This is a genomic window from Rhodococcus sp. NPDC057529 (genome assembly GCF_042802055.1).
In the GTDB taxonomy this organism is placed as follows: domain Bacteria; phylum Actinomycetota; class Actinomycetes; order Mycobacteriales; family Mycobacteriaceae; genus Rhodococcus_F.
The window spans coordinates 1-93,951 of record NZ_JBHVEY010000031.1 but is presented as its reverse complement, the minus strand read 5'-3'; the positions used below and the strand labels follow the sequence as shown (position 1 = coordinate 93,951).

General features: G+C 66.7%; 88 protein-coding genes and 4 pseudogenes. 46 read left to right on the top strand and 46 right to left on the bottom strand.

Going from position 1 to position 93,951, the window contains the following annotated elements; all coding sequences use genetic code 11:
• Positions 1 to 103 precede the first annotated feature (103 nt).
• Both ACFU5V_RS38470 and ACFU5V_RS38465 read left to right on the top strand, forming a co-directional pair.
• Complete coding sequence (locus ACFU5V_RS38470) at positions 104 to 2,653, top strand: LuxR C-terminal-related transcriptional regulator (RefSeq protein WP_378706105.1); 2,550 nt, start codon at positions 104 to 106, stop codon at positions 2,651 to 2,653.
• A 182-nt stretch (positions 2,654 to 2,835) separates the two neighbouring features.
• Positions 2,836 to 6,618: a beta-propeller fold lactonase family protein gene (locus ACFU5V_RS38465; RefSeq protein ID WP_378706103.1), complete on the top strand. Its 3,783-nt coding sequence runs from the start codon at positions 2,836 to 2,838 to the stop codon at positions 6,616 to 6,618.
• Positions 6,619 to 7,290: 672 nt separating this feature from the next.
• Here the strand turns inward: ACFU5V_RS38465 and ACFU5V_RS38460 are convergent.
• From ACFU5V_RS38460 to ACFU5V_RS38425, 8 genes and pseudogenes are all read right to left on the bottom strand, one after another.
• Positions 7,291 to 8,313: a glutamate ABC transporter substrate-binding protein gene (locus ACFU5V_RS38460; protein WP_378706101.1), complete on the bottom strand. Its 1,023-nt coding sequence runs from the start codon at positions 8,311 to 8,313 to the stop codon at positions 7,291 to 7,293.
• Positions 8,313 to 9,754, bottom strand: a pseudogene (locus ACFU5V_RS38455) (hypothetical protein). Before ACFU5V_RS38455 ends, ACFU5V_RS38460 begins: the two are co-directional and overlap by 1 nt.
• Before the next feature lie 149 nt (positions 9,755 to 9,903).
• Positions 9,904 to 10,611: a GntR family transcriptional regulator gene (locus ACFU5V_RS38450; RefSeq protein WP_378435969.1), complete on the bottom strand. Its 708-nt coding sequence runs from the start codon at positions 10,609 to 10,611 to the stop codon at positions 9,904 to 9,906.
• 136 nt (positions 10,612 to 10,747) lie between these two features.
• Positions 10,748 to 11,791, bottom strand: a complete 1,044-nt coding sequence (locus tag ACFU5V_RS38445; RefSeq protein ID WP_378435971.1) for an LLM class flavin-dependent oxidoreductase — start codon at positions 11,789 to 11,791, stop codon at positions 10,748 to 10,750.
• 92 nt (positions 11,792 to 11,883) lie between these two features.
• The gene (locus ACFU5V_RS38440; RefSeq protein WP_378706099.1) at positions 11,884 to 13,371 is read right to left on the bottom strand and encodes an aldehyde dehydrogenase; all 1,488 of its coding nucleotides are present in this window, start codon (positions 13,369 to 13,371) and stop codon (positions 11,884 to 11,886) included.
• Positions 13,364 to 14,095 (bottom strand): alpha/beta fold hydrolase, encoded by a 732-nt coding sequence (locus ACFU5V_RS38435; protein ID WP_378706097.1) that lies wholly within the window; start codon positions 14,093 to 14,095, stop codon positions 13,364 to 13,366. The genes ACFU5V_RS38440 and ACFU5V_RS38435 overlap by 8 nt, the downstream gene beginning before the upstream one ends.
• Positions 14,096 to 14,108: 13 nt before the next feature.
• Positions 14,109 to 14,660: an amino acid synthesis family protein gene (locus ACFU5V_RS38430; RefSeq protein ID WP_378435977.1), complete on the bottom strand. Its 552-nt coding sequence runs from the start codon at positions 14,658 to 14,660 to the stop codon at positions 14,109 to 14,111.
• On the bottom strand, positions 14,657 to 15,286 hold the full coding sequence (locus tag ACFU5V_RS38425) for an amino acid synthesis family protein (RefSeq protein ID WP_378706095.1): 630 nt from the start codon (positions 15,284 to 15,286) through the stop codon (positions 14,657 to 14,659). Before ACFU5V_RS38425 ends, ACFU5V_RS38430 begins: the two co-directional genes overlap by 4 nt.
• Before the next feature lie 198 nt (positions 15,287 to 15,484).
• Here ACFU5V_RS38425 and ACFU5V_RS38420 point away from each other — a divergent pair, with 198 nt between their 5' ends.
• From ACFU5V_RS38420 to ACFU5V_RS38410, 3 genes are read left to right on the top strand one after another with little or no spacing between them, the layout of a single operon-like run.
• Positions 15,485 to 17,158 (top strand): BCCT family transporter, encoded by a 1,674-nt coding sequence (locus ACFU5V_RS38420; RefSeq protein ID WP_378706093.1) that lies wholly within the window; start codon positions 15,485 to 15,487, stop codon positions 17,156 to 17,158.
• Positions 17,155 to 17,580, top strand: coding sequence for an ester cyclase (locus tag ACFU5V_RS38415; protein ID WP_276138582.1), 426 nt, complete (start codon positions 17,155 to 17,157; stop codon positions 17,578 to 17,580). The genes ACFU5V_RS38420 and ACFU5V_RS38415 overlap by 4 nt, the downstream gene beginning before the upstream one ends.
• 28 nt (positions 17,581 to 17,608) lie before the next feature.
• A complete protein-coding gene (locus tag ACFU5V_RS38410; RefSeq protein WP_378706091.1) occupies positions 17,609 to 18,112 on the top strand; it encodes a flavin reductase family protein in 504 nt (167 codons plus the stop codon).
• An 88-nt stretch (positions 18,113 to 18,200) separates the two neighbouring features.
• Here ACFU5V_RS38410 and ACFU5V_RS38405 read toward each other — a convergent pair whose 3' ends face one another.
• Positions 18,201 to 18,860: a GntR family transcriptional regulator gene (locus ACFU5V_RS38405; protein ID WP_378435987.1), complete on the bottom strand. Its 660-nt coding sequence runs from the start codon at positions 18,858 to 18,860 to the stop codon at positions 18,201 to 18,203.
• A gap of 262 nt (positions 18,861 to 19,122) precedes the next feature.
• Here ACFU5V_RS38405 and ACFU5V_RS38400 point away from each other — a divergent pair, with 262 nt between their 5' ends.
• The 6 genes from ACFU5V_RS38400 to ACFU5V_RS38375 are packed head-to-tail and all read left to right on the top strand — an operon-like array spanning position 19,123 to position 25,521.
• Positions 19,123 to 20,595 (top strand): purine-cytosine permease family protein, encoded by a 1,473-nt coding sequence (locus tag ACFU5V_RS38400; RefSeq protein WP_378706089.1) that lies wholly within the window; start codon positions 19,123 to 19,125, stop codon positions 20,593 to 20,595.
• Positions 20,592 to 21,854, top strand: a complete 1,263-nt coding sequence (locus ACFU5V_RS38395) for a bifunctional 3,4-dihydroxy-2-butanone-4-phosphate synthase/GTP cyclohydrolase II (protein WP_378706087.1) — start codon at positions 20,592 to 20,594, stop codon at positions 21,852 to 21,854. The genes ACFU5V_RS38400 and ACFU5V_RS38395 overlap by 4 nt, the downstream gene beginning before the upstream one ends.
• Before the next feature lie 21 nt (positions 21,855 to 21,875).
• Positions 21,876 to 22,151 (top strand): hypothetical protein, encoded by a 276-nt coding sequence (locus tag ACFU5V_RS38390; RefSeq protein ID WP_378706085.1) that lies wholly within the window; start codon positions 21,876 to 21,878, stop codon positions 22,149 to 22,151.
• Between the two features lie 48 nt (positions 22,152 to 22,199).
• Complete coding sequence (locus tag ACFU5V_RS38385) at positions 22,200 to 23,654, top strand: NAD-dependent succinate-semialdehyde dehydrogenase (protein WP_378706084.1); 1,455 nt, start codon at positions 22,200 to 22,202, stop codon at positions 23,652 to 23,654.
• Positions 23,655 to 23,712: 58 nt separating this feature from the next.
• Positions 23,713 to 24,585, top strand: coding sequence for a hypothetical protein (locus tag ACFU5V_RS38380; RefSeq protein WP_378706081.1), 873 nt, complete (start codon positions 23,713 to 23,715; stop codon positions 24,583 to 24,585).
• Positions 24,586 to 24,624: 39 nt separating this feature from the next.
• The gene (locus tag ACFU5V_RS38375; RefSeq protein ID WP_378706079.1) at positions 24,625 to 25,521 is read left to right on the top strand and encodes an SDR family oxidoreductase; all 897 of its coding nucleotides are present in this window, start codon (positions 24,625 to 24,627) and stop codon (positions 25,519 to 25,521) included.
• Positions 25,522 to 25,561: 40 nt separating this feature from the next.
• On the opposite strand, the gene ACFU5V_RS38370 is transcribed toward ACFU5V_RS38375, so the two are convergent.
• On the bottom strand, positions 25,562 to 26,305 hold the full coding sequence (locus tag ACFU5V_RS38370) for a Clp protease N-terminal domain-containing protein (protein WP_378706077.1): 744 nt from the start codon (positions 26,303 to 26,305) through the stop codon (positions 25,562 to 25,564).
• A 144-nt stretch (positions 26,306 to 26,449) separates the two neighbouring features.
• On the opposite strand from ACFU5V_RS38370, the gene ACFU5V_RS38365 reads away from it, so the two are divergent.
• The 3 genes from ACFU5V_RS38365 (at position 26,450) to ACFU5V_RS38355 (ending at position 29,264) form a co-directional block, all read left to right on the top strand.
• A complete protein-coding gene (locus ACFU5V_RS38365) occupies positions 26,450 to 26,812 on the top strand; it encodes a PadR family transcriptional regulator (RefSeq protein WP_378438429.1) in 363 nt (120 codons plus the stop codon).
• Positions 26,812 to 28,158 carry a permease prefix domain 1-containing protein gene (locus tag ACFU5V_RS38360; RefSeq protein ID WP_378706075.1) on the top strand — a complete coding sequence of 449 codons (1,347 nt, stop codon included), beginning with the start codon at positions 26,812 to 26,814 and terminating at the stop codon, positions 28,156 to 28,158. The genes ACFU5V_RS38365 and ACFU5V_RS38360 overlap by 1 nt, the downstream gene beginning before the upstream one ends.
• 116 nt (positions 28,159 to 28,274) lie before the next feature.
• Positions 28,275 to 29,264: a rod shape-determining protein gene (locus ACFU5V_RS38355; protein WP_378706073.1), complete on the top strand. Its 990-nt coding sequence runs from the start codon at positions 28,275 to 28,277 to the stop codon at positions 29,262 to 29,264.
• Here ACFU5V_RS38355 and ACFU5V_RS38350 read toward each other — a convergent pair whose 3' ends face one another.
• From ACFU5V_RS38350 to ACFU5V_RS38340, 3 genes are all read right to left on the bottom strand, one after another.
• Positions 29,265 to 32,096, bottom strand: a complete 2,832-nt coding sequence (locus ACFU5V_RS38350) for an FtsW/RodA/SpoVE family cell cycle protein (RefSeq protein WP_378706071.1) — start codon at positions 32,094 to 32,096, stop codon at positions 29,265 to 29,267.
• A gap of 16 nt (positions 32,097 to 32,112) precedes the next feature.
• The gene (locus ACFU5V_RS38345) at positions 32,113 to 33,342 is read right to left on the bottom strand and encodes a hypothetical protein (RefSeq protein ID WP_378706069.1); all 1,230 of its coding nucleotides are present in this window, start codon (positions 33,340 to 33,342) and stop codon (positions 32,113 to 32,115) included.
• A gap of 175 nt (positions 33,343 to 33,517) precedes the next feature.
• Positions 33,518 to 35,053, bottom strand: coding sequence for a hypothetical protein (locus ACFU5V_RS38340; RefSeq protein WP_378706066.1), 1,536 nt, complete (start codon positions 35,051 to 35,053; stop codon positions 33,518 to 33,520).
• Between the two features lie 141 nt (positions 35,054 to 35,194).
• Here ACFU5V_RS38340 and ACFU5V_RS38335 point away from each other — a divergent pair, with 141 nt between their 5' ends.
• The 5 genes from ACFU5V_RS38335 to ACFU5V_RS38315 all read left to right on the top strand — a co-directional run bounded on the left by ACFU5V_RS38335 (position 35,195) and on the right by ACFU5V_RS38315 (position 39,835).
• A complete protein-coding gene (locus tag ACFU5V_RS38335) occupies positions 35,195 to 35,710 on the top strand; it encodes a DUF1931 family protein (RefSeq protein WP_378706064.1) in 516 nt (171 codons plus the stop codon).
• 188 nt (positions 35,711 to 35,898) lie between these two features.
• Complete coding sequence (locus ACFU5V_RS38330) at positions 35,899 to 36,297, top strand: hypothetical protein (protein ID WP_378438444.1); 399 nt, start codon at positions 35,899 to 35,901, stop codon at positions 36,295 to 36,297.
• A gap of 335 nt (positions 36,298 to 36,632) precedes the next feature.
• Positions 36,633 to 38,102: an APC family permease gene (locus ACFU5V_RS38325; RefSeq protein WP_378439214.1), complete on the top strand. Its 1,470-nt coding sequence runs from the start codon at positions 36,633 to 36,635 to the stop codon at positions 38,100 to 38,102.
• Positions 38,086 to 39,522 (top strand): FAD-binding oxidoreductase, encoded by a 1,437-nt coding sequence (locus tag ACFU5V_RS38320; RefSeq protein WP_378706062.1) that lies wholly within the window; start codon positions 38,086 to 38,088, stop codon positions 39,520 to 39,522. The genes ACFU5V_RS38325 and ACFU5V_RS38320 overlap by 17 nt, the downstream gene beginning before the upstream one ends.
• Positions 39,523 to 39,535: 13 nt before the next feature.
• Positions 39,536 to 39,835 carry an HNH endonuclease gene (locus tag ACFU5V_RS38315; RefSeq protein WP_378706112.1) on the top strand — a complete coding sequence of 100 codons (300 nt, stop codon included), beginning with the start codon at positions 39,536 to 39,538 and terminating at the stop codon, positions 39,833 to 39,835.
• 19 nt (positions 39,836 to 39,854) lie between these two features.
• Here the strand turns inward: ACFU5V_RS38315 and upp are convergent, their stop codons facing one another.
• From upp to ACFU5V_RS38300, 3 genes are read right to left on the bottom strand one after another with little or no spacing between them, the layout of a single operon-like run.
• Complete coding sequence (gene upp / locus ACFU5V_RS38310; protein ID WP_072943378.1) at positions 39,855 to 40,484, bottom strand: uracil phosphoribosyltransferase; 630 nt, start codon at positions 40,482 to 40,484, stop codon at positions 39,855 to 39,857.
• Between the two features lie 20 nt (positions 40,485 to 40,504).
• The gene (locus ACFU5V_RS38305) at positions 40,505 to 41,770 is read right to left on the bottom strand and encodes a URC4/urg3 family protein (RefSeq protein ID WP_378706060.1); all 1,266 of its coding nucleotides are present in this window, start codon (positions 41,768 to 41,770) and stop codon (positions 40,505 to 40,507) included.
• A complete protein-coding gene (locus ACFU5V_RS38300) occupies positions 41,767 to 43,038 on the bottom strand; it encodes a GTP cyclohydrolase II (RefSeq protein ID WP_378706057.1) in 1,272 nt (423 codons plus the stop codon). The genes ACFU5V_RS38305 and ACFU5V_RS38300 overlap by 4 nt, the downstream gene beginning before the upstream one ends.
• A 175-nt stretch (positions 43,039 to 43,213) precedes the next feature.
• Here ACFU5V_RS38300 and ACFU5V_RS38295 point away from each other — a divergent pair.
• Positions 43,214 to 43,588, top strand: a pseudogene (locus ACFU5V_RS38295) (DUF2252 family protein); the annotation flags it as partial.
• 87 nt (positions 43,589 to 43,675) lie between these two features.
• Here the strand turns inward: ACFU5V_RS38295 and ACFU5V_RS38290 are convergent.
• Positions 43,676 to 44,818, bottom strand: a complete 1,143-nt coding sequence (locus ACFU5V_RS38290; RefSeq protein WP_378706055.1) for an RNA-guided endonuclease InsQ/TnpB family protein — start codon at positions 44,816 to 44,818, stop codon at positions 43,676 to 43,678.
• A gap of 85 nt (positions 44,819 to 44,903) precedes the next feature.
• On the opposite strand from ACFU5V_RS38290, the pseudogene ACFU5V_RS38285 reads away from it, so the two are divergent.
• Positions 44,904 to 45,449, top strand: a pseudogene (locus ACFU5V_RS38285) (DUF2252 family protein); the annotation flags it as partial.
• Positions 45,450 to 45,593: 144 nt separating this feature from the next.
• Here the strand turns inward: ACFU5V_RS38285 and ACFU5V_RS38280 are convergent.
• Positions 45,594 to 45,974, bottom strand: a complete 381-nt coding sequence (locus tag ACFU5V_RS38280; RefSeq protein WP_378706053.1) for a hypothetical protein — start codon at positions 45,972 to 45,974, stop codon at positions 45,594 to 45,596.
• Between the two features lie 107 nt (positions 45,975 to 46,081).
• Here ACFU5V_RS38280 and ACFU5V_RS38275 point away from each other — a divergent pair, with 107 nt between their 5' ends.
• From ACFU5V_RS38275 to ACFU5V_RS38265, 3 genes are all read left to right on the top strand, one after another.
• Positions 46,082 to 46,678 carry a TetR/AcrR family transcriptional regulator gene (locus ACFU5V_RS38275; RefSeq protein ID WP_378706051.1) on the top strand — a complete coding sequence of 199 codons (597 nt, stop codon included), beginning with the start codon at positions 46,082 to 46,084 and terminating at the stop codon, positions 46,676 to 46,678.
• 45 nt (positions 46,679 to 46,723) lie between these two features.
• Positions 46,724 to 47,821 carry a calcium:proton antiporter gene (locus ACFU5V_RS38270; protein ID WP_378439210.1) on the top strand — a complete coding sequence of 366 codons (1,098 nt, stop codon included), beginning with the start codon at positions 46,724 to 46,726 and terminating at the stop codon, positions 47,819 to 47,821.
• A 78-nt stretch (positions 47,822 to 47,899) separates the two neighbouring features.
• A complete protein-coding gene (locus tag ACFU5V_RS38265) occupies positions 47,900 to 48,430 on the top strand; it encodes a hypothetical protein (RefSeq protein ID WP_378706049.1) in 531 nt (176 codons plus the stop codon).
• Between the two features lie 39 nt (positions 48,431 to 48,469).
• On the opposite strand, the gene ACFU5V_RS38260 is transcribed toward ACFU5V_RS38265, so the two are convergent.
• The gene (locus tag ACFU5V_RS38260) at positions 48,470 to 48,988 is read right to left on the bottom strand and encodes a PadR family transcriptional regulator (protein ID WP_378435051.1); all 519 of its coding nucleotides are present in this window, start codon (positions 48,986 to 48,988) and stop codon (positions 48,470 to 48,472) included.
• 103 nt (positions 48,989 to 49,091) lie between these two features.
• On the opposite strand from ACFU5V_RS38260, the gene ACFU5V_RS38255 reads away from it, so the two are divergent.
• Positions 49,092 to 49,574 (top strand): DUF1707 domain-containing protein, encoded by a 483-nt coding sequence (locus tag ACFU5V_RS38255; RefSeq protein ID WP_378435049.1) that lies wholly within the window; start codon positions 49,092 to 49,094, stop codon positions 49,572 to 49,574.
• A 37-nt stretch (positions 49,575 to 49,611) separates the two neighbouring features.
• On the opposite strand, the gene ACFU5V_RS38250 is transcribed toward ACFU5V_RS38255, so the two are convergent.
• On the bottom strand, positions 49,612 to 50,322 hold the full coding sequence (locus ACFU5V_RS38250; protein ID WP_378435047.1) for a tyrosine-protein phosphatase: 711 nt from the start codon (positions 50,320 to 50,322) through the stop codon (positions 49,612 to 49,614).
• 146 nt (positions 50,323 to 50,468) lie between these two features.
• Between ACFU5V_RS38250 and ACFU5V_RS38245 the strand changes: the two genes are divergently transcribed.
• The 4 genes from ACFU5V_RS38245 (at position 50,469) to ACFU5V_RS38230 (ending at position 52,318) form a co-directional block, all read left to right on the top strand.
• Complete coding sequence (locus tag ACFU5V_RS38245; RefSeq protein WP_378706047.1) at positions 50,469 to 51,209, top strand: GntR family transcriptional regulator; 741 nt, start codon at positions 50,469 to 50,471, stop codon at positions 51,207 to 51,209.
• 227 nt (positions 51,210 to 51,436) lie between these two features.
• Complete coding sequence (locus ACFU5V_RS38240; RefSeq protein ID WP_378435043.1) at positions 51,437 to 51,766, top strand: hypothetical protein; 330 nt, start codon at positions 51,437 to 51,439, stop codon at positions 51,764 to 51,766.
• A 97-nt stretch (positions 51,767 to 51,863) separates the two neighbouring features.
• Positions 51,864 to 52,058 carry a hypothetical protein gene (locus tag ACFU5V_RS38235; protein ID WP_378435041.1) on the top strand — a complete coding sequence of 65 codons (195 nt, stop codon included), beginning with the start codon at positions 51,864 to 51,866 and terminating at the stop codon, positions 52,056 to 52,058.
• Between the two features lie 5 nt (positions 52,059 to 52,063).
• Positions 52,064 to 52,318 carry a hypothetical protein gene (locus ACFU5V_RS38230; protein ID WP_378706045.1) on the top strand — a complete coding sequence of 85 codons (255 nt, stop codon included), beginning with the start codon at positions 52,064 to 52,066 and terminating at the stop codon, positions 52,316 to 52,318.
• Positions 52,319 to 52,594: 276 nt separating this feature from the next.
• Here the strand turns inward: ACFU5V_RS38230 and ACFU5V_RS38225 are convergent, their stop codons facing one another.
• On the bottom strand, positions 52,595 to 53,785 hold the full coding sequence (locus tag ACFU5V_RS38225; protein WP_378435037.1) for a hypothetical protein: 1,191 nt from the start codon (positions 53,783 to 53,785) through the stop codon (positions 52,595 to 52,597).
• Positions 53,786 to 53,915: 130 nt separating this feature from the next.
• Entirely contained in the window at positions 53,916 to 54,686 is a 771-nt protein-coding gene (locus ACFU5V_RS38220) for an alpha/beta fold hydrolase (protein ID WP_378435035.1), read from the bottom strand.
• 350 nt (positions 54,687 to 55,036) lie between these two features.
• Here ACFU5V_RS38220 and ACFU5V_RS38215 point away from each other — a divergent pair, with 350 nt between their 5' ends.
• The 3 genes from ACFU5V_RS38215 to ACFU5V_RS38205 all read left to right on the top strand — a co-directional run bounded on the left by ACFU5V_RS38215 (position 55,037) and on the right by ACFU5V_RS38205 (position 57,565).
• Positions 55,037 to 55,342: a hypothetical protein gene (locus ACFU5V_RS38215; protein WP_378706043.1), complete on the top strand. Its 306-nt coding sequence runs from the start codon at positions 55,037 to 55,039 to the stop codon at positions 55,340 to 55,342.
• Positions 55,343 to 55,473: 131 nt separating this feature from the next.
• Positions 55,474 to 56,670, top strand: a complete 1,197-nt coding sequence (locus tag ACFU5V_RS38210) for a hypothetical protein (RefSeq protein ID WP_378706041.1) — start codon at positions 55,474 to 55,476, stop codon at positions 56,668 to 56,670.
• Positions 56,671 to 56,848: 178 nt separating this feature from the next.
• Complete coding sequence (locus ACFU5V_RS38205) at positions 56,849 to 57,565, top strand: DUF3105 domain-containing protein (RefSeq protein ID WP_378706039.1); 717 nt, start codon at positions 56,849 to 56,851, stop codon at positions 57,563 to 57,565.
• 218 nt (positions 57,566 to 57,783) lie between these two features.
• Here ACFU5V_RS38205 and ACFU5V_RS38200 read toward each other — a convergent pair whose 3' ends face one another.
• Both ACFU5V_RS38200 and ACFU5V_RS38195 read right to left on the bottom strand, forming a co-directional pair.
• The gene (locus tag ACFU5V_RS38200) at positions 57,784 to 58,749 is read right to left on the bottom strand and encodes a nucleoside hydrolase (RefSeq protein ID WP_378706037.1); all 966 of its coding nucleotides are present in this window, start codon (positions 58,747 to 58,749) and stop codon (positions 57,784 to 57,786) included.
• 97 nt (positions 58,750 to 58,846) lie between these two features.
• The gene (locus tag ACFU5V_RS38195; protein ID WP_378706035.1) at positions 58,847 to 59,212 is read right to left on the bottom strand and encodes a peroxiredoxin; all 366 of its coding nucleotides are present in this window, start codon (positions 59,210 to 59,212) and stop codon (positions 58,847 to 58,849) included.
• A gap of 73 nt (positions 59,213 to 59,285) precedes the next feature.
• On the opposite strand from ACFU5V_RS38195, the gene ACFU5V_RS38190 reads away from it, so the two are divergent.
• Entirely contained in the window at positions 59,286 to 60,227 is a 942-nt protein-coding gene (locus ACFU5V_RS38190) for a poly-gamma-glutamate hydrolase family protein (protein ID WP_378706033.1), read from the top strand.
• A 35-nt stretch (positions 60,228 to 60,262) separates the two neighbouring features.
• Here ACFU5V_RS38190 and ACFU5V_RS38185 read toward each other — a convergent pair whose 3' ends face one another.
• The 5 genes from ACFU5V_RS38185 to ACFU5V_RS38165 form a co-directional block, all read right to left on the bottom strand.
• Positions 60,263 to 61,540 (bottom strand): serine/threonine-protein kinase, encoded by a 1,278-nt coding sequence (locus tag ACFU5V_RS38185; RefSeq protein ID WP_378706031.1) that lies wholly within the window; start codon positions 61,538 to 61,540, stop codon positions 60,263 to 60,265.
• 130 nt (positions 61,541 to 61,670) lie between these two features.
• Positions 61,671 to 62,165 (bottom strand): hypothetical protein, encoded by a 495-nt coding sequence (locus tag ACFU5V_RS38180; protein WP_378706029.1) that lies wholly within the window; start codon positions 62,163 to 62,165, stop codon positions 61,671 to 61,673.
• Between the two features lie 99 nt (positions 62,166 to 62,264).
• Positions 62,265 to 62,654 (bottom strand): hypothetical protein, encoded by a 390-nt coding sequence (locus ACFU5V_RS38175; protein WP_378435020.1) that lies wholly within the window; start codon positions 62,652 to 62,654, stop codon positions 62,265 to 62,267.
• A 134-nt stretch (positions 62,655 to 62,788) separates the two neighbouring features.
• A complete protein-coding gene (locus ACFU5V_RS38170; protein WP_378706027.1) occupies positions 62,789 to 65,845 on the bottom strand; it encodes a DUF1668 domain-containing protein in 3,057 nt (1,018 codons plus the stop codon).
• Positions 65,846 to 66,115: 270 nt separating this feature from the next.
• On the bottom strand, positions 66,116 to 67,522 hold the full coding sequence (locus ACFU5V_RS38165; RefSeq protein ID WP_378706025.1) for a diguanylate cyclase domain-containing protein: 1,407 nt from the start codon (positions 67,520 to 67,522) through the stop codon (positions 66,116 to 66,118).
• A gap of 188 nt (positions 67,523 to 67,710) precedes the next feature.
• Here ACFU5V_RS38165 and ACFU5V_RS38160 point away from each other — a divergent pair, with 188 nt between their 5' ends.
• The gene (locus tag ACFU5V_RS38160) at positions 67,711 to 68,193 is read left to right on the top strand and encodes a hypothetical protein (RefSeq protein ID WP_192581970.1); all 483 of its coding nucleotides are present in this window, start codon (positions 67,711 to 67,713) and stop codon (positions 68,191 to 68,193) included.
• 126 nt (positions 68,194 to 68,319) lie between these two features.
• On the opposite strand, the gene ACFU5V_RS38155 is transcribed toward ACFU5V_RS38160, so the two are convergent.
• Positions 68,320 to 69,597 (bottom strand): sensor histidine kinase, encoded by a 1,278-nt coding sequence (locus ACFU5V_RS38155; protein WP_378706023.1) that lies wholly within the window; start codon positions 69,595 to 69,597, stop codon positions 68,320 to 68,322.
• A 243-nt stretch (positions 69,598 to 69,840) separates the two neighbouring features.
• On the opposite strand from ACFU5V_RS38155, the gene ACFU5V_RS38150 reads away from it, so the two are divergent.
• Both ACFU5V_RS38150 and ACFU5V_RS38145 read left to right on the top strand, forming a co-directional pair.
• Positions 69,841 to 70,755, top strand: coding sequence for a hypothetical protein (locus ACFU5V_RS38150; protein ID WP_378706021.1), 915 nt, complete (start codon positions 69,841 to 69,843; stop codon positions 70,753 to 70,755).
• Positions 70,756 to 70,828: 73 nt separating this feature from the next.
• Positions 70,829 to 71,146 carry a hypothetical protein gene (locus tag ACFU5V_RS38145; protein ID WP_378706018.1) on the top strand — a complete coding sequence of 106 codons (318 nt, stop codon included), beginning with the start codon at positions 70,829 to 70,831 and terminating at the stop codon, positions 71,144 to 71,146.
• 38 nt (positions 71,147 to 71,184) lie between these two features.
• Here ACFU5V_RS38145 and ACFU5V_RS38140 read toward each other — a convergent pair whose 3' ends face one another.
• Positions 71,185 to 72,099, bottom strand: coding sequence for an exodeoxyribonuclease III (locus ACFU5V_RS38140; protein WP_378441687.1), 915 nt, complete (start codon positions 72,097 to 72,099; stop codon positions 71,185 to 71,187).
• Positions 72,100 to 72,256: 157 nt separating this feature from the next.
• Here ACFU5V_RS38140 and ACFU5V_RS38135 point away from each other — a divergent pair, with 157 nt between their 5' ends.
• The 3 genes from ACFU5V_RS38135 (at position 72,257) to ACFU5V_RS38125 (ending at position 75,917) form a co-directional block, all read left to right on the top strand.
• Complete coding sequence (locus tag ACFU5V_RS38135; RefSeq protein WP_378706015.1) at positions 72,257 to 73,816, top strand: LVIVD repeat-containing protein; 1,560 nt, start codon at positions 72,257 to 72,259, stop codon at positions 73,814 to 73,816.
• Positions 73,806 to 74,459: a DUF305 domain-containing protein gene (locus ACFU5V_RS38130; RefSeq protein WP_378441691.1), complete on the top strand. Its 654-nt coding sequence runs from the start codon at positions 73,806 to 73,808 to the stop codon at positions 74,457 to 74,459. Before ACFU5V_RS38135 ends, ACFU5V_RS38130 begins: the two co-directional genes overlap by 11 nt.
• A gap of 267 nt (positions 74,460 to 74,726) precedes the next feature.
• Complete coding sequence (locus ACFU5V_RS38125; RefSeq protein WP_378706013.1) at positions 74,727 to 75,917, top strand: acyl-CoA dehydrogenase family protein; 1,191 nt, start codon at positions 74,727 to 74,729, stop codon at positions 75,915 to 75,917.
• 137 nt (positions 75,918 to 76,054) lie between these two features.
• Here the strand turns inward: ACFU5V_RS38125 and ACFU5V_RS38120 are convergent, their stop codons facing one another.
• From ACFU5V_RS38120 to ACFU5V_RS38095, 6 genes are all read right to left on the bottom strand, one after another.
• On the bottom strand, positions 76,055 to 76,384 hold the full coding sequence (locus tag ACFU5V_RS38120; RefSeq protein WP_124393719.1) for a VOC family protein: 330 nt from the start codon (positions 76,382 to 76,384) through the stop codon (positions 76,055 to 76,057).
• A gap of 81 nt (positions 76,385 to 76,465) precedes the next feature.
• Entirely contained in the window at positions 76,466 to 77,191 is a 726-nt protein-coding gene (locus ACFU5V_RS38115) for a thioesterase II family protein (RefSeq protein WP_378706011.1), read from the bottom strand.
• Positions 77,192 to 77,341: 150 nt separating this feature from the next.
• On the bottom strand, positions 77,342 to 77,722 hold the full coding sequence (locus tag ACFU5V_RS38110) for a VOC family protein (protein WP_378706111.1): 381 nt from the start codon (positions 77,720 to 77,722) through the stop codon (positions 77,342 to 77,344).
• Between the two features lie 16 nt (positions 77,723 to 77,738).
• Complete coding sequence (locus ACFU5V_RS38105; RefSeq protein WP_378706009.1) at positions 77,739 to 78,497, bottom strand: ArsR family transcriptional regulator; 759 nt, start codon at positions 78,495 to 78,497, stop codon at positions 77,739 to 77,741.
• Between the two features lie 177 nt (positions 78,498 to 78,674).
• Positions 78,675 to 80,141: an MFS transporter gene (locus ACFU5V_RS38100; protein WP_378706007.1), complete on the bottom strand. Its 1,467-nt coding sequence runs from the start codon at positions 80,139 to 80,141 to the stop codon at positions 78,675 to 78,677.
• A complete protein-coding gene (locus tag ACFU5V_RS38095; protein ID WP_378706005.1) occupies positions 80,138 to 81,187 on the bottom strand; it encodes an alcohol dehydrogenase catalytic domain-containing protein in 1,050 nt (349 codons plus the stop codon). The genes ACFU5V_RS38100 and ACFU5V_RS38095 overlap by 4 nt, the downstream gene beginning before the upstream one ends.
• Positions 81,188 to 81,288: 101 nt before the next feature.
• Here ACFU5V_RS38095 and ACFU5V_RS38090 point away from each other — a divergent pair, with 101 nt between their 5' ends.
• Together ACFU5V_RS38090 and ACFU5V_RS38085 are read left to right on the top strand one after the other, a co-directional pair.
• Entirely contained in the window at positions 81,289 to 82,188 is a 900-nt protein-coding gene (locus tag ACFU5V_RS38090) for a helix-turn-helix transcriptional regulator (protein ID WP_378706003.1), read from the top strand.
• Positions 82,189 to 82,744: 556 nt separating this feature from the next.
• A complete protein-coding gene (locus tag ACFU5V_RS38085) occupies positions 82,745 to 83,446 on the top strand; it encodes an MspA family porin (RefSeq protein WP_378706001.1) in 702 nt (233 codons plus the stop codon).
• A 349-nt stretch (positions 83,447 to 83,795) separates the two neighbouring features.
• Here ACFU5V_RS38085 and ACFU5V_RS38080 read toward each other — a convergent pair whose 3' ends face one another.
• Together ACFU5V_RS38080 and ACFU5V_RS38075 are read right to left on the bottom strand one after the other, a co-directional pair.
• Entirely contained in the window at positions 83,796 to 84,233 is a 438-nt protein-coding gene (locus ACFU5V_RS38080) for a carboxymuconolactone decarboxylase family protein (RefSeq protein WP_378438951.1), read from the bottom strand.
• A gap of 55 nt (positions 84,234 to 84,288) precedes the next feature.
• Positions 84,289 to 84,927, bottom strand: a complete 639-nt coding sequence (locus ACFU5V_RS38075) for an HD domain-containing protein (protein WP_378705999.1) — start codon at positions 84,925 to 84,927, stop codon at positions 84,289 to 84,291.
• 125 nt (positions 84,928 to 85,052) lie between these two features.
• Here ACFU5V_RS38075 and ACFU5V_RS38070 point away from each other — a divergent pair, with 125 nt between their 5' ends.
• From ACFU5V_RS38070 to ACFU5V_RS38055, 4 genes are all read left to right on the top strand, one after another.
• Entirely contained in the window at positions 85,053 to 86,039 is a 987-nt protein-coding gene (locus ACFU5V_RS38070) for a GlxA family transcriptional regulator (protein WP_378706109.1), read from the top strand.
• Between the two features lie 160 nt (positions 86,040 to 86,199).
• Positions 86,200 to 86,580, top strand: a complete 381-nt coding sequence (locus tag ACFU5V_RS38065) for a hypothetical protein (protein WP_378705997.1) — start codon at positions 86,200 to 86,202, stop codon at positions 86,578 to 86,580.
• A gap of 169 nt (positions 86,581 to 86,749) precedes the next feature.
• A complete protein-coding gene (locus ACFU5V_RS38060; protein WP_378705995.1) occupies positions 86,750 to 88,225 on the top strand; it encodes an MFS transporter in 1,476 nt (491 codons plus the stop codon).
• The gene (locus tag ACFU5V_RS38055) at positions 88,222 to 88,866 is read left to right on the top strand and encodes a TetR/AcrR family transcriptional regulator (RefSeq protein ID WP_378705993.1); all 645 of its coding nucleotides are present in this window, start codon (positions 88,222 to 88,224) and stop codon (positions 88,864 to 88,866) included. Before ACFU5V_RS38060 ends, ACFU5V_RS38055 begins: the two co-directional genes overlap by 4 nt.
• 21 nt (positions 88,867 to 88,887) lie before the next feature.
• Here the strand turns inward: ACFU5V_RS38055 and ACFU5V_RS38050 are convergent, their stop codons facing one another.
• The 6 genes from ACFU5V_RS38050 to ACFU5V_RS38025 all read right to left on the bottom strand — a co-directional run bounded on the left by ACFU5V_RS38050 (position 88,888) and on the right by ACFU5V_RS38025 (position 92,866).
• On the bottom strand, positions 88,888 to 90,147 hold the full coding sequence (locus ACFU5V_RS38050; protein ID WP_378705991.1) for an alpha/beta hydrolase family protein: 1,260 nt from the start codon (positions 90,145 to 90,147) through the stop codon (positions 88,888 to 88,890).
• 164 nt (positions 90,148 to 90,311) lie between these two features.
• Positions 90,312 to 90,797 carry an SRPBCC domain-containing protein gene (locus tag ACFU5V_RS38045; protein ID WP_378439928.1) on the bottom strand — a complete coding sequence of 162 codons (486 nt, stop codon included), beginning with the start codon at positions 90,795 to 90,797 and terminating at the stop codon, positions 90,312 to 90,314.
• Between the two features lie 3 nt (positions 90,798 to 90,800).
• Positions 90,801 to 91,142, bottom strand: coding sequence for an ArsR/SmtB family transcription factor (locus ACFU5V_RS38040; RefSeq protein ID WP_378706107.1), 342 nt, complete (start codon positions 91,140 to 91,142; stop codon positions 90,801 to 90,803).
• Positions 91,143 to 91,532: 390 nt separating this feature from the next.
• A complete protein-coding gene (locus tag ACFU5V_RS38035; protein ID WP_378705989.1) occupies positions 91,533 to 91,811 on the bottom strand; it encodes a hypothetical protein in 279 nt (92 codons plus the stop codon).
• A 170-nt stretch (positions 91,812 to 91,981) separates the two neighbouring features.
• Positions 91,982 to 92,122 carry a hypothetical protein gene (locus tag ACFU5V_RS38030; RefSeq protein ID WP_378705987.1) on the bottom strand — a complete coding sequence of 47 codons (141 nt, stop codon included), beginning with the start codon at positions 92,120 to 92,122 and terminating at the stop codon, positions 91,982 to 91,984.
• 540 nt (positions 92,123 to 92,662) lie between these two features.
• Positions 92,663 to 92,866, bottom strand: a complete 204-nt coding sequence (locus ACFU5V_RS38025; protein ID WP_378705985.1) for a helix-turn-helix domain-containing protein — start codon at positions 92,864 to 92,866, stop codon at positions 92,663 to 92,665.
• Between the two features lie 72 nt (positions 92,867 to 92,938).
• On the opposite strand from ACFU5V_RS38025, the pseudogene ACFU5V_RS38020 reads away from it, so the two are divergent.
• A pseudogene (locus ACFU5V_RS38020) lies at positions 92,939 to 93,124 on the top strand (hydroxyquinol 1,2-dioxygenase); the annotation flags it as partial.
• Here ACFU5V_RS38020 and ACFU5V_RS38015 read toward each other — a convergent pair.
• Complete coding sequence (locus ACFU5V_RS38015) at positions 93,121 to 93,702, bottom strand: histone-like nucleoid-structuring protein Lsr2 (protein ID WP_378705983.1); 582 nt, start codon at positions 93,700 to 93,702, stop codon at positions 93,121 to 93,123. The pseudogene ACFU5V_RS38020 and the gene ACFU5V_RS38015 overlap by 4 nt on opposite strands.
• Between the last annotated feature and the right edge of the window lie 249 nt (positions 93,703 to 93,951).

The following is a 93,951-nucleotide window of genomic DNA, read 5'->3' as shown; positions in this document are numbered from 1 at the left end:
GTCACCGGTCAACACAAACTCGCCATCACGCCCGAAATCCGCCACTACAACACCATAGGTAATTACAGCGATAATTTCCGGACCGACACACTAGGATTGCACCGTGGACGGTGTCTGGCCACTTATTGGCAGGGATGAGGAACTACGGCGCATCTGGGCGGCCGTCGAAGGCTCTGGTGATGGCTCTGGGGTTCTTGTGGCGGGCGGTGTCGGTGTTGGCAAGACTCGGTTGGCGAGTGCCGCCGTCGCCGTACTTGCCAAACGGCACGCCGTCCGGTGGGTCACCGCTACGGCCTCGGCCCGAACACTTCCGTTGGGAGCGTTTGCTCAATGGGCGCCGATCTCTCAGGCCGACCCGATGATGGTCATCCATACCGTCATCACAGCGCTCACTGCCGGCGACAGGCCCGTAGTCGTGGCCGTTGACGACGTTCACCTGCTCGACGACCTGTCTGTCGTCGTCATCCAACAGCTCGTGCAGCGCGGCCTTGCCAGGGTCGTGCTCACCCTCCGCAGCACAGAACCGGCCCCCGACACCATCACCACGCTCTGGAAAGACGCGTTCCTCGCCCGACTCGATTTAGATCCTCTGGGCGAGAACGACACTGAACGCTTGCTTTCGCAAGCGCTCGCTGGGCCCGTCGCCCCCGCAACGGCGGCCGAAATGTGGAACCTGACCCGCGGCAATGTGCTGTTCCTGCGGCATCTCGTTCGCCAGGAACGGGACGCCGGACGGCTCGTCAGCGACGTCGGCATCTGGCGGTGGACCGGCGAACCCGTCGTCTCACCCACCCTCGCCAAACTCATTACCGGCCAGCTTGGTTCGCTGACCGAGGACACCGCAGAAGTCCTCGACTACCTCGCGATCGGCGAACCCATCGACGGCACGGTGTTGGAAATTCTCACCAGCCCGCATGCGGTCAAGGAAGTGCATTCCCGCGGACTCATCGACATGACCAGCGACAACGGCGATATCGACGTCCGCCTCAGCCACCCCCTCTATGGTGAAGTCCGTCGCAGCACTGGAAACCTCCTACAACTGCGCCGCCTGCGCGGTCGTCTCGCAACGGTCCTGTCCACCCGCGCCGATCCGACACCCGCAGCTTTGTTGCGACGGGCGGTGCTCACACTCGAATCCGACCTGCGGCCCGACCTGGGGCTTTACCTCTCCGCCACTGCCACCGCACTGCGGCTCCACGATGCTCCCCTCGCCCTTCGTTTCGCGGATGTCGGGCACATATCCGATACCGGCTTTCAAGGCGCGATGCTGCACTACTGGGTGCTCAATAACGTCGGTCGGGCACAGGACGCATTCACCCTGCTCGAGGCGCTCGATCAGAACGCGCTCACGATCGAGGAGCGAAGACGACTGTCCGTCATGCGAGTCGGCACCCTCTGCTGGAGCCTCGGCGATCCGGAACGGGCGAGGCAAGAACTGGCAATCGCCAAGTTAGCGCCCCATAATCACACATCATCCGAGCTAGCCGCATTCGAAGCACTCCTCGAGTCAGTGCAAGGCCGACCGGAACACGCGATCGCCGCAGGAAATGTGGTGTTTCAGGCTGCACCGAGCGATATGGCATTCGTGCTCACCTCCTGCGCCCTTGTCATTGCCCACGGCTACTCGGGACATGCCGCCAAGGTATTTCCGTTGACCAAGCGGGCCTCCGCTTTGGTCGCAATATCTAGTGATGCTTCCGCGCTGGAGTACGGGATCGTCTACTTCCACATCGAGGCAATGTTCATCGCGGGGTACCTTCAGGCCGCGGAACAAGTCATGACCCAGTTTGTCGACTATGCCGCGCACACTCCGGGAACCATAGGTTTGTTCGTGTCGTTGCTCCACAGCTACGTTGACCTGTCCCAAGGTCGTCTGAGCGCTGCGCTCGAGGTTCTGAACAGGGCGAATCGCGAATTCGGTACGACCATGTACGACAGGTCGGCTGTCGTGAGCTGCCGGGTTTACCTAATTCTCGCGTTATCACATCGCGGCGACGGGAAACGCGCAGCGAAGCTGGTGCGCGATCTCGACACGTTGAATCCTTACGGCTTCCTCCGATCAGCGTGCACCCTCGCCAAAGCTTGGGCTGCGGCCGCCCAAGGGATGATCGCCGATGCAATCCGCCTCGCCCGGAATGCGGCCGTGATCGCGGCCGATCGCGGCCACTTCGGCCAAGAAACCATGTGTTTGCAAGCCGCATCGCAATTCGGCGATCGCACCACCGCGCACCGGCTGAACGAGCTCACAGCCCTCGTCGACGGTCCTCGCATTCACGCCGCTGCACTGCATGCCAACGGCCTGACCAGCGTCAACGGCGAAAAACTCGCCGAAGCCTCACGACTGTACGAGGAATTCGGTGACATCGTCGCAGCGACCGATGCCTCGGCGCAAGCCGGAACTCTCTTCCGTGAACAGCAACATCATGGTTCCGCACTGACAGCCATCGAACGTGCCAGGACGCTGGCAGGCACCCACCGCGGACTCGACACCCCCGCGCTGCGCCGGGTCGGCGAAACCACTCCACTCACGAGGCGGCAGCGCGAAATCGTCGCCCTCGTCGCCCAAGGCTTCACCAACAAAGAGATCGCCGGACGCCTCGGCGTCTCCATCCGCACAGTGGAAGGCCACCGCTACCACGCCAGACTGCGCTGATCGCGCGTCGCCGCAATTACCAGAAATCGCGTAGTCGACTACGCGGTTCAAATCCGCGACTGAGCGTGACGATCATTGCTGTCGCATCCAACTCGAGAAGCGCTTCGAGGCGATAAGCAAGCCCAGCCCCCGGAGGGTGCGTCCGGACTGCAGTTCGAAGCGTCCTCATGGAGGAGTAACTCATGAATACCGACAAGCACCTCAAGCACCTCGGCGAGCTGGCGGTGGCAGTGGGCATTGGGCTTGCGGTCGCGCCGGTCGGCACAGCGGTGGCAGCACCGTCCGTCGGAGACTCGTCCACGTCGTCGAGTTCCGATTCCTCCGACCAGACATCGTCCGACGGGAGAACCACGGACCGGTCCACGGACGGGACCTCGTCGGACAGGACGTCATCCGGCGCATCCCGAACCGACTCGGATTCGTCGAGCGGAGGATCCGGATCGTCGACGACCGACGACTCGACCACGGATTCACAATCCACGTCCGGCACGGATTCGCAATCCACGACGGGCACCGAATCCACGTCCGGCACCTCGAACGACGACGTGACCGGGTCCGGCGCGACGACACCCGGCACCCCTACAGCACCCGACTCCACGACACCCGACAGTTCGTCGGTTGTGAACGGCGGTGAAATGCCGAACTCGGGCACGACAGCAGACGAGTCCGAGCCAGTCGGATCGAGTTCTGCCGCCACGGCACCGGCCACGATCGACGAGTCCGGTGCCGCGATCGCGCCGGCCGACCGGCCTCCGGCACGAGCGGTCACCGAGCAATCGGATTCGTCCGCGTCACCGGCACAAGTCCAGGGTCACGACAGCGCACCTGCCGGCGACGCCAGTGCGCCGATCCCGCCGACCATCCCGGCTACGGACAGCTCCGGCACCGCTCTCGCCCCTGCCATGGCGGAAGACCCGGCAGCACGCGGACCCGTCCCGGACGCGACAGCAGCGATTTCGGAAGCAGTTCCGGCGACGGCTCCCACGAACATCACGATCGAGGCGACGACAGCCCCGACGCGCCCGGTGCCCGACACCCGTGTCGATGGGCCGCAGCACGGGACGCAGGCATTGGCCCCGTCTCTCCCCACCGCGGCGGTGGACGTCGCATCCAATGTCGTGTCGAAGGTGCTCGGCGCCCTCGGGCTACGTCCGTTCCTGTCGAATGACCCGCAGGTACCGATCGAGTCGCCGACGTTCTGGGCGCTGGCCGCGGCATGGTGCCGTCGGCAGGAGAAGGTGTTCACCACCGACGCGAATCCAACGCTGGCTGCCGCGCCCGTCACGACCAGCGAGCCGATCGAATCGTTCGCCGTCGCGAGCACCGAATCCACCAGCACGAACGCTGCATCCGCTGCCGGGCCGATCGTCGATGTGCCCGACCGCAGCACCGGTTCGGTGCTCACCTCGATCAATTCGTTCGATTACAGGGTCACAGGATCGCCGAGCCGCGGAACGGTCACTGTGGACGACGCGACCGGCCACTTCATCTACACCCCCACCCAGGCAGCGCGCCAGTTGGCCGCTCTGGACCCGAGCACCGATTACAACTCGTTCGACTCATTCACCGTCACCCCGATTTCCGGGCACTCCGGCAACCCGGTGACCGTGCAGGTGCCGGTGTCTGCGGCACGGATGCAGGTCGCGCAGTCCATTACTGTCGGTTCCAACCCATCGGGTGTGGTGTCCGCCGACACCATCTCCGGCACCAAAACCTATGTGGCAAACCAGGGTTCGAAGAGCGTATCCGTGCTCGACGCAAATAACGCCGTCGTCGGCTCGGTGACCGTCGGCACCTCGCCGACCGGTGTCGCGGCCAACCCGGCCGGCACCCGGGTGTACGTCACCAACAGCGTCAGCGGCAACGTGTCGGTGATCAACACCGCCAACAACACCGTCGTCGCCACCGTCAAGACCGGCACGACTCCCAGCGCCGTCGCGGTCAACCCCACCGGCACGCGCGCGTATGTCACCAACAGCAGCAGCGGCAACGTCTCGGTGATCAACACCGCCAACAACACCGTCGTCGCCACCGTCAAGACCGGCACCACACCCAGCGCCGTCGCCGTCAACCGCGACGGCACCCGTGTGTATGTCACCAACCGCAGCAGCAACACCGTCTCGGTCATCGACACTGCCAACAACACCGTCGTGGCCACCGTCAAGACCGGCACGACTCCCAGCGCCGTCGCCGTGAGCCCCGACGGCAAACGTGTGTACGTGACCAACCGCGCCGGCAACAGCGTCTCGGTCATCGACACCGCCAACAACACCCTCGTCGGCACCGTCGCCGTCGGGTCGCGGCCGACCGACGTGCGGGTGTCCCCCGACGGGAGCGCAGCCTATGTCGTCTCCGATCCGGACACGCTGACCGTCATCGACACGCGCACCAACACCGTCGTGTCCACACTCTCCTTCGACTCGCCCACCGAGTCCGGCGACCATTCCATCGTGCTCAGTGCCGACGGTTCCCGGATGCTCGTCACCGATGCGGCCGACGGGCGGGTGCGGGCCGTGACACTCACCTACGTGAACTCCGCACCCACAGCAAGTTGGACGGCCGGCGCACCTCGGCCGTCCGACGGCGCGGTCCTCGTCACCCTCGTCGACCCCAAAGACCCGGACGGCGACCCGGTCACCTTCTCGAACACCGCGCCCGGGTCCGGATCGGTCCTCTCCGACGGCTCGACCTTCACCTACATCCCGACCGTCGCCGCCCGCGACCTCGCCCTGCAAACGCCGGGAGAGGACGCCGACCACTTCACCATCGCCCTCGCAGACGGCCAAGCAGTGACGAACATCGTTGTCACCGTTGCGGTCTCACCGACGCAGGTTCCCGATGTCCTCGAGGTCGACTCGACATCGATCCCGGCGGAAGGCACCCCGACCGGCGCGGTCCTCGTCGGCGACCGGCTGTACGTCGTGAGCGAAGACGGCTTCGTTCAGGTCGTCGACCGCGACACCAACACGGTCGTCGGGTCGCCGATCGCGGTCGACTGGGCGTCGTCGAACATCGCGGCCGCCCCGGACGCGGACCGGGTGTACGTCAACAGCCCATGGGCCGGCACCGTCTCGGTGATCGACACGACCACCGGCACCGTCGTCGACACGATCTATCTGCCCACGTCCCCGGACTTTCAGGGCTATTCCCTGGCGCAGGAGCTGATCGTGAGCCCCGACGGGACACGCCTCTACGCCAGCGGTGAGGACGGCACCGTGTCGGTGGTCGATACCGCAACGAACGACGTGATCACCTCCCAGCCCCTCGGATACTTCACCGATCTGGCCGTCAGCGAGGACGGAAGTCGCCTGTACGGCACGAGCGGCGCGGGCATCTCCATGACGTCGTCGGAGCCGGCCGCGTCCGTTACCGTGATCGACACCGAATCCATGACGGCGATCAGCACCCTGAGAGTCGGGCCTGTGTGGGACCACACCCGCTCGAGCAGCGAGTTCACCGATGTCACCAGCAGTGTCGCGATCAACGCGGACGGCACCCGAGCCTATGTCACGTACCACGTCAGCACGGTGGAGCGCGCCAGCGGCGGCTACTCCAACGGATGGTTCATCACCGACGAAACCGGACAGACCTGGCGCGTGACGGGCGGATACGAGGTCGTCACGGTGATCGACGTCGACCCGTCCAGTACCACCTACGGGACCCAGCTCGCGACCGTCCGGCTGCCCGCGGGAGCACAAGACGTGGCTGTCAGCGCGGACGGCGATCTGCTGTATGTCTCCGGCGCGGACGGCCGGACCGTCTCGGTGGTCGACGCCTCGACATACGCCGTCCTCGGCACCTTCGTGACCGACCCGGACGGCTCGACCTCCGGGTCGTACGGACCCTACCGAGTCCTGCTGGTCGATCCGGACACCGGCACGCTGTACGTCACCGACTACGCGGACGGCAAAGTGTATGCCGTCACCGGCGCACCGGGCGGCGCACCCGCCGCGGTGCTCACGTGACCGAACCGACACTCCGGATGACGTGAACGGCCCCGATCCCGTGAAGGAGCGGGGGCCGTTCCGTCGGCACAGGTAGAGCCCCACCGGCCGCGCGCGAACGGGGCGACATGAACGAAGGTCGGCAGGCGCGTTCTCCTCTGCCGGCCGGCGAGGTGCGCAACCTGACGCAATCCGGTTGAGCCGCCTTGCTGGGAGGCCGACCTTCTGAGACACCACAAGGGATTCGATCATCGAAACCCTTACCATTGGTGTGCCACTCCCTCCTCCTCGTTGTTTGGGCTGCCGGCTGTCGGGTTGCCGATTATCGTGGGCTGCGCCCCCGACGACATCGCCGGCCACTGCACGTAGAAGGTGATTCAAACGGACAGCTTCGTCCATCTGGCGGGAGACAGCTGGAACTTCTGGTCCCCATTTCCACCCGCCGTAATTTCCTGGCTGATCGATGTAATGGGCCAGCTTTCGCGGGCGGGAATTATCCCCGGCGGCAGCTGAGTATCGAGTCGTGCCGCAGTGACGGCGGTATGCGCACGCGAGAACGTGGACGCTCGATGTCGACCAACCTGGAAACGGAAGATGTCGCCGGTTGCGGATCGGTGACCGGTGCCTGCTCACAGCAGAACTGCCTGCATCACCAACCAACTTTCGGTTGGTTGTGCGAGCGGAACCGTCGTCTCAATCCCGATAGGTGGCCGGGGGTGGGCTTGCGATCGGCCCGAGCGACGCGGCGAGCCACCGGTCGTAGAGGCGCATCCACGTGCCGTCCGCGCGCAGGCGGTCGAGGGTGCCGTTGACGAACCGCACCAGGTCGTCCTTGTACTTGTTGAGACCGATTCCCCAGTGCTCTTCGTCCTCCATCGGTGGTCCCACGATCTGAAAATGCGGGTCCTGGGACACGAGGCCGGCCAGGAGCGAGTCGGAGGTGCTGGTCGCGTCGGCTTGCCGTTTCTGCATGGTGACGAGGCAGTCGTCCCAATCGGGGACGGCGACGATCGTGGCCTCCGGCGCGACCCGTTGGACGGTGGGAAGCGACGTGGTGTCGACGAAGGTGCAGACCCGTTTTCCGGCCAGGTCCGCCGGCCCCGTGATGTCGGAGCCCCGCGGAACCATGATTCGCTGAAAAGCGCGGAAGTACTCGGTGGAGAAGGCGACGCGCTGGGCGCGTTCGCACGTGATCGCGGTGGCGTGAACGACGACGTCGACATCGTTGTGCTCGAGTGCCGTGAAACGGCCGGCCGAGGTGAGCAGCCGGAATTCGACTTTCGTCGGATCACCGAAGATGTCCTTGGTGATTTCCTTCGCCACGTCGATGTCGAAGCCCTGCAGGGTGCCCGTGGTCGGGTCGCGGAAGCTGAACGGGTTCGTGTTCTGGTCGACACCGACGATCAACCGGCCGCGCGCCGCGATCTCGGCGAGTGACCCACCGGGCGGCATCTGTCCCGGAGGAGGCTGCGGGCCGGGACGCAGGCTCGCGAGCGCTCCGCACGACTCGGGAGACGGTCCTGCAGGCGGCGGATTGTTCGTGGGCGGGATGATTTGCGCACCGTTCGTCATCGGCCGTGTGGTGTACGTGCCCGCGACCGTCGGGGTGAGAGGGTCGGGTGCCGCGCAGCCCGCGAGGACTGCGACGGCGAGAATGCCGACCAGGTGCCGAGCACGCGGCCTCGCCCCCGGTCTCGCAATCCTCATCTGCGTCATCAGTGATACTCGTTCAGTCGCGGCCAGATACCCCCGCCGACGGCGAATCCGCAGGACACGCCAATAATCATGCTACCGATCGCCAAGGACGACATCGACCGATAGGCGTCGGTCACGGCGCTTGCCTCGTCGTCGCGAAGTCGGTCGATCGCGTTTTGCAGCGCTTCGTCCATGGCTGCGAACTTCGCCGCCGACGTGCCGGAGCCGGAGCCGGCGGCGATCGCCGCGGCGGTCGGGTAGTCACCGCGCTCCAGGGCGATCTCGATGTCCCGGTGTGCGGCCAGCCAGCCGTCGCGGGCCGCCGCGGCATCGCGGAGGTCGTCCGTGGCGACCTCACCGTGCGAGCTGTCCAGCTGCCGGGTGAGTTCGTCGGTCAATGCCTGGGAGTGCCGCGTGTAATCGATCTCCGATTGGGTGTCGGCCCCGCGCTGCAGCAGGGCGAGGGTCTCGTCGGCGCGGGCCTGCTGCGCCAGGATTCGAGCGCGCGCGACGGTGTTGATGGGTTGTGTTCCTTCGGTTCTCGCGCGTTCGCTTGCCGACGTCGACACCAGGCTTCCGGCGATCAGCCAGATCAGAAGTCCCGCCATGAGCAACGTTGCGACAGCGAGGCCGGGGTTGAACCGGCGCTTGCTCTTTCGCACGACGTACAGCTGGGAGAGGACGAGCGCGGCGAGCGCGGCCGCGGTCACCGTGAACGCGGCCGCGGGCAGTTGGGCCGTGTGTGTCTGGGTCTCGGCGACCGCCTCGGCCTGACGGACGTACAACTGCTCCGCCAACGGGAGGATGGTGTCCTGCATGAGCGCCGAGGCATCGGACAGATATGCCACCCCGACCGGGTTGCCGGCCCGATCGTTCGCTTGCGCCGTGGCGACGAGATTGAAGTACTCGGCGAGATTGCGCACGACATCCGACAACAGTGACAGCGATTCGGCATCCTGAGATGACACCCCGTTGGTGGCCGTGACCAGCGCGTTCGACGCGTCCCCGACCGCCTGCGTGAACTGCTCCGCCCCGGTACCCGACCCGCCGCCGGAGATGAAGGACGTCGTAGCGGCCGCATCGGCGATCGACAGCGAGCTGTAGAGGGCCTGGGCAGCGTTCGCCAGTGGCTCGGTGTGGGTGCGGAGTACCTCGACTCGCTGTTGCCGCGCGCCGACCGCCGCCGAGGTGATCACGCCGGCGGCGATGACCACGGCGATGAGCGCGACCCCCAGCACGGTCAGCCGTCCGGGCGTGGACGTGAGGAATTCGACCCACGGGCGGCGACCTTCGGGCTCGACGAGCAGGTCCTCGTCGAGCGTCGGGGTTTCGGTGACGACGTGGTCGCCGCGGTGGAACATCCGGCCCTCCTGCGCCGCCGCCGCTGTTCCGGTTGAGCAGCGATCCGGGCGGCGTGGCTGAGTCCAGTGTGCACCGAAGGTAGTGGTCGACGGACCGACATGACGGACGTCGGTTTACGCTCAATCGGAGCGCGCGGGTGAACCCGAGGTCATACGCCGAGGAGCAGCACCCCGGTTGCGAGCGACGCCGCCCACGCGATCTCGGTGAGGTTCACATCGGTCCGTCCCCCTCGGCCTGGCGTGTCCTCGGTCAGCTGTCGAGCTGTGACATGAGCGCTTGCTGGCTGGCGTGGACGTGACGTCGCATGTAGTTCTCGGCGCCGATACCGTCCTTGGCGATGATCAGTTCGAGGACGGTGTGGTGTTCACGTTCGGACTCGAGTGACCGGCCGGGTTGCGAGAGGGAGGTTTTCACTAGCCGCCGATAGGCGAGTTGATTCATCAGCAGGCGGTAGTGGGTGGCGAGCTTGCCGTTGTCCGCACCGACGATGAGGATCTCGTGGAACTCGTGGACCAGGTGCGCGTACCGCTCGACGTCGCCGGCCTCTACGGCGGCGTCGGCCTCGCGAACGTTGGCCTTCATCGCGGAGAGTTCGGGGACGTCGCCGCGCGCGGCCATCAATCGGGCGGCACCACCCTCGAGGAGCTGTTTCATCTCGAACAGTTCGTTGATCTCGCGCCGAGACGGAACCGCGACGAAAGTACCCACCCTCGGGCGGATCTCCACCAGGCCCTCGATCTGAAGCTGTTTGAGAGCTTCCCGGATGGGGGTGCGGCTGATCCCGAAGGTGTCGGCGAGGGAAATCTCGGACAGCGACTGTCCCGGTGCGAGTTCGCCCGAGATGATCATCTCCCGGATTCCGTCGGCCGCGCGTTCCTGGAAGTTGCTCGTGTCGAGTCTCCGCGACGCCGCGACGTCCATCGCTCCCCCTTCACCGGTCTGCCATGTATCTTGCATGTCAACCGTACATTGCTGGTGGTTCGCTCCGAGCGCTGCCGCGGCGCGCCGCAGCGGATGTTTCCGACACCCGCCCGGACCGCCGGTGGCCCGGGCGGGTGCGCTGCCCACGTGTCGGTGCCGACACCTGCGAGTGTCAGCGGAACGCGGGGACGACTTCCTTGATGAACAGCTCGAGCGACTTGCGCTTCTCCTCGTGCGAGAGGGTGTTGTCCGCCCAGAAGCTGAACTCGTCGATTCCGAGTTCCTGGTAGTACCGCAGGCGGTCGACCACTTCCTCCGGCGTCCCGATCATCGCGGTCTTGTGCAGCGACTCCGGGGAGAACTCGGGCCGCTCGGCGAACTTCGACTCCGGGCTCGGTTCCAGGAAACCGTTGACCGGGGCCTTCTTGTTCCCGAACCACGCATCGAACGTCCGATAGAACTTCTGGATGCCCTCGGCGGCCGGTCGCCAGCCCTCCGGATCGTCGGCCGAGTGCACGTACGTGTGCCGGAGCACCATGATCTCGGGCCGCTGCACCTCGGGATGATTCTCGACAGCCGTCTCGAACTTGCTCTTGAGGTCGGCGACTTCCTCGTCGCCCTTCATCAGCGGCGTCACCATCACGTTGCACCCCTGCGCGACCGCGAAGTCGTGCGAGGCCGGATCGCGGGCGGCGACCCACATCGGTGGCATCGGTTGCTGAACCGGTTTCGGCACGCTCGTCGAGGTCGGGAATTTCCAGATCTCGCCGTCGTGGGCGTAGTCGCCCTTCCACAGTTCGCGCACGGCGGGCACGAGTTCGCGCAGGTGCTTGCCGCCTTCGCCGGCGGGCAGGCCGTCCGCCAGGCGGTCGAACTCGAACTGGTACGCGCCGCGTGCCAGACCGACCTCCATGCGGCCGTTGCTTATGACGTCGAGCAGAGCACACTCGCCCGCCACCCGGATCGGGTTCCAGAACGGCGCGATGATCGTGCCGGCGCCGAGCCGGATGGTCGACGTCTGGCCGGCCAGGTAGGACAGCAACGGCATCGGACTGGGCGCAATAGTGTATTCCATCGCGTGGTGCTCACCGATCCACACGGTCTCGAATCCACCGGCCTCGGCCATCAGCGTCAGCTCGGTCAGGTTCTCGAACAGTTGGCGGTGGCTGACGCTTTCGTCCCATCGCTCCATGTGCACGAACAGCGAAAACCTCATCTGCTGTTCCTCCTCTGCAATTCGTGTGGTTAATGTGCAAATCCGGCGTGTCGGCGCCGTCGGGCAATCGTGCTGCCCAGAGTTCGGTGCGGTCAGCTCCGCATGGTGAACGGATCCGCGACGGGATCCTCGCTCGTGTTGATCCAGACGCTCTTGAGCCTCGTGTACTCCTTGATCGTCTCGGTACCGTGCTCGATGCCGACGCCACTGCTCTTGAAGCCCTGGCGCGGCGACATCGGCGACATCGCGCGGTAGGTGTTCACCCAGACCGTCCCGGCTTCGAGTCGCGAGGCCATGCGGTGTGCCCGCGACAGGTTCGTCGTCCACACCCCGGCCGCGAGGCCGTAGTCGGTGTCGTTGGCGAGCCGGATCACTTCTTCCTCGGTCTCGAACGGCATGATCGCGGCCACGGGACCGAAGATCTCCTCCCGCACCACCCGCATGTCGTTGTCGACGTCGACGAGGACGGTGGGCTCGTAGAAGTACCCGCCGAGCCCGCCGTCGCAGGCCCGGCCGCCCGTGACGACCCGTGCTCCTTCGCTACGGCCGAGATCGACATAGCCCGCCACCTTGTCACGCTGGTCCGCGAAGGCGAGCGGTCCGAGTTCGGTTGCGTCGTCGAGAGGGTCACCGATCCGAATGGTCTTCGCGCGCTCGGTGACTCGCTCGAGCAACTCGTCGTAGACGGCGCGGTGCGCGAACACCCGGCTGCCTGCGATGCAGGTCTGCCCGGCGGCCGCGAAGATGCCCGCGACGACGCCCATCGCCGCGTTGGCCACGTTCGCGTCCTCGAAGACGATGTTGGGCGACTTCCCACCCAGCTCCAACGTCGATCCGATGAACCGGCTCGCCGTGGCCGCCGCGATCCGCGCGCCCGTCGCAGTGCTGCCGGTGAACGAGATCTTCGCGAGATCGGGGTGGTCGACCAGTGCTTGACCGGCTTCGGCGCCGAAACCGGTCACGACGTTGACGGCGCCTGCCGGGAAGCCCGCTTCCAGCGTCAGCTCGGCAAGTCGCAGCGCCGAGCGCGACGTGTACTCCGAAGGCTTGACGACCACGGTGTTGCCTGCGCACAGCGCGGGAGCCAGCTTGCTGGTCGTGAGCGTGAGCGGCGAGTTCCAGGGCGTGATCGCACCCACCACACCGAGCGGCTCGCGCGAGGTGTAGTTCAGCACCCGACGGTCCGACGTCGGAACGACGTCGCCCTGAATCTTGTCGGCCAGTCCGGCGTAGTAGTAGTAATACTCCGGCAGCGTCGCCAACTGCCCGCGCATCTCGCGCAGCAACTTACCGTTGTCCACGACCTCCATGCGGGCGAGCTCCTCGGCGTTCTCCGCGATGAGATCGCCGAGACGACGAAGCAGATGGCCGCGCCGAGTCTGGCTGAGATCGCGCCAGCGCGGGTCGTCGAACGCCGTCTTCGCCGCCGCGACGGCACGCTCGATGTCGGCCGTGTTTCCCCGGGCTGCCTGGTACAGCGTCTCCCGGGTGGCCGGATTCGTGCTCTCGAAGTACTCGCCGGACTTGGGCGCGACGTGTTCTCCGCCGATGAAGTGGTGCAACTGTTCGAGGTCAGACATGTGCGTGCTCTCCGATGAAGGTCGTGATGCAGTCGACGAGCGCCTCCGGACGCTCGATGGGAAGCATGTGCCGCGCGTCGTCGATGATCACCGGCCTGCAGTGCGGCAAGGCCGACGCGAGCCGGTGTGTCATCTCCGGAGTGGAACCGGGATCGTCGCTGCCGGTCACCGCGAGGGCGGGCACGGCGATCGAATCGAGCTCCGAACCGATTTCCGCGTCTGCGGTCGCGAACACCCGGTAGCAGTTCACGAAGGATGCGACGTCGTTCGCCGACAACGTGTCCCGGGTCCGGCGGACCCACTCCGGCCCGACCGCGGTGCCGGCGTACCACCGGGTGATCGACGTCGCCGCACTTGCTGCGAAATCGTCACGAGCGGTGCACAATCGGGCCAGCACCGCCGTGCGCTCATCGTCCGTGCGCCGGCAGACGGAACTCACCGAGGTCAGCGTCGCCACCAGTTCGGGACGGCGGAGCGCGAGATACTGGGCGACGAGTGCCCCCAGAGAGAAGCCCACCAGATGCGACCCCGGGGGTACGTCGTCGACGATGCCGTCGGCGAGGTCGGCAAGGGTCGTGCCGTCGGCGGCTGGGGGCCGTGCGCCGTGCCCGGGCAGGTCGGGCGTGATCACCGTGTACCGGTCTGTGAGCAGCGCGGCGACGGGCTCCCACATCGTGTGATCGAGCCCGACGCCGTGCAACAGCACCATGGTTGGCTTGCTCATGGAACGTACCCGGTTACTGCTCGGACGCGAGCGGAGCGAGACGCTGCTGGGGGCGTCCCTGGGCGGCTGCGGCCAGTGCGATCACGATCTCGTTCGGGTGCGGCGCGTCGGCGATCCTCACTTCCACGGTCTGGTGGTGGGATCGGATCGTCGCGTCGGTGATGTGCTTGAGCGGGATGTCGAAGACGATGCCTGCGGGTCCGCGCTTCTCGACGGCAGGCAGCAGGGTCGTCGCGTTCGCCGCCTTGCGGAAATGGTCGCCGAACTTCAGTGTGTGGATGAGACCCGAGCCGTGCTCGATCTCTCCGTTCAGTCCGACGATTGCGGCCTTACCGTACGCCTCCGCGGGCGCCCCGAGTGCCTCGAGCACCTTCGGCGCCAGCAGTGCGCCCGCAGCCGACGCGGTGTCGTCGATGCCGGGACCGAGGTCGTCGACGAAACCCTGCCCAGCCCAGGGGTTGTCGATAACCGCCGCGACGATGGCCACGCGCGCGGCGGGCGACACGGGGCGGCCCCCTTCGGTCAGAATCTCTTCGACGACGGTGATGATCTTGCGAACGTTCATGAAAGGACAGCCTCCAGGTTCTGAGCGGTGACAGCGGGGTCGGTTGCGCGGTCGCCGATGCGCGGATGCGGACGGGGTCCGGTCGACGCCGCTGCAATGACGACGATCTCGTCGGCGCGCGGTGCATCTGCCACTCGCGCGCTCACGGTCTGGTAGTGACTTCGGGTGGCGGCGTGCTCCTTGTGCCACATCGGGACGATCAGTTCTTCGCCTGCTTCCGCCCTCGTGTCGGCGAAGCAGATGATGGACTCCCCCTGCAGGAACTCGCGGACGAGGTTCCCGAAGTACGGCGTGTGGATCAGGGCGCCGCCGTGCTCGATCTCGCCGGCGGTGCCGACGATCGCAGCCTTGCCGAACGCCTCGATCCGGTCCGCGCCACCGAGTGTCTCGATGAGTTTGTCGGTCAGCAACTTCGCGAGCCGAGGTGCGAGTTCACCGACTGCATCGGACAGGTCGGTGGCAGCACCGGTGCCCACCCAGGGGTTCGTGACCACAGCCGCGACACTGGCGCGAAATGCCGGACGAGCAGGGGCCGCCCCCGCCTCGGTCACGATCTCCTCGCGATAGAGCGACAGCTTGCGGATTTCGATGCCCGCCTCAATACAATTTCGATTCCGCTCTTGCATACAACGTACCGTAGTCATGGCTCACGCTTCGGTCAAGAGCCGTCAACACCTCGTCGGGAAATCCGTCGGCGCCACCTATGGGATGCGCGGCATATGACCAGTTCAACTGTCATTCACTCAGTAAACAGACCCGCCGCGCTCGCGTCGATCACATTCCGTCATTGACAGGCGAATGTGACGCGCCTAATAATCTCTTGCATGGTAGAGCAGCCGAGCAGCGGCCAGTCGATTCAGACGACCCCCATATCGGGCCACCGTCCCACCCCATCGAAACCGACCACGACCGACAGCGCATCGGAGACGGCACCCATCGCCGCACTCGGCGGCGGCGCTCGCGTTCCCGGTCGCGGCAATCGATCACTCGGGAATCGATTCCGCCGCAACGAACTCGGCACCGTCTTCTGGACGTCGGTCGGCGTCTCGACGCTCTTCGTCGGATGGGCTGTCGCATTCACCGAGAACCTGAACGACGTCACCACCAACTCGCTCAACTGGATGACATCCACCTTCGGCTGGACGTATCTCGTAGTGACGCTGTGTATCCTGGTCTTTCTGGTCTTCCTCGCGTTCAGCCCCGCCGGCGACATCCGCCTCGGCCGCAACGACGAGAAGCCGGAGTTCTCGACGCCCAGTTGGCTCGCGATGATCTTGAGCGCGGTCATGGGGATCGGCCTGATCTCCTACGGCGTCGCCGAACCGATCTCACACTTCGCCTCGCCGCCACACGGTCTCGCGGAGCCGAAAACCACCGACGCCGCCGTGCGCGCGATGCAGTACTCCTACTTCGACTGGGGCGTGCACGCGTGGGCCATCTTCGCAGTGTTCGGCCTGGCCATCGCCTACTCGACGCACCGCAAGGGCCGGCGGACGTTGGTGAGCCAGCTTTTCCATCCCCTACTCGGCGACCGTGTGAACGGTCCCCTCGGCAAGACGATCGACGTCCTCGCGGTATTCGCCACGCTGTTCGGCACGACCACGTCGCTCGGACTCGGCGCACTTCAGGTCAACAACGGGCTGGCCACCCTGTTCGGCACGCCGGTGGACTCGGTGTCGCAGGTGCTGATCATCGCAGTCGTCACAGCGTTGTTCACGTTGTCGGCCGTCACCGGTGTCAACAAGGGCATCAAGTTCCTCAGCCAATGCAGCACCGCGCTGGCGATCGCGTTGTTCGCCTTCATTCTCGTCGTCGGCCCGGCGGTGTTCGTCGCGAATCTATACATCGAGTCCCTCGGCACGTGGGCGAGCGACTTCTTCCGGATGAGCCTGCAGGGCACCGCGTTCGGCGACCTCGAGTGGATGCAGTGGTGGACCTACTTCATGCTCGCCTGGTGGGTGTCCTGGGGCGCGTTCGTCGGCGTCTTCCTCGCCCGCATCTCCCGCGGGCGCACCATCCGGGGCTTCATCATGGGAGTCCTGGTCGTGCCCAGCGCCGTCTTCTTCACCTGGTTCACAGTGTTCGGCGGCACCGCCATCCACATCGACATGTACGAAGGCGGCGACATCGCCGAGCGCACCGCGGCGGATATCAACAGCGCATTCTTCGCCACACTCGAGCACTACCCGTTCGCCACGGCAACATCGGTGATCGCCATCGTTCTCGTCGTCGTATTCTTCGTATCCGGAGCCGACGCGAACACCTACGTGCTGAGCATGATGACCTCGAACGGCTCGCTGACCCCGGCCCGTTGGATCCTCGTACTGTGGGGCGTACTCACGGGTATCACCGCCATCGTGCTCATGCTGGCAGGCGGACTGAATGCCTTGCAGAACACCGTGATCGTGACCTCACTCCCCTTCCTCGTGATCGTCGCCGGCTTGACGGTGTCGTTCTGGAGAGAACTCGTTTCCGACCGAAAGGAACACATGAAATGACCGATGACACCACCCGGCGTGAGCTGATCGTGAAGGTGTGGGACGCAGCCTGGGACCGAGGGGAGGTGGACGCCTTCGATACCATCCTCGACCCGCACTACCAGCGCCACGGCACCCACGGATCCGCTCAGGACCGCGAGACCTTCAAGGCGTCGATCCTGTCGACGCGCGCCGCCTTCCCCGATCTGAAGACCACGATCGACGACATCGTCCTCGAGGGCGACCGCGCCGCGATCCGCTGGCACAGCGCAGGCAGCCACACCGGCGCGTTCATGGGCATCCCCACGACCGGCAAGCGCGTCCAGGTCAGCGGGGCCACGTTCGCACGCTTCGACGGGGACGGCATTGTCGAAGAATTCGTGACCTGGGACCCCCGCGCGCTCCTGTCCGCACTCGGCATCATCACCGTCGGCCAAGACTGACCCACGGCATCAACACGGAGAACACACCATGTCACCACTTCAGCAGAACGCCGACATCGACCTGATGAAGCAGGTCAACCGCCAGTTCGTCACCGGCGTCACCGTGATCACCGCACTGGACGGCGACTCCCCGAAGGGTCTGGCGGTCAACGCCTTTGCCAGCATCTCGCTCGACCCGCCGACCGTCATGGTCTGCGTGCAGCGTACGTCGAACACACACGACTGCCTCTTCCGCGCCGATCACCTCGCGATCAACATCCTGTCCACGGCCCAGATGGATGTCGTCGGCAAGTTCGCATCGAAGTCCGCCGACAAGTTCGCCGACCTCGACTGGCGGCCCGGACCCTACGGAAGTCCGCTGATCGAGCGCAGCAGCGCGCAGATGGAGGTCGAGATCCGGGAGCGGCTGCAGGCCAGCACTCACACGGTGTTCATCTGCCGCGTCCTGCATGCCGCGGTGACCGAGCAGACTCCGATGATCTACAGCGCCGGAAAGTTCTTCGACGGAGGGGCTCTCACCCCGCTGGGATGATACCGGCCGACGCCGGGACGAGCCCGGAGACGAACGCGGGCCCACCTGTCGATCAGGTGGGCCCGCGGATTGTTCGCTACTACATCGGTCAGCTCGCCGGACCCGTCGCGTCCAGCCCGGCCATTACCGCGTGATGGCTTGCCTGAACGTGCTGCCGCATGAGCTGCTCGGCGCCCGCACCGTCTTTGTCGACGATGAGGTCGAGCACCCGGTGGTGTTCGCGTTCGGAGTCGAGTGAGCGACCAGGTTGCGCAAGTGACGTTTTCACGAGCCGACCGTATGCCAACTGATTCATCAGAATTCGATAGTGGGTGGCGAGTTTGCCGTTGTCCGCGCCGACGATCAGGATCTCGTGGAACTCGCGGACCAGGTCGGCGTACCGTGCGGTGTCGCCTGCGAGGACCGCTGCGTCCGCGTCCGCAACGTTGGATCTCATCGCATCCAGTTCGGGAATGCTGCCGCGGGCGGCCATCAGCCGCGCGGCGGCGCCCTCGAGGAGCTGTTTCATCTCGAACAGCTCGTTGATCTCGCGCCGGGACGGGGCGGCGACGAATGTGCCGACGCGGGATCGGATCTCCACGAGTCCCTCGATCTGCAGCTGCTTGAGCGCCTCGCGCACGGGAGTTCGGCTGATTCCGAAGGCCTCGGCGAGGTTCACCTCGGACAGCGCATCACCCGGCCCGAGCTCGCCGGTGATGATCATCTGCCGGAGCCCGTCGGCGACCCGCTCCTGAAAATTCGTGGTCACAAGCTTTCGGGTCGACGCGACGACCATCCGTTTACCTCCAGACCGCACTGCCATCTTGCATGGCAATATTTCCCACAAGTTACCGTCGCCGATCGCCGCTGGTCAAGAAGTCCGCCTGTCCGACCCCTCCCCTTTCCTGCAATGATATTTGGATTACGTCCCATGGCGGGTTGATGACGGGGGTTGACTTCGTCGCAACGGTTCTGCACAGTGATCTACACAACGTCCTCTGCCATACATCATGGCAACTAGAGAGGTTCTTATGTCTCAGCCTTCCTCCCCAGACACCGAAGACCGCGGCTACCGCAGCAAGGTCGCCGCAATCGAGCCGTACGGTGTCGACCACATTCCCGACGTCGAGCGGCACGGCACGGCCCGCTCCCAGTTCTCCATCTGGTTCGCCGCCGGCATGAACTTTCCGATCATGGTGCTGGGCTTCTCGGCCGTCAGTTTCGGGCTCTCGTTGACCTCGGCAGTGACCGCGATCGTGCTGGGCTCCCTGATCGGCGCGGCCGTGATGGGCATCCTGTCGCAGATGGGCGCCCGCCTCGGCGTTCCGCAGCAGATCCAGTCGCGGGGTCCGCTCGGGTTCTTCGGCAACTTCGTCCCCGTGGCGTACATCAACGTCTTCGCCGGCATCGGTTGGGCAGCAGTGACAATCATTCTCGGTGCGCAGGCACTGCACGAACTCGCGCCCGGTATCCCGTTCTGGCTCTCCGCGCTGGCGCTCGTGAGCATTCAATTGGTGGTAGCCGTCTTCGGGTACAACATGATCCATTTCCTGCAGAAGATCCTGTCGTTCGTGCTGTTCTTCGGATTCGTCCTGATCACTGTCGTGTCGGTGACCAACAGCGACGCAGTCGGCTTCGACGCGAACCCCGACGCTCCGTTCTACATCGGCGGCACCGGCGGATGGATCACGTTCGCGGGCTTCTTCATGTCGTTCCTCATCGCCTGGTGGCCGTTCGCGTCGGACTACTCGCGTTACCTTCCCGACGACGACGGCACCGCCAAGCGCGCCGGTGCCTACACCCTCGCCGGCAACTTCATCACGCTGACCTGGCTCGGCATCGCTGGTGCACTGCTCGGCGGATCGGCCGTCTCCGGTGAGGAGCCCATCGGAGCGCTGGCACGCCTGACCGGTTCGTGGGCACCCGTCGCGCTGATCGTCGTCCTGTTGTCCTCGTTCTCGCAGAACTTCCTCAACGTCTACGGCGGCGCCATCTCGGTACAGACGCTGCGGATTCCGGTCAGCCGCCGCACCGCCGTCATCGCCATCTGCGTCGTCGCCTACGCCATCAGCCTCTGGGCGGGTGAGGGCTTCGAGGCGAAGTTCAAGAACTTCCTGTTCCTCGGGGCCTACCTGATCGCTCCGTTCGGTGCGGCGCTGCTGCTCGACTACTTCGTGGGCGGCCGGAAGGACAAGTCCCGGATCGGTGAACTCTACGACGACACCCTGGTGCTGAACTGGGGATTCGCCGCATGGATCGCCGGTGTCGTTGCCTCCGTCCCCTTCTGGAACCTGTCCTTCTACCAGGGCTGGGTCACCGTCCACCACCCCGAGTGGGGCGACCTCACCTACGTCGTCGGCTTCGCCGTCGCCGCGGTGGTATACATGCTCACCTACATGCTTCCCGGGGTTCGGCGTCGCCCGAAGGGTCAGCCGACCGGGCGCGTGGACACGGTGGCCGACGTCGCCTCGACACCTGTCACCTCGGGCGGTGAGCGGCGATGACCGAGCAGGCATTCGAGACCGTACCGACCTCGGTGCCGGCGTTCGTCGCCGACGTCGAACGCGCCCTCTCCGAGATCGCCGCCGGACGCGCCGTCGTCGTGGTCGACGATCACGATCGGGAGAACGAGGGCGACCTGATCTTCGCCGCCGAATGTGCGACACCGGAACTCGTCGCCTTCACCGTCCGCCACGGCTCCGGGGTGCTGTGCGTGCCGATGGCCGGTGAGCGGCTCGACGCGCTGCGGCTGCCCCCGATGTGCACGGACAACGAGGACCCCAAGGGCACCGCGTACGCGGTGAGCGTCGACGCCCGCGACGGTGTCAGCACCGGGATCTCGGCCGCCGACCGGGCCCGGACCATCCGACTGCTCGCCGCCGACACCCGCCCCGAACAGCTGACCCGGCCCGGGCACGTCTTCCCGCTGCGGGCCCGACCGGGCGGCGTGCTCGAACGCCCCGGTCACACCGAAGCCGCGATCGACCTCACCACGCTGGCCGGGATGCGCCCGGCCGGCGCCATCTGCGAGATCGTCAACGACGACGGCACCATGACCCGTGGGGCGGACCTCGACGAGTTCTGCTCCACACACGGACTGCACAAGCTCGCCATCGCGGACCTCGTCCGGTACCGCCGGTGGACGGCGCCCATCGCGTCCAGTCCCGCCGTTCGCCTTCCCACCCCGCACGGGATCTTCGAGGCCGTCGCGGTCGCCGAGGGCGACGGCACGGAGCATCTCGTGCTGACGCTCGGTGACGTCGCGGATCAGGACGACGTCCTGGTCCGGGTCCACTCGGAATGCCTGACCGGCGACGTGTTCGGCTCCCAGCGCTGCGACTGCGGCCCCCAACTCGACCAGGCTCTCGCCGAGATCGCCCGCGTCGGTGCCGGAGTGGTCGTCTACCTGCGCGGTCACGAAGGGCGCGGCATCGGACTCGTTCAGAAACTGCGGGCCTACGGTCTCCAGGAACGCGGCTACGACACGGTCGATGCCAACACGGCCCTCGGCCTGCCCGTCGATGCGCGCGACTTCGGCACGGCGGCAAAGATTCTGGCGGATATGCGGATCCGTTCGGTCAATCTGATGTCGAACAACCCGCACAAGGAGTTCGCGCTGGCGGCGTACGGTACCCGCATCCTGCGTACCACTCCCCTGCACATCGAACCGACTCCCGACAACGTGCGCTACCTGCAGACCAAGACCGATCGTCTGGGACACCGGCCACCGGTCGCCCACCCGGTCGCCACCCAGCACGCATGACGACGTGACGGAGACATTGTTGTGACCACACTCATCACCCGGCACGAGGTGCACGACTTCGACACCTGGCGCACGGTGTTCGGCGGACACCGGGACAACCGCCAGGCCCACGGAGCCACCTGCCACCGGATCTATCGCAGCGGCAACGACGTGACGGTTCTGACCGACTTCCCCGACCGTGCCTCGGCCGAGAAGTTCCTCGCCGATCCCGCTCTTCGCGACGTTGTCGCACGCGCCGGCTTCGTCGACACGCCCGTCACCAGCATCTGCGAATTCGTCGACACCGAGAAGTATTGACGGCCGCTCCACGCCCGGGCACAGAATATCCACCCCAGGAGGAATGAAGTGATCGACACCCAGACGCTGTTGGCGTCGTTGCCCACCGATCTGTGGATCGGCTGCAAGCAGATACCGGCTACGGGAGGCAGCACCTTCAGTGTTCACAATCCCGCGGACGGCAAGGTGCTCGTCGACGTCGCCGACGCGCGACCCGAAGACGGCCGGATCGCGCTCGACGCCGCGGCCGCCGCTCAGCCGGACTGGGCCGCGACATCGGCGCGTGAGCGGTCCGACATCCTGCGCCGCGCCTGGGAACTGATCAATCAGCGCCGCAACGAGTTCGCACTGCTGATGACCCTCGAAATGGGCAAGCCGCTCGCGGAAAGCCACGGCGAGGTGACGTACGGGGGCGAGTTTCTGCGCTGGTTCTCCGAGGAAGCCGTCCGGATCAACGGCCGCTACACCCAGTCCCCCACCGGCAACGGGCGAATCCTGGTCACCAAGGAACCGGTGGGCCCGACGTTGGCCATCACGCCGTGGAACTTCCCCCTCGCCATGGGAACCCGCAAGATCGCCCCCGCGCTCGCCGCGGGCTGCACGATGGTGGTCAAGCCGGCCGCCGAAACCCCGTTGACCATGCTGCTGCTCGCCGAGATCTTCCGCGACGCCGGGTTGCCCGACGGCGTGCTGTCCGTTCTCCCGACGTCGGACTCCGCCGCCCTGACGACACCGATGTTCGACGACTCCCGGCTGCGCAAGGTCACCTTCACCGGATCGACCGGCGTCGGGAAGGTACTGCTGAAACAAGCCGCCGACCGGGTCCTGCGGACGTCGATGGAACTCGGCGGCAACGCCCCGTTCGTCGTCTTCGACGACGCCGACATCGACGCCGCCGTCGAGGGCGCGATGGCCGCGAAGATGCGCAACGGCGGCGAGGCGTGCACGGCCGCGAACCGCATCCACGTCGACAACGCGGTGCTCGCCGAGTTCAGCGAGAAGCTCACCGCCAGGATGCGGGCGCTGGCGGTCGGCCCCGGCGATCTGGACGGCACCCAGGTCGGTCCGCTGGTCAGCGAGAAGCAGCGCGCGAGTGTCGCCGAATTGGTCGACGACGCCGTCGGCAAGGGCGCCGTGATCGCGACCGGCGGCGACCGCGGGGAGGGTGAGGGGTACTTCTACCAGCCGACCGTCCTCACTGCCGTGCCCGGCGATGCCCGAATCCTGCGGGAAGAGGTGTTCGGTCCGGTCGCCGCCATCATCGGATTCGACGGCGAAGCGGAAGGCGTCGCCGCCGCCAACGACACCGAATACGGCCTGGCCGCCTACATCTACACCGAGGGACTCGAGCGAGCGCTGCGTGTGTCCGGCGCCGTGGAGGCGGGGATGGTGGGGGTGAACCGGGGCATCGTCTCCGACGTCGCCGCACCGTTCGGCGGCGTCAAGGAATCCGGGCTCGGCCGGGAAAGCGGCAGCGAGGGCATCGAGGAGTACCTCGAGGTGAAGTACATCGCCTTCCGGTGACGCGTTTCGACTCGTCCTGCCCTTTCCTCCCGCACCGGTCGGGTCCGACAATGGGACGGTGAGTTCGCGAGGTTCCGCCGCCGACTGGGCACTCGGCCAGGTCCACGCCGTGCGCGACGACCCTGATGCCCGCCTCGAGCTGAGCGCCCGCACGTATCACGGTCCGGTAGGCAACGCACCGCGGCATTTGCCGTTTCGCCGTGCGGCGCTGTCGTTCATGCGCTGGCAGGTCGGCCGCGGCGTGCTCGCCGCACTCGAAGCGACGCCACCAGGCAGTCCCTGGTGGCGGGCCGTCAACGAGCGACTGCTGCGCGACGGGTGCGAGGCCGTCGCCCGGAGCGGCGGAATGGGAGGGAGGCCGTCATCGCACGCGGTCGACCTGTGGATGTTGTTCGTTGCCGATCCGACCGCACGCACCTGGTACCGGGCCCACAACGCGAGCATCGCGTCCGCCTATCTCGACCATCGCGACCTCGCCGACACCGAGAGCCGTCCCGAGCGCTTCTTTCTCAACGTCGTGCTGCTCCGCGTTCTCTTCGCCCATGCCCTGGTCGCGGCGCCACGACTGGCGCTCGGGCGGCTCGCGCCGGCAGGACCCCTGCTCGGCGATCCGCGACTGTCGATGACCGGGATCTTCCTTTCCCTCTCGCGGGTTCTCCCCGACCGATATCCACTCGGAGACGACGTCGCTGCGTACGTCGCCGCCGAGCACAACCTCGGCGAGATGCTGGACTACGGCCTGATAGGACCGCGCCTGCAGCAGCTGTACGAATGGTCGGCGGACGAGCTCGACGAGCCGCGGCTGCTCGACTGTATTCGCGACGGCAGCCCGATCTATGCCTGGTCGTACACCGATCGCGACGTGTGGCATCCGGCGCGACCGTCCGCAGCGATCCGCGCGGTTCGGCGCTTCCTACCGGCTCGCCGGTAGTTGTCTCTGCAGACCGGGAATGACGAAAGGGATACGAGAATGGCCGACCAGTACGCCCGGCAAGATCCCACCACGCAGTACCCCGATCCCGACCGCGAGCATCAACCGGAGATACCGCACCCGGGACTGACCGCCGACATGGTGTCCACGCCGGACCACGGCGAGAAGACCTATCGGGGCAGCGGCCGCCTCGACGGCCGTCGTGCCCTGATCACCGGCGCGGATTCGGGCATCGGACGGGCAGTAGCGCTCGCGTTCGCCCGTGAGGGCGCGGACGTGGTGGTCAGCTGCCTCGACGCCGAGGAGGCCGATGCACGGGAGACCGTCCGACTGGTGAACGAGGCCGGGCAGCGAGGCGTCGTTGCAACCGGGGACATCACGTCGGAGGACCACTGCCAGACTCTCGTGGACCTGACGGTGCGGGAACTCGACGGCCTCGACATCCTCGTGAACAACGCGGCGTTTCAGATGGTCCAAACGGGTGGCATCGCCGACATCACCACCGAGCAGTTCGACCGCGTCCTGCGGACGAACCTCTACGCACTGTTCTGGCTGTGCAAGAAGTCCGTCGCGGTCATGGAACCGGGATCGACCATCGTGAACACGTCGTCGATCCAGGGCATGAATCCCTCCCCCGGCCTGCTCGACTACGCCACCACCAAGGCGGCGATCATCAACTTCACCAAGGGACTGGCCGCCGATGTGGCGAAACGAGGAATACGGGTCAACGCCGTGGCACCGGGCCCCATCTGGACGCCGCTGATCCCCGCGACCATGCCCGCCGACGGCTACCGGAATTTCGGCGACGACGTGCCGCTGGGCCGGTCCGGCCAGCCGGCCGAACTTGCTCCCGCGTACGTGTTTCTCGCGTCGAACGAATCCAGTTACGTCACCGGGGAAGTGCTCGGCGTCACCGGGGGCATTCCCTTCACGTGAGCACCGTGGTGACCGGCGTGCAACCGCACCCGGAGCGAGGTCACTCCTCGGTGCGGGCGGCGACGATGGCAGCGAGGTCGGCGGCAATGTTCTCCTCGACGGCGGCTTTGTCGACGCCCAGGCCGGCGAGCACACCGACCCCGTCCTCGACCTCGAGTAGGGCGAGTAGAATGTGCTCGGTTCCGATGTAGTTGTGCCCCAGCCGAAGTGCTTCACGGAATGTCAGTTCGAGCGCTTTGCGCGACTGGGCGTCGAAGGGGATGAGTGCGGGTACCTCCTCAGCGGCGGGCGGCAACGTCGCGGTCGCGGCGTGCCGGACCATATCCAGATCCACGCCCTGTGCGGCGATCGCCCGGGCGCCGAGTCCGTCGGGGTCGGTCAGGAGTCCGAGGACGAGATGCTGAGGCAGGATCTCGGAGTTGTTCGCGGCCCTGGCCTCGTTCTGCGCGACGACCACGACCTGCCGTGCGCGGGGAGTGAATCGGCTGAATCCCTGATTCGGATCGAGGTCGGACGCCTGCCCGGGATCCTTGGGGACGAACCGCTTCTGCGCGGCCTGCTTGGTGACTCCCATGCTCTTGCCGATTTCGGTCCACGACGCCCCCGATCGGCGGGCCTGGTCGACGAAGTGACCGATGAGGTGGTCCGCGAGTTCGCCGAGGTGTTCGGCGGCGAGGACCGCGTCGGTGAGTTGCTCGAGCGGGGCCTCCGAATGCACCTTCTTGATCGCTTCGATGAGGTCGTCGAGGCGGATGGGCGGGGTGACGGGCGCTGAATTCTCCATTCGTCAACTCTAGGTTGACGATCATCCGTGCGTCAACCCCGGGTTGTCGATCGACGCATTCACGACAACTCCGCACCGAGAGTCCGAGGTGCGCCGGGCGGGTCTGCTACGTTGATGACTAGCAGATCTAGGGATAGGTGTTCTATGCATATCGAGAAAGACCTGGTGGCCGCGTCTGCCACTCCCCTGGTACTCGGAATTCTCGCCGAGGGCGAGTCCTACGGGTACGCCATCCTGAAGCGAGTCAACGACCTGTCCGGCGGACGGATCCAGTGGACCGACGGCATGTTGTACCCCCTGCTGCATCGACTCGAACGGCTGGGATTGGTGTCGGCGTCGTGGGGCGCCTCCGACAGCGGGCGCAGGCGCAAGCACTACACGATCACCGACAACGGGAGGGAAATGCTGGCGGAACGGCGCGCCCAGTGGGACGTGGTCGCGGACGCCCTGAGCCAGGTGTGGCGCTCCGTCCAACTGCCCCCCGCGCCCGCGGAAGGATGGTCGTGATGGATACCGACAAGGAACTCGAATCGCAGATCGGTCAGTGGCGGGGGTACGTCGAGCGCCGTCACGCGATATCGGCCGCCGACACGGATGAGATGGAAGACCATCTCCGCGATCAGATTTCGGACCTGTCCGCGTCAGGCCTGAGGACCGACGAGGCGTTCCTCGTCGCCGTCAAACGAATGGGCAATGTGGACGACATCTCCCGCGAGTTCGCGCGGGAACACTCCGACCGGTTGTGGAAGCAACTCGTCCTGATGCCCGCCGCGCCGGACGGTGATCGCACCCGCCCCACCCGTGAACTGTTCGTCGTTCTCGGGTTCGCGGTCGGCGCCGCCCTCGCCCTGAAGGCAGGCGTGGCGACACTCGACGAGCAGGACCTCGCCCGCAACGTCAGCCTGTTCGTTCTTCCTTTTCTCACCGGGTACTTCGCGTGGAAACGGAAGGTGACGCTCCGACTGGCCGGGGCACTGGTGGTGCCGTTCGCCCTGGCGGCGGTGCTGGTGAACGTCTTCCCGTTCGTGTCGAACGGCTCCACCGAGGTGATCGCGGCGATCCACGCACCGATCGCGTTGTGGTTCGCGGTCGGCGTCGCGTACGTCGGCGGCCAGTGGCGGTCGGACCGGCGACGAATGGACTTCATTCGATTCACCGGCGAATGGGTGGTGTACCTGACCCTCCTCGCCCTGGGTGGCGGTGTGCTCATCGGCCTGACGGTCAATGCATTCGACGCCCTCGGCCTGAGCGTCGAATGGGTCGTCGAGGACTGGGTGCTGCCGTTCGGTGCGGCCGGCGCGGTCATCGTCGCCGCCTGGCTCGTGGAGGCGAAACAGAACGTCGTGGAGAACATCGCCCCCGTCCTCACACGTGTGTTCACCCCACTGACGACTCTCATGCTGCTGGTGCTGCTCGTCGCATTCGCCACGACCGGCAGCGTCGTGGACGTCGACCGGAACCTGCTGATCCTGATGGACCTCATCCTGGTCGTCGTCCTGGGCTTGCTTCTGTATGCGATATCCGCCCGCGACCCGTATCTGCCGCCCGACCTGTTCGACCGCCTCCAACTCGTCCTCGTCGTCAGCGCCCTCGCGGTAGATCTGCTGATGCTGTTCGCCATGCTCACTCGAATCGCGGAATTCGGCTTCACCCCGAACAAGGTGGCCGCACTCGGAATGAATCTGGTCCTCCTCGTCAACCTGACCTGGTCGGCTGTCCTCATCTTCGGGTTCCTGCGCGACCGCCGCGAATTCGGATCCACCGAACGCTGGCAGACCCGTTACCTCCCCGTGTTCGGTGTGTGGGCGGCGTTGATGGTCGGCGTGCTTCCACCGATGTTCGACTTCGCGTGACGGCCGGCGGGTCGTGGCCGTTTCCGGGATTCTTCCAATGCACGCGATACCTTCCGAATGACGCTGCCGCTGCGTAACATCAAGCACATCTCGCTGGAATCCCTCTGGAGGCCGACGTGGGTGGACTTGGTATCGATCTCGGAACTGCCAACACTGTCGTCGGAACTCCCGACGACGGCATCGTACTGAACGAGCCGTCTTTCATGCTGGTTCGGACGAAGGAACCGCACCGTGCTCTCGCCATCGGCACCGAGGCGCGAAGTCTCGTCGGCCGTACGCCTATCGGAATAACTCCGGTGCGGCCGTTGCGTGACGGGGTGATCGTGGACCTGGAGTCGGCGCGGGCGTTCGTGACGGCGATCGTCAAACGGGTGTCGCCGGCCAGGCGATACGGGGTGCGGCCCAAGGCCGTCATCTCGGTGCCCGCCGGCGCCACTCCGCTCGAGCGCAGAGCACTGCTCGAGGTCGGGCACGAGGCCGGCCTGCGAAAGGTGGGGTTGGTGCCCGAACCGGTGGCGGGTGCCCTCGGCTGCGGAATCAACCCGCTCGAACCACGCGCCCACCTCGTCGTCGACATCGGTGGCGGCACTTCGGAAATCACCGCCATCTGTTTCGGTGGCATTCTCTCCCACCGCAGTTGCCGACTCGCGGGCGACGAACTGACCAACGCGCTGTACCACTACCTGCGGGAGCAGCACAACATCGTCGTCGGCGAGCTCACCGCCGAGCGCGCGAAGCTGGGTGCACCGGACACCGACGAAGGGCAGTCTCTCGTCGTCGAGGGCCGCGACGCCGCCACCGGCCGGGCCCGGTTCGTCACACTCGAAACCGAGGAGATCGTGGATGCGTTGCGGCCGACCACAGCCGGCATCGTCCACACCCTGACCGAGTGCCTCGAAGACCTTCCGCCCCAGGCGATCGGCGACGTGATGTCGGAAGGGCTGCTCGTCATCGGTGGAGGGGCGATGCTGCGTGGCCTGTCGCAGCTACTCGAGGAAGCGTTCGGATTCCCCGTGAAGACGGCCGAACGCCCACTCACCTGCGTCGCCGAAGGCGCCACCGCCTGTCTCGTGCACCCCGAGGTCGTTGCCGCCTACAGCAGTTGATCACCGGGTCGGCGCCGGCGCAGGCGGTCGTGGGAAGTAACGCTCGAGGATCTTCTTGACCACGGGCCCGGATGTCGCCGACCCGAAACCACCGCCACGGACCAGCGCCGTCACCACGATCTCGGGGGCGTCGAACGGCGCCACCGCGGAGAACCAGGCGTTGAGTCCCTCCCCCGGCGCCGACGGATCCTCCGCAGTTCCCGTCTTGGCGCCGGCCGGTACCGGGAGGTCCGCGAGTTGCCCGGCGGTCCCGGCGGCCGCGGACGCCCGCATCCCCGCCCGGACGGGATCGAGACGGTCGGCGAACGCGAGCCGCTGTGGTGTCGCTGTGGGGAGGGGGATCAGTTCCGGCCCGTACGCCGCGGCCAGCTGCGGGGTCACCATCGCGCCGGTGGCGATCCCCGACGTCCAGCGCGCGACCTGAATCGGGGTCGCGCTGACCGTGCCCTGCCCGATACCCATCAACAGCGTCGACCCGGGATACCACGTGGCCCCGATGCTTCCGACGTTCTCCGGGGTGCCGAGGAACCCCTCCGCCTCGCCGGGCAGGTCGATCCCGGACCGCCGTCCCGCGCCGAGTTGGTTCGCGACGTCACTCATCTTCTCCGGGCCCAGGAGCTCACCGAGTTTGTAGAAGTAGACGTTGTCGGACCATTGGATCGCCTGCAGCATGTTGTTCGGGCCCATCGGCTGCCAGTTCCGGAAGGTGTGGCCACCGTAGGTGTAGGCCGCGCCGGTCTCGATCACCGCGTCGGGCGAGAGCACCGGGTACTGCATGTCCGCCGACGCGACGACGATCTTGAATGTCGAGCCGGGTGGGACCGCGGTCTGGGTCGCGTTGTTGACCAGCGCACTCGGGCCCGGGGTCTGGCTCTGTGCCGCGAGCGCGACGAGGTCGGCCGGAGGTCCGTAGACGTTGTTGTCGGCGCCGGGGACGCTGGCGAGGGCCAGCACGGCGCCGGTCCGCGCGTCCATGACGACGGCGGCGCCGAGGTCGCCCCTACTGGTGCGCATCGCGTCCACGAGCGCATCGGTGGCCAGGGTCTGGACACCGATGTCGAGGTGCAAGCGCAGATCGTGGCCCCGCACCGGGTCGACGCGCTCGCCGGTGGCCACCGGATTGCCGGTCGGATCGACGTACATGCACTGTGTGCCGTCACTGCCACGGAGCAGTGCGTCGTACTGCTTCTCGAGTCCCGCCTTGCCGACCCGGGATCCGAGTGCGAGGTGTGGCCAGCGTTGCATGTCGTCCGCGTCGGCGACCCCGACGTGTCCGAGGATGGATGCGAGTACGGCGCCGTACGGGTACTGCCTGCGACCGGACGGCACCACGAGGACACCGGGAATCCGCGCATCCACCACGCGCCGAGCCTGGTCGGGCGCGACTCTGCCCACCTCCACCTGGGTTTCGCCCTCGCCGCCGGCGTCGATCAGGTCCGACAACTCGTCGGGTGACTTCGCGAGCAGCGCGGCGAGCCGGTTGCGGGCGTCGTCGTCGCTGTCGTCGAACATCCGAGCGACCACGGCGACCGCGTACTCGGCGACGTTCACCACGAGCGGGACGCCGTTGCGGTCGACGATCAGTCCGCGCTCGGCAGGCAGGCGGATGCACCGCATCATCTGTGCGTCGCTCATCGCCCGATATTCCGCACCCCGGTCGTGCTGCACCTGCCACGCGAACACCGACATCGCGACGAGTGCGGCGATCATCGTCATCGTGCCCGCCGACACTCCGCGTGGGCGGCGCCGACGCCGGGGGTCAGGGGCCCACAGCGGCCGCGCGACGCCGTCTCGGCGGACCGCGAGTACCAGTCCGATGGCGGCGAATCCGACGATGGCGGCCGTCCCCCCGTAGCTGAAGAGGGGAATCGGCATTCCGGTGTGGGGCAGCAGCGACAAACTCTGACCGATCGACACGAGCGCGTGGATTCCGAACAATCCACCGATTCCGGCAGCGACGAGTGCGGCCTCCCGGGTCCGGGCGGTGCGCGCGGCGAGCGCGGCCCGCCACACGATCACCGACGTCGCCACCACGACGGCCAGGCCGGCGACCAGTCCCCACCCGTACACCAGGCTCGCGAACGCCAGATCGTGCTCCGATTCGGGAAGAAACTGTGCCCGCACGGCATACAGGGGGTCACGCGCCAGACCCCACAGACCGCCGCTGCCGATCGCGATGTTCGCCTGCAACTCGGCCCACCCCGCGCCCGCCGGGTCGGCGTTGCTCGACAGGAACACGTGCACCCGTTCGAGCTGATACGGCCGGAGGAACAGCACCGCGAGCGGTAGCGATGCGATCCCCATCACGAACAAGGGAACCAGCGGCAGCAGCGGGACCCGCGCGAGGACGAGCATGAACCCGGTCGTCGCAACGAGCACGACGGCCGTCGACAGGTCGGGCTGGACCGCGACGAGGGCCACCGGCACCGCTGCAATCGCCAGGGTCGCGACGAAGCGTGCGAGGGTGAACCCGCCCGCGAGCATGCCCGCGGGCACCAGAATCAGGGCGAGCTTGGCCAACTCGGAGGGCTGAACGGTGAACACACCGAAATTCAGCCAGCGCTGCGCTCCTTTCGTCGCAACCCCCGCGAGGGGAACGGCCGCGAGCAACAGGGTCGCCACCGCGAACACCGCCCAGCCGAAGGCCCGAAGATCACTGACCCGCATGCGGGACACCACCCACATGATCGCAAGTCCGACCACTGCGAAGAGGAGATGGCGAACGGCGTGCCCTGTCATCCCTGTCGCCGTGAGATTCAGGAGTCCGAGCACGACGAGGACGATCGCCGCCCCGACGATCCACGGGTCGGACTCGTGCTTGCCCTCCTGCATGGCTGCCCCCCGGCACTCAGCAGCGTGCGTTCTCGGCGGGGATCAGCAGCGGTTCGGACGCGGCCGTCGCCGGGGCGCTCGTGATCGCCGCGACGGCGAGCGCGGCCCCGCGCGGCAGATCGGTCCGGACGATGCCGTACACCTGCTGCGACCCGGGCTGAACGCGCTCCGACACGTCGCCGCCGGCCCGCACCTCACCCGAACAGCGGTCGTACACGTTCACCCTCCAGGTCACCGCATCGACCGTCGCAGCCGGATCGAGGTGGACGTCCACCCGGATCTCGCACACCAGCCCGGGCCCGCACTCCCCGCTGGCACGCGTGGCCGTGACGAGCGTGATCGGCCCGGCGGTACCGGGAGCACCGACGTCGACGGGTGGCGGCACTCGTCCGGCATCGGCCGTCGCCGGTGCGGGCTGGTCGGCCGGCGGTTCCGGTGGCGGCGACACGGGTCGAATCTGGTTCTGCTCCGCGGGATTCACCGGATTCAGGACGGTATCCCAGCCTCGCCGCAGTTCCGACCACGCCCGCGGAGCCATCCACACTGCGGCGAGAAGTATCACGATCGCTACGACGCCGAGGGCTCCCTGCCGTCGCGAGGGCCGTCTCGTCCTGCGATGCCACGGGTTCCGGACCGGCGGGAACCAGCCCGGCGATGCAAGGGTGGAACCGGTGTCCACCGGCGGCTTCTCACCGGCAGGCCGTTCCTCCGCCGGGCGGCCGTCCGAGCGCGGTCGTCCCCTGGTCGCCGCGACCAGCCGGGCGAGCTGGCAGCGTTTCCGACTCGCCTCGGCCGCATCGACGCCGGGTTCGACCGCCAGCCGAACACGGTGCAGCAATGCCTCGAGATCTGTTGTTTCGGCGAGCGATTCGTGCAACCGGTCGGGCAGGGCCGACGCGCGACAATTCGTCGCGATACTTCGGAACAACCCGGCGACCTGCTCGTTCAGGTCTTGCCCGGACCCCGCACCGCGCACGTACTCGATCGTGAGATGCCCGCTGTCGGTCACCGTCACGTTCCGGAGACGGAGGCGGTCCGGCCCTTCGGTGCGCGCCGGTTCGAGCTGATCGAGTGCATCGGCAACGAGCAGCGAAGCCTGCGCCGGTGACAGTATCGCCGCCGCGAGGAGTCTTCCGAGTGCGATGCCACTGGCAGGGGCGGCGTGATCAGGTTGTTCGGGCGGTTCGGATCGAGCATCGGCGGGTTCGTTTCTCCTCGTGAGGAGCCCTGTCACTGCTTCGATCATCGCGCACCCCGACGCTCTGCCTCCCGCGCCGTGGGACGAGACCGGAGCGGGCGGCGACGGACCTTGAGTTGGGCTTACCCTGTGCCGAAATCCTTTACGCCTGTGTCATTCCATTTAACTCCGGCCGATGCTCCGGCGTCCGCGAAATCGTCCCGTCCGCTTCCACACATTCGGGTCAGCGTTCTCTCGCGGGTACACCGAAGGCCTGCATCACCACCGCACCCCAGTCCCGCCATGCCGGGCAGGGCACAGGATCCCGGTGGTTCAGAAACCGGATCACCTCATCGTCGACGGCGGCTGAGAGAGGCAGCGACGAGTGTGCGGCGCGGACCGGGCAGGCGTTGCGTTCGACGTTCAGCCGCCAGCCGTGCGGCATCAGTGGAAGATCGGCGGCCGACGTGACACTCAGAACACGCACCCCTTCGGGCAGTGTCTCGCCGAGAACGGCCTGTGCGCTGCCCGCGTCCCCGAGCAGTTGCCGCGCCGCGGGCGTGTCGGGGTCGAAGGGGAAGAACGCGAACTCGATCGCGGGCACCGCCCACCGCAACAGGTCGCCGAACACCCTGCCCGATCGTTCGGCGTCCGGCGGCGGAAATCCGAGCGGGGTCTCCGGGAACACACCCACCAGAACCAGCACGTCCACCTGTGCCCGACCTGCGGCGACCGCTTCCCACGCGATCCAGCCTGCGTGCGAATGCGCGGCAACGGTCAACGGCCGCTGCAGGTTCGCCGCCTGCTCGGCGAACACGGCGACCTGTTCCTCGACGGGCCGATGGGTGTCGGCCGGTTCGTAGGGGGCGCCCGTTCGGATCGGGCACGTGGCGTCGCGCCGGGGCTGCCCGCCTCCGGTTCCGGCGTAGGAAAAGTAGTACACCTGTTCGCATTCAAACCCCAGCCGCTGCACGTCGGCCCGGTGGATCGCCCCTTCCCCCGAACGCGAGTCGATGCCGGACATGACGAGCAGCGAACCAGCCTGTCGTGGTCCGGGTTCCGGAACGTCGTAAGCGCGGGTCCGAACGAAGATCGCCGAGAGGACCGTCGACGCGACGAGCACCGCGGCGAGTGCCGCGACGGGCCGCCTCAGCGGCGCACGGCCCATCGCCCACACCGTCAGTCCGGTCGCCGCCGCCGACACCGGCACGAGCAGCACGGTGAGGGCAGGCACGCGGTCGGCCAGGGCGCCGAGTGCGAGGATCGCCGCGCAATACGGCACCATCACCTCGATGCGCAGGCCCCGGCGCCACGTCCGCCCCATCGCCGCACGCAGGCCGGCGCCGCCCTGCCACGGCACCGGCCCGAGTGTCGACACCAGCACCGCGACGAGCGCTACCGCCGGCCAGAACGCCCGCGAGTACAGCATCGCGTAGGCGGTCGCATCGGCGCACGACGCCAGGAGGACCGGACCGAACGCGGTCGCGTAGAACGCCGTGGCGAAGCGGATACGCGGCTTGTCGAGTCCTCCGAGCAGCCAGGCCATCAGCATGATCCGCGCGGCCGACACCGCGGCCAGCAGCACGAGGAACTGCGGCCACGACTCGGTCCGTACCAGCAGAAGTCGCAGGTCCGCGAACTGATCCAGCGGCGGCAGCGCGACGAGGTGCAACAGGCCCGGCCACACGGGAACCGCCCCGCACAGCGCGAGCACGACGACCAGCACGGCGGCCGCCGCCAACGGCCACCACCGCGCCCCGCGCCGCACCCACCGGCTCATACCTTTCGCTGTACTCGCTGTCGGTGGTCGTGCACAACCCGGTCGGCCGAGCATGCAGGACTTCGTGCCGGACAACGCGATTCCCGGGGCGGGTCATCCGTGTATGCGGCGGGATCATCCCGGCGGAACAATGGACACGACATGGCGGGGCGTATCGGGGAGGATGATCACCTGATGGACGGTGCGGAGGTCCGAAGCCACGGGTCGCTCATGACGTTCGACCAGTTCGAAGACATCTTCCGGGTGGCCGCCAGTATCGGCGTCGTGAGAGAGGACTTTCACCGATTCGACGACGTCGTCACCGGGAAGCTGTACGACCTGCTGCTCGTCGCCCAGTCGGTTGCCGCGGCCCAGCACCGGCACGTCATCGAACTCACCGATCTGCCGATCACCAGAGGTCTGCAGGAGAACATCGGGTTGTTTCGGGAACTCGGCCCACATCTCCGGGTCGACCCGATCGTCCAGCGACTGACCGCCTATCCGCCGCTCGACGGCATCCTCGCGGTCGACACCCGATCAGGGCTCCCCGACATCACCGGCGGTCTGAGCGTCGCCCTCGCGCGCACCTTCCGCATCGTCTACCCCGAGTTGAGGACACTGCGGGCCCGGACCACGCACTGGTCGCTGGTCAGCACGCTCGTCGACCTCTATCTCTGACGTCACCGGCGGCGGGCCACTGTCCGATCACAGCTTCGGGAACACCCCCGGGGGTGCAAACATCCACCCCCGGATGGAGGGTCGACCACCCCTCTGGGGGGAGTTGGCGGGACCCCGTAACGGCGAAGACTGGTGTTTGTCCACGAGGGACACGGACACCCACCCACACCACACTCAGGAGCAACGCAATGAACTCGACCAAGACACGCATCGCCGCCGCAGCCGCAACAGGCGCCGCCCTCGGACTCGGGATGTTCATGGCCCAGAGCGCCACCGCCGCCGCCGCACCCGCGCAGTCGACGTCGCCTCAGGTCGTCTCCCCGGACTCCGGGCTCTCCCCGTACAAGGTCGAGGTCAGGGACCGAATCGGTTGCGCCAATGCATGGCCCATGGTCGCATGCGACGCCCCCGACGAGGACGTGCCTCCGCAGGTCACACTCGTCGAGCCGGGCACCACCCTCGTCGAGCCCGGTGGCACGTCCCTCTTCGGACCCGCATCCGCGACCATCCATCAGGTCAACTACCCCCTCGAGCCCGACGACGGGGTGATCTCCCACTCGCTCGATCCCGACATGCCCTGGTTGTGACGTGCCGACGACCGGCGACACGTCTTCGTAGACGACTTGGAGTAGACCACCTGGAGTAGACGACTTGGAGTAGACGGCCTGGATCAGCTGCATCTCGCGCAGACACTCGCGGCCGCCGGAGCCATCGGCCCCGGCGGCCGAGGCGTGCGCGGTGACTCGCGCCGCGCGCATGTCGGGGTATTTAGAAAGACGAACCATCACTGACATCCGTCCCCTCGAGGAGGACGATGAAACAGACCGGTCTCGCTCTCGTCGTGGAACGAGTCGCGTTGTCGCGGTCTTTTCGAAGCGATTCACCCTCTCCGCAGTTCCCGATCGAACGTGAGGCGGCCGAGATGACGGCAGAAGACGTGACGGGCTCGCAGACCGCCGATCAAGAATGTCAGGACTGCGGCTACGAACCCGAACTGAAGCGAACTCTGGGCTCATTTCAGGTGTTCGCTGTCTCGTTCGCGTTCATCTCGGTGGCGGTCGGGATCTTCGGCACCTACGACGACGTGCTTCGCGACGCCGGGCCGGTGGGGATCTGGCTCTGGGTCGTCGTGGCGCTGGGGCAGACCCTGGTGGCGCTGGTGATCGCCCAATTCGCGTCCCGCATCCCCCTCAGCGGCTCCTCCTACCAATGGGCGTCACGGCTGGCCAACCCGAAGGTCGGCTGGATGTTCGGTTGGCTGACCTTCTGCTACCTGGCGCTCGGCGTGGTGACGGTCGACAACGCGATGGCAAGCTCCGCCCTCATGCCGCTGTTCGGCATGGAGCCCGACGAGGGCACGGCGCGCATGATCACGCTCGTCGTGGTGCTTGTCCAAGCGGTGCTCGTCGTGTTCTCGACGCGCCTCGTCGGCTTGATCACGTCGGGCGCGGTAGGGCTCGAACTGGTGATCGTCGTGGTGCTGGCGATCGGGCTCTTCGTCGCCGTGGCGATCACGGGCGACGGCTCGGTCGGCAACCTCACCTCCCGTGGTGTCGCCGAGGGAGCCCCCAACTATTTCGCGGTCGGCGGCGGGTTGATGGCTGCGACGATCATGGGGCTCGCCACCCTCGTCGGCTTCGATTCCGCGGCGAACATGGCGGAGGAGGCCAAGGATCCGTTTCGCAGCGTCCCGCGCGCGATCGTCGGATCGGTCGTCGCGGCGGCGGTGCTGGGACTGGTGTTTCTGATCGCGCTCACGATTGCGATCAAAGATGTACCCAGGATCAGTGACAGTGACACGCCCGTGGCGGCGATCCTGCGCGATCAGCTGGGTCCGGTGATGGAGCGGACACTGCTGGTCGCGATCGCGTTCGCCTTCTTCGGCGCGGGAATGGTGACCTTGGCGACCTGCTCGCGGATGGTGTTCGCGATGTCGCGCGACGCACGTTTCCCCGCGCACCGGCTGATGCGCCGGGTCAATCCGCGCACGCAGACGCCCATTCCGGCGACGATCTTGATCGTCGCCGTAGGGGTCGTGCTGATGGCTGCCCTTCCGGGCGGCGCACTGCTGGAGTTGCTCACGGTGGGAACGGTCATCTCGGCGGTCCTCTACGGCGGGATAATCGTCCTGTACCTTGCGGTCCGCACACGATTGGACCGCAGGGAAGGCGCGTTCGATCTCGGGCGCTTCGAACTGCCGGTCGCGATCGGCGCACTGGTGTGGTCGGCCTTCGTGGTGTTCGTGATCGTGTCGCCCGCGACCGCGTTGACCTCGATACTGATTGCGATCGGGTTGCTCCTCGCGGGCGGGGTGTATTTCGCCTATCTGTTGATATTCAAACGCGCGGTACTGGACACCGAGCCCGGAGACGCCGATGTCTTCGCGCACTGACCGGGAGCGGACGCCTCTGACCGCCGCCACCGTGCTCACCGGCGACGTGGTGCGTCCGGGCGATTCCGGGTACGAGGAGGCGCGGGTCGGCTGGAACCGCCTGTACTCCCGCTACCCCGAGGCCATCGTGTTCTGCTGCGACACGCGGGATGTGGTCAACGCGGTCTGCTGGGCCCGAGAAGAAGGCATCGCCCTCCGTGCCCGCAGCGGGCGCCACAGCCTCGAGGGGTGGTCGTCACTCGACGGCGGCCTCGTGATCGACGTCAGCCGGATGAAGAACATCGAGATCGACGAATCGACCGGTACGGCGACGGTGGGGACGGGCCTGACGCAAACGGAGACGGTCGCAGCGCTCGGACAACACGGCTTCGCCGTTCCGACAGGCTCGGAGGGCGGTGTCGGACTCGGCGGCGTGATTCTCGGGGGTGGCTTCGGACTACTGACCCGCAGCATGGGCATGGCCTGCGACAACCTGCTCGCCGCGGAGGTCGTGGTGGCCGACGGCGCGCGCTCGGCGAAGGTCGTGGAGGCCACCGAGCACAGCAACTCCGACCTGCTGTGGGCGTGCCGCGGTGGAGGCGGCGGCAACTTCGGGATCGCGACGTCGTACACCTTGCGGCTGCACGAACTCTCGAACGTCACCTTCCTGGTCGCGAGGTGGACCGGTCACGGCCACCTGGGTGACGTGCTTCGAGTATGGCAGCGCGAGGCGCCGGTCGCCGACCAGCGGCTGACGAGCGCTCTCGAGGCGGATTCCACCGCGGTCGAGCTGTCGGCGCTGCTGCACGGTGGTTCGCGGCGAGAACTCGAGGACCACCTGCGTACGCTGTTGACGATCGGCAGTCCCGAGGTGACGGTGACGGAAGGCGCCTGGCCGACCGTGTACCGCGAGGTCGACAGGGGGCCGAACGACGTCGCCCTCTGGAAGTTCTACTCCCAGTTCGTCACCCGTCCGTTCCCCGACGAGGCGATCGATCTGATCGTCCGCTTCATGGACAACACCCCCAGCCCGCCGAGCAACTTCTTCTGCTCGAGTTTCGGCGGGGCCGTGCGGCACGCGCCGCCAGGAGGGTCCGCGTTCCCGCACCGCGACGCACTGTTCTATTGCGAGCCGGGCGCGGCGTGGAACGACCCCGCCCTGAACTCGGTGGCGCTCGGCTGGGCCGCCGACTTCTGGCGCGCGCTGCGCCCCTTCGGCGACGGCGCGTATGTCAACGTGCCGAACGCGTCCGCGTCGGACTGGGAACGCGAGTACTACGGCTCCCACCGCGAGCGGTTGCGCGAGGTCAAGGCGACCTACGACCCGGAGAACGTGTTCACCTTCGAGCAGAGCGTGCCCCCGTCGCCTGCCGACCCGTCGCGGGCCCTACGCTGGGGCGATGGCGGTCAACCGAAGTCGTCAGGCCAGGGCAGCCCGTAAACGCAAACTCCGGATGGACAGTGTCGAGCACGACCTCACCGACGAGCAGTGGAGTGCGCTCACCGAGGCGTGGGGCGGCTGCGCGTATTGCGGTGCGACCGACAAGCCGTTGCAACGCGACTGCGTACAGGCACTGTCGCGCGGCGGGCGGTACACCCTCGAGAACGTCGCCCCGGCCTGCGGCTCCTGCAACGCCAGCAAATGCAACGACGAGGTCACCGGCTGGCTGCGGCGCAAGCGGCTCGACGAGCGCGCCTTCCTGCTGCGCCACATCGAGATCAGAACAGCACTCGCGTTGCGGTTCCCCGCGTAACCATCGGAAACGGCCGCAGCTATTTGGTACCGAAGATGCGGTCGCCTGCGTCGCCGATACCGGGCAGGATGTAGCCGTGCTCGTCGAGTTGGCGGTCCACGGCCGCGGTGTAGATCGGCACATCGGGATGCGCCTTGTCCAGCGCGGCAACGCCTTCCGGACAGGTCAGCAGGCAGACGAACTTGATGGACTTGGGACCGCACTCCTTCAGCCGCTCCACCGCCGCCACCGCGGAGTTGCCGGTGGCCAGCAGCGGATCGACCACGACCACGTCGCGCTCGTGCAGGTCGCCGGGCATCTTGAAGTAGTACTCGACCGCCACGAGGGTCTTGGGATCGCGGTACAGACCGATATGCCCCACGCGCGCGCCCGGCACGATGGTCAGCATGCCGTCCAGGATGCCGGTACCCGCGCGCAGGATGGAGACGAAGACCAGCTTCTTCCCGTCGATGACTCTGCCGGTCGTGACCTCGAGCGGCGTCTCGATCTCGACCTCCTGCATCGGGATGTCGCGTAGCACCTCATACGTCATCAGTGCGGAGATCTCGTTCGCCAGTCGGCGAAAACTGTTGGTGGAGGCATCCTTACGGCGCATCATCGTGAGCTTGTGCTGCACCAGAGGGTGGTCGATAAGGTGTACTGTCCCCATGTGTTCGTCCTCGTTTCGTTCTAGAAGACCGTGCCGTCGCTGACGACGGTGAGCGGAGGCAGCCCGCCGCGCGTGCGCTGTGCCAGCGCACGGCCCGCCGCCCAGGTGCCGCCCTCGAGGACGCAGGCCAGCGGCATCTCCTCGGCATCCACGCCCAGGCGTGCGCGCACCAGCGGGGCCAGTTCGTCCAGCAGCGCGACCGTCAATGCGCGCCACTCGACGACCAGTTCGTCGCCCGCCGCCCAGCTGCGCGCAGCCCAGTCGGGGTCGCGCAGGCGCAGCACGCCGGTATCCAGCAGCAGGCCGCCGTTGCGGTATTCGGGCAGGCCCGTCAGCGCGTCCAGCCCCACCACCCGCACACCGGCCCACCGGAAGGGCTCGAGCAACGAATAGGTCAGCCACTGCGACAGTTTGTGGAACGGCACCCAGCCCCGGGTCAGGCCCGGACCGTCCACTGCCTCGTGAGGCCAGCAGTCGCCCAGCGGCTCGGTGCCGATGGCGTTGCCCGCCGGCCAGATGCCCGACAGTGAGGTCAGCAGCTGCGACAGGATGTCGTGGGCCGCGACCGTCGCCGCGGCCGGACCCTGCGGAGCGACCAGCACGTCGAACAGGCCACCCGGCCGGCCGTGCGGACCGAACACGTCAGGTTGCGCGGCGAGCGCCTCGCCGAGCCGGCGCAGTAGCCGCACGCGTCCGTCGAGCCCCACCAACGGATTCGACGGGCCCACCTGAAACGCCTCGGCGAGCCGGTCCGCGTCCAGGTCACGCAGTCCGGCCGCGTCGACCTGCAGCGGCTGCGTCCCGTCGCTCGAGAACAGTCCGCCCAGGAACGCGTGCCAACTCGCGATGCCCAGACCCTCGGAACGGGCGAAATGCTGCACGCTCGCATTCTCGCGGTATCGCCAGTCGGGACCGGCACCGGCATCGAGCAGCACGCTGACGACGGCGAGGTCGATCATGGCGCGGGCGCGGCCGGGCGTGTCCAGCGCGGCCAGGCGCGCATCCAGCCCGGCCTTTCGATCTACTCCGCCGGCCTCGAAATGGCGCCACCGGCTGTGGTACGGAATCTTCAGGTCCGGATAGCGGGCACGCGTGACGTCCACGACCTCGCCCGCGGCCGCCTGCAGCGCGTCGTCGTCCACGCCGAACCAGCGTGAACCGCCGTCGCGCGCGCGACCCAGCAGCAGTTGCGCCCGCTCCCGCACGGCGGACGTGGTGCGCAGGGCCGCGGCCGCACCCTCGGCCCGCCCGACGTCCAGGGCGGGACCGACGCCGGTCACGCTCATTCGTCCAACTCCCGGCCCTTGACCTTCGCCAGTTCTTCGGCGTCCGGCACCACGCCCGGGGTGAAGTAGCCGGCCGCCATCTTCGCGTCGATCTCCACGCGCGCGTCGGCCGGAATCAGATCGGCGGGGAGGTCCACCCGCTCCCCGACCTCGATGCCCGACCCGGTGATGGCGTCGTACTTCATGTTGCTCATCGAGACCAGGCGGTGGATCTTCCTGACGCCCAGCCAGTGCAGTACGTCCGGCATCATTTCCTGGAACCGCATGTCCTGCACGCCGGCCACGCACTCGGTGCGGGCGAAGTACTGATCGGCCGTGTCGCCGCCCACCTGGCGCTTGCGGGCGTTGTAGACCAGGAACTTGGTCACCTCGCCTAGCGCACGGCCTTCCTTGCGGGAGTAGGCCACCAGGCCGACACCGCCACGCTGCGCACCCTGGATACATTCCTCGATCGCATGTGTCAGGTACGGACGGCACGTACAGATGTCGGAGCCGAACACGTCCGAGCCGTTGCACTCGTCGTGTACCCGCGCGGTCAGTTCCACCGCGGGATCGGCCAGGTCTCGCGCGTCACCGAAGATGTACACGGTCTGCCCGCCGATCGGGGGCAGGAACACCTCGAGGTCCGAACGCGTCACGAGCTCCGGGTACATGCCGCCGGTCTCCTCGAACAGCACGCGGCGCAGATCGGTCTCGCTGCAGTGGAAGCGCTCCGCCACACCCGGCAGATGCCAGACGGGCTCGATCGCCGCCTTGGTGACCAGCGCAGCACCGCTGGGCAGCAGGAAACGGCCGTCCGGGTGCAGGCGACCTTTCTGGATGGCCTCCGTGATCTCCGGCAGGATCACGTGTGCCTTGGTCACGGCGATGCTGGGCCGGATGTCGTGCCCCGCCGCCAACTCGGCCGCGAAGACCTCGGCGACCGTGGCGCCCCACGGATCCAGGCTCACGATCTTGCCGGGCTCGCTCCACTGCGGATACGGGCCGATGGCGTTGGTGGGCGCGGTGTTGGTGAGGTCGGCCTTGTGGTGGCGCGACAGTGCACCCGACGCGACCGCCAGAGCCCGGTAGATGCTGTACGAACCGCTGTGCGTCCCGATCACGTTGCGGTAGGCGCGATTGGTGGTGGTACCGACCACCGGACCGCGCTCGGACGCCGTGGGTGCGCCCCAGTGGACCGGAATTGCCCCGACCCCGCCGCTGTGGGAGGTCAATCGGATGTGGCCTGCGGGGTTCTCGGGTGTCGCGGCAACGGGTTCAGCGGACATGACATTCCTCCGTCAAGGAAGGCCCGGCGGCACGGCATGCCTCCGGAACGTGTCTCCGGTGCCGGATGCTGCCTGCCACCGGAAACCGAAGCATAACCACTCTTCAGCGACAATGTCGTGCGGCGAAGACACCGATCGTTCAACCCGCGCGAACGCCTCCGATAGTGTCGCCGTGGTGACGAAGAATCGAGCGCGCGCCGTGGACCTGCGAACCCAGGACGACGCGGACGACGTGTTCGCGCGTGGCGATGCGTTGCAGGCAACCGTGCCGTCGCGTGTACACGATCACGAGGCGACCGGCGCCGGCCGGCCGGATGTGCTCCACTTCGTCGAGGCCGACAACGCGGGCAGGTTGGCGCATCTCGTCCCCCTGCGGATCGGTCGGATGATCGCCTCGCCGTTCGCCTTCTTCCGCGGCGCCGCCGGTCTGATGGCTGCCGACCTCGCCGCCTCCCCGGTGACCGGATTGACAGCGCAACTGTGCGGTGACGCGCATGCCGCGAACTTCGGCCTGTACGGGACACCGGACGGCCACATCGTCATGGACTTGACGTCCTCTCGGCCGTGAACGACCGAGATTCCCCTCGAAACTCACGTCCCGAGGTTCCTGTTTCACCGACAGTCGCCGCCCCACACGTTATGTGCGGGGTGGTCTGACACCATCTCCGCAGGCTGCCACCGCCAGTCCGACGGCCAAAATGTTCCTCGCCGCATTTACATCCCGATCGTGGACGACGCCGCATCGGCACGTCCACTTCCGGACGTTCAGCGGCATCGCCCCGGCGATCTCCCCGCAGACCGAGCAGGTCTTCGACGACGGATAAAACCGATCGACCACCACCACCCGCCGCCCGTACCAGTCGGCCTTGTACTCGAGCATCGACCGGAACTCGGACCACCCCGCATCCGAGATCGCCCGAGACAACGACCGATTCTTCACCATATTCCGCACACTCAGATCCTCGATGGCGATCACTTGATTTTCGCGCACCAGCCGAGTGGAGAGTGTGTGCAGATAATCGCGGCGCCGATCGGCGATCCGGCCATGAATCTTCGCGACCTTCAGTCGGGCCTTGGCCCGGTTTCGGGATCCTTTCTCCTTCTTGGCCAGCACCCGTTGCGCCTTCGCCAGCCGCTCACGGTCCCTGCCCTCGTGGCGCGGGTTGGTGATCTTCTCCCCCGTCGAGAGGGTATAGAGGCTGGTGATCCCGGCATCGAGCCCAACCACCCGATCAGTCGACCCGAGTTCGCTGATGGTGTCCTCGACGAGGATCGAAATGTGGTACTGACCACGAGCATTGCGCGACACCGTCACCTGCGACGGCACAGCCCCCTCCGGCAACGGCCTCGACCACCGAATATCCAAGGGTTCGGACTGCTTGGCCAACCGGACCTGCCCACCCCGGTAGGTGAAGCAGTTCGAGAAGTAGGTCGCCGAATCCTTCGACCGGCCCTTCTTCTTGAACTGCGGGTAGCGGGACTGCCCGCGCCAGAACTTCTCGAACGCACCCTGCAACTGCCGCAGCGACTCCTGCAACGGCCCCTTCGACGGCTCCGCCAACCACGCGGTCTCCGCCTCCCGTTTCCATCCGGTGAGCATCGTCGAGGTATCCGCATAGGTCACCCGACGCTGCTCCTGCGCCCAGGTCCGCGTCCGCTCGGCCAGTGCCCGGTTATAGACATACCGGGTGCACCCGAACGTCCGAGCAAGCTGTTCCGCCTGCACCACAGTCGGATAGAAACGAAACTTGAACGCCCGCTTCACCACTCTCCCCGCCATGCCCCAGACCATAACCACACGGTCCGACAACCCAGATAGGCTATCCCGGACCTGAAGGACCGGGTTTGCGCCGAAAGACTCACGGATCACCCGATTCGCCGTGTCCGACGTCGCCTTCCGGATCGTCGGAACCGGCAGTGTCGGTCTGCGCAGCTATATCGCCCTGCTGCACGGCAATCGGGACGAGGTGCTCGTACTTCAGCTCAAACAGGCCCGGCCGTCCGCACTGGCGGCGTACCTGCCGGTCGACGAACCGAAGCACGAGGGCAAGCGGATCGTGCACGGCACCCGGCTGGTGCAAGCGGAGTCGGACATCCTCCTGGGCTGGACGACCATCGACGGCCTTCCCTACATCGTGCGGCAGTTCCGCAACCTCAAAGGCGACATCGATCCAACCCGCCTGGAGCAGGATCATCTCGACGACTACGGCCGCCTCGCCGGCGCCCTGCTCGCGCGTGCACACACCCGCTCCCTCGATCCGCGGGCGCTCGCCGGGTACTTCGCCGGCGATACGGAACTGGACGAGGCGATCGGGCGGTACGCCGTCCGCTACGCCGATCAGACCGAAGCCGACCACGCCGAACTGGTCGACGCGGTGAAGTCGGGGCGGATCGCCGCCGAACCTGCCTGAATCGGCACGACCGACTGGATCGTGGCCGAGACAGGCCGCCACTCCCCACAGATACGACGCGCGGTTGCGCCTCGTATCCGCCCGAGCCGGACTGCCTCGGATTCGTGGGTGTGAGTGGCGACCTGTTTCGTCGCAATCCGGAACCTACCTCGCCACTCCGACACGAATCTCCGGTCCGGACTCTGCAGCGTCGGACGGCCGACGCCGCCGGCTGCACCATCGGAGGGACACATCGAGCACTCGCGGCACGACGAAACAGACCGCGGTGGGAACGACGACACCGGTCAGCGACAAGGCTCGAAGCCAGGTCGGCCAGGCGGCAGTGATCGGGCCCGACAGCGTCATGACGGTCATGCCCAATGTGACGAGCGGGAAGATCGAGACCCAGGTAACGGCGACCCGCAGGTGGATGGACGGCACCGGCACGACGTCCCGGACAGGCCGGCCCGCACGCGTGCGGCGTGGCTTCGTCGCCGCCGGGGCGAGTTGCTCGACCACTGCGGATGCGAGAGCGAGAGATTCCATCCTGAGGCAGCCCTTCCGAAACTCCAACTATTCAGTTGCACTTGGAGCGTAGAGCGTGGCGACGCAACTTGCAACCAAACAGTTGGAGTTCGTCGTAGGATGCACCGGTGGCGTGGGATACCGAACGAACCAAGAGACTTCTCCTCGAGGCCGGCGCCGAGGAGTTCAGTGCGTTCGGACTGGCCGGCGGCCGAGTCGACCGGATCGCCGTGAAAGCAGGCGTGAACAAAGAGCGTATCTACCAGTACTTCGGCAAGAAGGAGGCGTTCTTCAGCGCAGTCGTCGAGAGTGAACTGACGGCGTCACTCGCCGCCGTCGAACTGTCCGGAGACGGAGTGCCCGCCGTCGCCGACTACGCGGGCCGTCGATTCGACTACCAGCGCACGCACCCGGCCTTCACCCGTCTGCTGTTCTGGGAGGGCCTCGAACTCGGGGAACCGGTAGCAGAGGGAATCCGCCGCAAGCACGCCCAGGCGTTGGTCACGGGGGCGCGGATCGCCACCGGCCTGTCCGAGGCCGACGCCCAGGAACTTCTCATCACGGTGATCACCCTGGTCGACGGCTGGGTCACCCTCCAGACCGCGGACCGGCTGTTCTCGCCACCTTCTCGCCCTGACGACCGGGATTCACGAAGACGCGAATTCATCGTGATGACCGTCGAAGCCGCCACCCGCGCGGCGATCGCCCGGACCGATCGGACCTGACCCATTGCGGTGCACCGGAGCGGATCGAGCTGGCAAGGTCTAGTCATGGCATTCGGGTGGCGGTCGGTCGCTGCGGAGTGGCCGCTGGTGATACCCCCCGTCGCGGTTGCGGTACTGGGCCTGACCTGGGGCCGCCACATCGGCACAGTCCTGGTGCTCGCCGTCGCCGTGGTGCTGGTCGGTGCGGTACTCGCCGCCGTTCATCACGCCGAGGTGGTTGCGCACAAGGTCGGTGAGCCGTTCGGATCGCTGATCCTCGCGGTCGCGGTCACCGTCATCGAGGTCGGACTCATCGTGACATTGATGATCTCGGGCGGCCCGGCGACGGCGTCGCTGGCCCGCGACACGGTGTTCGCGGCGGTGATGATCACCGTCAACGGCATCGCCGGGTTGTCGCTGTTCGTCGGCTCACGACGGTACGGGGTCGCGCTGTTCAATGCGGAGGGTACCGGCGCAGCGCTGGCGACGGTGGCGTCACTCGCGACGTTGAGCCTGGTGCTCCCGACCTTCACGACGAGCCGGCCTGGCCCCGAATTCTCCTCGGCCCAATTGGTATTCGCGGCTGTGGCCTCGCTGGTGCTGTACGGGATGTTCGTCCTCACCCAGACCGGGCCGCACCGGCACTTCTTCCTGCCGGTCATCGCCGATGAACCGGAAACCGGCGACCGGAACTCCGCACCGCCGACGGGCAGGATGGCCGGGATGAGCCTCGCCCTGCTGGTGGTGGCGCTGTGCGCAGTCGTGGGGTTGGCCAAGGTGGAATCACCCGCGATCGAGGACGCGGTCGAGGACGCCGGGTTGCCACAATCCATCGTCGGTGTGGTCATCGCCTTGCTCGTGCTTCTGCCGGAAACCCTCGCCGCGGTGCGGGCAGCGCAGCGAAACCGGATCCAGATCAGCTTGAACCTGGCCTTCGGATCGGCGATGGCCAGCATCGGCTTGACCATCCCCGCCATCGCCGTCGCCTCCATCTGGCTGGACGGGCCGCTTCTGCTCGGCCTCGGTCCGACCCAGGTCGTGCTGCTCGCGATCACCGTGGTGGTCGGCATGCTGACGGTGGTACCCGGCCGCGCCACCCGACTCCAGGGCGGCGTCCACCTGGTGCTGTTGGCCGCGTACGTGTTTCTCTCCGTCAACCCGTGAGCACGGTCCGCCGCCTCGCCGGCCGTGGAGACGTCACCAGCGCGCCCGCCGGATTCGCGTTCGGGTAAGTTTCCGCGCATGAGAACCGCATCGTGGGTCGGCGCGGCGACTGCGGTGTTGCTCGGCGCCACCGCTGCCGCAGCGTGGAGGAAAGCGAGTCTTGCCGATCAGGCCAGGCACGAAGCAGAGGCCGCACTGGATGCGGCGCTCGAGCAACTCGAAGCGATGACCCGGATCGCCGAAGCCGCGCAGCAAGCGCTCCCACGACCGCTGGAAGTCGAGTTCGACGTCCAGCGCATCCGTGGTCCCGTCGACCGATTCCGGCTCCGCAACGTCGGAACGGGAATCGCCACCAACGTGCGGTTCGTCGTCGATCCCGCCGAGGAGCAGAATCGGCGGGTCCCGACTCCGCAGTGGCTGACCGAGGACGCGGTGACGTTGTCGCCTCACGAGTGGGCCGATTTCTCCGCGAGCGCGCTGTCTCCCGTCGGCGGCTCGTGGCGGATCGTGTTTCCCGCGTTTGTCACCGTGATCCACGACGAGGCCGGGACTCCGCGCCGAGTGGACCTGCCGACGGCCGTCGTCACCGAGGACGGCGTGATCGGCTGACCGCCCGACACCGGCACCGGGCGAGACGCGGCCGAACCTTCACTGCCCCAGCCGGTCCTCGACCAGGTCGAACCAGTCGAGTACTGCGCGCTCGTACACGATCCCGAAGTCGAGGGTGGCCATCGCGAATCGGTTGGATCCGTGCACGGCGGCGTCACGCTCGTACTCGGCGAGCTGCCTCTGGTGGACCGCGCGGTGCGAGTCCAGCATCGCGGCCAATCGATCGGGCGGAAGGTGCGCGCCGAACGCGACGGTGAGAAGCAACGGATAGCGAATGTTCTCCTGGCCGGGTTCGCGCTCGATCCATTCCGCGAACGCCCGGCGCCCCTCGTCGGTGAGTGTGTAGGGCTTGCGTTCGCGGGCACCGCGCTCCCCTGCCTCGATCAAATCGGCACGCTCCATCGCCGCGAGTTCCCGGTACACCTGGCTGGTCGTGATCGACCAGAACTTGCCGATGCGTTCCTGCGCGGTCACCACCAGATCCCAACCGGTCTTGGACCCTTCGTGCAGGAAACCGAGGAGCGACGCTGCAGTGGCGTTGAGGGGGCGTTCATCCATCTCGCGGTCCTTCATTCGATCAGGGGTTGACATTCCACTGTGGCATATCGATCATGGTGATAGCGACATTCCACAGTGGAACGTCATCGCCGAGGAGGGTCCGATGCAGTACGCGGACAACATCCGGATATCCGATTCCGAACGTGAACAGGTCGTCGGTGAACTCGGGCGACACTTCACCGCCGGGCGGCTGACCATCGGGGAGTTCGATCAGCGGGTGGCAGAGGTCTATCGATCGACCACCCGGCAGCAGGCGCATCAGGTGTTACGCGACCTGCCGTCCGCAGCCCCGGCAGTTGCCACTGCCCCGGTCGCGACACAGCCCGACCGTCCCGCGCGTCGCCACATCCCGGGTCACCAGCAGATCGAGTGGCTCGCCTGGGCCGTCGCGGGCGGAATCAATATCGCGATCTGGGGCATCATCTCGCTCGCTACCGGCCTGATGATCTACTTCTGGCCGGTGTGGGTGATAGGCCCGTGGGGGTTGGTGCTACTGGGCCGGACCCTGCTCGGCCGCGAGAGCGGTTGCACCAGATTCACCGACGCGCTGCGCAACGACCGGATGAGAGCCGTCGCGAGTCGGTGAGCCGCCGACGACACCCGTGCCGCCCAGCCGAAGCACGTCACCCGGCGAAACGCGTGGTCCAGAGTCGGATCGTCTCGTCGGCGGCGCCGCGCTCCCTCAGCCACCCGTGAACGCCGCCCGGGTGCGCATCCCAGCGGGCGAGGACACCCTCGATCGCCTCGGGGACGGCACCGCGCACATCGCGGTCGTTGGGATGCGCGTGACCGAGTTCAGGGGCGAAACGGGTAATCCGCGCCAGGACGGCACCCATGTGTTCGTTGGTCGATTCGTAGTCGGCGACGATCTGCTCGGGTCCGACTCCGGCGGTGCGTAACAGCAGGGCCACAGCGACCCCGGTGCGGTCCTTGCCGGCCGCGCAGTGCAGCAGCACCGGGCCCGGCGCGGTGGCCGCCACCTGCAGGACGTCCACGAGCCGCTCCGCCGCATTCGCGAGGATGCCCTGGTAGATGTCGGCGAGCCTCGCCCCCTGATTCGGCGCGGTGACCTCGGCGTCGGACAGCAGGGAGATCCGGTGCACCGCCGTCTCTCGCGACCGCAGCGGGTGAGCCCGAGTCGCGAACTCGCGGGGGCTGCGCAGATCGACGACGGTGCGGGCGGGCCACTCGTCGACCGCCGTGGGACGGGCGTCGCCGGGTGCGGGCAGTGCGCTGCGATACAGCACACCGGACTGCGTCCGTCCGCCCCCGGCAAGCGGAAGTCCACCGAGGTCACGCAGATTGGGGAGTACGTCGAGGTCGGTCACGGTCATACGAGCTCCTTTCCGATATAGGAATATTCATCTATACAACTAGCCTAAACCACCTTGCCGGACAATCGGCAGGTGAATGCATCTGGCCTGCAAAGACGGGCATAATGCGCCGGCCCTGCCAACGACGGGTCCTATAGACTTATGGAATGCCGAGCCGGGTGCCGCTCTACCGACAAGTGCAGGACATCTTGTTGCAGCGACTCGACAGTGGCATGTTGCAGCCGGGAGACCGGTTGCCGCCCGAGACCGACCTCGCCGCCGAACTCCGCGTCAACCGGCTCACGGTGCGGCAGGCGATCGGCGAACTGACCCGGGCAGGGCGACTCGTCGCCAAGCAGGGGTCCGGCACGTTCGTCGCCCCGCCGCCCCGGCACTTCCCCATCGAACTCGCCGCCAGCTTCATCAACGATGCCGACGGTCTCAGCGAGGCGTTCAGGTCCGCGGGCCGAGAACTGACCGAGTCACTCGTCTCGAGCGAGATCGTCCTCGGCGGCAGTGCACCGCAGGTAGAGGCGTATCTACCGGGATGCCGGCTACGCCGCGTCGACACGGTGCTCGCGGTCGACGGTGAGCCGTGGTTCGCGAACTCGGTCTGGATGGACGACCGCCGCTTCGCCGATATCGACGGGCACCTGCGTGAGGGTGTCCCCCTGTACAGCGTGTGGCGCGACGCCTACGGCGTCCGACTGAAGGCGGCCTGGCGTTCATTCGCCGCGGGCACTGCCTCCCCACAGGTTGCGGCATTGCTCGAGGTGCCGGCGGGTGCAGCGGTCCTTCTCCGCGACGGTCTCAATCTGGACGCGGACGACGCCCCCACCGTGTACATCAACCGCGCGTGCCGCAGCGACCGGGTGCGGTTCGTCGCGAACTACGCCCCGACGAGCTGACCGGGTATGTCCGGAGCGCGGGGGGCGACCCTCGAGGCTTTGACCAGGCCAAACATTCCCGAGCGCCGATCGGGCTGGGGCTACGCGGACCAGAAATAGGTATACCCCCCGGTGATTCGGCCGATGTGTCACGCACCCCCGATAGGCGACGATGTGAGCTGTCTCACTCATAAGCACGGAGTCGCCCGATGGTCCGACGCCGCCACTGACGGAGGATGCCCGCACCGATGAACGCACAACCGATGACCTGCGGTGACTACGTCACGGCGACCTTCGCTCGCGACTTCGTCGCCGAGGGATTCGACCACGACACAGTCGAGCGCATCCACCGCGGACTGTTCGACGAGTGGACACACGCCCTCGCCCAATCAGGTCTGTTCAGCAACGGAACAGTCGCGGCCGCCCTGGACTCCTGGCAGGACGACCCGCACTCCCTCCTCAGCGCCCTGCTCGCCAACGCGGATGAAATCACTCTCAAGCGCTACGACCTCGTCTGGGAAGCACTGGAACGAAGCGCCCACGCCGGGGCTGCAGACGCCGTCGTCGAATACGCATGACCCGCCCGCCGGCGGCAATGTCACCGCGAAGTCCACCCCTGCCGGGCCCGAACGAACTACTGCACTGATCACACCACCCACACCGACGAACGAGACCATGACCACCAACACATATCCCACCATCGAAACCATCCGCACCGGGCAGTACGGTCACGAATGCCGCTACTGCGGGCACACCGTCGCGAAGGACGGTCCTGGCTACCGGCACACGACGACCGGGCAGTACCGCTGCGATCCCACCAGTCGAGCGCTGCAGGAAGCGCGACTGTCCGACAGCCTGGTTCGGAGTTGAGCACCATGAACGTGCACGCGAAGCAGTTGCTCCCGCCGCGCGACGGCCTCGCCGATTACCGCGACACGGTCGATGCGCTGCACGCCCTCGAAACCCAGGGACCCCTGCGGGCCGACCCCCGCACGGCACTGCTGTTCGACAGCCTCACCGACGACCTCATCGAGGCAGCTCAAACGAACGGCCTGGGCGACACGATCTCACAGCGCGACATCGTCGCCATGATCGATTTCGCGATCTCCCGCCCGCGCCCGTCACTCTGAATCGGCCGAGCCGGAAGCGCGCTGCCGGGCAACCCCACAGGATTCATGGTGCCCGGGTCGGGCGGATTCATGGGGCCCGGTCGGGCGGTGACGATCAACTCGATGCCGCTCCCCCGCCTGATGGTGTTGTAGATCGCGCAGGAGGCTGCGACGTCCTTGCCCTCCCGGGTGAAGTTTCGAGCCTCCGACCGCTGGACCGAGGTCACCACGTTTCAGGCTGCGAAATGCCGCCGTCACAGCGCGGCCACGTGACGGCTCAGCCCGCGATCGTCGGACTCATGAAGCCGTCGTCTTGGCCGGCCGGTTGCTGCCGAAGAGTTTTCGTGCCTGGTATCGCACCAGCCCGAGTCCCACGTCGATGACGTAGAAGCGGGCGGTCACGAGGAATTCCTGAAACTTGTTGCGGTTGACCGCATAGCTGAGGGAACGGACGAGTTCGGTATCGGTTTCGCCGAGTTCCGCCAGCCGCTCGAGGTTTTCGCGAGCGAACAGCTCACCGCCCTCCCCGGCGGCGTTCAAGTACATGCGGCGGACCGCCCTCGACGGGATCTCCCGGGGCAGGCTCGTGCACTGTCCGGATGCACCCACGATGTGGAGTCCGATCATCGTCCGCAGACACTTCTCGCACCTGCCGCAGTTGTATTTGCTCGCCAGATTCCACCAGCACACCCGTAGGTGGTTCATGGCGACCGCGGACTCCTTGATGCGGGCCAGTTTGGCAACACGGTCCGCTTCGATGCCGTCGTGCACGATCTCGACATCACTGCTCGACCACAGGGGGTCGAGGTCGGGATGCGTCCCGAGCGGGGCGAGCCGCGATTCGTCGTCGGACGCCGGAATGTAGACCTTGCGCAGGTGAGGGGACAACAGTAGCGAAACGTGGGCGAGGAAGGCGCCGTGCGCCTGACTCTGCCAGTGCGGTCCGTGCTTGGCGTGGAGTAGGCGAACGTTGGATCGGACCTCGATCAGTTCCTTTCCGAGTTCCGCCGCCATCGTCCGGGCCCGATCGACCGCCTCGTCCCACAGCACGTGGTTGTCGAGGCTGATATCCAGTCCGTGGATGATGATCAAGTGGGTGATCTCGTCGAGATGCTTCAGTGCGGTGTAGAAGGAGTCCACGCCACCGGAGAAGAAGCACCCGACCCCTCTTCGGTCCCGCTCCAGTGGGCTGGGTACCGCGGTCTCGGCCTGCGTGGAGGTGCGGTGAAGCATCTCGGGGAACCAGTCGAGCAGCACGTCCTGGGCGGCCAGGCTGCCCTCCAACGCAGCATTGTCGACGGCCGGGGTGATGGCGAGTTGCAACCCTTTTCGCATCGCCGTCACACGAAGCGTGGGCAGCCACGGGGTACCGGTGACATCGACAGTCACGTCGGACTCGGTCCACACGGTGAACGATTCGCCGTCGATCACCAGCTCCGCGGTGGAGCGGTACGTGTCGTCGACCGACACCGAAGCCTTCAGTTCCATTGCCGCACCTCAATGTAGGTATGCATTCGAGTTCCTCGTTCAGCTCTGTATGACTCTCGCAAGTTACCGCACCGTGTCGTCGTCGGCCGAGCAACCATCGGAGCGGGACCGGGGACGAAGGACGCCGGCGTCACCGAGCACCGGGCCCCGCAGCGGCGCCTACCTGCCTGACCAGGTCCCGGATCTCCTGCGCGACGAGATGGGGTTCGACCAGCGGAATGTAGTGATGACGGTTCTCCGAATAGACGTGCCGTCCGGACGGCGAGAGTTCCGCGGTTCGGCGGTGCGCGGCGCCGAGGAAATCGCGATCGCGATCCTTCTCGGGTGGGATCCTGTTCGACGAGATCGTGGTGAGCGAGACGTCGGGTATATGGGGGCCACTGTCGTGAAGCGCGGTGAAACTTTCGCGGAAGGCTCGCCACTCGGCCCGCGCCGCGCGGACGGAGTTCATCGTCGATCCCTCGTCGATCGCTTCCTGCAGCGCCGCACCCTGCAGGAAGCGGTAGTAGGACTTCCCCAGCAGCGGGCGAAGAAGTTTCAACCGAGCCAGAATCACCTGCGAACCGTACAGCACCGAAGCACCTCGCATGGCTGCCATCATCCGCTCGGGTTTGCAGATCTCCGACACTTCGTCGACCAGAGCGACGGCCTTGATCGTGTCCGGTCGACGATTCGCCGCCACGCGTACCACCGGGCCGCCGTAGCTGTGTCCCACAACGACGCAGGGGCGGTCGACGGTGGCGTCGAGGACGGCCAGGTGGTCGTCGAGTATCCGATCGAAATCGCGTCCGGCCTCGTCGGGGTCGCTGAGTCCGTGCCCCGCGCGGTCGTACACGATGGTGTGTGCAAACTCGGCAACCAGTGGTTGAACAAGTGACCAGGTCGATCGGCTCTTCCCCATTCCAGCCTCGAAGAACACCGACACCGACCCATCTCCGGCAGTGCAGTAATGCAACCGACGATCGGCGACGAGAACAAAGCTGGACTTACTGTCAACAGGCATGGTGGAACGGCCCTTCGGTCGGGCGCTGTGCGGCAGCGACGTGTCACGCCTCGAAATACACCGCTACGCGCCTATTTTCCTGCTCGGTGGTCTCTCGGAAGTTGGCACAGTTACTGATTCGAACTGATCCACCATACCGAGCATCGAAATTCGACTCGCCATCACCATCGGCAGTGATGACAGACGGAAGGGGCGGGGGCGGGAATCGATGGATCTCCAATACCTGAGGTCGGTTACCGAGCGAGCTCATGAACTGGAATCTTGCACTACGCCTTGAAAATTGGACTCGGACCTTCCGGCCAGCACACCGCACCCACCTGACCACCCTCGACGCGCAACCGCGCGAGCACGGGGCCGGTTTGCAGGTGCTCGAACAAGGCATCGAGGCTGCCACTGCCGAGGGTCGAACCGAGGTCCCGATGCCCGCTGCGACACTGCCACTCAAAACCATTGCTGTAATTGCCAACCCGTGGACCCCGTGGTCGACACAGCCTGTACCGTATGCGGCGGCCGTCCGGTCCGCGCCGGAGTTTGATCTGCCTGAACACATCTGAGCGGGTCACGTTCGGAAAGATCGTCCCGGTACGGCACACTTCGACGGAAGCTGGTGGAATCAGGATTCGGTGGAGTGATGACTGGACACGCGCGTGCTTGGCATCATCACCGTGAAGAGAGGGCTCAAGGCATGGCCGTGCAAGCATCCATCGACCTCGTCGGGGTGAACGTCGTCAAGTCGGTGTTCTCCATCGATGGCAAACACTTCACCGTGCAGACATCGGCCAACGTTTCGCTGGATCGGAGCGGAACGCCATGGCTGCCCCCGGGAGTCGTGGTGGCGATGACGACCGAGCAGGACTTGGAGCTCGACGCCCCCGTCGATCCTGCCGCATTGTCCGGTGCCGAGCAGGCGCGTGACCTACTGCACTCGTGGTACCCGCAACTCCACACCCCGAGCGTCGTCGCGCCCGTCATGTCGACAAGCGATCGTGAGGGCGGCGGCGTCGGATGCTTCTTCAGTGGCGGCCTCGACGCCTTCTACTCCGTTCTGAAGAATCGAGCCGAGATCACACATCTCATCCTGGTGCACGGATTCGACATCGATCCTCGTCGCCCGAAGCCGTACGAACGAATATCGGCAGGTGCGCGCGAAGTTGCTGCCGAGATGGGGGTAGAGCTGATCGAGATTCGTACCGACCTCCAGTTTCTCCACACCAGACACGGAAACAACTGGGGTAGCACCGCACATGGCGCTGCGCTCGCACATGTGGCGCTCCTTCTCTCACCCCACCTGCGCAAGGTGATCGTGGCCGCGTCCGGGTCCTACGACACGGGAAACATGACCCCGCACGGGAGTCATCCGGACCTCGATCCGCTGTGGTCGAGCGGAAGCCTCGAGATCGTTCAGGACGGTACGGAGGCCAACCGGATCGGCAAGGCCGAGGCCATCAAGAACAGCGATCTGGCGATGCGCCACCTGCGCGTGTGCAATCTGAACTGGGACGGCGACTACAACTGCGGGAAGTGCGAAAAGTGCATCCGCACAATGATCAACCTGTACATCGCCGGAGGACTGGAACGGTGTGAGACGCTTCCCCATACGATCCCGATCGAGAGAATGAACCGCATGCACGTCACGTCGGGGGCTTTCCCCTTCGCGAAGGAGAACCTCGACGCGATGCGCGCCCGGGGAATCCACGACGCCGAGCTGGAGGCCGCTCTGCAACGCATTCTCGACCGCACTCCCCGCGAGCAGCGAATGATGAAGTACCGGTGGTTGCTCCTGGAAGTTGCGCCGCGCGTGCCGCGCGTCTTGATCGGCCTCCTGGTTCAGCGTCTCCGGACAAGTCGCGCTGATCGATCTTTGCGCTCTGCGCAGCGTTGACCGTGCGCGAAGCAGCATGATCGCGCTGTCAGGAATACCCCGAGCAAGACGAGCCGCATCCCGAGACCATCACGCAGCTGATGGACGTCGTGCGACCGGACCCCACCGCACCCGTCCACTACCATCCTTCGCAGATGGGACGCGCGGTCCGGGCGCCCGGTGAGACGAAGGATCGGCAATGACGAACGACCGCAGCGAGCCGCAATCCCGACCGAAGCCGAGCGGGCCGCGGCGACTGCCCTGGCTGGTTGCCGCCGCAGTGGCGGTGGTGGGCGTTGTCTCCGTCGGTGCGTACGTGCTGCCCGCCGGATCCGACGATGCCGGCGAAGCCCACGACTTCGCACCCAGCGCGGACAATCCCGACCCGTCACTGGCAATCGAGGGGATCGTCACCGTCGACTATGGGCCCGCCGATCATGTGCAGGCACCGCAACGAGTGGCCTACGACCAGAGTCCGCCGTTCGGTGGTGCACACGATCAGTACTGGGCTACGTGCACCGAAGTTGTCTATCCCGAAGCGATCCGCACCGAGAACGCCGTGCATTCCCTCGAGCACGGGGCCGTGTGGGTGACCTACGACCCGGATCGTGTGAGCGCCGACGACATCAGCGCACTGGCGGCGCACGTCGACGGCGAACCGTACACCCTGATGTCGCCGTACCCGGGTCTCGGTTCGGCGGTGTCGCTGCAGTCGTGGGGTCACCAACTCCGACTCGACGATGTCCACGACCAGCGGATCGCCGACTTCCTCATAGCTCTGCGACAGAACCCGAACACGTACCCGGAGCCCGGAGCGACCTGCTCGACGGTGCCCGGCGGATTCGACCCCGCGGATCCGCCGCCGTTCGATCCGACCGAACCGGGTCCGGATGCGGTTCCGGTGAACGGCAAATAGCGCAGAAATTTTCTGCCGAGAATGTCGGCGATCGTGTCGATATCGCGCGTGCTCGTTCGACTCATTGACAGAAGCACAATGAGGAGGTGAGCGCGATGTTGTCGGCACATCTGTTGTCCGGTCTGACCAGTGACGAGGTCGATCTGATCGTTGCGGAGGAACTGCATCTGCTCGATGCCACCGCATGAGCGGCAGCATCCGGCTCGGCGCGCGTACCGTCAGTCGCTCGGGAGGATATCTGCGTCGAGTGTGGCGGCGATCCGGTCTCCGGTCGAGCGGTAGTCGACGTCGGTCACGAAACGGTGCACCGGCCCCCGTGCCGGAGTGACACCCCAGATGCTCGACCGCCCGTCCATCCGACGCACCCGGGGTTGGGCGTCGGTGGCGGACAGCACGACCGTCGGGTCGAGCATCACGGCGGCGGCGACGGAATCGTGTGCGGTGTAGATCGGGTCCTCGGCGCCGTAGCTGCTGGTGCAATGCCGGTGGTAGTCGTCTGTGATGTCGCGGACGAAGGCCGCGACCTTCCCGGGGGCGGAGCGAGCGACCAGGTCGGCCCAGGCCAGTCGGAGTCGGCCGGTGACGTTCATTCCGACCCACGTGATCGGCCCCGACGCCGCCGAGACGATCGCGGCCGCGGCCGGATCGTGGTTGGTGTTCGTGTCGCCTTTGCCGAGGAACTGCGGTTGCACCGCCGCCTCGGCGGTTCTCCGCGACGCGGGTCCCATGCCGCCCATGATGATGACGGACCGGAACCGCGTCAGGATCAGTGGGTCGAGGGTGACGGCGGCAGCAATGTTGGCCAACGGTCCCAGGCACAACAGGTCCACCGTCCCCGGCCGGTCTCGCGCGACACGGAGAAGTTGCTCGACGGCGGAACCTGATGCCGGACCGATGCCCGGCGGTGGTCGATGGCCGCAGTCGCCGAGTCCGTCGAGCCCGTGCGCGGACGGCATTGCGGGCGGTGGCCCGGGACGAGGCCGTCCGATGCACACCGGGACGTCGCGGAGACCGGCGACGGACAGGACGGTGAGAGCGTTCGACGCGGCCTGCTGTTCGGTGCAGTTGCCGAATATGCTTCCGACACCCACCATCTCGGCACCGGGATCGTGCGCAATGACGAGCAGGGCGAGGGCATCGTCGACGCCTGTGTCGCTGTCGACGAGTACGTGGCGATCCGTCACTGCCCGTCCCGCCCCTCGTGATCCCCGATCGGATCGGGCTCGAATACCCTCGTGCGCAGTGTAACCGAGTCAGTTGCGGTCGCCGCGAAAAGTCGTTTCAGTAACTGAACGTGACCGCCCCTTCGTCACCGATCCATTTCCACATCGGAACCGTCCCGGCGAGTTCGGCATTGGATACCAGCGCGTCCTTGTCGAGGTGCTTGGCCTCGAAGCAGATCGGACACACCATGTACGTGCCGCCTGCGCTCTCGAATCGTGCAGCCAGTTCGGGAAGCGGCGGGCAACCCTCGCACGCGATGCCCTGGATCGTGCCGTCGAGCGCGAGCCGTACCGCTTCCTTCGTGAGAAACATCAGCGTCTGGCGCTGTTGTTCTGCCGCGCCGACCGCGACCAGAAACGCAACCGTCACCTTCTCGGCGTCCTCGAGACCGGTGGTGAGACTGACCACTGCTTTATTAGTCATGGATTCGAGTCTTCGCCGCGCGACAACTGCCGACAAGGGCCCGAGAGGACAGTATCGCGCCTAATCTGAGGAGGTGTTCGAACAGCGTCCGTTACAGCGGATTTCGATGCGGCGTAATGGTGAAGGTGGGGTCGCCGTTTCCCTCGACGTCGGCCGAAGCCACGCCACCAGCGCGAACGTCACCGAGCATGCCGGGATTCACCCGCATCTGCTGACCTGGATCGGAGCCGAGCCCCGTCAGCAGGCGCGGATCCGTCACCGGGGAACGACCGCATTGTTCACACTGATTCCGGACGCCGGTGTAGCAGGGATCGACACCGTGCGGGTAACGGAAAGTGGATGCCGTCGGATCGGCGCCGAACCCGGACAGGCGGTGGTTCTCGACCTTCGGTGTATCGCCCCCACGATGTCCGAGGCCGAGGCCGAAGTCCAGGGTGAATTCATCGAGCGACTCGAAGACGACGGGCACCATCAGCGCCTCGTAGTGCTCGCGCCGCACGGCGGCGCCATCGAAAGCCACACGGATCGGCAGGCCGAGCAGGTTTACGCGTCACTCGGATCGCACGATTCGACGCTGTGGGCGTGCAAAGGGTGGCGACCGGCAGGCAATGCATATCGGGCATGGCACATTTCCTCGGGCGATCTGAGCGTGCACAGCTTCCCTCTTCTGGGCTCCCTGGGTGCACGGCGATTCCGATGGGCGGTGTCGTTCCACGGCTACAGAGGCCCCGACGTCCTCATCGGAGGCCGTGCACCCGCACTGCTCAAGTCGGATGTCCGCAACGCAGTCGCGAGGGCACTTCACGGCAGCGGAGTCCGGGTTCGCATAGCCGATCCCGGGGAACGCTACAGCGGCGAATCCGCGTCCAACCTGGTCAACCGCCTGACCGTCGACGCTGCGGGCGGAATCCAGATCGAACAGTCCCGACCCGCGCGGAAGCTGTACGGAGATGCTGTCGCTGCCGCTGTCAGCGAGGTCTGCAAGTCTTGGATCGCCGCCGACGCCCGTCGGTGATCGCGCCTGCGTTCGCCGACGTCAACAGTGGGATCTCACGTGCCCGGCGCCCAGCACGGCCCATCCGGGGGCGGCGTGTGCTCGTAGCCCGGATAGCACGGCAGCACTTGCGGAGCGGGCGCCGGCGCGGGGGCGGGCGAAGGTGCCGGTGCCGGTACCGGCCGCGAGCCGGGCGGGAGACACGGTCCGTCCGGAGGCGGGGTGTGCTCGTAACCGGGGTAGCAGGGCAGTACCTGCGGAGCGGGCGCCGGTGCCGGTGCGGGCGCAGGTGCGGGTGCGGGTGCCGGTGCGGGTGCCGGCAGTACCAGCGGTGATTGGGGCGCCGGAGTTGCCGATGGCGGGACCTCGTCCTGGACTGGAGCCTCCGCAGCCGGGGGCACCTGCTCGGCGGCCGTCGGGTTCGTCGCGGCGGTGGGTGACGTGGCGGGTGCCGGCTCGGCCGCGCTGGAGGCCGGCACAGGCAGCACGACATCGGGCGAGGACGATTGCGAACCGATGATCACGCCCCCGACGATCGCGACGACGCTGATCGCGGCAACTGCAAGCCCTGCGAGCAGGAGACGGCGGTTGCGGTCGTTCGGAGGGACCGCGGGACTGGGGTCCGCGGCAGGTTGCGGACCTGTCGCCGCGGCACGAGCAGCAGCCGCGGCCAGGTCGCTCGGTGACCGATAGCGCCGCCCGGGATCGGCTGCCGTTCCACGTGCGATCACGGCTTGCATGCCGACGGGCAGCGTCGAGAACTTCGACGACGGCAACTCCCGGCCGTTCGACGCGAACTGCCCGCCGGTGAGGCACTCGTACAACACGGTGCTCAGGCCGGGAACTCCCCCCACTGCGCCCGGGGCTGTGGGAAGCCCGACATCCGTGAGCTGGACCAGCCCCCCGTCCTGCACGACGACGTGTGCCGACGTCACTTCCCGATCGACCAGCCCCGCGGCGTGCACGGCCTCCAGCGCCGACGCCATCTGCTCGACCACGCCGACCGCACGCGAGGCCTCCATCGGTCCGCCCGACTGGAGGATCGTCCGCAGGTTCGTCCCCCCGGTCATCGGAGTTGCGAGGTAGAGCCGGTTCCCGATCTGCCCGAAGTCGTGGATCGGAACCACGTGCGGGTTCCGGATGTGCGCCGCAACACCGGCGTCGCGTACGAATCGTTCGCTGTATTCGTCGTCCTCGGCCGCGTCCCGCGGCAACGCCCGCACCGCGACGTGCCGAGCGGTGACGGTGTCGAATGCCGCCCACACCTCGCCGTTCTCGTCCACCGACAGCGACCGGTCCAGCCGGTATCTGCCGAATAGCGCTCCACTTTGCATTGCCACTCTCCGCCGATCGAAATTGCCGCGTCTGCGGGACTGTGCACCTGGGACGGGCGACGCATCGGAGAGGCGCCCGCCTCCACCGGAATTCTAGGCGGTGGCGGCCGACGGCTCTCGGTGGAGACGATCAGGGCACGTCGAAGGTGCCGAAGCCCGGAAGCAGCGCCTGTGGATACTCGGCCGGGGCCACCGTGCCGACGACGATTCTCCCGCTGCCGGTGGCCACATCGATCTCGGGGCGAGGCAAATCGGTCGACCCGGCGGTTCCGATCGGGATCGTGGCCGCGCCGGTCGCCCCGGTGTTCACGTTCAGCCAGTGCACCCGCACAGCATTCGCCCGCATGGCGTTGCCCGGTCCGGGAATGCACGTGTCCGCACTGATGGGATTCAACACGTAACACTCGCTCACGGTGCGAAACCGCACGACTCCGGGAACCCGACCCGTGACTGCGTCGACGGTGAAGTAGGCGGCGAGAAACGGGCTCGTCCCGATGGGTGGGACCTGCAGAGTCGTCACGCTGTCCGACGCATCCGCAGGCGCCGCGACGGCAACCCCCTGCCCGCCCGCCGTGATCATTGCTGCGATACCGATTGCGGCGAGAATCTTTCCTGCCCCACGCATCCGCACTCCCCCTACCTGCGCCGAGCCGTTCAGTGTGAAGGGCCCTTCCCGCATCCTAGGGGCCGCACGAGTGTCGCCGGATCGGAAGTTGCCGGATCGTCAGGCATGGACGCCGGCGCGGTCGAGTTGAGAGACGCGCTGCGGGCTCAGGTCGAGGATGACCCCGATGTCACGCACCGAGAGACCCGATCGCCGCAGATGCGCCACCGCGGCCCGCGAGGCCCGCGCTGCGCACTCCTGTGCGTGGGCGGCGGACTCGACCTGCCAGTGGGCGGCTCGGGCCTCCATGAGCGCCGCCGAATCTCCGATTTCGTAGTCCAGTTCCACCTCGACGTCCTCGGCCCGCACACCCTGGACCAGATGCACGGCCTCCGCCACGATGGCGGACACCTGATCGAGCCGCCTCGCCCGGGTGAGCTCGCCTTCGACTCCCGGAACCTCCACCACCCACGATCCGCCGCGACGGGTGGCCGTCGCCGTCACCTTCATCACGAACCTCCCGGCTCGTAGCCTGTGTGAGAATTCGCCCTCCCGACCACAAGTCTAGTCCCCCTCTACTGCGCACAACGGCACGCACGGAAGACATTCAGGGTGCGCAACTGCCGGACGACAACCCGTCGCTTTCACCAGAAATCGAGTGCGTGCGCGGTCGCCGTGGACTCGGCGTGTGTCGGCCGGAGTGCACCACCGATGGCGTAGACGGTGTGCCCGACCGTCGCGACGGACATCCCGTGAGCTCCGGTGGGCATGGGCGGCAACGCCGACCAGGTCCCCGAGGCGATGTCGTAAGCCTCCACCGTGGACAGCACGCGGGTCGGCTGTTCACCACCGACTGCGACGATGCGGCCGTCGATGAACGCTGCCCCCAGTCCACCCCGAGGCGTGGGCATGCCGGGTAACGTCGCCCACGCTCCGGTAGCCGGATCGAACCGTTCGACCGCAGCGGTGTTCTGATCCGACGCCAGATCGCGCCCACCGATCGCGTAGAAGTACTGTCCGTCCGACACTCCGGCCAGATGCTCCCGTGGCGTCGGCATGTCCGCGACGGTCGTCCACTTCGTTCCGTCGAACACCTCGGTCGACGTCACCAAGTCGCCATCCGCCTGTCCCCCGGTGACCACGAGCGTGTCGCCCACCACGGCCGCGGCACCGGCGGCCCGCGGGACGTTCAGCGGTGGCAGGTCCACCCAGTCGCCGTCCCGCAACGCCAGCACCCGGTCCGACGTCGTACCGGTGAGGTTCGGCCCTTCCGGCACCCAGCCCCCGAGGACCACCAACTCGCCGCCGTACTCGACGGCCATCGCATGATTGAGCGGGACCGGAAGGTCGGGGCCTGCTTTCCAGGTGTCGATGGCCGGGTCGTTGCCCTCGACCTTCGGGGTCGACCCCGCGTTGTCGAGGCCCCCGAGCACCCAGATGGTCCCGTCCGCGACGGCCGTCGCGGTCTGCTGGCGGGCAATCGGCGCGTCCCGCAGCGGACGCCACGCCGGTGCCCATTGGGTTTTGCGTGGTGCGATCTGCAGCGCCTCGGACACCGCTGTCGATTCGGCGTGAGTGGGTTTGATGCCGCCGCCGACCGCGTACACCGTGTCGCCGACCGCGCCGACCGCCATCCCATGCCGAGGCGTGCGCAGAGCGGGCAGTTGCGACCACGTCCCTGCGACCACGTCGTAGGCCTCGACCGTGGACAGCACCCGGGTCGGTTCTTCACCGCCGACTGCGACGATGCGGCCGTCGACGAACGTCGCCCCGAGCCCGCCGCGGGCGGTGGGCATGCCGGGCAGCGTCGCCCACGTCCCCGCAGCCGGATCGTACCGTTCGACCGCAGCGGTGTTCTGATCCGATGCCAGGTCACGCCCACCGATCGCGTAGAAGTATTTCCCGTCCGACACCCCGGCCAGATGCTCACGAGGCGTCGGCATGTTCGGGACCGTCGTCCACTTCGTTCCGTCGAACACCTCGGTCGACGCCACCAGTGCGCCGTCCGACTGTCCCCCGGCGACCACGAGCGTGTCGCCCACCACGGCCGCGGCACCGGCGGCCCGCGGGACGTTCAGCGGTGGCAGGTCGACCCACCGCCCGTCGCGCATGGCCATCACCCGAGCGGACGCGACCGCTGTCAGGTTCTGGCCTTTCGCCTGCCAACCACCGATCACTACGGGCTCGTCGTTGTAGGTGACGGCCATCGCGTGATTGAGCGGGACGGGGAGGTCGGGGCCGGCCTTCCAGGTGTCGATGGCCGGGTCGTAGCCCTCCTGCCGGGCGGAGACGCCGTTGTCGTCCAGTCCTCCGAAGACCCAGAGAGTCCCGTCCGCGACCGTCGTCGCCGTCTGCTGGCGGGCGACTCGGGCGTCGCCGACCGGTCGCCACGCCGCGGTCGGGTCGACTGCCGGCGGCTCACCCGCTTTCTGGGCGGTCGGTCCCGCGGCGCCCGGTCCGATTGCCTCCCTGTACACCAGGTAACCACCACCGGCCAGCACCATCGTCACCACGAGTGCGAGCACGGTCAGGATTCCACGCCGGCGGGTGCGGGCCTGCCGACCGCTGTCCGGCACCCCCGGCGGCCAGGGCGGCGGACCCGTCGGCGGCCATAACGGCCCCGAGGGGTGCGAGGGGTGCGAGGGGTGCGAGGGGTGCGACTCCGGCTGGATCTGCTCGGTCGGGGCGAAGAAGCGACGCTGACCGTCCGAATCCTCGAACCGAATCTGGCGGTAGCCGCCGGCATCCGCCGCCGACGGATGTGCCTCGGCCGGCTGGGCGGGCTCCAGCGGTGCCAGCGCCATGGCGTCCGAACGCAACCCGATGTGCCGCTGGGCGGCTTGGAGTTCGTGTCCGAACTCCTCGGCGGAGGCCGGCCGAGCGAACGGATTCGTCGCCATCGCCCTCTCGATGACGGCGCACACCCCGTCCGGGATACCTCGAGCGCGCAGGTCCGGCACCGTTTGGGTACTGATCCTCACGAATTGCGCCACGAGTTCCTCACCGGTCTTCCGCTCGAACGCCGCCCGCCCCGCGATCAGCGAAAAGATCGTGGCGCCCAGACCGTAGACGTCCGAACGCGCGGTCGGTGATTCGCCGTTGAGGACTTCCGGCGCGGTGAACGCCAGTGACCCGGTGAACCCGCCGGTGGCGGTTTCGTAACCGCCGGCGATGTGCGCAATACCGAAATCGGTCAACTGTGGCTCGCCGTAGTCGGTGAGCAGGATGTTCGCGGGTTTGATGTCGCGATGGAGGGTGCCGGTGCGGTGCGCCGTCTCCAGGGCACCCGACAATTTCACCCCGATGCTGATCGCCTCCGGCCAGGGCAACGGACCTTCCCGTCGTATCTGCACCGCCAGCGAGTCGCGCGGGTGGTAGTGCATCACGATGTACGGACGCCCGGTCTGGGTCACGCCGACCTGCAGGATGTTGACGATGTTCGGGTGGCCGGAGAGCCCACCCATCGCGTACCCCTCCCGCAGGAAACGCTCGCGGTTCTCGGAGTCGAGGTCCGACGTCAGGACCTTGATTGCGACCATCCGACCGAGCGAACGCTGCAGGCAGCGGTACACGACACCGAACCCACCCCGGCCGACCTCCTCGGCACCCGCGAACCCGGCAGCGTCCAACTCTGCCACGATGCCGTGGCCGGCTGCGCGGATCGACGCCGCCTGGGTCGCGTCTGGGTCGAAATCTGCCATCGAGCGCCTCGGTTCCGTCCGATATCCGCGCCGGCGCGTTCACCGCCACAGACGCGAATATCCTTCTGCCACAAGGGCGAAACGCGGATTCCACTCGCCGGACATCGACGGGAGCCGCCCTGTCCAGCAAGTATTCGACGCACCCCGCAGCACGTCAAGATGACAGTTTCCCCACCCCAGGGTGCCTAGCGGTGGCCACGATTTCGTGTCGTGTCGGCAGCACGGCACCGATCGGGGCCCGTTGCCCCACTGGAAGGTGCCGTCGTAGAACTAGAAGGTGCCGTCGTAGAGCGCGTACCCGCCTGCTCCCGCAGCCTTCGCACGATACATCGCCGAATCCGCCCGCCGAACGAGCTCTTCACGAGTGCACTCCGGGTCGGACAGTGCAACACCGATACTGGCACTGATCGGCCACTCGAGCGAGCGCGACCGATTCAGGTCGGCGAAGCTACCGGCAATCCGGGCGGCGATCGCGACCGCCTCCGGCGCGCCCGCGACGTGCTCACAGACGACCACGAATTCGTCACCGCCGAGGCGGGCAACGGTATCGCCCGGGCGTACCGCCGACCGCAGATGCCTGGCGAGCACGATGAGCGCGTCGTCGCCGACCGCGTGACCGAGGCTGTCGTTGACAGTCTTGAAGTCGTCGAGATCCACCAGCAGCAGCGCCACGCGCGGGCCACCCCGCGGCGCCGCGTCCAGGGCCTCGTCGAGCCGGCGGCGAGCCAGCGTGCGGTTCGGCAGTCCCGTCAGCGGGTCGTGCAAGCTCTGGTGCACCAGCGCGGCCTCGGCCTCGATACGGCGGATCGCCGCGGAGAGCACGGCTGTCACCGAACGCAAGAAGGTCAGGTCCCGCTCGGTGTAGTCACGGGGACGACGACTGTGCGCCGTCAACACACCCCACACCGCTTCGGAGCCGAACGGAACGCACACCCCGCTCTGCAACCCGCGCCCGCTCATCCCCGCCGTGGAGAACCGGGATTCGTGGACCCGATCGCTGCACACGATCACCGCCCCTGTGGCAGCGGCGTACCCGGGCTGCGATCCAGGCCCCGGCGAGAACGTCTTCGGACCGGGCTCGGGACCGCGGTAGGCGAGCACCGTGAGTTCGCCGTCGTCGGCCACCCGCGCGATCGACGAACAGTGCACACCCATCAGCGCGGCCGCCGCCCCGGCCGCCGCCGTGAGCAGTTCGTCGAGGTCTGCGCCGACGGCGAGTTGGCTCAGGTCAGCGATCGCCTGCTGCTCCCGGGCCCGGTACGCGGACTCCCCCAGTGCGCGCTGCAGGCGTTGCTCGTCGTGTTCGGCGCCGCGGCGATCCTGGGCGATCGACCCGATCACCGACGGCCCGGTCGCCGTGTATTCGAGCACGAACGTCGAAATCAGCATCGGGATCGGCTCACCCGTGACGAAATGGCGAAACTCGGTCAACCCGGTCCACTCTCCCCGATCGGCCAGAGCCGACTCCACGTCACGCGCCTGCACGAGGCCGACGTCGGTGAACAGCTCCGCGGTCGTCCTCGAGTACGCATGCACGGCATCACCGAATCCGAGGACGCCGACACCCGCGGGATTGACGTACACGATCCGACCGGACACGAATTCGGACACGAACACCAACGCCGGACTGTGTTCGAGGACCGCGAGCAGCATCCGCGAATCCGGCAGCGATTCCATGGACACTCCCTCCGCTGCGAACCTTCCGTCCTGCACCCGCCTCGACCTCCATCCACGATAAGCGTTCCCGGAAGTGACGCCTCGGGCGTCGTGACGCCATTGTGCCGCGCCTGCCGTCTCGAGTCGCGTCCCACGCGCGCGGGCGTGGGACGTTGATTCCGCCTCGATGTAGGGGCACCATCGTGGGCATGCGCAGAGCGCGTTGGCCGGCATTCGCGCCGCCGACAGCCAGTGGGACCGCAGTGCACGGTCCCACCATTCTCGCGTCCGGAACTCACCTCACCCTCGACCTCCTCGGCATTGTCGCGTTCTCGTCGGGAATCCACGTCCGTCTCGCGTTGACCGCCACGGGGCGGACCGCCGAACGGGCACACCACGAGACACGGGTGCTGTCCGATCCGGCGGATCCCGACACCCAGTGGTCGTACCTCTCGGTGCTGCTGCAGTTGGGGTCTGTCGTGGGCGTTGCCGACCCCTATCTGCCACGGTCCGGCTCACCCCGGAAATGGGGTGGAGTGCCCGCCTACCGCACGGAGCCGAACTACTGGCTCGGCACGTGCACGCGCCCGCACGACATCATGATCTCGGCGGGGTGGCCGGAGATCGGCCTGGGGCCGACCTGTCTGACTGCACTCCTGGAACCGAGCCCGTCGACCGTCACCTCCGACTGACGCAAGGTCCAAACTCACCCATTCGTAGTGGTTGCGGCTAGCGTCGGAACCTCGGTCTGCAGACCGGCGTGGCTGCGACGGTGCTCGTGAAGTCCACCGAGGTGATGCTCGGCGTCGACTGACGGACTAGTGCGCCGAGATCGTGAGGGAATCGGATGCGGTCACCACCTCGAAGGGCATCTCGATACGGGCAGCCGTCCCCGAACGTGGTCCCGGGCGGACGGAGAAGCTGCCCCCGGCCGCGACGACGCGGAGTTCGTGCGACGTCAGTCCGATGTGCCCTCGGCCGAGACTGCGGTCGATCGCCTCACGGGAGATGCCGCACCCGTCATCGGTGACGTCGAGGACCGCATGCTCACCGGTCCGCGACAGCTCGACCCGCACGGTGCGGGCTCCCGCGTGCTTGACCACGTTGCTGAGCAATTCACGTGCCGCGCTGAACAGCACGTCGTCGGCCGACGTGCGCAAGTCGTCGTCCCATTCCGCCGTCTGGAGATCCACGTCGAAACCGCCACGCGCCTGGGCGGACCGGACGATGTCGCCGAGAGCGCGGGCAAGTCCGACGCGGTCGAGCACCGTGGGATGGAGTTCCGAGACGGTGGCCCTCAGCAGCGACGCGGATTCGGTGAGTGCGTGGGTGATGCGGTCGACGGCCTCCGGATCGGCGCCGCCGGAGAGGTCGTCGAGATCCATCTTCGCGGCCAGGACGAATTGCAGCGCCCCGTCGTGGAGTTGCTCGGACAACGCGCGTCGTTCGCGCTGCTCGAGACCCATCAACTCCGCGAGCAGAGCGGTGCGGTCGTGGACGAGGTGACCGATGGTGAGCACCCTGGATCGTTGAATTCTGCTGAGCACGACTGCACCCGCCGAGAGGATTGCGAGTGCCATCGTGCTGAGCAGGATGGACGACCACGGTTCCTCGTTGGACGCCATCGTGGCCCAGCTGGCGGCGAGAAACACCAGGACGGTGGGCACGACCACGGAGGCGCAGACCCCCGGGCGAAGCTGAGTGCACGCCAGTAACGGGATCACGAACAGTCCGTTGGTCAAGATGTCTGCGGTCCAACTCTGTTGTGCCGCAATTCCGGTCAGTAACGTGAGGCTACCGATGACCGCGAGGTCCACGAACAGCGCGAGCCACATCGCGTTGACCGGGCCGGGACCGCCTCGACGGGTCCACAGCGCGAGCCCGACGGTCCAGAACGCGTAGCCGGTCAGGGTCGCCAGGCAGACATTCGCGTCGTTCACGGGAGGGACGAACACCAGCGTCAACGCAATGAAGAGCACCAGCACACCACGAAGCGCGAGTTGCAGGTACGCGCCGCGATACGCGTGCTCGAGGACGATGCGTTCGAGATCCGGGCTGCCGCCGAGATCCGCGGGCACTACCGATGACTCAGCCATGGAACGGCCTCCTCGGCCGGGCGACTCCGACAGGAAGATCCGGGCACGTCAACTACTGGACCTGCGACAATGCCCCAGCATTCTAGCATCGCAGGATGGGGATCCGCGGGATCGGCGGACCACGTCCGCTCGCCCCACCAGCGGTGTTCGGGGCCGATCCGTCGATGCGACACGACACTCCCGCATTCGTGGGAACATCTCAGGCGATCGGTCCCGGAGACCGAACGGAAAGGGGTGTCACGCATGACCAGGATTCGGCGGCGGTCCGCGGTGGCCTTGGCCTCGATCGCCGGTGCCTCGTCTCTTCTTCTCGCGGCCTGCGCCCAGGATGCGTCGTCGACCGACGGCACCGAGTCCGTCGCACCGAGCGCCGCCGGCGAGACACCGACAGCCGAGCCGGCGGTCAACGGCGTCGATGCGAAGCAGTACGCATCGACCGACCCGGCGGGCGACGCATACGGCTTCGTCACGCCGTCGGGAAAATGGTTGTGCGCGATCATTCCCGCGAAGAAGCTCGCCGGGTGCGCTTCGCATCCCACCGCGGGGCCTCTGGGCGTCCCGGGAACCCCGCAGATCGCGTCGCCGGACGGCGCCCCTCCCGCCGAAGCCGACCTCATCGCGGTCGAGGCGGGGAAGGAGCCGAACTTCCAGAACTGGAACGAGGCACTCTTTCCCGGCAACGCCAACGTGCTCCCCTACGACACGACGCTCGCGATCGACGGATTCAGTTGCAATGTGCAGTTCTCGGGAGTCTCGTGCCGGGAGGATGCGACGGGAAAGGGCTTCACCGTCGCCACGAGCGGGTACACGCTCGAGTTCACACCGCTGCCGGTGAGCGTTCCCAGCGCGAGCCCACCGCCGATCGCGCCCACCGCCGCGCCTCTCCCCCAGCAGGCTCGCGGGTCGAATCAGTGTGGCCCCGTTACCTACCCGGAGACCGGAAAGCCTGCGACCGTGGTCATCGTGAAAGGCACACTCCGCTGCGACGAGGCGCACGCGATGCTCACGAAGTACTTCACCGGGCGCGACAAGAGTGAACCGGTGTACAGCTTCGACGGGTGGGAATGCCGCCTCGCGGGAGACCCGGAATCGGCGGAGATCGGCTACATGATCAACTGCACCGACGGCAACGGGAACACCGTCGTCGCACAGCCGTAGAAGCCTGTGAGCGCCCATCGCCGATGCCGATGAAGTCCCGCGAGAGTTGTCGCCCGATGTCTACGCTGGCGCCATGCACCCACCGAATGACCAGGCCGGTACCTGGGAAGGTTCGTGGCTCGCGGCGATGACGGTGATCAAGAGCGCTCAGCGTGTTTTCACACCGGAGAACCGCCCGCCTTCCGAGCTCATCCCGCTCGTCGAACCCCTGAGCCGGCTGAGTGATGCGCTTCGGGCCACACCGCCCGACCCCGAGGTGTCGCGGCGTCGCGCGGCCGACCTGGTGGCCGATCGAGAGCTGATCACCTGGGCATGCCGGCCGGACCAGCCCGGCGAGATCCGGGAATTCGGGTTCGCCTTGGCCTTCCTGTCCGTGAAGCTGACCGCCTGAACCTCCGTCCTCACGGCGAACGAGCTGACCGACGCAGGTCAGAAGTCGTAATCGACGACGACCGGCGCGTGATCGCTCATCCGGCGATCCGCGGCCGAGTCCCGGTCGGTGCCGGCCGTGACCGCCGCCCGCGCCAGTTGCGGCGTCGCGAGGTGGTAGTCGATGCGCCAGCCGACGTCGTTCACGAACGACTCGCCCAGCCACGACCACCACGAATACGGACCGTCCACGTCCGGATGGTGGCTCCGGACGACGTCGACGAGGGTGCGCGGCGACAGGATGGAGTCGAACCACTCACGCTCCTCCGGCAGATAGCCCTCCGCCTGATTGCTGCGCCGCCAGTTCCGCACGTCGTAACGGGTGTGCGCAATGTTGAGGTCACCCATCAACAGCAGTTCCCTCCCCCGTCCGCGAGCCGTGCGGCGCGCGCGGGTCAGCTGGCGCGCGAACGCGGAGAGAAAGCGCATCTTGCGGTGGTAGCGGACACCCCCGTCGGGCGCCTCCCGCATCCGTCCGGGCTTCTGGAGATGGGCGGGCAGTCCGCCCTTCGGCAGGTACATCGAGACGACGGTGATCGGCGCCCCGGCGAGGTCGACCTCGATGTACCGACCGTGGTTCGCGAACTCCCCCAGACCCCGGGCCAACGGCTGCGGATCCAGTTCGACTCGCTCGATGTGCGTTTCACCCGGTGCCTGCACCAGCGCGGTGCCGCTCCACGTCCGAACCGCGGCGGGCGCGCGTCGAGTGAGGATCGCGACACCGTTGCGGCCGGCGAACTCGCCCTCGTCGTATGCGACGTGATACCGGCCGAACACCCCCGGCGGGATGGCGGCGGCGCGAGCGCGGACCTCTTGCAGTGCGACGACGTCGGGTTCACGCCGGCCCAGCCACTCCTCGAATCCGCGCCGCTGCGCCGCGCGGATCCCGTTGATGTTGAAGGTCGCGATTCGCACGGGACACAGTGTAGGGATGCGTCCCACTCCGCCCCCTCCCGCGGGGCCGACGCCCGCCGGCGTGCGGGTTTCGCGGAGTTGGCCGATTTGTGTGTGAACTCGAGTACTGATTGCTAGCGTTCGCGTAGTCGAGCCCACAGTCCGGGGGGAGTTCGTGATGCGGATCGCCAGAATGCGGCGAGGTGTGGCTACCTCAGCCCTTGCGGTGTCGGTCGTCCTCGGGGTCGCGACGAGCCCCGCACCCGCAGTCGCGTCGGCCGAGACGTACTTCTTCGACGACGTCGGATCGACGGCCGTCCCGCGGGCCGACTGCGGCCCCGGTTCGTTGCCGGAGACGGGTATGCAGGGCGACGTTCCGGCAGAAGACCGCAACAGCGGACGAAGCACCCAGGGTTATCGATGCAACATGTCGCTGATCGGGGGCCTGCAGGATCGCGGTGGTGGCCTGCTGTCGGTGACTTACGACCACTGCTCCTACACCAGCACGTTCTTCCCGGGGAACCTGCTCGATCCCGACACGCCGGGCGTGCAGGTGCTCGACGTGTCGAACCCCGCGCAGCCGGTGGTGTCCACGACCCTGAACGAACCCGCGATGCTGGGCGGCACCTGGGAGAGTTTGAAGGTCAACAAGGCACGCAAGTTGCTCGCCGCCACCGCGGTCCCGGCCGCCGCAGGCACCGGCTACTTCTCCGTCTACGATATTTCCGACTGCGCCCACCCCCGGTTGCTGAACCGCGGTCCCGGAACCGACGTCACCATGCCGCTGCCGTTCATCTCACACGAAGGCGGCTTCTCCCCCGATGGCAACACCTACTGGGTGTCCGGACCCGCCCCGGGTTTCCTCACCGCCATCGACCTCAGAAATCCGGTCGAGCCACGGATCACCTGGCAGGGGCTTCACGGACTCGGCGGGCACGGTTTCGGCATCACCCCCGACGGGAACCGGATGTACCTGTCCAACCTCGGTGGGATCACCGTCCTCGACATCAGCGCGGTGCAACGCGGCGACCCGTATCCCACCGTCCCGCAACTCGCCACGTATCTGTGGACCGACGGGTTCTTCAACCAGCACAGCATTCCGGTCACGTACGAGGGCAAGCCCTACATCTTCACCGTCGACGAAACCGGCGGCGGCGGGATCAAGGTCTTCGACGTCGCCGACCCGGCACACGCCGACATCGTGCAGAAGATCAAGCTCGAGATCCAGCTTCCCGCCAGCACTGCCGCGAACCTTCGGTCCTCGCAAGGCGGCTCGGTCTTCTCCTACGATCCGCACTACTGCGTGGTCGACCGCCCCACGGACCCGACCGCACTCGCGTGTTCCTGGGAATCGTCCGGGATCCGTGTGTTCGACATCCGCGACCTGGACGGCATCCGGGAGATCGCCTATTACAACCCGCCGGCACAGACCGGCAAGAATCTCCAGTTGACCAATTCACCACACGCCCTGTCGTCGCTGATCGGTGTGTCCCTCTTCGATTTCGTTCCGCTCGCCCGCGCCGTCTTCGAGGGCAAGACCGATCCGCGGATCGCGTTCGGCCCACGCGCAGGAATGGTGGCGTTCGGCGACCTGTCCGCGGATTGGTGCTTCTCGCCACCGGAGTTCCACGGCAACCAGATCTGGACCTCGTGCAGCGACAACGGTTTCATGGCGCTGCAGTTGGACGACTCCGTCTATCAAGCACCGGCGAATCAGGCTCCGACCTATGGGCAGTGATACGCGGCGCGTGCAGTTCCGTCGTCCCATCGTTCTGTTGCTGTGCGCCGTGCTGCTCGGTGCCGGCGGGATCGCGGCCGGAATGTGGCTGCAGTTCGCGCGCGACACCGGCGCCGTCGGGGTTCAGCTGTCCCCGGCCGACATCGGTTTCGCACAGGACATGTCGGTACACCACGAGCAGGCGGTGCTGATAGCCCAGACACTGCCACGGGACGTCGACCCGCAGATCCGGGTCATCGCTGACCAGATCGTCGTCGCGCAGACTTCCGAGATCGCGACGATGCGGGGCTGGCTCAACCTTTTCGACGAACCCTTCAGCACAGCGCGTCCGATGCAGTGGATGCACGGTTCCGATCACGTCATGGGCGAACAGGGCGGCGCACCGATGCCGGGAGTGGCGAGCACCAGCGAGATCACCCGGCTCGCCGGCCTGCGCGGAGCAGACGCCGAGGCACTGTTCCTGCAGCTCATGATCCGGCACCACCAGGGAGGCGTCGACATGGCGGAGGCAGCTATCCATGTGGTCGCCTCGGAACCGATCCGCCGCGTCGCACGCGGAATGATCCGCGATCAGAGCAACGAGATCGCGGTGATGACAGCACTACTCGGCGCCAGGGACGCGAAAACACTCCCCCACCCCTAGTCCGATCCGCTCGATCATGGTGGCAGGTCAGCCGAGGGACTGCCGGGAGGTGGAGCCGGATTCCCCAGTCCCCGTGGCACCTCCTGCCGGGCCGACTCCACCGACGTTTTGTACGGCCACATTCCCTCACGAGTGGCGCTCCTGTCAATCGTGGCCTTCTCAGATGTGCGATGTTGCTTGCAGTAGAGAGAATGACAGCATTGCCGACGGGGTCTAGATTTGGCCGCACAAATAGATGTAGCCTTGCGCAAAACCGAAGGAGCCTTCATGACGCATCGGCCGTCGCAGCCGCGGACAGATTCACCGCGGTATCTCACCGAGGACCGTCTGGCGATCCGGGACCTGGCACGCGAGTTCGCGATGACGCAGGTGCTGCCGGTCGCGAACGAGTTGGATCCGGTGCAGGGCACCATCCCGGACACGTTGAAGAAGGCGATGGCCGAGGTCGGGTTCTTCGGGATCATGATCCCGGAGGAGCACGGTGGTCTCGGGTTGGGGGTGTTCGAGTACTGCCTGGTCGCGGAGGAGTTGTCGCGGGCGTGGATGAGCGTGTCCGGGCTGCTGGCCCGCGGCAACGGGATGGGCGGCGGCTTCACCGCGGAGCAGGAGGCGGCGCTGCTGCCGAAGGTCGCGCGGGGTGAGTATCTGGGGGCGTACGCGTTGTCGGAGGCCGAGGCCGGATCGGATGTGGCGAACATTTCCTGCCGCGCGACCCGCGACGGCGACGAGTGGGTGGTCAGTGGCACGAAGATGTGGTGCACGTACGCCGACGAGGCTGATTATCTGGTGTTGTTCGCGCGCACCGATCCGAACAAGGATCCGGCGAAGCCGCACCGGGGGATCAGCGCGTTCCTGATCGACAAGCAGCGCGGTGGGTTCCCGGCGGGGATCAGCGGGACGAAGATCCGCAAGATCGGGTACTTCGGGTGGAGTACCTGGGAGTTGTCGTTCGACAATTTCCGAGTCCCGGCGACCGCGATGCTCGGGGAGGAGGGCAAGGGTTTCTACCTGGCGGTGTCCGGGTTGGAGGTGGGGCGGGCGCATACCGCGGCGCGGGCGATCGGGTTGGCGCGGGGCGCGTTGGAGGATTCGATCGCGTATCTGCACACGCGCCGGCAGTTCGGGCGCGAGTTGGCGGATTTTCAGCATCTGCGGTTCAAGGTTGCGGCGATGGCCGCCGATATCGAGGCGGCGCGGCAGTTGATGTATGCGGTGGCCACCGATATCGATACCGGTCGGCGGTGTTCGCTGGAGGCGTCGATGTGCAAGTTGGTGGCGACGGAGATGGCGGAGCGGGTGACCAGTGAGGCGGTGCAGATCCACGGCGGCGCCGGGTACACCACCGATTTCCAGGTGGAGCGGCACTGGCGGGATGCCCGGTTGACGAAGATCTTCGAGGGCACCAGCGAGATCCAGATGCGGATCATCTCCGACGAACTGCTGGGCACCGCAAGGTAATTGCCTGGATTCACGGCCCGCGTCGAAGCCGGTTGAACGACTGTCGCATCCACCGGCCACTTCCCGCGTCGCACGTGATCAGGCCGACACGGGCCGGGACCCGCCGAACATGGCGTGGGTCCCGGCCACACCGACTGCTACTTGCCGCGCAGACCGATCGGGTTGCCGTCTGCGTCGGCAAGCACGCACACCCGCGCCTCCGGCGCGACCTGGCGCGGAGCGCTGCGCTCGGTCGCACCCGCTGCGAGCAGGGTCGCACGGGCCGCATCGAGATCCTCGACATCGGCGAAGGCCACCGGTCCCCCGCCCTCTTCGCCCGGGTTGAGGGCGACCTCGAAGCCGTCGACGTTGTATCCGACGTAGTAGGGCTGGTCGGTGTGCGGTTCGCCGAGCAGCGCGGTGTAGACGGCCTTCGCGGCATCCAGATCGGACACCGGAATCACCAGGCTGCGGATCGTGGCACTCATACTTGTCTCCTCAGGGTCCGGCGGTCACATCGGTAACCGCTCGGTGTCCACGCTAGGGGCAGCCCGGGGACCGGCGCTTCTTTATTCCTGATCAGTCCGCGGCATGTTTCGTCCGGTGCCGTCGAACCGCGAGCCGACCAGTGAAGCGACCTCGTCCGCGTGCTCATCGAGATAGAAGTGGCCGCCGGAGAATTCACAGGTCTCGAAGGATCCGGACGTGAATTCGCTCCAGAGCCGGATGTCGGTGTCCGTCACCGACGGGTCGGAATCGCCGCGAAGAGCAACGATCGGGCATGACACGTCCTGTCCGGCCTTGTACCGATACGTCTCGACGGCCTTGTAATCGTTACGCACGCTCGGTAGGACCATCTCTGCCAGGTCTGGGTTCTCGACCAGAACCTGCACCACATTCGACTCCGGACCGCCGAGCCGGCGCATGTCGTCGAGCAAGGCCCGATCGCTTGCCAAGTGCAGCGTTGTCGGCTGGACGACACTCGGTGCCGTTCGGCCGGAGACGAACAAGGCGGCGAGCGCGTGACCTCGTTGCTCGAACCGCCGCGCCGCCTCGAACGCGACCGTGGCACCCATGCTGTGACCGAAGACCGCGAGGGGCCTGCCCGCATGCGGAGTCGACTCGCGCACAACCCGCTCGGCAATCGCGCCGATGTCGGGCATCATCGCCTCGCCGAGGCGATCCTGGCGACCCGGATACTGCACCGCCAGCAACTCGATCCGCGGGAAAAGCGCGTCGGCCAACTGTCGATAGGCACTCGCGGTGCCACCACCGTGCGGAAAGCACAGCAACATTCCGGATGCGCTCGGGGAGGGTCGGAAACACCTGATCCACATCTTCTCTCACCACTCCCCGTTGTCGAGACGACGGTGGGACGGTGTTCACAGTAGCGCGTCTCGTGGTCGATCGGCGAGCGGTGCCGGGCAGCCGATGTCCCCGGCTCCTCAGATTGCGGGCTGGAAGAGTTCGATCAGATTGCCGGCCGGGTCGGCGATCAGGATCTGACGCCCACCCGGACCGGCGACCACATCGCTGCGGAACGCGACGCCGGCATCACGCAGGCGGGCCGCTTCGGCGTCGAGGTCGCCGACGATGAGGTGAATACGGTTTCGGCCCGCACCGGCGTTGTCGACCGGGGTTGCGCGAGCCCCCGAACTGGCCGGGCCCGACAGCAAGAGCCTCAGCGAGCCGCGTATCACGTCGGCGAAGGCCGGGGCAGGATTTGTGTGCAGAGTGAAGCCGAGGTGGCTGGTGTAGAAGTCGATGGCTGCGGACACATCGTCGACCAGGTAGCGGACGCTGACGTAGTCGTCGCGTGGGGTCATCATCGCAAGCTCCTTTTCACTTTTCGGTGGTGAGGTTCGGCATCAGGTACCGGATGCGGGTGTCGATGTCGGCGGCGGTCGCCTGGAAGGCCGGGTACGTGTCCTCGTCGGTGCCGCCTGCTTCCGACGGGTCAGGGATGCTCCAGTGGATCCAGTGCGTGCCCTCACCGAACTCCGGACAGACTTCACGGGCCTTGTCGCACAAGGTGATTACGGTGTCGAACCGCTGGCCTTCGAGTGCGTCGACGTGGCGGGGATCCTGACCGGAGATGTCGATCCCGAACTGTTCTCGCAGCACCCGCATCGCATTCGGGTGCATTATCGGCCTAGGGCGGGTGCCGGCACTGCGTGCTTCGACTCGGCCGTCGGTGCGCTGCAGCAGCAGAGCTTCCGCGATCACGGAACGGGCACTGTTACCGGTGCACACGAACAGCACCGACGCAGGTGCCTGCGAATCGAACTGCGGGGCGGTGGGAATCAACCCGAGCGCCGGGTGCAGCGCGGCGCCCGCGCCGGTCAGCATTTCGGCACAGCAGTCCAGATCCAAGTGGTAGTAGCTGTCGCGGCCGTCGAAGCTGCTGCGGGTAGCCCTCACCAGCCCGCCGTCGCGCAGCAGGCGCAGATGGTAAGAGATCAGATTCTGCGACTCACCCAGCAAAGTCACCATCTCCCGAACCCGGTAGTCGCCGCCGGACAGCGCCGCCAACAGCTGCCACCGCAACGGATGAGCAGCCAGCTGCACGAACGACGGGACTGGTTGACGCACCAACACCACAACACCAGGCTACCACCAGATACATCAAATGAGTTTGATGTATCTGGTGGGAGTCCTCGAGCTTCGGAAATGTCGAGACCGAATGCCTCGCGGGTGATGTGGTCGCGTTCCGGGCCGCCGCGCACACCGGTGTCGAGAGGCATTGCGATTTCATTGTTCAATGTCACTGTGGCATGGTCATGCTTCAACCTTGGGGTCGGTTATCGGGTGCTGGGAGCGCCGGTCGGACGAGGTGCCCGAAGCCGCACTGCGGTCTCGTGCGGCGGGCACGATCACGGTGAGCACGACGGCCAGCGCAAGCAAGAGCAGAACGCTGCTGCCGGTGAGGGCGGCGCCGACGTGGTCGGTCACCGCTGCCGGCCCGTCGAGGGTGCCGCCTACATTGGCCGAGATGGCGACGAGGACGCCCAGCCCGAGTGCCATTCCGAGTTGGTGGGCGGTGTTGACCAGGCCGGATGCCGCGCCGGCGTCCGCCGAATCCACATCGGCGATTCCTGATTTCGTCAGCGGCCCGAACGCCAGGCCTTGCCCGGCGCCCACCAGGACCATCGGCAGCGCAACGTCCACGACGTATGTATCGAGGGCGTCGATGCGGCTCAGCCATGCCATGCCGGCCAGGGTGAGCGCCGTCCCGCTAGCAAGGAGAGTCCCGTTCGACAGTCGGGCGCTCAGCCGGGGCACCGCGAGTGCGACGGCGAAGTTGACGAGGGTCATCGGCAGGAAGGCGAGGCCGGCTTGTAGTGCGGAGAAGCCGAACCCGTCCTGGAGCAGTTGGGTGGTGAAGTAGAAGAAACCGATCATCGCTCCGAGGTAGAGCAGCCGAGCGGTGTAAGCGCCCGTGCGCTCACGACTGCGGAACAACCGCAGCGGCAGGATCGGCTGCGGCACCCGGCCCTCGTGGACGACCAGCGCGACCAGCAGGATGGCCCCGATTACCAGAGCAGCCTGGACCCGTGCCGATCCCCATCCAGCGTCGGCGGATTCGATGATCCCGAAGATGACGGCACCCATGCCGAGTGTGGCAGCGAGCGCACCGATCACGTCGAACTGTCTGGTTTGCCGTGGTGTTTCCACGAGCACCGTGCCGGACCACCCGATCAATGCGACCGCGATCGGGACGTTGACCAGGAACGCCGCTCGCCAGGAGATCCACTCGGTGAGCGCACCCCCGACGAGGAGACCGAGACTGGCGCCGATACCGGCCGTTGCGGCGTACCAGGCGATCGCTCGAGTGCGGGCCTCGCCGTCGAAGTACGTCGTTACCAACGCCAAGGACGTCGGTGCGACGATCGCCGCACCGATTCCCTGCACCGCGCGGGAGGCGATCATCCACCAGCCCTCCGGCGCGAGCCCGACGAGCAGGGAAGCGGTACCGAAGATCGCGAGCCCGATCCTGAACAGTCGGCGCCGCCCGACGATGTCCCCCGCACGGGCGGCCAACAGGAGCAGGCCGCCGAAGACCAACGTATAGGCGTCCTGCACCCACGACAGCGCGATCGGCGACAGGTCGAGTCCGGATCGGATGCTCGGCAACCCGGTGAAGATCACCGAATTGTCCAGTAGCACCATGAAATAGCTGACCAGAATGATTCCCAGAACCGCGGTCTGTTTGGCCGAAGCCCGACCGGAAACCTCGGTGGTCACGGCCGAACCGCGACCTTGAGCGCTTCCCGGGCATCCATCGCCGCGTAACCCTGCGGTGTCTGATCCAGGCCGACGGTCCGGTCGAACACCTTTCCCGGCTGCACGGTGCCGTCGAGGACTGCCGGAAGTAGCTGCTCGATGTACGCGCGTACCGGTGCCGGACCACCGGCAAGAGTGACATTCGGTCCGAACAGGCTCCCGAACCCGACCGGCGCGTCCTGGTACTGAGGCACCCCCACCCGGCTGATCACTCCGCCCGCGCGGACGACGCCCACGGCCTGGTCGTAGGCGGGCCGGTGACCGACCGCCTCGAGGACGATCGCGCTGCCGAGTCCGCCGGTCAGCGCACGAACCTTCGCGATCCCCTCCTCGCCGCGCTCGGCGACCACATCGGTTGCACCGAATTCGCGACCGAGATCGGTCCGCACCCGATGCCGACCCATCAGCACGATCTGCTCGGCGCCGAGTTGACGAGCCGACAGCACGGCCAACAATCCCACCGCCCCGTCACCGATCACGGTCACGACACTGCCCTCGCGGACGCCTCCGCGGACCGCGGCGTGCCAGCCGGTGCCGTACACGTCAGACAGCGTCAACAGGGAGTTGAGCAGTCCATCGTCGGCATCCTCGCCGACCGGCGCCTTGGCCAGCGTGCCGTCGGCCAGCGGCACGCGGACTGCTTCGGCCTGACCGCCTGCCGTACCCAGCGCGGCGTCGTTCCAGAACCCGCCGCGCATGCACGAGGTCTGCAGACCCTGTGAACAGAACACACAGGTGCCACACGACACCGCGAACGGCGCGATGACGAAGTCACCGACCCGCAGCGTCCTCACGTCCGATCCGACCGCTTCGACGACGCCGATGAACTCGTGCCCCATCGACGTGCCCGCAGGGTCGACGCCCATGGAGTGGTAGGGATGCAGGTCACTGCCACACACGCAGGCCCGCACGATCCGTACGAGAGCGTCGGTGGACGATTGGATGGTGTGATCAGGAACATCGATGACGCGGACATCGCCCGCTCCGAACATGTACGTCGCTTTCATGTCACCCAGTCGACCTCCATTCCGGCCGCCCGGGGAGTCACGGATGTTCCGGGTACTGCCAGTACCTCCCACACCGTGCGGTTACTACCTACCGTGGACTCATGAGTTCGATCGACCTGCGCACCGAAATCCGCGAGTTCCTCGGCACGCGGCGCGCACGCATCACCCCTGAGCAGAGCGGACTCCCCGTCTACGGGGGCAGCCGCCGAGTCAAAGGCCTGCGCCGCGAAGAGGTCGCCATGCTCGCCGGCGTCTCGGTCGACTACTACGTCCGCATGGAACGCGGCAACCTTTCCGGCGCTTCCGACAGCGTTCTGGATTCCCTCGCCGGCGCCCTGCAACTCGACGACGCCGAACGCGATCACCTCTTCGCCCTCGCACGCCAATCGCGAGCAAGCAGTACTCGTCGCCCCCGCACCCCGCCGATGACGGTTCGTCCGGCGATCCAGCAGATACTCGACGCCACCACCGACGCGCCGGCGTGGATCCGCAACGGCCGCCACGACGTCCTCGCCATGAACGACCTCGCCCGGGCCCTGTACTCCCCCGTGCTCGCCGACCCTCGCCGTCCGGCCAATACCACCCGATTCGTCTACCTCCATCCGCGGGAAGCTGAAGAGTTCTTCGTCGACTACGACACGATCGCCAAGGACGCCGCCGCCATGCTCCGACTCGAAGCCGGCCGCAACCCCCACGACAAAGCGCTCATCGCACTGATCGGGGAACTGTCGACTCAGAGCGAACTGTTCCGCCAACGCTGGGCATCACAAGACGTGCGGTTCCACCGCAGCGGGCGAAAACGACTGCGCCACCCTGCCGTCGGTCAACTCGACCTCGACTTCGAAGCACTCGAACTGCCCTCGGAACCGGGCCTCCAACTCAACATCTACACCGCCGCCGCCGGCACACCCACCGCCGACGCCCTCAAGCTCCTCGCGTCCTGGGCCGCCAGCCGGGAAATACTCGACACCGAACAAGACACTTCCCGCCGTCCTCGGTGACTTCGAACGTCGGGGTGACCGTCGCCGAGATCTCTACCGACCCGAAACGCGAGGTGGTCCGGCCCGCAGTCGGTCCCGCATCTGCCCGGCGCGCCGACCGAACGGGTACATATTCTCCAGCCACCACGACGCACCCACTTCGACCCATTCCGACACCGCAGCAACATCGTTGGGGCCGGACGTCGAGCCGCTCGCCACGTACGCGAAGTCGTCCTCCCGCCCGATCGCGTGCCGCCCGCTCGAACGGCGCCGGGTTCGCCCAGAACCTGCGGCCGCCGACGCGCCAGCGGCGTCACCACCGTCCCCAGCAACACATGCGAGGTCGCGGTCGCCGCGACGGCCAGGCACGTCCACGACGACCGTCAGCGGTTCGGACCACTCCGTGAACGGTGGCAGCGTCACTCGATAACGCATCAGGTCAACCTACTGACCGGACGCCGCAATCGCACGGGACTTCGTCGTGAACTTCTGATCAATACCGAGATTCTGTGCGCCCCCGTCGTTACGCTTCGCATACTTCTTCACCTCTGTTTGAAGCACTCTGAATGGGGTCGGCATGACGGACATCAGCACATCTCGCGTTGGGTACAAGAGGTTCACTCGCAGTGTCGCGGTCGCGGGAATCGCAGCGCTCGCCATGGTCATGGGCAACGGCACGGCGTCGGCCGGCGTGGACAATTCCAGCTCTGTCATCGACGCCGCCGGTAACCGGATCGAAGTTCTGCAGGGCGACACCTCGTACCAGGTCGTGCCGCCGCTCGACGGAGTACCCACCAGCGTGGAGTTCTTCCACAACGGCTATGCCGGGGTCAACATCACCGGGCCGGATGCGGCGGAATTCAAGGGCACACAACTCACCGTCGGCTACCAGATCGGTTACCCGATCGCGTTGGCGGGCGCGACGATCGTCCTGAACACACCCGGTCTCGGGTTTGCGATCGGCTCGAGCAACGGCATCGACCTGGGTCTCGTCCCGGACCTCACTCTGGGGCTCAACGCGGGCACCAGCGCCACACTCGCCGGCGACATCATTCCGTCGCAGGAACTCGATATCGACCTCGAGCCGGGCGGAATCACCACCGTCCCGATCCTGGAGGGTCAGGAGTTCGACGGACCGGCGGCCTCGGTGAGGATGCAGGGCGTCCACGGTTCGATCTCCGGCGCCCTCGGTGCGGTCACGATCCGCCCCTACGCCATGGCAGTCACCGCGGACGGCGACACGGTCATGACTTACGGTGTGCCGCAGAAGCTCAACTAGTTCACTCCGGCACGGAACGACGATGTGCAGGCCGGCGCGACCCAGTCGTGCCGGCCTGTCCTCGCGCGGTGACGCGAACCACAATCGAACTGAGACGTGTTCGGAAAGAACAGAATTCGTGATTGTTCGGCCGATGCATCCGAGTAGCATTCAGGGTGTGCTGCTGCAAGTTCGATGCAACCGATCCAGCGGCATGTCGGCCCCCGCTCACTGCCCTCGAAAAGCGGTGGCGGGGGCGCGTCGCGTGCACTGCCCCTGTCGAGACCCACTGTGCGCATGCCGAGCACTTCCGCCACCAACGTGCTACTCGCCGAGAGACATCGCCCGTCGGCGGACGTAATGCGCGGCTCTACGGCGCAACCGGGTAGTGGCTGCTGACCGCGACCCGGTTCCAGGCATTCATCACCGTCGCGAGCCAGCTGATCGCGGACACCTGCTCGTCTGTGAGGGAGCCGTCGTCCCAGGTGCGCCGTTCCGGAACGGCGAGAGCGGTGACCTGTTCGGCGAGAGCGAGCGCGGCGCGTTCCTGGTCGCTGAAGTACTGCGCCTCCCACCACGCCGCGACGACCGCGAGCCGATCCGTCGTCTCCCCCTTTGCGAGGGCATCGCGCGTGTGCATGCGAAGGCAGAAGGCACAGCCGTTGAGTTGCGAGACGCGAATCTTCACCAACTCCACCAGGAGCGGGTCCACTCCCGCCGATTCCAGTGCAGCCTTCACGTCCGCGTCCAGCTTCATCAGGCTCTTGTACACAGATGGGTGCTGCTTGCTGAGATTCACGCCGGTCATGATGTCCCCTTCGTCCAAGCGTCGTCATCGCACGCTGCTTTGCAGTGCGTCCCGGTCACGCAGACCAGGCCGATTCCATGATCCGCTCCACCATGCTCACGCGACGGAAACCCGGAACGAAATGTTCGAGCACGTCGGCATTGACGGTGCCGTAGGTCGTGTCCGGCCGGTAACTGAGCCCGTCGACGAAGGCACGCAGAAAGTCGATCTTGAAATCGCCGCGCGGATGAACGGCGGTGATCTCCTCCACCTGCCCCGGATCCAGCTGGTCCAGACCCGATCCGACCACATCGGTGAGGACACCGAAGTTGGTGGCAGCAACCTCGTCTCCCATCCGGCCCGGAATCCCGGGCGTGGTGTGCAACGCGATCGCCGTCCAGACCACCTCGGCAGCAGCACCGGAGAATCCCCGCTCGAGCAGGAACCGGCGAGCGTGATCGGCGCCGTCGAGCTCGAACCGCTGCTCGACATCCGAGAACGGGCGCAGCAGACCCGTGTCATGGAACAGTGCAGACAGGTACAGCAGCTCGGGGTCCGGCCGCAGGCCGAGCTCACGCGCCCGCAGCGTGCTGAAGAGGAACACCCGCCGCGAATGATGGAAGATCAGCGGGTTCGTCGTCTCCCGGATGAGGCGTGTCGCCTCCGCCGCTGCCGGCGTCTCGGGAATGTCCACTCCTGCGATGATCTCGGACATGGGGCCCTGCCCTTCCAGATGTCGATGTTGTAGAACGGACGGTGTGCCCGTCCCCTCACGATGCCGAACATCCCGGACCAGCGCCGCCCCGTTCCGGCCATGAAGCACCCGAATCCGGACAGGCGATAAGCGTGGACAGCAGCCCCCACCCGCATCGGGTCGCGATCCTCGTCTACGACGGCGTGAAACTGCTCGACGTCGCCGGCCCCGCCGAGGTGTTCGCCGAGGCGAATCGCTGCGGCGCCGACTACCGGATCGTGCTGCTGTCACCGACCGGCGCCGACGTGGGCTCGTCGATCGGCATCCACCTCTCCGTCGACGGCGACGCGGAATCGGAGCACTCCCCCGACACCTTCCTCGTCGCCGGCGGCGACTTCTACCCCCGAACCGCCATCGCCCGCGACCTGATCGACGCCACGAACACTCTCGCCACGCGAGCCGCCCGGGTCGGGTCCATCTGCACCGGGGCGTTCGTCCTCGCCGCGGCCGGACTGCTGGACGGCAAACGCGCCACAACACACTGGAAAGTCGCACACCAACTCGCCGCCCGGCACCCCACGACGCACGTCGAACCCGATTCGATCTATGTTCGCGACGGCACCACCTACACCTCCGCCGGTGTCAGCGCCGGCATCGACCTGGCACTGGCACTGGTCGAAGAAGACCACGGCCCCGAGCTGACCCGCGACGTAGCCCGACACCTGGTGGTCTACCTGCAGCGCGCCGGCGGACAATCACAATTCTCCGCCCCACTCCAGGGCCCACCACCACGAACACCGGCCCTGCGCCGCATCGTGGACCTGGTGACAGCAGACCCCGCCGGGAACCACTCCCTCACCGAACTCGCCACACACCTCAACGTCAGTGCCCGGCACCTCACACGCCTGTTCCGAACCGAACTGTCGACCACCCCGGCCCGCTACGTCGAACTGATCCGCTTCGACCTGGCAAAGGCCCTCCTCGACCAGGGACACAACGCAACACAGGCAGCATCACTCGCCGGGTTCCCCAGTTACGAAAGTCTCCGACGAGTCTTCGTGCGAGAGCTGTCGATGTCACCGACCGTCTACCAACGCCGCTTCGGCACCGCACACCGCGCCGACGCGGAGTAGCTCGACGCAGACTTGGCGTGGTTGCAGGCTGGGGTTGATTTCGACGTCGTACAGGGTGGCGGGATGACCACCCTGTGGGTGTTACCACCGGCCCGCTCCCGGAGCAGAGTTGGTCTCGTTCGCACGACGCGAACGTCACCCAACAGGCAGGAGCAACACAATGACCTCGATCAAGACCCGCACCGCCGTCGCAGCCGCAGCGGGCGTCGCCGTAGGACTGGGAGTGTTGATGGCGCAGGGTGCCATCACTGGTGCCGCACCCGCCGAGGGGGTCGCTCCACACGCGGTTTCCCCGTACACCGTCCAGGTGCGAGACCGCATCGGATGCGCCGACGCCTGGCCCATGGTCGCCTGCGATGCCCCGGACGAGGACCGGCCCCCGCAGGTCACTCTGGTCGAGCCCGGCACCACACTGACCCAGCCGGGCGGCACCGATCTCTTCCGATCCTCGAGCGCCCAGTTCCACCCGGCGAACTATCCCCTCGAGCCCGACGACGGCGTGATCTCCCATTCGCTCGATCCCGACATGCCCTGGATGTGAACCCACTATCGCGGAGAGGTGGGCGACGACAGCCGGGACAGTCTGGCCGACCTTGAATCCACCTCGTCGAACACAACGGTCCCGGCCGACCGGGATCGACAACCTGCACCGCGTCGAATGATAGATTCCCACTATGCGGAGCGAACGCTCCGCTTCGTTGGGAGTATTCATGAAAACCGCTTCGCCGCGGACGCACTATCAATTGACATTTTCCGTTCTCACTATCGGTGTCGGCGCCTTTGCTCTTCTGCAGTCACTGGTGATTCCGGTGCTGCCGACCCTCGAGTCGGCGCTCGGCACGAACCAGGCCGACGTCACGTGGGTGCTGACTGCCTACCTGTTGTCGGCATCGATCTCCACCCCTGTCATGGGACGCCTCGGCGACATGCACGGGAAGAAGCGCGTGTTCGTCATTGCACTCACCGCACTGGCGGTGGGGTCCCTGCTCGCCGCCGTCGCCACGTCCCTGCCGGTGATGATCGCGGCTCGGGTGATCCAAGGCATCGGCGGGGGTGTGCTGCCGTTGGCGTTCGGCATCATCCGCGACGAGTTCCCCGAGGAGAAGGTGACAGGAGCCGTTGGCACCATCGCCGCACTCACCGCTGTCGGTGCAGGTCTCGGCATCGTCCTCGCCGGCCCCATCGTGACCGTACTCAGTTACCACTGGCTGTTCTGGATTCCACTGATCATGGTCGCCGCGGCGGGGGTGGCCGCGCAGCTCCTGATCCCCGACTCCCCCGTGCACACCGCCGGCAAGATCAACTGGCTCACTGCGCTGCTGCTCTCCGGGTGGCTCGTCGCACTACTGCTCGGTGTGAGTCAGGCGCCCGCATGGGGTTGGGGCTCACCGATCACCATCGGGCTTCTGGTGGCGGCCGCGGTCATCGTCGTGACCTGGGTGGTCGCCGAAGCGCGCTCCGCCAACCCGCTGATCGACATGCGGATGATGCGCATCCGCAGCGTCTGGGCGGCTAACCTGCTGGCCCTGCTGATGGGAGTCGGCATGTATGCCGCATTCGGCTTCCTGCCGCAATTCCTGCAGACGCCCACGTCCGCCGGATACGGCTTCGGCGCTTCGGTCACCGAGTCGGGTCTGATGCTGCTGCCCCTGAGCGTGGGAATGTTCCTGCTCGGACTCGCCTCGGGCCGCCTGGCGGCTCGACTGGGTTCGAAAGTGCTGCTCATCGCAGGGTCGATCGTGGGTGCGATCGGTTACTTCGTGGTGGCGTTCGCGCATGACACCGAGATCGACATCTACCTCGCCACGTCGTTGATCGGGATCGGTTTCGGGCTGGCCTTCTCGGCGATGTCGAATGTCGTGGTCGCGGCGGTACCGCCCGAACAGACCGGTGTCGCCAGCGGAATGAACGCGAACATCCGCACGATCGGCGGCTCTGTGGGCGCTGCACTCATGGCCAGCATCGTCACCGCAGGGGCGTCCTCCTCGGGAGTCCCGCAGGAATCCGGATACACCCATGGATTCGTCGTGCTGGGCACAGCAGTGGGCCTCGGCGCCGTTGCGGCCATGTTCATCCCGGCGCTGAAGCGGGACAATACCACGCGTCTCGAGGAGTCGGCCGCACTGCGGCACCCGGAACTCGCGATGGTCGCGGGCGGCACTCTGGTGGGCGACGAATCCGAATGAAGTCCGACGTGAGGGATCGGGGAAGCGGAAGGGCGCTGCGCCGCGACGCCGCGGAGAATCGGCAACGGCTACTCGACGCGGCAGCGACCGTGTTCAGCGAGCGCGGCCTGGATGTGGGGGTCGACGAGATCGCCCGGGTCGCCGGCGTCGGGATCGGCACCCTCTACCGCCGGTTCCCCACCAAGGATGCATTGGTCAGTGAGCTCGTCCGCCAGGTATACGACGACTTCCTGGCCCTTGCCGACGAAGCCCTGTCCGCGCCGGACGGCGAAGGCCTCGAGCAGGTTCTGTACGGTACCGGTGCCATCCTGGCGTCGAACCGAGGATGTTTGTCCCGTATGTGGAACGACGACGAGACCACGATTTTGCGGGACGAGTACCGACGGATCCTGTTCGAACTCCTGGCGCGAGCCAAGCAACACGGGCGCATCCGCGAGGATGCCGCCGACGCCGACCTGGATCTCATCTTCTGGTCCGTGCGCGGCGTCGTCGCGACCACCCGCGGCGTCACCGACACAGGGTGGCGCCGGGCCATGGCGATCATGATCGCGGGACTGCGGCCCGGCGCGGACACTCTCGACGAGAGCCCGATGAGCGCCCAGCACGTCGCACAGATCATCGACAACCTGTCGGCCCGATAGCGCACGGCGGATCCTGCCGCTTCAAGCACGCCGCAGGTGGCCGGCGGTCCAGTCGGCCACCAGCGACAGCACCTCCGGATCCACGGCGTCGCGCACGAGTCGCCGGTAGGCGCGCAGCGACGGCGGGTCCGTGTCACGTCGGATCAGATGCGTCAGGTCCGGAAACCGGACGGTGTCGACATGGCCGGGCACGAGTTCGGCGATCACCGTGAGATCAGCCGGGTCCACCTGCACGTCCTTGGCTCCCGTGATCGCGAGGACCGGCGCGGGGTTCTCCCGCAACAGCGGTGTCGGGTCGAAGTCGAGAAACTCTCGGAACCAGCGCGCATTCACCCGGCGACCACCCATCCGCGCGGTGTCGGTGGTGGTCCGGGACAGCGTCTCGAGCTCCGCGTGTTGCCTTTCCTTCAAGTCGATGCGCAGTGCCCGCAGGACCGCCCGCACCGGAGCGGGCAGGCCGTCGACGGCCTTGCCCGACTGCCAGTGCAGCACCTGCCGCCCCGTCACCGCCGGACACGCGAGAAGCACCACTGCCGCGGGGTCGACCCCCCGATCCGCTCCCAGCGCCACTGCGAGGCAGGCGCCCTCGCTGTGCCCGACGACCGCGATCGAATTACGTCCGAATCCCCCTGTCGTGCGCAACCAGTCGACGGCGGCAGCGGCGTCCGCGATGTTGTCCGACAGGCCGGCCGACAGGTAGTTGCCGCCCGAGTGCGCGACCCCCCGCTTGTCGTATCGCAGCGAGGCGACACCCTTCTGGGCCAACGCGTCCGCGAGGGCACGGCTCACACCGATCGGGAGCTTTGCGTGGTCGCCGTCGCGATCGAGTCGGCCGGACCCGGTGAGGATCACCGCCGCGGGCCCGCCCTCGGCACCCGCCGGAACCGTCACAGTGCCGGTCAGTACGGTGCCGTCGCCGGACCGGAACCTCACCTCGCGTTCGGATACTCCGGCACGCCCGGGATCGAGCACGTCGCGGATCTGCGCCGCGACGCGAACGGCATCGGGCACGGTCACGATCAGTTGGTCGAACTCCGCTCCCGAACCCCGTCCGAGGGTGCGCACGCGAATCGCCGGGACACCCGCCCGCACCGCGACGAAGGTGCGCACTCCCCTGCCGCGCCAGGTCCCGATGCACCGACGCCGCGGAATTCCCAGACCCGGTGCCCGCACACCCCGGATGTTCGCGAACGGGTCGGCGATCACCTCGGCGCCTCGAATCAGCGGCATGGGGACGGCGATGTCGCCGCGCAATCCGGCGAATTTTTCGAACCTGGACAATGCGAGATGTACCTCGCTCGCGCTCACACTGATCTCGGCCATTGGACACCCTCCCGTCGGTGCTGCCCCATGACGATCTCATCACTGTGTGACCGCATTGCGCACCGGATTGGAGGCGCCGCCTCGCACATGGACGGCGAGGCGGCGACAGTGAACCGGCAGGCTCAACCCTTGATGAGATCGTCGATCTGGCCGATCGCCTGCGAGGCCCCCTCGACCACGCCCATGTCGAGCACCTGTTGGAGACCTTCGGCGGTGGCATAGGTACTGACGTAGGTGGCAACGGTGCTGCCGCCTTTGTCCTCGAAGGAGAACTCGTTGGTGGACACCGGCATCGATTCGATCGGAGTGAAATCCGCATCGGCGAATCCGTCGGTGAAGGTGAAGCCGGTCGGCTCGTCGACGGAAATGATGTTCCAGTAGCCCGCATGCTTGTCACCCTCGGGGCCGGTCATGTAGTACGTGACCCGACCGCCGGGGGCGAACTCGTGGTCGACGACCGTCGCCGGGTACGTCGGCGGGCCCCAGATCTTCTCGAGCTGGCGGGGATCGGCGTAGATCTGCCAGATCCGCGCTCGCGGTGCGGCGAACTCGGCGGTGATGGTCAGGGTCAATGCATCGGTGTCCTGGCTGACATTGGTGACAGGCATCGTTCATTCCTTCCATTGCGGTTCCGTTGCGATCAGTTCGTCGATGCGGGCGATCCGTCCACGCCACACCTGTTCCAACTCGGCGAGCATGGACGACACCGCGCGCACAGCTTCCACATCGCCCGTGGCGAGTTGTTCACGGCCGCTGCGTCGCTTGACGAGTAGGCCGGATTTCTGGAGAACGGCGACGTGCTTCTGGACGGCAGCAAAACTCATGTCGTACTTCGCCGCCAGTGCCGAGACGGAATGCTCTCCGGCCAGCACGCGACGCATGATGTCGCGCCGCGTTCGGTCGGAAAGCGCGTGGAACAGGGCATCGGCCCGGTCCTCCTCTGTCTCTGACACACCCAAAACATACAACCATTTGGTTGTATGTGCAAGACCGGGACACCATCAGCCCCCAAAGGCTCACCGACCGACACCAAATACTTGTGTGGCATAGATCACACCTCTGCGATGCGACTCGACCGCGGATCTACCATTTCCTCGCGACGGTATGCATCCAGTGCACGACGCCGATGCACTCCCGGCCGGCCGAATCCCTACCGGCCCGAGGGAGATTGGCGCGGTCCGTTGCGCCGATCCACCGACCGCAGGAGCGTGGTCGGAAACCGAGGCGGTGCCCTTCTACACGTCACGGCGAGGCCCGGTCAGAGCGGAAATCCACTCCGACCGGGCCGCTTCGGTTCACTCGGGGGATCACCGCATCCACAAATGGACGGGCGCCCACCGTCCTCACCCGACGCAGATCAGCACACCCACGACCACCACTGCGACCAGCGAAGCGCCGCCGCAGATCAGCCACGCCTGGGTGGCGAGTTGCCGCCACTGATCGCACCGGTCCGTCACTTCCGCGACCGCGACCGACCGCCCCTCATTCATATCGGACGCAGGCGGCTCCGACAGACGGCGGGCCTTCACGTCCGCGCGTGCCGCCACGCCGAACGACACGGGGACCACCAGCAGCGCAACCACCAGCAGGCCCACCATCACGCCCAAACCCGTCCCGAACATTCCTCATTCCTTCCACACCAGACGACGCCCGCCACAGGTGCCGCACATCTGTCACCGCCCACCCGCACCCACGGGCACACCGATCCCCCGTCACCTATATCGCCACACGGCCGCCCGATGTTGCACCCTCGGACCGCCGGAACTCGCGACGGACAGGAGTCCCCGCCGGCCTATACGCCCGGCACCGGGAAGTTCCACATCGCCACGACGATCACGCCCATGACCAGTCCGGCGCACACGACGGTGCCAACGACACTGACACGCAACGCATCCACTAGATCGGCCCCCGATTTCTTGCTGATCCGTGCCATGACGACTCTTTCTTTCACATGCGGGAGTTCTGACTGCCACGTCGGTGACGGTGCTCCACATACATTCACCCGAGTTCGCCACCGGCACAACGGCCGATATACCTACACCCATACCCCTGTCGGGCCGCGAGTAGGGGCACCACCACAATTCGCACCCGAGCGCCGGACTTCTCCACAGAATTGCGTGTGTTTCCTGTCACATCTTTGCATTGTCGCCTTGGTTGCCGGATAACGGACTTCGGAAGTACACCTACCGGTCGGTAATTCAGGCAGTCGGAAGATTATGCAATGGCGTAGGTCACACTCTATGGACTTCCACGCAGCGTCTCACGAAAATCACTGATACGCCGCTCGTCACGACGTGCAGGCTGTCCGTGTAGCGCCCCTGCCAGCTGATTTCCATCGTTGGCGGGGGCTGCGCCTGGCTGCACCACGAGCCTGGACAGCACCCCTGCCACCTCAGCGCGGACCGTACAGCCCTGTATTGCAGCGCAATTCGCCCAGTCATCGCGTGATGCCTGCAGTCCACCGATCTGCGTATCAAAGATTGACCGCACGAAACCTTGTATCGGAAGGGGTTTCGCCGTATCGCCGGCGGTATGCGGCCGCGAAGCCGGAATGGTGAACGAAGCCCCACCGGTAGGCGATGTCTGTCACCGACCCCGTGTCGGGACCCTTCGGTGCGAGAAGATCCTCCCGGACCCGGGGAATTCGAAGCGACTCGAGCCACGCCAGTGACGACATCCAGGTGGACAATCGAGGCGGGAGGTCGATTGCACGACGATCACCGGACCGCACCGCACCGCACCGCACCGCACCGCACCGCACCGGCGGACGCTGGTCACCCACATCTTCGTCGCCGTCGATCCGCAGATCGACATCGGAGACTCCGTCTTCGGAGTCAAGGATTCGCTGATCACCCCGGACGGGCGCGAACTGAATGACCACAGCTGGGCCACAACCAGTTTCGATATCGTACTGGCTCCCGAGACTCGGGCCTAACGGTCGGAGTGGGCGTCGGTGTAGGCCTCCCACACTTCGGCGCGTAGTCGTCCGCGGTCGGAGACGGGGAAGCCGTGTTCGCGGGCCCAGGCCCGGACCTCGGCAGTGGACGGTGAACGTGCCGCAGCACTCCCCTCCTTTGCGGTAGGTGTGTCGTCGACCGGTTCCTCGTCGTCGGTGTCGTCGTCTCTGTCGGTCTCCGCGTCATCGGCGGGGACATCCTCGACCCGGTCCACGGCGCGCTCGACCAGGCCCGCGGTGTCTTCGACCAGGTCGTCGCCGGTCCGGAGGATCTCGTCACCGTTGTGTGGGAGCAGACGGCCGATGTCGCCGTCGCTCCGGGCGGTACCGGCGGTCACGGCCGCCACCTTCACTGCGTCGAGGAGTTGACCGCGCACCGATTCGTCGAGGGCGGCGAACTCGGGCGATGCCTCCAGCAGCGTGGCAGCGTGGTCGACCATCTCCTGCGGGCTGCCTACCAGGCGTCCGGCACCCGCCGCGGCAAGCTTGGTGTGGCGGGCTCGGCCCAGCCAGTATCCCACGATCACCGCGATCGCGACCTGCAGTCTGGTCATCATCGTCGACTCCCACGGATGGATTTGACCGTGCGGCCTACTGAGCCGACTACCCTGGACCGCCCGCATTCAATCGCCTGTGAGTGTGATGCCGGCATCACGGCAGACACACACGAGCCGCTTCGCGACGAACAACCGAAGATTGCAACGGCAATTGCACTAGTGTGCCGGTCCGGAAATCTTCGCCATATATTTGGTGAGGGAGTCGAGGATCTCCTCCGCGGTCTTGCGCCAGACGAAGGGTTTGGGGTC

Coding starts and splice junctions, on each gene's coding strand:
- ACFU5V_RS38255 (WP_378435049.1), top strand. CDS start 49,092: ATGCAGTACGCGGACAACATCCGGATATCCGATTCCGAACGTGAACAG.
- ACFU5V_RS38245 (WP_378706047.1), top strand. CDS start 50,469: ATGCCGAGCCGGGTGCCGCTCTACCGACAAGTGCAGGACATCTTGTTG.
- ACFU5V_RS38345 (WP_378706069.1), bottom strand. CDS start 33,342: ATGATCGAAGCAGTGACAGGGCTCCTCACGAGGAGAAACGAACCCGCC.
- ACFU5V_RS38085 (WP_378706001.1), top strand. CDS start 82,745: ATGACGGACATCAGCACATCTCGCGTTGGGTACAAGAGGTTCACTCGC.
- ACFU5V_RS38120 (WP_124393719.1), bottom strand. CDS start 76,384: ATGAGTGCCACGATCCGCAGCCTGGTGATTCCGGTGTCCGATCTGGAT.
- ACFU5V_RS38060 (WP_378705995.1), top strand. CDS start 86,750: ATGAAAACCGCTTCGCCGCGGACGCACTATCAATTGACATTTTCCGTT.
- ACFU5V_RS38065 (WP_378705997.1), top strand. CDS start 86,200: ATGACCTCGATCAAGACCCGCACCGCCGTCGCAGCCGCAGCGGGCGTC.
- ACFU5V_RS38025 (WP_378705985.1), bottom strand. CDS start 92,866: ATGTCGTCACTGGCGTGGCTCGAGTCGCTTCGAATTCCCCGGGTCCGG.
- ACFU5V_RS38290 (WP_378706055.1), bottom strand. CDS start 44,818: ATGGCGGGGAGAGTGGTGAAGCGGGCGTTCAAGTTTCGTTTCTATCCG.
- ACFU5V_RS38030 (WP_378705987.1), bottom strand. CDS start 92,122: ATGGCACGGATCAGCAAGAAATCGGGGGCCGATCTAGTGGATGCGTTG.
- ACFU5V_RS38205 (WP_378706039.1), top strand. CDS start 56,849: ATGACGAACGACCGCAGCGAGCCGCAATCCCGACCGAAGCCGAGCGGG.
- ACFU5V_RS38080 (WP_378438951.1), bottom strand. CDS start 84,233: ATGACCGGCGTGAATCTCAGCAAGCAGCACCCATCTGTGTACAAGAGC.
- ACFU5V_RS38330 (WP_378438444.1), top strand. CDS start 35,899: ATGAACTCGACCAAGACACGCATCGCCGCCGCAGCCGCAACAGGCGCC.
- ACFU5V_RS38365 (WP_378438429.1), top strand. CDS start 26,450: ATGCATATCGAGAAAGACCTGGTGGCCGCGTCTGCCACTCCCCTGGTA.
- ACFU5V_RS38185 (WP_378706031.1), bottom strand. CDS start 61,540: ATGCAAAGTGGAGCGCTATTCGGCAGATACCGGCTGGACCGGTCGCTG.
- ACFU5V_RS38325 (WP_378439214.1), top strand. CDS start 36,633: ATGACGGCAGAAGACGTGACGGGCTCGCAGACCGCCGATCAAGAATGT.
- ACFU5V_RS38395 (WP_378706087.1), top strand. CDS start 20,592: ATGACCGAGCAGGCATTCGAGACCGTACCGACCTCGGTGCCGGCGTTC.
- ACFU5V_RS38215 (WP_378706043.1), top strand. CDS start 55,037: ATGAACTGGAATCTTGCACTACGCCTTGAAAATTGGACTCGGACCTTC.
- ACFU5V_RS38265 (WP_378706049.1), top strand. CDS start 47,900: ATGAGAACCGCATCGTGGGTCGGCGCGGCGACTGCGGTGTTGCTCGGC.
- ACFU5V_RS38425 (WP_378706095.1), bottom strand. CDS start 15,286: ATGCAAGAGCGGAATCGAAATTGTATTGAGGCGGGCATCGAAATCCGC.
- ACFU5V_RS38460 (WP_378706101.1), bottom strand. CDS start 8,313: ATGACGCAGATGAGGATTGCGAGACCGGGGGCGAGGCCGCGTGCTCGG.
- upp (WP_072943378.1), bottom strand. CDS start 40,484: ATGGGGACAGTACACCTTATCGACCACCCTCTGGTGCAGCACAAGCTC.
- ACFU5V_RS38150 (WP_378706021.1), top strand. CDS start 69,841: ATGACCAGGATTCGGCGGCGGTCCGCGGTGGCCTTGGCCTCGATCGCC.
- ACFU5V_RS38430 (WP_378435977.1), bottom strand. CDS start 14,660: ATGAACGTTCGCAAGATCATCACCGTCGTCGAAGAGATTCTGACCGAA.
- ACFU5V_RS38250 (WP_378435047.1), bottom strand. CDS start 50,322: ATGACCGTGACCGACCTCGACGTACTCCCCAATCTGCGTGACCTCGGT.
- ACFU5V_RS38195 (WP_378706035.1), bottom strand. CDS start 59,212: ATGACTAATAAAGCAGTGGTCAGTCTCACCACCGGTCTCGAGGACGCC.
- ACFU5V_RS38220 (WP_378435035.1), bottom strand. CDS start 54,686: ATGGGGAAGAGCCGATCGACCTGGTCACTTGTTCAACCACTGGTTGCC.
- ACFU5V_RS38440 (WP_378706099.1), bottom strand. CDS start 13,371: ATGTCTGACCTCGAACAGTTGCACCACTTCATCGGCGGAGAACACGTC.
- ACFU5V_RS38235 (WP_378435041.1), top strand. CDS start 51,864: ATGACCACCAACACATATCCCACCATCGAAACCATCCGCACCGGGCAG.
- ACFU5V_RS38035 (WP_378705989.1), bottom strand. CDS start 91,811: ATGTTCGGGACGGGTTTGGGCGTGATGGTGGGCCTGCTGGTGGTTGCG.
- ACFU5V_RS38340 (WP_378706066.1), bottom strand. CDS start 35,053: ATGAGCCGGTGGGTGCGGCGCGGGGCGCGGTGGTGGCCGTTGGCGGCG.
- ACFU5V_RS38015 (WP_378705983.1), bottom strand. CDS start 93,702: ATGATGACCAGACTGCAGGTCGCGATCGCGGTGATCGTGGGATACTGG.
- ACFU5V_RS38130 (WP_378441691.1), top strand. CDS start 73,806: ATGGGCAGTGATACGCGGCGCGTGCAGTTCCGTCGTCCCATCGTTCTG.
- ACFU5V_RS38375 (WP_378706079.1), top strand. CDS start 24,625: ATGGCCGACCAGTACGCCCGGCAAGATCCCACCACGCAGTACCCCGAT.
- ACFU5V_RS38210 (WP_378706041.1), top strand. CDS start 55,474: ATGGCCGTGCAAGCATCCATCGACCTCGTCGGGGTGAACGTCGTCAAG.
- ACFU5V_RS38135 (WP_378706015.1), top strand. CDS start 72,257: ATGCGGATCGCCAGAATGCGGCGAGGTGTGGCTACCTCAGCCCTTGCG.
- ACFU5V_RS38125 (WP_378706013.1), top strand. CDS start 74,727: ATGACGCATCGGCCGTCGCAGCCGCGGACAGATTCACCGCGGTATCTC.
- ACFU5V_RS38445 (WP_378435971.1), bottom strand. CDS start 11,791: ATGAGGTTTTCGCTGTTCGTGCACATGGAGCGATGGGACGAAAGCGTC.
- ACFU5V_RS38270 (WP_378439210.1), top strand. CDS start 46,724: ATGGCATTCGGGTGGCGGTCGGTCGCTGCGGAGTGGCCGCTGGTGATA.
- ACFU5V_RS38230 (WP_378706045.1), top strand. CDS start 52,064: ATGAACGTGCACGCGAAGCAGTTGCTCCCGCCGCGCGACGGCCTCGCC.
- ACFU5V_RS38415 (WP_276138582.1), top strand. CDS start 17,155: ATGACCGATGACACCACCCGGCGTGAGCTGATCGTGAAGGTGTGGGAC.
- ACFU5V_RS38180 (WP_378706029.1), bottom strand. CDS start 62,165: ATGCGTGGGGCAGGAAAGATTCTCGCCGCAATCGGTATCGCAGCAATG.
- ACFU5V_RS38435 (WP_378706097.1), bottom strand. CDS start 14,095: ATGAGCAAGCCAACCATGGTGCTGTTGCACGGCGTCGGGCTCGATCAC.
- ACFU5V_RS38465 (WP_378706103.1), top strand. CDS start 2,836: ATGAATACCGACAAGCACCTCAAGCACCTCGGCGAGCTGGCGGTGGCA.
- ACFU5V_RS38260 (WP_378435051.1), bottom strand. CDS start 48,988: ATGGATGAACGCCCCCTCAACGCCACTGCAGCGTCGCTCCTCGGTTTC.
- ACFU5V_RS38370 (WP_378706077.1), bottom strand. CDS start 26,305: ATGGAGAATTCAGCGCCCGTCACCCCGCCCATCCGCCTCGACGACCTC.
- ACFU5V_RS38110 (WP_378706111.1), bottom strand. CDS start 77,722: ATGACCCCACGCGACGACTACGTCAGCGTCCGCTACCTGGTCGACGAT.
- ACFU5V_RS38350 (WP_378706071.1), bottom strand. CDS start 32,096: ATGCAGGAGGGCAAGCACGAGTCCGACCCGTGGATCGTCGGGGCGGCG.
- ACFU5V_RS38280 (WP_378706053.1), bottom strand. CDS start 45,974: ATGGAATCTCTCGCTCTCGCATCCGCAGTGGTCGAGCAACTCGCCCCG.
- ACFU5V_RS38175 (WP_378435020.1), bottom strand. CDS start 62,654: ATGAAGGTGACGGCGACGGCCACCCGTCGCGGCGGATCGTGGGTGGTG.
- ACFU5V_RS38360 (WP_378706075.1), top strand. CDS start 26,812: ATGGATACCGACAAGGAACTCGAATCGCAGATCGGTCAGTGGCGGGGG.
- ACFU5V_RS38420 (WP_378706093.1), top strand. CDS start 15,485: ATGGTAGAGCAGCCGAGCAGCGGCCAGTCGATTCAGACGACCCCCATA.
- ACFU5V_RS38240 (WP_378435043.1), top strand. CDS start 51,437: ATGAACGCACAACCGATGACCTGCGGTGACTACGTCACGGCGACCTTC.
- ACFU5V_RS38315 (WP_378706112.1), top strand. CDS start 39,536: ATGGACAGTGTCGAGCACGACCTCACCGACGAGCAGTGGAGTGCGCTC.
- ACFU5V_RS38160 (WP_192581970.1), top strand. CDS start 67,711: ATGCGCAGAGCGCGTTGGCCGGCATTCGCGCCGCCGACAGCCAGTGGG.
- ACFU5V_RS38320 (WP_378706062.1), top strand. CDS start 38,086: ATGTCTTCGCGCACTGACCGGGAGCGGACGCCTCTGACCGCCGCCACC.
- ACFU5V_RS38095 (WP_378706005.1), bottom strand. CDS start 81,187: ATGAAAGCGACGTACATGTTCGGAGCGGGCGATGTCCGCGTCATCGAT.
- ACFU5V_RS38305 (WP_378706060.1), bottom strand. CDS start 41,770: ATGAGCGTGACCGGCGTCGGTCCCGCCCTGGACGTCGGGCGGGCCGAG.
- ACFU5V_RS38335 (WP_378706064.1), top strand. CDS start 35,195: ATGGCGGGGCGTATCGGGGAGGATGATCACCTGATGGACGGTGCGGAG.
- ACFU5V_RS38075 (WP_378705999.1), bottom strand. CDS start 84,927: ATGTCCGAGATCATCGCAGGAGTGGACATTCCCGAGACGCCGGCAGCG.
- ACFU5V_RS38115 (WP_378706011.1), bottom strand. CDS start 77,191: ATGTTGCTGTGCTTTCCGCACGGTGGTGGCACCGCGAGTGCCTATCGA.
- ACFU5V_RS38400 (WP_378706089.1), top strand. CDS start 19,123: ATGTCTCAGCCTTCCTCCCCAGACACCGAAGACCGCGGCTACCGCAGC.
- ACFU5V_RS38450 (WP_378435969.1), bottom strand. CDS start 10,611: ATGCAAGATACATGGCAGACCGGTGAAGGGGGAGCGATGGACGTCGCG.
- ACFU5V_RS38225 (WP_378435037.1), bottom strand. CDS start 53,785: ATGGAACTGAAGGCTTCGGTGTCGGTCGACGACACGTACCGCTCCACC.
- ACFU5V_RS38165 (WP_378706025.1), bottom strand. CDS start 67,522: ATGGAATCGCTGCCGGATTCGCGGATGCTGCTCGCGGTCCTCGAACAC.
- ACFU5V_RS38090 (WP_378706003.1), top strand. CDS start 81,289: ATGAGTTCGATCGACCTGCGCACCGAAATCCGCGAGTTCCTCGGCACG.
- ACFU5V_RS38410 (WP_378706091.1), top strand. CDS start 17,609: ATGTCACCACTTCAGCAGAACGCCGACATCGACCTGATGAAGCAGGTC.
- ACFU5V_RS38155 (WP_378706023.1), bottom strand. CDS start 69,597: ATGGCTGAGTCATCGGTAGTGCCCGCGGATCTCGGCGGCAGCCCGGAT.
- ACFU5V_RS38170 (WP_378706027.1), bottom strand. CDS start 65,845: ATGGCAGATTTCGACCCAGACGCGACCCAGGCGGCGTCGATCCGCGCA.
- ACFU5V_RS38300 (WP_378706057.1), bottom strand. CDS start 43,038: ATGTCCGCTGAACCCGTTGCCGCGACACCCGAGAACCCCGCAGGCCAC.
- ACFU5V_RS38045 (WP_378439928.1), bottom strand. CDS start 90,797: ATGCCTGTCACCAATGTCAGCCAGGACACCGATGCATTGACCCTGACC.
- ACFU5V_RS38145 (WP_378706018.1), top strand. CDS start 70,829: ATGCACCCACCGAATGACCAGGCCGGTACCTGGGAAGGTTCGTGGCTC.
- ACFU5V_RS38055 (WP_378705993.1), top strand. CDS start 88,222: ATGAAGTCCGACGTGAGGGATCGGGGAAGCGGAAGGGCGCTGCGCCGC.